General features: G+C 72.5%; 91 protein-coding genes, 5 pseudogenes and 1 riboswitch (2 of these 97 running past the window's edge). Of the genes and pseudogenes, 53 read left to right on the top strand and 43 right to left on the bottom strand.

Going from position 1 to position 114,327, the window contains the following annotated elements; translation table 11 throughout:
- The 5 genes from ACIBIW_RS11295 to ACIBIW_RS11275 all read right to left on the bottom strand — a co-directional run.
- Window positions 1–678 carry the 5' portion of a carbohydrate ABC transporter permease gene (locus tag ACIBIW_RS11295; RefSeq protein WP_399334482.1) on the bottom strand. 138 nt of this gene lie to the left of the window's left edge, so the window shows 678 of its 816 coding nt (coding positions 1–678); the start codon lies at window positions 676–678; its stop codon lies beyond the left edge, outside the window.
- The gene (locus ACIBIW_RS11290; protein WP_399334479.1) at window positions 675–1,619 is read right to left on the bottom strand and encodes a carbohydrate ABC transporter permease; all 945 of its coding nucleotides are present in this window, start codon (window positions 1,617–1,619) and stop codon (window positions 675–677) included. The genes ACIBIW_RS11295 and ACIBIW_RS11290 overlap by 4 nt, the downstream gene beginning before the upstream one ends.
- On the bottom strand, window positions 1,616–2,917 hold the full coding sequence (locus ACIBIW_RS11285; protein ID WP_399334477.1) for an ABC transporter substrate-binding protein: 1,302 nt from the start codon (window positions 2,915–2,917) through the stop codon (window positions 1,616–1,618). The genes ACIBIW_RS11290 and ACIBIW_RS11285 overlap by 4 nt, the downstream gene beginning before the upstream one ends.
- A 34-nt stretch (window positions 2,918–2,951) precedes the next feature.
- Entirely contained in the window at window positions 2,952–5,465 is a 2,514-nt protein-coding gene (locus tag ACIBIW_RS11280) for a GH116 family glycosyl-hydrolase (protein ID WP_399334475.1), read from the bottom strand.
- A gap of 699 nt (window positions 5,466–6,164) precedes the next feature.
- On the bottom strand, window positions 6,165–6,554 hold the full coding sequence (locus ACIBIW_RS11275) for an ArsR/SmtB family transcription factor (RefSeq protein WP_399334473.1): 390 nt from the start codon (window positions 6,552–6,554) through the stop codon (window positions 6,165–6,167).
- 94 nt (window positions 6,555–6,648) lie between these two features.
- Between ACIBIW_RS11275 and ACIBIW_RS11270 the strand changes: the two genes are divergently transcribed.
- Entirely contained in the window at window positions 6,649–8,625 is a 1,977-nt protein-coding gene (locus ACIBIW_RS11270; RefSeq protein WP_399334471.1) for a heavy metal translocating P-type ATPase, read from the top strand.
- Between the two features lie 298 nt (window positions 8,626–8,923).
- Entirely contained in the window at window positions 8,924–9,607 is a 684-nt protein-coding gene (locus ACIBIW_RS11265) for a YceI family protein (protein WP_399334469.1), read from the top strand.
- A gap of 163 nt (window positions 9,608–9,770) precedes the next feature.
- Here the strand turns inward: ACIBIW_RS11265 and ACIBIW_RS11260 are convergent, their stop codons facing one another.
- The 7 genes from ACIBIW_RS11260 to ACIBIW_RS11230 form a co-directional block, all read right to left on the bottom strand.
- Window positions 9,771–11,381 (bottom strand): alpha/beta fold hydrolase, encoded by a 1,611-nt coding sequence (locus ACIBIW_RS11260; protein ID WP_399334467.1) that lies wholly within the window; start codon window positions 11,379–11,381, stop codon window positions 9,771–9,773.
- A 249-nt stretch (window positions 11,382–11,630) separates the two neighbouring features.
- Window positions 11,631–11,765, bottom strand: a complete 135-nt coding sequence (locus tag ACIBIW_RS11255; protein ID WP_399334465.1) for a hypothetical protein — start codon at window positions 11,763–11,765, stop codon at window positions 11,631–11,633.
- Between the two features lie 100 nt (window positions 11,766–11,865).
- A complete protein-coding gene (locus ACIBIW_RS11250) occupies window positions 11,866–13,782 on the bottom strand; it encodes a phospholipase C (RefSeq protein ID WP_399334463.1) in 1,917 nt (638 codons plus the stop codon).
- 243 nt (window positions 13,783–14,025) lie between these two features.
- Window positions 14,026–15,408, bottom strand: a complete 1,383-nt coding sequence (gene efeB, locus ACIBIW_RS11245) for an iron uptake transporter deferrochelatase/peroxidase subunit (RefSeq protein ID WP_399334461.1) — start codon at window positions 15,406–15,408, stop codon at window positions 14,026–14,028.
- Entirely contained in the window at window positions 15,405–16,646 is a 1,242-nt protein-coding gene (locus tag ACIBIW_RS11240; RefSeq protein WP_399334459.1) for an EfeM/EfeO family lipoprotein, read from the bottom strand. The genes efeB and ACIBIW_RS11240 overlap by 4 nt, the downstream gene beginning before the upstream one ends.
- Before the next feature lie 209 nt (window positions 16,647–16,855).
- Window positions 16,856–17,266 carry a hypothetical protein gene (locus tag ACIBIW_RS11235; RefSeq protein ID WP_399334457.1) on the bottom strand — a complete coding sequence of 137 codons (411 nt, stop codon included), beginning with the start codon at window positions 17,264–17,266 and terminating at the stop codon, window positions 16,856–16,858.
- A 17-nt stretch (window positions 17,267–17,283) separates the two neighbouring features.
- Window positions 17,284–17,814, bottom strand: a complete 531-nt coding sequence (locus tag ACIBIW_RS11230; RefSeq protein WP_399334455.1) for an ATP-binding protein — start codon at window positions 17,812–17,814, stop codon at window positions 17,284–17,286.
- Window positions 17,815–18,259: 445 nt separating this feature from the next.
- On the opposite strand from ACIBIW_RS11230, the gene ACIBIW_RS11225 reads away from it, so the two are divergent.
- From ACIBIW_RS11225 to ACIBIW_RS11215, 3 genes are all read left to right on the top strand, one after another.
- Window positions 18,260–19,135, top strand: a complete 876-nt coding sequence (locus ACIBIW_RS11225; protein WP_399334453.1) for a helix-turn-helix domain-containing protein — start codon at window positions 18,260–18,262, stop codon at window positions 19,133–19,135.
- Window positions 19,135–19,365, top strand: coding sequence for a DUF397 domain-containing protein (locus ACIBIW_RS11220; protein ID WP_399334451.1), 231 nt, complete (start codon window positions 19,135–19,137; stop codon window positions 19,363–19,365). Before ACIBIW_RS11225 ends, ACIBIW_RS11220 begins: the two co-directional genes overlap by 1 nt.
- 69 nt (window positions 19,366–19,434) lie before the next feature.
- Window positions 19,435–20,247, top strand: coding sequence for an SAM-dependent methyltransferase (locus tag ACIBIW_RS11215; protein WP_399334449.1), 813 nt, complete (start codon window positions 19,435–19,437; stop codon window positions 20,245–20,247).
- A gap of 96 nt (window positions 20,248–20,343) precedes the next feature.
- Here ACIBIW_RS11215 and ACIBIW_RS11210 read toward each other — a convergent pair whose 3' ends face one another.
- Window positions 20,344–21,345, bottom strand: a complete 1,002-nt coding sequence (locus tag ACIBIW_RS11210) for an MsnO8 family LLM class oxidoreductase (protein WP_399334447.1) — start codon at window positions 21,343–21,345, stop codon at window positions 20,344–20,346.
- Window positions 21,346–21,427: 82 nt separating this feature from the next.
- Here ACIBIW_RS11210 and ACIBIW_RS11205 point away from each other — a divergent pair, with 82 nt between their 5' ends.
- Window positions 21,428–21,712 carry an SDR family oxidoreductase gene (locus tag ACIBIW_RS11205; RefSeq protein WP_399334864.1) on the top strand — a complete coding sequence of 95 codons (285 nt, stop codon included), beginning with the start codon at window positions 21,428–21,430 and terminating at the stop codon, window positions 21,710–21,712.
- Window positions 21,713–21,724: 12 nt separating this feature from the next.
- Here the strand turns inward: ACIBIW_RS11205 and ACIBIW_RS11200 are convergent, their stop codons facing one another.
- Entirely contained in the window at window positions 21,725–24,475 is a 2,751-nt protein-coding gene (locus tag ACIBIW_RS11200; protein WP_399334445.1) for a family 78 glycoside hydrolase catalytic domain, read from the bottom strand.
- A 455-nt stretch (window positions 24,476–24,930) separates the two neighbouring features.
- On the opposite strand from ACIBIW_RS11200, the gene ACIBIW_RS11195 reads away from it, so the two are divergent.
- From ACIBIW_RS11195 to ACIBIW_RS11145, 11 genes are all read left to right on the top strand, one after another.
- Window positions 24,931–26,571 carry an ABC-F family ATP-binding cassette domain-containing protein gene (locus ACIBIW_RS11195; RefSeq protein ID WP_399334443.1) on the top strand — a complete coding sequence of 547 codons (1,641 nt, stop codon included), beginning with the start codon at window positions 24,931–24,933 and terminating at the stop codon, window positions 26,569–26,571.
- Window positions 26,572–27,234: 663 nt separating this feature from the next.
- Window positions 27,235–28,353, top strand: a complete 1,119-nt coding sequence (locus ACIBIW_RS11190) for a sugar ABC transporter substrate-binding protein (RefSeq protein WP_399334441.1) — start codon at window positions 27,235–27,237, stop codon at window positions 28,351–28,353.
- Between the two features lie 183 nt (window positions 28,354–28,536).
- Window positions 28,537–29,472: an MGH1-like glycoside hydrolase domain-containing protein gene (locus ACIBIW_RS11185; protein ID WP_399334862.1), complete on the top strand. Its 936-nt coding sequence runs from the start codon at window positions 28,537–28,539 to the stop codon at window positions 29,470–29,472.
- A gap of 178 nt (window positions 29,473–29,650) precedes the next feature.
- The gene (locus tag ACIBIW_RS11180; protein WP_399334439.1) at window positions 29,651–30,595 is read left to right on the top strand and encodes an ABC transporter permease; all 945 of its coding nucleotides are present in this window, start codon (window positions 29,651–29,653) and stop codon (window positions 30,593–30,595) included.
- A gap of 73 nt (window positions 30,596–30,668) precedes the next feature.
- On the top strand, window positions 30,669–31,559 hold the full coding sequence (locus tag ACIBIW_RS11175) for an ABC transporter permease (protein WP_399334437.1): 891 nt from the start codon (window positions 30,669–30,671) through the stop codon (window positions 31,557–31,559).
- Complete coding sequence (locus ACIBIW_RS11170; protein WP_399334434.1) at window positions 31,556–32,683, top strand: ABC transporter ATP-binding protein; 1,128 nt, start codon at window positions 31,556–31,558, stop codon at window positions 32,681–32,683. The genes ACIBIW_RS11175 and ACIBIW_RS11170 overlap by 4 nt, the downstream gene beginning before the upstream one ends.
- Window positions 32,680–33,675, top strand: a complete 996-nt coding sequence (locus tag ACIBIW_RS11165; protein ID WP_399334432.1) for an ABC transporter ATP-binding protein — start codon at window positions 32,680–32,682, stop codon at window positions 33,673–33,675. The genes ACIBIW_RS11170 and ACIBIW_RS11165 overlap by 4 nt, the downstream gene beginning before the upstream one ends.
- Window positions 33,672–35,315 (top strand): ABC transporter substrate-binding protein, encoded by a 1,644-nt coding sequence (locus ACIBIW_RS11160; RefSeq protein WP_399334430.1) that lies wholly within the window; start codon window positions 33,672–33,674, stop codon window positions 35,313–35,315. Before ACIBIW_RS11165 ends, ACIBIW_RS11160 begins: the two co-directional genes overlap by 4 nt.
- A 150-nt stretch (window positions 35,316–35,465) precedes the next feature.
- On the top strand, window positions 35,466–37,004 hold the full coding sequence (locus ACIBIW_RS11155; protein WP_399334428.1) for an amidase family protein: 1,539 nt from the start codon (window positions 35,466–35,468) through the stop codon (window positions 37,002–37,004).
- A 336-nt stretch (window positions 37,005–37,340) separates the two neighbouring features.
- Window positions 37,341–38,474, top strand: a complete 1,134-nt coding sequence (locus tag ACIBIW_RS11150) for a glycoside hydrolase family 3 N-terminal domain-containing protein (protein ID WP_399334426.1) — start codon at window positions 37,341–37,343, stop codon at window positions 38,472–38,474.
- 115 nt (window positions 38,475–38,589) lie between these two features.
- Entirely contained in the window at window positions 38,590–40,377 is a 1,788-nt protein-coding gene (locus ACIBIW_RS11145; protein ID WP_399334424.1) for a serine hydrolase, read from the top strand.
- A 56-nt stretch (window positions 40,378–40,433) separates the two neighbouring features.
- Here the strand turns inward: ACIBIW_RS11145 and ACIBIW_RS11140 are convergent, their stop codons facing one another.
- On the bottom strand, window positions 40,434–41,303 hold the full coding sequence (locus ACIBIW_RS11140) for a lysozyme (protein WP_399334422.1): 870 nt from the start codon (window positions 41,301–41,303) through the stop codon (window positions 40,434–40,436).
- Window positions 41,304–41,536: 233 nt separating this feature from the next.
- On the opposite strand from ACIBIW_RS11140, the gene ACIBIW_RS11135 reads away from it, so the two are divergent.
- Window positions 41,537–42,292, top strand: coding sequence for a GntR family transcriptional regulator (locus ACIBIW_RS11135; RefSeq protein WP_399334419.1), 756 nt, complete (start codon window positions 41,537–41,539; stop codon window positions 42,290–42,292).
- Between the two features lie 26 nt (window positions 42,293–42,318).
- On the opposite strand, the gene ACIBIW_RS11130 is transcribed toward ACIBIW_RS11135, so the two are convergent.
- A complete protein-coding gene (locus ACIBIW_RS11130; protein ID WP_399334417.1) occupies window positions 42,319–43,206 on the bottom strand; it encodes a carbon-nitrogen hydrolase family protein in 888 nt (295 codons plus the stop codon).
- A gap of 308 nt (window positions 43,207–43,514) precedes the next feature.
- Window positions 43,515–44,693 carry an FAD-dependent oxidoreductase gene (locus tag ACIBIW_RS11125; RefSeq protein ID WP_399334415.1) on the bottom strand — a complete coding sequence of 393 codons (1,179 nt, stop codon included), beginning with the start codon at window positions 44,691–44,693 and terminating at the stop codon, window positions 43,515–43,517.
- A gap of 208 nt (window positions 44,694–44,901) precedes the next feature.
- Here ACIBIW_RS11125 and ACIBIW_RS11120 point away from each other — a divergent pair, with 208 nt between their 5' ends.
- Window positions 44,902–45,531 (top strand): TetR/AcrR family transcriptional regulator C-terminal domain-containing protein, encoded by a 630-nt coding sequence (locus ACIBIW_RS11120; RefSeq protein WP_399334413.1) that lies wholly within the window; start codon window positions 44,902–44,904, stop codon window positions 45,529–45,531.
- 141 nt (window positions 45,532–45,672) lie between these two features.
- Here the strand turns inward: ACIBIW_RS11120 and ACIBIW_RS11115 are convergent, their stop codons facing one another.
- Both ACIBIW_RS11115 and ACIBIW_RS11110 read right to left on the bottom strand, forming a co-directional pair.
- Window positions 45,673–46,992 carry a hypothetical protein gene (locus ACIBIW_RS11115; protein ID WP_399334411.1) on the bottom strand — a complete coding sequence of 440 codons (1,320 nt, stop codon included), beginning with the start codon at window positions 46,990–46,992 and terminating at the stop codon, window positions 45,673–45,675.
- Window positions 46,989–47,636 carry a hypothetical protein gene (locus ACIBIW_RS11110; protein ID WP_399334409.1) on the bottom strand — a complete coding sequence of 216 codons (648 nt, stop codon included), beginning with the start codon at window positions 47,634–47,636 and terminating at the stop codon, window positions 46,989–46,991. The genes ACIBIW_RS11115 and ACIBIW_RS11110 overlap by 4 nt, the downstream gene beginning before the upstream one ends.
- Before the next feature lie 490 nt (window positions 47,637–48,126).
- Here ACIBIW_RS11110 and ACIBIW_RS11105 point away from each other — a divergent pair, with 490 nt between their 5' ends.
- Window positions 48,127–50,031 carry a right-handed parallel beta-helix repeat-containing protein gene (locus ACIBIW_RS11105; RefSeq protein ID WP_399334407.1) on the top strand — a complete coding sequence of 635 codons (1,905 nt, stop codon included), beginning with the start codon at window positions 48,127–48,129 and terminating at the stop codon, window positions 50,029–50,031.
- A gap of 162 nt (window positions 50,032–50,193) precedes the next feature.
- Here ACIBIW_RS11105 and ACIBIW_RS11100 read toward each other — a convergent pair whose 3' ends face one another.
- Together ACIBIW_RS11100 and ACIBIW_RS11095 are read right to left on the bottom strand one after the other, a co-directional pair.
- On the bottom strand, window positions 50,194–50,634 hold the full coding sequence (locus ACIBIW_RS11100; protein WP_399334405.1) for a hypothetical protein: 441 nt from the start codon (window positions 50,632–50,634) through the stop codon (window positions 50,194–50,196).
- A gap of 179 nt (window positions 50,635–50,813) precedes the next feature.
- On the bottom strand, window positions 50,814–52,778 hold the full coding sequence (locus tag ACIBIW_RS11095; protein WP_399334403.1) for a hypothetical protein: 1,965 nt from the start codon (window positions 52,776–52,778) through the stop codon (window positions 50,814–50,816).
- 465 nt (window positions 52,779–53,243) lie between these two features.
- Here ACIBIW_RS11095 and ACIBIW_RS11090 point away from each other — a divergent pair, with 465 nt between their 5' ends.
- From ACIBIW_RS11090 to ACIBIW_RS11080, 3 genes are all read left to right on the top strand, one after another.
- Window positions 53,244–54,167 carry an LAETG motif-containing sortase-dependent surface protein gene (locus ACIBIW_RS11090; protein ID WP_399334400.1) on the top strand — a complete coding sequence of 308 codons (924 nt, stop codon included), beginning with the start codon at window positions 53,244–53,246 and terminating at the stop codon, window positions 54,165–54,167.
- A 179-nt stretch (window positions 54,168–54,346) separates the two neighbouring features.
- On the top strand, window positions 54,347–55,951 hold the full coding sequence (locus ACIBIW_RS11085) for a serine/threonine-protein kinase (RefSeq protein WP_399334398.1): 1,605 nt from the start codon (window positions 54,347–54,349) through the stop codon (window positions 55,949–55,951).
- Window positions 55,952–55,995: 44 nt separating this feature from the next.
- Entirely contained in the window at window positions 55,996–57,957 is a 1,962-nt protein-coding gene (locus ACIBIW_RS11080; protein WP_399334396.1) for an FHA domain-containing protein, read from the top strand.
- A 54-nt stretch (window positions 57,958–58,011) separates the two neighbouring features.
- On the opposite strand, the gene ACIBIW_RS11075 is transcribed toward ACIBIW_RS11080, so the two are convergent.
- From ACIBIW_RS11075 to ACIBIW_RS11060, 4 genes are all read right to left on the bottom strand, one after another.
- A complete protein-coding gene (locus ACIBIW_RS11075) occupies window positions 58,012–58,812 on the bottom strand; it encodes a protein kinase (protein ID WP_399334394.1) in 801 nt (266 codons plus the stop codon).
- 62 nt (window positions 58,813–58,874) lie between these two features.
- Complete coding sequence (locus ACIBIW_RS11070; RefSeq protein ID WP_399334392.1) at window positions 58,875–59,321, bottom strand: SPASM domain-containing protein; 447 nt, start codon at window positions 59,319–59,321, stop codon at window positions 58,875–58,877.
- Window positions 59,318–59,716, bottom strand: a complete 399-nt coding sequence (locus tag ACIBIW_RS11065; protein ID WP_399334390.1) for a radical SAM protein — start codon at window positions 59,714–59,716, stop codon at window positions 59,318–59,320. The genes ACIBIW_RS11070 and ACIBIW_RS11065 overlap by 4 nt, the downstream gene beginning before the upstream one ends.
- 78 nt (window positions 59,717–59,794) lie before the next feature.
- Window positions 59,795–60,262 carry an ATP-binding protein gene (locus tag ACIBIW_RS11060; RefSeq protein WP_399334388.1) on the bottom strand — a complete coding sequence of 156 codons (468 nt, stop codon included), beginning with the start codon at window positions 60,260–60,262 and terminating at the stop codon, window positions 59,795–59,797.
- A 163-nt stretch (window positions 60,263–60,425) separates the two neighbouring features.
- On the opposite strand from ACIBIW_RS11060, the pseudogene ACIBIW_RS11055 reads away from it, so the two are divergent.
- Window positions 60,426–61,200: pseudogene (locus ACIBIW_RS11055) on the top strand (helix-turn-helix domain-containing protein); the annotation flags it as partial.
- Window positions 61,201–61,358: 158 nt separating this feature from the next.
- A complete protein-coding gene (locus ACIBIW_RS11050; RefSeq protein WP_399334860.1) occupies window positions 61,359–61,580 on the top strand; it encodes a DUF397 domain-containing protein in 222 nt (73 codons plus the stop codon).
- A gap of 3 nt (window positions 61,581–61,583) precedes the next feature.
- Here the strand turns inward: ACIBIW_RS11050 and ACIBIW_RS11045 are convergent, their stop codons facing one another.
- The 3 genes from ACIBIW_RS11045 to ACIBIW_RS11035 form a co-directional block, all read right to left on the bottom strand.
- Window positions 61,584–62,021, bottom strand: a complete 438-nt coding sequence (locus ACIBIW_RS11045) for a glutaredoxin domain-containing protein (RefSeq protein WP_399334386.1) — start codon at window positions 62,019–62,021, stop codon at window positions 61,584–61,586.
- A 59-nt stretch (window positions 62,022–62,080) separates the two neighbouring features.
- Window positions 62,081–63,775: a hypothetical protein gene (locus ACIBIW_RS11040; RefSeq protein ID WP_399334385.1), complete on the bottom strand. Its 1,695-nt coding sequence runs from the start codon at window positions 63,773–63,775 to the stop codon at window positions 62,081–62,083.
- 167 nt (window positions 63,776–63,942) lie between these two features.
- Window positions 63,943–64,962, bottom strand: a complete 1,020-nt coding sequence (locus ACIBIW_RS11035; RefSeq protein WP_399334383.1) for an aldo/keto reductase — start codon at window positions 64,960–64,962, stop codon at window positions 63,943–63,945.
- Window positions 64,963–65,210: 248 nt separating this feature from the next.
- Between ACIBIW_RS11035 and ACIBIW_RS11030 the strand changes: the two genes are divergently transcribed.
- Complete coding sequence (locus ACIBIW_RS11030; RefSeq protein WP_399334381.1) at window positions 65,211–65,783, top strand: TetR/AcrR family transcriptional regulator; 573 nt, start codon at window positions 65,211–65,213, stop codon at window positions 65,781–65,783.
- 761 nt (window positions 65,784–66,544) lie between these two features.
- Window positions 66,545–66,706: riboswitch (cyclic di-AMP (ydaO/yuaA leader) on the top strand.
- A 5-nt stretch (window positions 66,707–66,711) separates the two neighbouring features.
- Window positions 66,712–67,437: a transglycosylase SLT domain-containing protein gene (locus tag ACIBIW_RS11025; RefSeq protein ID WP_399334378.1), complete on the top strand. Its 726-nt coding sequence runs from the start codon at window positions 66,712–66,714 to the stop codon at window positions 67,435–67,437.
- Window positions 67,438–67,663: 226 nt separating this feature from the next.
- On the opposite strand, the gene ACIBIW_RS11020 is transcribed toward ACIBIW_RS11025, so the two are convergent.
- Complete coding sequence (locus ACIBIW_RS11020) at window positions 67,664–68,383, bottom strand: DNA-binding response regulator (protein ID WP_399334376.1); 720 nt, start codon at window positions 68,381–68,383, stop codon at window positions 67,664–67,666.
- A gap of 132 nt (window positions 68,384–68,515) precedes the next feature.
- On the opposite strand from ACIBIW_RS11020, the gene ACIBIW_RS11015 reads away from it, so the two are divergent.
- Window positions 68,516–69,370 carry an aldo/keto reductase gene (locus ACIBIW_RS11015; protein WP_399334374.1) on the top strand — a complete coding sequence of 285 codons (855 nt, stop codon included), beginning with the start codon at window positions 68,516–68,518 and terminating at the stop codon, window positions 69,368–69,370.
- Between the two features lie 72 nt (window positions 69,371–69,442).
- Here the strand turns inward: ACIBIW_RS11015 and ACIBIW_RS11010 are convergent, their stop codons facing one another.
- The gene (locus ACIBIW_RS11010; protein WP_399334372.1) at window positions 69,443–70,207 is read right to left on the bottom strand and encodes a DUF427 domain-containing protein; all 765 of its coding nucleotides are present in this window, start codon (window positions 70,205–70,207) and stop codon (window positions 69,443–69,445) included.
- A gap of 301 nt (window positions 70,208–70,508) precedes the next feature.
- Here ACIBIW_RS11010 and msrA point away from each other — a divergent pair, with 301 nt between their 5' ends.
- Window positions 70,509–71,027, top strand: coding sequence for a peptide-methionine (S)-S-oxide reductase MsrA (msrA, locus tag ACIBIW_RS11005; RefSeq protein WP_399334370.1), 519 nt, complete (start codon window positions 70,509–70,511; stop codon window positions 71,025–71,027).
- Window positions 71,028–71,239: 212 nt separating this feature from the next.
- Here the strand turns inward: msrA and ACIBIW_RS11000 are convergent, their stop codons facing one another.
- Window positions 71,240–72,574, bottom strand: coding sequence for a PLP-dependent aminotransferase family protein (locus ACIBIW_RS11000; RefSeq protein ID WP_399334858.1), 1,335 nt, complete (start codon window positions 72,572–72,574; stop codon window positions 71,240–71,242).
- Between the two features lie 104 nt (window positions 72,575–72,678).
- On the opposite strand from ACIBIW_RS11000, the gene ACIBIW_RS10995 reads away from it, so the two are divergent.
- A complete protein-coding gene (locus tag ACIBIW_RS10995; RefSeq protein WP_399334368.1) occupies window positions 72,679–73,329 on the top strand; it encodes a LysE family translocator in 651 nt (216 codons plus the stop codon).
- Between the two features lie 79 nt (window positions 73,330–73,408).
- On the top strand, window positions 73,409–75,025 hold the full coding sequence (locus ACIBIW_RS10990) for a DHA2 family efflux MFS transporter permease subunit (protein ID WP_399334367.1): 1,617 nt from the start codon (window positions 73,409–73,411) through the stop codon (window positions 75,023–75,025).
- Between the two features lie 189 nt (window positions 75,026–75,214).
- Here the strand turns inward: ACIBIW_RS10990 and ACIBIW_RS10985 are convergent, their stop codons facing one another.
- Entirely contained in the window at window positions 75,215–76,198 is a 984-nt protein-coding gene (locus tag ACIBIW_RS10985) for a glycoside hydrolase family 64 protein (protein ID WP_399334365.1), read from the bottom strand.
- Between the two features lie 542 nt (window positions 76,199–76,740).
- Here ACIBIW_RS10985 and ACIBIW_RS10980 point away from each other — a divergent pair.
- From ACIBIW_RS10980 to ACIBIW_RS10960, 5 genes are all read left to right on the top strand, one after another.
- Window positions 76,741–77,982, top strand: coding sequence for an ATP-binding protein (locus tag ACIBIW_RS10980; protein WP_399334364.1), 1,242 nt, complete (start codon window positions 76,741–76,743; stop codon window positions 77,980–77,982).
- Complete coding sequence (locus tag ACIBIW_RS10975; RefSeq protein WP_399334362.1) at window positions 77,972–78,382, top strand: roadblock/LC7 domain-containing protein; 411 nt, start codon at window positions 77,972–77,974, stop codon at window positions 78,380–78,382. The genes ACIBIW_RS10980 and ACIBIW_RS10975 overlap by 11 nt, the downstream gene beginning before the upstream one ends.
- Complete coding sequence (locus ACIBIW_RS10970; RefSeq protein ID WP_399334360.1) at window positions 78,379–78,753, top strand: DUF742 domain-containing protein; 375 nt, start codon at window positions 78,379–78,381, stop codon at window positions 78,751–78,753. The genes ACIBIW_RS10975 and ACIBIW_RS10970 overlap by 4 nt, the downstream gene beginning before the upstream one ends.
- A 1-nt stretch (window position 78,754) precedes the next feature.
- Window positions 78,755–79,342: a GTP-binding protein gene (locus ACIBIW_RS10965; RefSeq protein WP_399334358.1), complete on the top strand. Its 588-nt coding sequence runs from the start codon at window positions 78,755–78,757 to the stop codon at window positions 79,340–79,342.
- Between the two features lie 105 nt (window positions 79,343–79,447).
- Complete coding sequence (locus ACIBIW_RS10960) at window positions 79,448–80,809, top strand: cytochrome P450 (protein ID WP_399334356.1); 1,362 nt, start codon at window positions 79,448–79,450, stop codon at window positions 80,807–80,809.
- A 102-nt stretch (window positions 80,810–80,911) separates the two neighbouring features.
- Here the strand turns inward: ACIBIW_RS10960 and ACIBIW_RS10955 are convergent, their stop codons facing one another.
- The 3 genes from ACIBIW_RS10955 to ACIBIW_RS10945 form a co-directional block, all read right to left on the bottom strand.
- A complete protein-coding gene (locus ACIBIW_RS10955) occupies window positions 80,912–82,681 on the bottom strand; it encodes an acyl-CoA dehydrogenase (RefSeq protein WP_399334354.1) in 1,770 nt (589 codons plus the stop codon).
- Between the two features lie 266 nt (window positions 82,682–82,947).
- Window positions 82,948–86,061 carry a phosphodiester glycosidase family protein gene (locus ACIBIW_RS10950; RefSeq protein WP_399334856.1) on the bottom strand — a complete coding sequence of 1,038 codons (3,114 nt, stop codon included), beginning with the start codon at window positions 86,059–86,061 and terminating at the stop codon, window positions 82,948–82,950.
- Between the two features lie 422 nt (window positions 86,062–86,483).
- Window positions 86,484–86,636 (bottom strand): hypothetical protein, encoded by a 153-nt coding sequence (locus ACIBIW_RS10945; RefSeq protein ID WP_399334352.1) that lies wholly within the window; start codon window positions 86,634–86,636, stop codon window positions 86,484–86,486.
- A 19-nt stretch (window positions 86,637–86,655) separates the two neighbouring features.
- On the opposite strand from ACIBIW_RS10945, the gene ACIBIW_RS10940 reads away from it, so the two are divergent.
- Complete coding sequence (locus ACIBIW_RS10940; protein WP_399334350.1) at window positions 86,656–87,087, top strand: Rrf2 family transcriptional regulator; 432 nt, start codon at window positions 86,656–86,658, stop codon at window positions 87,085–87,087.
- An 81-nt stretch (window positions 87,088–87,168) separates the two neighbouring features.
- Window positions 87,169–87,900: an SDR family NAD(P)-dependent oxidoreductase gene (locus ACIBIW_RS10935; RefSeq protein ID WP_399334348.1), complete on the top strand. Its 732-nt coding sequence runs from the start codon at window positions 87,169–87,171 to the stop codon at window positions 87,898–87,900.
- A gap of 127 nt (window positions 87,901–88,027) precedes the next feature.
- On the opposite strand, the gene ACIBIW_RS10930 is transcribed toward ACIBIW_RS10935, so the two are convergent.
- Together ACIBIW_RS10930 and ACIBIW_RS10925 are read right to left on the bottom strand one after the other, a co-directional pair.
- Window positions 88,028–88,375 carry a VOC family protein gene (locus ACIBIW_RS10930; protein WP_399334347.1) on the bottom strand — a complete coding sequence of 116 codons (348 nt, stop codon included), beginning with the start codon at window positions 88,373–88,375 and terminating at the stop codon, window positions 88,028–88,030.
- A gap of 78 nt (window positions 88,376–88,453) precedes the next feature.
- Window positions 88,454–89,047, bottom strand: coding sequence for a TetR/AcrR family transcriptional regulator (locus ACIBIW_RS10925; RefSeq protein ID WP_399334345.1), 594 nt, complete (start codon window positions 89,045–89,047; stop codon window positions 88,454–88,456).
- A 269-nt stretch (window positions 89,048–89,316) separates the two neighbouring features.
- On the opposite strand from ACIBIW_RS10925, the gene ACIBIW_RS10920 reads away from it, so the two are divergent.
- From ACIBIW_RS10920 to ACIBIW_RS10910, 3 genes are all read left to right on the top strand, one after another.
- Window positions 89,317–90,297: an MIP/aquaporin family protein gene (locus ACIBIW_RS10920; protein WP_399334343.1), complete on the top strand. Its 981-nt coding sequence runs from the start codon at window positions 89,317–89,319 to the stop codon at window positions 90,295–90,297.
- Between the two features lie 159 nt (window positions 90,298–90,456).
- A complete protein-coding gene (locus ACIBIW_RS10915; protein ID WP_399334341.1) occupies window positions 90,457–90,843 on the top strand; it encodes a cell division protein SepF in 387 nt (128 codons plus the stop codon).
- A gap of 302 nt (window positions 90,844–91,145) precedes the next feature.
- Window positions 91,146–91,628: a DUF6099 family protein gene (locus ACIBIW_RS10910; RefSeq protein WP_399334339.1), complete on the top strand. Its 483-nt coding sequence runs from the start codon at window positions 91,146–91,148 to the stop codon at window positions 91,626–91,628.
- An 88-nt stretch (window positions 91,629–91,716) separates the two neighbouring features.
- Here the strand turns inward: ACIBIW_RS10910 and ACIBIW_RS10905 are convergent, their stop codons facing one another.
- A complete protein-coding gene (locus tag ACIBIW_RS10905; protein WP_399334337.1) occupies window positions 91,717–92,682 on the bottom strand; it encodes a GNAT family N-acetyltransferase in 966 nt (321 codons plus the stop codon).
- A gap of 127 nt (window positions 92,683–92,809) precedes the next feature.
- Between ACIBIW_RS10905 and ACIBIW_RS10900 the strand changes: the two genes are divergently transcribed.
- From ACIBIW_RS10900 to ACIBIW_RS10855, 10 genes and pseudogenes are all read left to right on the top strand, one after another.
- Window positions 92,810–93,733, top strand: a complete 924-nt coding sequence (locus tag ACIBIW_RS10900; protein ID WP_399334335.1) for an LLM class F420-dependent oxidoreductase — start codon at window positions 92,810–92,812, stop codon at window positions 93,731–93,733.
- A gap of 153 nt (window positions 93,734–93,886) precedes the next feature.
- Window positions 93,887–95,596, top strand: a complete 1,710-nt coding sequence (locus tag ACIBIW_RS10895; RefSeq protein ID WP_399334333.1) for a 3' terminal RNA ribose 2'-O-methyltransferase Hen1 — start codon at window positions 93,887–93,889, stop codon at window positions 95,594–95,596.
- Window positions 95,593–98,259 carry a polynucleotide kinase-phosphatase gene (locus ACIBIW_RS10890; protein WP_399334331.1) on the top strand — a complete coding sequence of 889 codons (2,667 nt, stop codon included), beginning with the start codon at window positions 95,593–95,595 and terminating at the stop codon, window positions 98,257–98,259. Before ACIBIW_RS10895 ends, ACIBIW_RS10890 begins: the two co-directional genes overlap by 4 nt.
- A gap of 244 nt (window positions 98,260–98,503) precedes the next feature.
- Entirely contained in the window at window positions 98,504–99,736 is a 1,233-nt protein-coding gene (locus ACIBIW_RS10885) for an arginine deiminase (RefSeq protein WP_399334329.1), read from the top strand.
- Between the two features lie 171 nt (window positions 99,737–99,907).
- Window positions 99,908–100,927 (top strand): ornithine carbamoyltransferase, encoded by a 1,020-nt coding sequence (gene argF / locus ACIBIW_RS10880; protein ID WP_399334327.1) that lies wholly within the window; start codon window positions 99,908–99,910, stop codon window positions 100,925–100,927.
- A gap of 218 nt (window positions 100,928–101,145) precedes the next feature.
- Window positions 101,146–101,916: pseudogene (locus tag ACIBIW_RS10875) on the top strand (glycosyl hydrolase family 5); the annotation flags it as partial.
- Window positions 101,917–102,062: 146 nt separating this feature from the next.
- Window positions 102,063–102,890 (top strand): enoyl-CoA hydratase family protein, encoded by an 828-nt coding sequence (locus ACIBIW_RS10870; RefSeq protein ID WP_399334326.1) that lies wholly within the window; start codon window positions 102,063–102,065, stop codon window positions 102,888–102,890.
- Between the two features lies 1 nt (window position 102,891).
- Entirely contained in the window at window positions 102,892–105,171 is a 2,280-nt protein-coding gene (locus ACIBIW_RS10865; protein WP_399334324.1) for a bifunctional salicylyl-CoA 5-hydroxylase/oxidoreductase, read from the top strand.
- A 3-nt stretch (window positions 105,172–105,174) separates the two neighbouring features.
- Window positions 105,175–105,267, top strand: a pseudogene (locus ACIBIW_RS10860) (IS982 family transposase); the annotation flags it as partial.
- A gap of 45 nt (window positions 105,268–105,312) precedes the next feature.
- Window positions 105,313–106,485 carry a UDP-N-acetylglucosamine--N-acetylmuramyl-(pentapeptide) pyrophosphoryl-undecaprenol N-acetylglucosamine transferase gene (locus ACIBIW_RS10855; RefSeq protein ID WP_399334854.1) on the top strand — a complete coding sequence of 391 codons (1,173 nt, stop codon included), beginning with the start codon at window positions 105,313–105,315 and terminating at the stop codon, window positions 106,483–106,485.
- 134 nt (window positions 106,486–106,619) lie between these two features.
- On the opposite strand, the pseudogene ACIBIW_RS10850 reads toward ACIBIW_RS10855, so the two are convergent.
- The 3 genes and pseudogenes from ACIBIW_RS10850 to ACIBIW_RS10840 all read right to left on the bottom strand — a co-directional run.
- A pseudogene (locus ACIBIW_RS10850) lies at window positions 106,620–107,654 on the bottom strand (DegT/DnrJ/EryC1/StrS family aminotransferase); the annotation flags it as partial.
- Window positions 107,651–108,661: an ATP-grasp domain-containing protein gene (locus tag ACIBIW_RS10845; protein ID WP_399334322.1), complete on the bottom strand. Its 1,011-nt coding sequence runs from the start codon at window positions 108,659–108,661 to the stop codon at window positions 107,651–107,653. The gene ACIBIW_RS10845 and the pseudogene ACIBIW_RS10850, both read right to left, overlap by 4 nt.
- A pseudogene (locus ACIBIW_RS10840) lies at window positions 108,651–109,682 on the bottom strand (dTDP-glucose 4,6-dehydratase). Before ACIBIW_RS10840 ends, ACIBIW_RS10845 begins: the two are co-directional and overlap by 11 nt.
- Before the next feature lie 261 nt (window positions 109,683–109,943).
- On the opposite strand from ACIBIW_RS10840, the gene ACIBIW_RS10835 reads away from it, so the two are divergent.
- Window positions 109,944–111,260, top strand: coding sequence for a hypothetical protein (locus ACIBIW_RS10835; RefSeq protein WP_399334320.1), 1,317 nt, complete (start codon window positions 109,944–109,946; stop codon window positions 111,258–111,260).
- Window positions 111,261–111,322: 62 nt separating this feature from the next.
- Here the strand turns inward: ACIBIW_RS10835 and ACIBIW_RS10830 are convergent, their stop codons facing one another.
- Both ACIBIW_RS10830 and ACIBIW_RS10825 read right to left on the bottom strand, forming a co-directional pair.
- Window positions 111,323–112,153, bottom strand: coding sequence for a PaaX family transcriptional regulator C-terminal domain-containing protein (locus ACIBIW_RS10830; protein ID WP_399334318.1), 831 nt, complete (start codon window positions 112,151–112,153; stop codon window positions 111,323–111,325).
- A gap of 4 nt (window positions 112,154–112,157) precedes the next feature.
- Window positions 112,158–113,855 (bottom strand): AMP-binding protein, encoded by a 1,698-nt coding sequence (locus ACIBIW_RS10825; protein WP_399334316.1) that lies wholly within the window; start codon window positions 113,853–113,855, stop codon window positions 112,158–112,160.
- Between the two features lie 162 nt (window positions 113,856–114,017).
- Between ACIBIW_RS10825 and ACIBIW_RS10820 the strand changes: the two genes are divergently transcribed.
- Window positions 114,018–114,327, top strand: the start of a protein-coding gene (locus tag ACIBIW_RS10820; RefSeq protein WP_399334314.1) for an acyl-CoA dehydrogenase family protein. 962 nt of this gene lie beyond the right edge of the window; 310 of the gene's 1,272 nt are visible here — the first part of the coding sequence; it begins with the start codon at window positions 114,018–114,020; the stop codon falls past the right edge of the window.

Raw genomic sequence — 114,327 nt, 5'->3', positions numbered from 1 at the left:
CGTGACGAGGCCGACCGGCAGCGTCATGTGCTCCGGGCTGCTGAGGAAGATCAGCGGCCCGAAGTAGTTGTTCCACGCGGTCTCGAAGGTGAGGATCGTCATCGCCGCGACCGCGGGCCCGGAGAGCGGCACGATCATCCGGAAGAGAATCCACAGGTGCCCGGCGCCGTCGAGCCGCGCCGCCTCGTCCAGGTCGCGCGGGATGGACGCGAAGTACTGCCGGAAGAAGAAGATCGAGAAGACGTTGACGAGCGCGGGCAGCCACAGCGACGGCAGTTGGTCGACCAGGTGGAAGGTCCGCATCAGGATGAACACCGGGATCACCGTCATCTGCACCGGCACCATCAGCGCCGACAGCATCACCATGAACACCGCGTTCCTGCCGCGGAACTCCAGGCGCGAGAAGGCGTATCCCGCGAGCACGCTCACCAGCAGCGAGCCGACCGTCGACAGGACCGCGACCTCCAGGCTGTTGAGCGCCATCCGGCCGAACGGGACGAGCCCGGGGATCTCGTGGTACGCGGCCGTGCTCCACGGCGACGGTATCCAGCGCGGCGGCAGGGTGAACGCCTGCGCCTCCGGGGTGAGGCTCTGGGTGACGAGCCACACCAGCGGGGCGATCATCAGCAGCCCGACGGCCAGCAGCACGGCGGCGCCCGCGAGGCGCGAGGTCTTCACTGGTGGTGCACCCACTTCCTGGAGCCCCAGAACTGCAACAGCGTGACGAGGAGCATGACGAGGAACACCAGCAGCGACACGGCCGACGCATAGCCCGCCTGGAAGCTCTGGAACCCCTTCTGGTACAGGTACATGACGATCGACAGGGTGGCGTTGTCCGGGCCGCCCTGGGGCGTGATGATCTGCATCGGGTCGAAGATCTGGAAGGCGCCGATGAAGGTGACGACCGCCGCGAAGAAGATCGTCGGGGACATCGCGGGGAGGGTGACGTGCCAGAGCACCTGCCGGCGGCTCGCACCGTCGCAGCGGGCGGCCTCGACGAGCTGGCGCGGCACGGTCTGGAGGCCCGCCAGCATGATGACGAAGGTGAAGCCGACGGTGTGCCACCAGTCGATGCCGATGATCCCGATCAGCGCCCACCCCGGGTCGTTGAACCAGTCGGGCGCGGAGAGGCCCACCTGCCCGAGGTAGTGGCCGACGATGCCGAACGTCGGGTCCAGCAGGTACTTCCACAGCAGCGCCACCGCCGCCCAGGAGATGACGAAGGGGAAGAACACCGCGGTGCGCACGAAGTACGAGAGCGCCCTGTTTACCAGCCTGTTGACGCCGAGCGCCAGCAGCAGTCCGCCCACCAGGTGGGTGACGACGGAGGCGAGCGCGAACAGGAAGGTGTTGCCGAGCGCCTTGTAGAGCAGCGGGTCGCGCACCATCGCCGTGAAGTTGTGCACACCGTCGAAGCGCGGCGGGGTGAGCATGTCCCAGCTGTAGAAGCTCAGCACCACGGCGGCGACGAACGGCCCGGCGACGAACACCAGGAACAGCAGCAGTGCGGGGCTGAGGAAGGCCCAGCCGACCAGGTCGCGGCGGCGCCTCGCCCCGCCGCCAGGACCGGCCGCCGGGGCGGCGGCGGGCCGCGCGCCGTCGGGGGAGGTGGTGGTCACAGCACGCCCTCCAGTTGCTCGTTCGCGTCGGCGAGGGCGCGCTCGACCGGTTTGGTGCCGGTGAGGGCGGCCTGCCAGCCGCGGTTGACGGCGTCCTGGGCCTCGGACGCCCGCTCGGGCGAGGGAATGGGCTGCCCGTGCGCGACCGCCTCGACGAGGAGTCTTGTGCCCTCGGGCGCGTTGTCGGTGAAGTGGCCGGACAGCGCGACGGACTCGCGCGCCGGGACGTTGTTGCCGCCGACCTCGGTGAAGTACCGCTCGGCCGCCGCGGACGACAGCCACGTCAGGAAGGTCCAGGCGTGCTCCTTCTTCCGCGACGCCTTCAGGATCGACCAGCCGTCCCAGCCGACGGGCGAGCCCGGCCCCTTCTGCTGCGGCCAGGACACGATGCGCACCCGGTCGACGAGCTTCAGCCGCCGCATGTCGGTGGTCGGCCACCGCCCGCCGCCGAACGCGGCCAGCCGGTCGCGCGCCAGCTCGGCGTTGACGTCGAAGGTCCCGCCCGGCTTCGGCGAGAGCCCCTCGTCGAGCATGCCCTTGACGAAGGTGGCGGCCTCCACCGCGGCGGGGGAGTCGAACGTGGCGTGCTTCCAGCCGCTGTCGAGGATGTTGGCGCCGTTGGTCAGCAGCCACGGCATCACATCGGTGAACGGCGCCGAGTACCCGATCGGCAGCAGGAAGGCCCCGGTGCGCCTCTTCACGCGCCGCCCCGCCTCGCGGAACTCCTCCCAGGTCCAACTGGCGTCCGGCAGCTCGACCCCGGCCCTGGCGAACAGCCGGGTGTTGCAGTACAGCACCATCGGGTTGTAGCCGCCCGGCAGGTAGTACGTGTGGTCGTCGGTGGTGGAGTAGGTGTCGGTCCAGCGGCGGAACTTGGGGTTCACGTCCGCGTAGAAGCCGTCCATCGCGGAGGCGTCGCGGCGGATGTAGCCGTCCAGGGGCTGGAGGATGCCCTTGGACGCGAAGAGCCGCTGCCCCTCGGTGGCGACGCTGAGGACGTCGGGGAGCCTGCCGCCCGCGATCTGGGTGGAGACGACGTTGGCGAACGTGCCCCAGTTGGGCGCGGGGATGCCGCGGAAGCGTATCCCGATCCCCGGGTGGTCCCTGGTGAACGCGTCGGCCAGCTTGGCGTACACCGCGGCCGCGTTGGCGTCGCCGTAGTAGACGACGTCGAGCGTCCTGCCCGGCGAGCCCTCCGGCAGGGCGCAGGAGGCCAGTGGCAGGGACAGCGCGGCGCCGCCCGCGAGCCCGAGGGCCCGCCTGCGGGTGGGGCCTTCGGCCCGGCGGGTGGTGTGCATGGGCGTCCTCTCCCGTTCTCTCCCCCGGCCCGGGTCAGGCCGTCTCGGGGCCGGTGGCACCGCGGCGGCGCAGCCTGACGGTGTACCCGGCCGCGTCGAGCGCGCCCGTGGCGGTGGCCGTGGCCCCGCCTGGGCCCTGCTCGACCTCGACGGTGCCGACCGTGTCCCCGCACACCACGGGCCAGCGGCCCGGCAGCGGCTCGATGGTGACCACCCGCGCGCGGGCGTCGACCACGGTGCGCGGCCAGGCGTGCGCGAGGCCGAAGGAGGCCATGGAGCGCACGTAGTGGTCGCCGCACTCGACCTCGTTGAACGGGTTGCGCCGCCGCCCGTCGTAGCGCCCGCGCGCGTCCTCGACGAGGTGCGCCGCCTCCTCGCGGCGGCCGTGCGCGGTGAGGGTGAGCGCGAAGGTGTACTCCAGCCCCGTCCACACCTCGTTGCAGTAGGGGAACGGGCTCTCGGGCCTGCCGCCGCGCGGATAGCTACAGTTGAGCAGCCCGTGCTCGGCACCCAGCGCGTACGTGCGCAGATGGTTGAAGTGGCCGTAGAAGTCGCCGCGGTGGTTGTGCCTCAGGACGCTGTCGAGGGCGGTGCTCACGTGCGGGCGGTCGAGTCCGTCGTCGAGCCCGCAGTGCACCGCGAGGGCGTGCCCGGCGAGCTGGTCGCTCATACAGCCGGGGCCGATCTGGAGGTCGGGGTCCACCAGGTCGTCAGAGCCGTTGTGCAGGGTGTCCTCGACGTGCCGGATGCGCAGGCCCTCGGCGATGCGGTCGGCGCTCAGCGCGGGGCGCACGTGCTGCGCGTAGTAGGCGCCGTTGAACACCTCGGCGTCGGTGCCCGCGGCGCCGCTGCGCAGGACCTCGGCGCAGGTCTCGGCGAACGCGTCGTCGCCGGCCGCACGGGCCAGTTCGACGCAGGCGGCCAGCGCGCCCAGGTACCAGGACTGGTTGACGCCGCTCGGCCCGTAGTACTCGACGTCGCTCGTGCTGTGCTGGCAGCCCTCCATGACGCCGTCCCGGTCCGCGTCCCAGCCCAGCGGTATCCAGGCGAACTCCATGGCGCGCCGCACCTTCGGCCAGTACGCGGCCAGCCTCGCGTCGTCGCCGGTGAGCTGCCAGGTGCGGTAGAAGCGCAGGATGGTGCCCATCTGCCCGTCGGCGGCGGCGATGCCCCACTCGGTGCCGCGGGTGGCGAGCGGGAGCCCCGCGCGGAAGTGCATCAGGCCGCGCTCGTCGAGGGAGTGGGTGAACTCCACCTCCCGCATCGACCAGGCCAGGTCGGGGAAGAGCTGTTCGAGCGCGTACTGGTAGTTCCACACATGGGTGCAACTGCCGTGGCAGGAGCCGTCGTCGGGGTTGCCGCCCTCCCAGGCGAGGAAGGTGCCGTCGGCGATGCGGAAGCAGGTCGGGGTCTTGAGCACGGCCGCGTTGGAGAGCACCGCGTCCTTGACGGCCGTCGGCAGGTCGGAGCCCGCGACCGTCCCGACGTAGGCCAGGGTGCGTGCCTCGTACTCCGGCAGTCTGGGGACGAGATGGCCCACGACGTCGGCCGCGTCGGCGAACCGCCCTGTGTAGTGGTTGCCGACGACGGTCTCGCTCCCGGTGTGCCCGTGCCTGCTCCAGGCGCGGCGGTTCGGGAAGTGCCAGGCGATGACGAAGGTGATGTCCTCGGCGGCGCCCGGTGCGATACGGCGGGTGGCGACGAGGGAGCCGGTGGGCACCCGGGTGCCGTGCTCGGGCCCGTCGAGGCGGCCGTCGGCGCCGAAGTCGTCCCAGAAGTCCAGGAGGCTGTCGCCCCAGGCGCGCCGCGCCCAGGTCAGCCGGTGGCTGTCGGCCCTTTCCCCCGCGGTGGCCAGCGCCAGGGTGCCCCACGCCTCGTCGTCCCGGGCGACCCGGTCGCCGCAGCCGCCGGTCAGGACGGTGCCGTGGGGGGTGTGCTCGACGCGGTAGGTGTTGCCGTCCGGGATGCCGGTGTCGCGGTGGCGGCCCGCGATGTGCTGGAGGCTGCCGCACACCGCCACCTCGACCGGCGCCCCCGAGGTGTTGCGCACCCTGACCCGGTAGATGACGGCGGGCAGCCCGCTGGCGTCCGCGTCGCCCGGCACCAGCGGGTTGTACACCTGGAGCACGGCCTCCACCGGCAGCTCCGGGTCGGCGAGCCTGACCTGCCCGAAGGGGTACGCGGCGGCGAACTCGCCGTGCCGGAAGCGCGGCAGGCCGTGCATCGGGGAGGGGCTGCCGTGCGGGCCCGCGTACTCGTGGTCGAGCAGTTCTGACTCCAGGACCCGGGTCACCGCCCGGCCGTCCTCGTCCGCGACCCGCAGACAGAAGAAGCTGTCCGGGGCGAAGCCCTTGGCCTGCCGGTTGAACAGCTCCCAGTCGAGGAGCTGCCCCCGGCCGCCGAGGCTGACGCAGCCGGTTCCGACGCCCCCGACGGGCATCGCCACCCGGGCGCGCGCACCGCCGGTGTAGCGGCGCACCACCGGCCAGGTCAGGTCGGGGTGGGAGCCGTCGTCCCAAGGTTCTTCCGAGGGGTACGCGTCGGGCATGGCGAAGCACCTCCCACCCCCGTCTCCCAGGTCCGGGCACGGGGGCCTGCCGAGAAATCGATTTCGCGAAACCCTAGGTAGGGGGTGGGTGAGCGTCAAGAGTGGTGCAGGAAATCGATTCCACGAGATGGTGCGGGTGTGCCGGGTGGGGCGCGCTTCCGGGGCCCTGCGGGGGCCGCCGTACGACGCCGCCGAGGAGCCGACGTGCGCCCTCGTGCACGTACTGACCGGCCTCTTCCGGCACTCGGACCCGCGGGAGCCTTGATACGGGGCATGGGGTGGGGGGACTTCGGGGTGCCGCCCCTGGTCGCGGGGCCCGGGCTGCGCTTCGCGGGACTCGTCGACCGGGACTGCGACGGACGGGGCCGCCCCGCGGTGTTCGAGCCCCTGCCGCCTTTCGGGGAGGTTGCCGCTTATCTCGCCGCAGCACCCGCGGCCGTGTTCACCGGCGCGACCGCGGGCGCCTCCTTCGCCTCCGCGCCGGGTGGGGTGGTGCCGCTCGGCGCGCACACCGACGGGGTGCGGGGGCGGCCTCGTTCGCTCGCCAACTGCCCCGAGCGGTACGGCATTTCCCCGGGGCCCGGCCTGTTTCGGCATATCCGGGGGCGTGGCTGCCGGTGTGCGCGGGTGGGTGCGGCGCGGGTGGGGTGGGCGTGGAGTTCTCGCGGGGGCGGGTGGTGAGGCCGCGGTGCGTCGGCGTCAGCGGGTGGACGCCGTGTCGGCGGCGGTCGCGGGGGTGTCGCGCAGGCCGAGGCGCAGGTGCTCCACGTGGTAGAGGGCCTGGTCGAGGAGTTCGGCGACATGGTCGTCGTAGAGGGCGTAGACGATCGAGCGGCCGTGGCGTTCGCCGGTGACCAGGCCGAGATTGCGCAGCAGGCGCAGTTGGTGGGAGCAGGCGGAGGGCTCCATGCCGACGGCCTCGGCGAGGTCGCCCACCGCGCAGGGGCCCTCCTGCAACCGGGCCAGGATATGGAGCCTGGAGGGGGTGGCGAGGGCCTGGAGGGTCGCGGCGACGTCGGCCGTGCCGACCGCGTCGAGGCGCTCGCGGGTGGTGGCGCTGCTGTTCGGGGTGACACGTCCGTGGCCCATGGGCCCATCATACGGATGACACTTGAAAACCTATTCATGTATTCCTGTATGGTGGGCGGGCCGCCCCACCCCGCCCGAGAAGGGTCGCTTCGCCATGTCCTCTCTCCTCGACCGGAGGCACGCGCCGCCCGCCGCGGACGCGCCGCCGCTCCCGCCACGGCGCCGCACCCGCGTCCTCGCGCTGCCCGAGGCCCGGTGGGCGCTCGCCGCGCTGGTGCTGTTCCTGCTCGCCCTGCCCGTCCACCTGCTCGGCGGCCCGGCCTGGCTGTGGGGCACGCTGTACGCCTGCGCCTACGCGGCCGGCGGCTGGGAGCCGGGCCGGGAGGGGTGCAAGGCGCTGCGGCGCGGGACGCTGGACGTCGACCTGCTGATGGTCGTCGCCGCGCTCGGCGCCGCCGCGCTCGGGCAGGTGCTCGACGGGGCGCTGCTGATCGTCATCTTCGCCACCTCGGGCGCCCTCGAAGCCCTCGCCACCGCCCGCACCGCCGACTCCGTGCGCGGCCTGCTCGACCTCGCGCCCGCCACCGCCACCCGGCTGCTGCCGGACGGCACCGAGGAGAGTGTCACCGCCGAGCGGCTGGCGGTCGGTGACCTCATCCTGGTGCGCCCCGGGGAGCGGGTCGGCGCCGACGGCCGGGTCGTGGCCGGGACGGGCGACGTCGACCAGGCCGCCATCACGGGCGAGCCGCTGCCGGTCGCCAAGGGACCGGGCGACGAGGTGTTCGCGGGCACCGTCAACGGCACCGGCGCGCTGCGGGTCCGGGTGGAGCGTGACCCGTCGGACTCGGTCATCGCCCGGATCGTGGAGATGACGGAGGCGGCGTCGAGGACCAAGGCCGCCGCCCAGCTCTTCATCGAGAAGATCGAGCAGCGCTACTCGATCGGCATGGTGATCGCGACCCTCGCCGTCTTCGCCGTCCCGCTTCTGCTCGGCGACACACCCCGGTCGGCGCTGCCGCGCGCGATGACGTTCATGATCGTGGCCTCGCCGTGCGCGGTGGTGCTCTCCACCATGCCGCCGCTGCTGTCCGCCATCGCCAACGCGGGACGGCACGGGGTGCTCGCGAAGTCCGCGGTGGCCATGGAGCGGTTCGCACGGGCCGACATCGTCGCGCTCGACAAGACCGGCACCCTGACCGAGGGCACCCCCCGCGTCACCGACGTACGCCCGTCGGCCCCCGGCGACGGGGCGCAGGACGCGCTCCTCGCGCTCGCGGCCGCCGCCGAGCACCCGAGCGAGCACCCGCTGGCCCGCGCCGTGACCGCCGCGGCCCGCGAACGGAACCTGCACATCGCCCCGGCCGACGCCTTCTCCGCCACCCCCGGACGCGGCGTCACCGCCACCGTCGACGGCCACACCGTCCTGGTGGGATCGCCCGCCCACCTGCTGGACGGCCCGGGCCACGCGCCGCACCGCGCCGTCGTGGCCGAGCTGGAGGCCACCGGGCGCACCGCGGTCGTGGTGCTGCGCGACGGTGTCCCCGTGGGGGTGCTGGGGGTCGCGGACCGGCCGCGTCCGGGCGCGGCGGCCACCGTCGCCGCCCTCGCCCGGCTGACCGGCCGCGTCCCCGTGCTGCTGACCGGCGACAACGAGCGCGCCGCCCGCCACCTCGCCGCCCGCGTCGGCATCACCGACGTCCGTGCGGGGCTGCTGCCCGAGGACAAGGCGACGGTGGTACGGGGCTGGGAGGCGGAGGGGCTGCGGGTGCTCGTCGTCGGCGACGGTGTCAACGACGCCCCCGCGCTGGCCGCCGCGCACTCGGGGATCGCCATGGGCAGGGCGGGCTCCGACCTCGCCCTGGAGACCGCGGACGCCGTCGTCGTCCGCGACGAGCTGGCCGCCGTGCCCTCCGTCGTACGGCTCTCCCGCGCCGCGCACCGCCTGGTGGTCCAGAACCTGGTCGTCGCCGGGGCGTTCATCACCGCGCTGGTCGCCTGGGATCTCATCGGCACCCTTCCGCTGCCGCTCGGGGTCGCCGGGCACGAGGGCTCCACCGTCGTCGTCGGCCTCAACGGCCTGCGGCTGCTGCGCGAGGCCGCCTGGCCGCGGCCCGCCGAGGACACCGCGTGAACGCCCGCGCGGCACGGTACACCGGGCCCGGCTGGCCGAAAAACCGGCTCCACAGGGCCCGTTGAGGCGCCCGTGCCCGGTCCCGCGCCGCCCTTTTGTTGCCCTTCCCGCTGTCCGGGGCGAACGGTACCGGCCGCTCGGCTGTGTGATCAACACCGGGCGTTATAGGGGCTTTTGGCGCCTGTGGGCCGTTCGGCAGGCGTACGGACCGTGACAGTGGTGCATATACGGTAGAGCTAATGAGCCGACTCCACGGCAACTCTTGCTGTGTGCACATGGCTTGAAGTAACAGTCGTCCATGAGCCTGTTCAACCGAAGTTCCTCGCCCCGCCGCGCGGTGCTCGACCCCGAGCCCGCGGTGCCGTTCGAGTCCGGCGGTGTGCCGGACCCGGCCGTCCGGGCCCTCACCGGCGAGTGGATCATCGATCCCGCCCACAGCCGCATCGGCTTCTCGGTCCGGCACGCCATGGTCACCACGGTGCGCGGCGCCTTCACCGAGTTCGAGTCCCGGCTGTACTTCGACGGCCAGGACCCGGCGCGCTCCCGGGCCGAGATCGTCATCGCCGCGGACAGCGTCGACACCGGGGTCGAGCAGCGCGACGCCCACCTCATAGGCCCCGACTTCTTCGACTCCGACACCTATCCCCAACTGACCTTCTCCAGCACGGCCGTGCGCATGACGGGCCCCGAGGTGTACCGGATGACCGGCGACCTCACCATGCGGGGGGTCACCAGGCCGGTCGACCTCGAACTCACCTACATCGGGCAGACCGTCGATCCGTTCGGCTACGAGCGCGTCGGCTTCGACGGCACCACCACCATCAACCGCGGCGACTGGGGTCTGACCTACGACGCCAGGCTGGCCGAGGGAGGCGCCATGGTGAGCGAGAAGGTGCGCCTCCAGTTCGACATCGCGGCCATCCGCACCGCCCCCGCGAACGTCCCCACCCTGCGCTCCACCCCCCGCCCCAACTCCCGCTGAAACACAGCCGTCTCCCCGCCCCCGCCGCGGCCTTCGAGCCGCAGGACCCGGGCGCCGGACCCGCCGACGGCCCCCGCACCGCGGGGCGGCACACCACGCGCGCCGGTCCCACGGGACCAGGGCCACCGGACAGGTGGCTCCCCCCACACCGCGCGTCCCCCCCTCAGGGCACCGGCACCGCGGGACAGTGCGTACCGCGCGCGGGCAGTACGAGGTCCGTCAGATAGGCGTCGGTGGCCTCCCGCGCACACGGGCTCTTCGTGTACGCCCCGTGCCCCGCGCCGTCGTAGGTCAACAGCACCCCTTCCTCGCCGAGTTGGCCCGCCACCGAGGTGGCCCAGGCATAGCCGCTCGCCGGGTCGTGCAGCGAGTTGAGCAGCAGCAGCCCGGGGCTTCCGTGGACGTCGAGCGGGTGCTGGGGGTTGTTCACCGGCCGGGGCGAGCCCAGACAGGTGGTGACGGCGAGCAGGATGCGCGGATAGGGCATGTCGGGGGCGAGAGCGGCCACCCGGCGCAGATCGGCCGCGTAGGAGCGGTAGTCGGGCTCGGGCAGGCTCCAGTCCTGGCAGAACACGGCCATCGGATTGGGGGTCGTCCCCGCCTTCCCGGCACCGGGGCCGCCCGGCGCCCCGGCCGCACTCCCGGGCCCCTTCCCCGCCGTCCTCCCCGCCGTGTCCCCGGCCGTCTTCCCGGGCGGCCGGGTGCCCGCGTCGAGCGCGGCGATGGTGTCGGCCAGCTCGTGCCAGTCGGGGTCGGGGTCGTAGAAGTCCTTCTGTGCCAGGACGTTGAGCGCGAACGGGTCGAGCGGGGTGCCGGGGTCGCCGGGGTCGGGCAGCTCGCCGCGCTCCGCCCGCGCGAGCAGGCCGGACCACACCGCCCGTACGTCGCGGCCGTGCAGCGCGCAGCTCTCCGCGGCCTCGCACCAGGCGGCGAACTCGTCGAACATGTCCTGCTCCGCGGCCGCCTGGGTGTCGAGGAAGCCCTCGGTGCCCAGGCTGTGGTCCACCACGCTCTCCAGCGCGAGGGCCCGCACCCGCCCCGGGTAGGTCTCCGCGTACTGCTCGCCCAGCAGGGTCCCGTACGAGCTGCCGTGGTAGGTGAGCCGGCGCTCGCCGAGCGCGGCCCTGACCGCGTCCAGGTCGTGCACCGCGCTGAGGGTGTCGATGTGGTCGAAGACGGGCCCGGTGCGGGCGCGGCAGTCTGCGCGCAGCTCCCGGTTGTACGCGAGCGTGGCGTCGAAGTCGGCCTGACCGGTCATCAGGGGCGAGGGCTGACGGGCGAGCAGGTCGGACGAGCAGACGACGGGGCTGCTCGCACCCACGCCGCGCGGGTCGAAGCTGACGATGTCGTATCTGCCGCGGATCGTGTCGCTGAACCGGGAGACGCCGTTCACCACCCGGTCCACCCCCGAGTCCCCGGGGCCGCCGGGCCCGAAGACCAGCGAGCCGAGCCGCCGCCCGGGGTCGGTGGCGGTGCGCCGGGCGAGCGCGAGGCCGAAGTGCGGCCCGTCGGGGTGCCGCCAGTCCACCGGCACCGAGAGCGTCCCGCACTGCGCCGTGGCGTCCTCGTCGCAGGGCGCCCAGTCGATCGCGGACGCCGCGCCCGGCGGCCCGGCAGGTACCGGGTCCGGCCGCGCCCCGGTGCCGGCTTCGGCACCGGCGGTGCAGGTCAGCGCCGCGGCGGTGGCGAGGGCCGTGCCCCACAGGGCGCGCCGCCGCGCGGTGTGCGTGCCGCGCGGGGACATGCCACGCGGACGGCTGGGGAGGGTGGTCACGAGAGGGCGCTCCTTCGCGCTGGGGGACCGCGCACACACCCCGGAGGGCCGCTGCCCGGCCCGGGGCCCTGCCTCCCCGGTGGTGCGCGCGGCCTGACCGCCCCCGGGGACGGCCACGATCCTCGCCCCGCGGCAGCACCACGGACATCCGGGATGCCCCGGTGAAACCCCCCGCCCGCACGGCCGCGATACCGGGGTCATCCCCTAGGTCATGCTCCGGTGAGCACGTGCGGCGCCACTCGGCTCCCTTCACCGCAAGTCGTACGGCACCGGGATGTTGCTCTCCACGTCGGAGGAGGCGGTGCGCGGCCGTCGCTCCTGTTGCCCGACGTTGGCGAGGTGTGCGGAGGCCACGTCGTGCACGGCGCCGCTGTCGCGTCTCAAGCAGCTTGGGACGCAAGCCTGTCAGGGCACGGCCGGGGCGACGGGGCAGACCCCCTCGCCCCGGCCGTGACGCGCGCCGGACGCGTGCGGCGTCAGGCGTTCAGCGGCGGGAGAGCCGCGGGCGGAAGCGCCGGATCAGTACGTACGCCGCGCCGCCCGCCACGAGCACCGCGGCGCCGGTCACCGCGGGGACGGTCATGTCGTCGTCGCTCTGCGCGGACAGGGCGATGTCCTTGCCGTCGTAGATCTGCGCGTTGACGCTCTTCTCGCTCGCCGTCCGCACGTGCGAGGGGATGCGGTGGATGGACTTCACCGAGCCGTCGCTGCGGAGCAGTACCTGCTTCTTGTTGGAGTGGCGGAAGTCGAACATCCCGTTCAGCGAGCCCGAGTCGGCGTCGAAGGACGCGTCCCCGATGCGGCCGAGGCGCCAGTTGTCCTCGATGAACCTGACCACGGAGGACTGCTGCGTCTGGTGGTGGTCCACCGAGTTGACCTTGCTGTACGGGGAGACCACGAGCAGCGGCAGCCGCGGCCCGGGACCGCAGCGGTCCTGGTAGCCGCCCTTGGCCCGGGGGCCCGCCTGGCAGGCGGGGCCGTCCGTGACGAGGCCGCTGTCGGTGGTGGCGGTGTCGCGCGAGCCGTTCTCCACCTTCGGCGCCACGTGGTCGTACCAGCCGTCGGAGTCGTCGTAGGCGAGGACGACCGCGGTGTCCTTCCACTGCGGCGACTTCTGGAGGCGGTTGATCTCGTCGACGACGAAGTGCTGTTCGTCGATCGGGTCCGAGTAGCCGGCGTGTGCGTCCTGGTAGGAGGGCGCCTTCAGGTAGCTGACCGCGGGGAGGTTGCCGGTCTTCACGGCGGCGTTGAAGTCCACCATGTCGTACTGGTGGTTGGCCTGCCCGTCGTGGCCGATCTCCTGCACGTTCTTCGGCGGCAGGTGGTGCGGGTTCGCCGTCGACTCGTAGTACTGGAACGGCTCGTGGTGCGGGCTGTAGTCCTCGACCTGGGCGCCGCCGACGTTGGCGTGGGTCACGGAGGCGCACTTGGCGTAGTGGCCCTCCTTGCCGTCCCAGGCGGTGCCGGGACGGAAGCCGCCCTGGAACCAGCCCCAACTGACGTTCTTCTTGTTCAGCAGGTCGCCGACGTTCTTGCCCTGCATGACGCCGAGCGCGTTCTTCGACGTGTGGTCGGTGCCGGAGCAGTCGTCGTACGCCGGGTCCGGGTCGTTGATCATCGTGCCGACGCCGTGCTTGTCGGGCGAGACCACGGTGTACGGGTCCGGCTCGTCGGTCTGCCGCGGGTCCTCGGTGCTGCTGGCGGGGTCCGTGGAGATGATGCCGTGGGTCTGGCCCGAGACGACGTTGATGGCGCCGGGCGTGGAGGGCCCGTACACGTCGTCGTAGCTGTTGTCGCTCAGCGCGTACTGCTGGGCGTAGTTCCACATCCCGGTGACGGTGTTGCCGTCGTAGTAGTCCATCCCGAGGCCGGGCTCGCCGAACAGGTTGCCCGAGCACTTGCCCGAGTCGGTGTATTCGACGAACTTGTCGGCCTTGCCGCCGTTGTACGCGTACTGCTCGGGGGTGTAACTGTGGTTCTGGTCGCAGGTCATGGCCTCGTCGGGCCCGAGCCGCTTGGGCGCGTACTGGTTGGGGTTCTTCTCGACGAGCCCCTTGTTGGCCGCGGTGTCGATGTCGCGGGGGGTGTGGTGCGCGGCCCTGAACTTGGTGCCGTCCTCGTTCGTCGCCTTCGGGTAGGTCCCGAAGTAGTGGTCGAACGAGATGTTCTCGCCGAAGATCACCACGACGTGCTTGACCGGCGTGGAGGTCCTGTCGTCCCCCGAGTGGCCGTGGCCGCCGTGCCCGTGGCCCGGGCTGTGGTGCCCCGGGTCATGGTGCTGGGACGCCGCGAAGGACGGTGCGGCGGGCCAGAGCGCGGTGAGCACCGCGGCCCCGGTCAGAGCCGCTACGCGCGTCCACCGTGGGGCCGAGCGAGCTGATGGTCTTGCGTTCCTGGCCATGTGCCCTCGTCTTTCTGGGGAGTGGCATGGTGAGGCGTACCGCCGGAGTCTCTTCCTGGCTGTCTACTACCCGGGACACCCACCATGGCGTGGAGGTGAAGGAAAGGTCGGCAATTGCCCAGTAAAATTTGACGTGCCCTTGACGAATCCGGGTGCCCTCGGCGGAGCCGCGTGACCCGTGACCCGGTGGGCGCCCCGGGCCGCACACCCCCTTCCACGGTCCGCCTCCGTGGCGCCGCACGCTCAGCCGAGCAGCGCCCTTCCGTACCAGTCGTGCCGGTCGCGCACCCCCGGCAGCGCGTAGAAGTAGCCGCCGCCGAACGGCGAGATGTAGTCGGTCAGCGGCTCCCCGGCGAGCCGCTTCTGCACGGCCTTGAACTGCCGGTCGAGGTCCTGCTGGTACGCGCAGAACAGCAGCCCCATGTCGAGGTTGCCGTTGGCGTCCGTGCCGAGGTCGTAGTTGTACGAGCGGCGCAGTATGCGGCTGCGGTCGGTGGCCGTGGTGCGCGGGTTGGCCATCCGGATGTGGCTGTCGAGCGGGATCACGTCGCCCTTGGGGTCGAGCGGGTAGCGCGGTGTGTCCTTCTCGTGGTCGCCGTCGAGCGGGGCGCCGGTGTCGCGGTTGCGGCCGAACATCCGCTCCTGCTCGGTGCGCGAGACCCGGTCCCAGAACTCCACCAGCATCCTGATGAGACGGAACGCCTGGTAGCTCCCGCCGGTGGCCCAGGCGGGCTCGCCGTCGCCCGCGTCCACCCACACCAGCCTGCCCATCTCGCGGGCGTCGCCGGTGTCGGGGTTGGCGGTGCCGTCCATGAAGCCCATGTGGTTGCGGGGGGTGCCGGAGGGCCGCGGCGGCGAGGAGAAGCCGTCGAGCCGCCAGCGGACCTGCATACCGCCCCGGGTGTTCCTCGCGACGTCGCGCAGCGCGTGCAGCACGGTGTCGCGGTCGTCGGCGCAGAACTGCACGCTGAGGTCGCCCCCGCACCACTTCGGGTCGAGGTCGTCGTCGGGGAACGGGTCCATCGCGGTCAGCCGCCGCGGCCGGTGCGCCGCGAGCCCGTACCGGTCGTCGAAGAGGGACGCGCCCGCGCCCACCGTCACCATGAGGCCCCCGGCGGGCACCTCGGGGCCGAGGGTGCCCGAGTCGGTGGGCGGCGCGGTGATGCCCGCGCTCTGCGGGGCGCCGCCGGTGGTGAGGAAGCGCGCCCGCTCGGTCAGCGTCTTCAGCAGGTCGCCGAGTTCGCCGCGGTCCCGCGCGGTGACGTCGAAGGAGACCACCGCGGTGGCGCGGCAGGGCCCGGCGAGGATGCCCGGCTGGTGGGTGCCGTGGAAGGCGACGCGTCTGTCCGGGTCCTCGCCGTCGGTGGCGGCGCCCGCGGCGTCGGAGACGACGAGCCCCGCACTCGCCGCGGTCCCGGCCGCCGCGGCGCCCTGGAGGAAACGCCGCCGGGTGCCGCCCCGCCCGGTGCGGGGGCCGGGGTCCCCTGCGGGGAGGCGGGTGCTGTCCGTCCTGTCCATGGAACTGCTCTCCGTGCTCGCGTGCGTCGTGGTGGCGGGGGCGGCGGCCGCTGCTGCGCGGCGCGCGGGCCCGGCGGTGGCGGGTTCTTCCGGGCGGCGCGCGGTCACGCGGTCCTCCGGGTGTCGCAGATCGCCGCGACGTCCGCCAGGCGCTCCACGAGGTCGCCGAGGTCGGCGTTGACCCGCGCACGCCGGGCGGCGGAGAGCTTGTCGAGCGGGGTCCAGTGCCCGTGGTCCCGCTGGGCGTCGAGGGTGCTGCGGGCCCGGTCCATCGCGGTGTCCAGGTCCTTCAGGTGCGGCATACGGGACTTGAGCAGGGGCCGCAGCCGGGTCATCACGGCCTCGGTGCCGTCGAGGTTGGCGCGGGCGGTGGCGAGGTTGCTGCCGCTGCCGAAGTCGGTGCGCCCGTTCAGCTCGAACTGGACGGTGTTCTCCAGGATCTCGTGCGCGCGCAGCCCCAGGTCGAGCGGGTCCATCCGCTGCCCGGACCAGTCGTCGCGCAGCCCTTTGGCGTCCTTGGAGAGCTGGTCGGCGTACGGCCGCAGGGCGGCGGCGGACTCGCCGTGCCACAGCCCCCGCTCGATGCGGTGGAAGCCGGTGAAGCCGGGGTCGTCGACGCCCTTCGGCAGGCCCGCGTCGGTGCCGTTGATGGCGCCGTCGGCGTCCCCGAAGGTGCCGTAGGCGGCGCCGAGGCGCTCGTACTGGAGGTGGGCGGGCAGCCAGGCGTCCCGGGCGGCGCCGAGGTCGCCCGAGCGCACCGCGTCGCGCAGCGCGTCCACCTTCTTCACCAGGTCGGACATCTGGCCGCCGACCCACTTCTGGTAGCCGAGCGTCGGCGGGATCAGATCGTGCTGGGTGACCGGGAGCGCCGCGGGGCCCGAGGCGCCGTGGCCGCCCTTGATGTGGACGACGGGCCCGTTGATCGCCGCGGCGTCGTCGGGCAGGCAGCGGAAGCGGTACGAGCCGTCCCCGAGGGTGGCCCGCAGGGTCCTGGTGGTGCCGGGCGCGAGCCCCTCCACCTCGCCGTACACCGCGCCGGTGGAGGAGTCGACGAGGTACACCTCGGCGGTGCGGTCGGCGGTGTTGCGCAGGCCGAAGTCCTGGGCGCCCGGGTGGGGGTCGTCCCAGCCCTTGCCGCAGCCCGCCAGGGACACCTCGATCCGGGTCTCGCCCGGCGCGGAGGTGTCGGCCGAGCCGTCCCCGCCCGAGGTCAGGGACACGGCGGCGGCCACACCCCCGACCAGGACGAGCGCCCCCGCGACGGCCGCCGCGCGGCGTCCGCGGAACCATCGGCCGCCCGGTGTGCCCCCGGAGTCCGGTGTGTCCCCGGAGTCGGCCCGCACCATGTGGATCTCCCTCTTCCGTACCGCTGCCGCACCGCAGAAACACGGCGGGCGGTGCGAATGGTAGACGCCGGAAGGTGAACGGAGACCGCTTTCCGGATGATTCGCGGGTGGCCTTCACATGTTCTGTCGCCGGGCGCGGGGCGTTCCGTCACCGGGCGCCGGACCGCGGCACCGCCGCGGCGGCGCGGGCTCAGGGGCGGGCCGAGTGCTCAGGGGTGGGCCGGGTGCGGCCAGGACGGCATGGTGCCGGCGATCTGGCAGGTGACGATGTACAGGAGGATGGGCGAGGTGTAGGGAGAGTCGCCGTCCGGCCTGTGCACGAGCCGGGGCCGTGGCCCCGACGGCACGTACGCGTCCACCGAGTACGTGGTGGACTCGGGCCAGGCGATGTCGATATGGGAGCCCGCGGGCACGATCCACCACCACAGCTCGCCGAGCGAGAAGACACACCCCGCGCGCGACGGCGAGAGGCGCCGCATCACCCGCGCCGCGTCGTCCTGGGGGATGCCGACCGCGTCGTAACCCAGCGCGGCGGGGGCGCCCTGCGGCAGCGGCAGCCGTTCGCGGTGGCGTCCGCGCCTGCGCGCCGCGGTCGCCGTGGCCTTGTTCAGGGGGGACATTGCTGCCGGTTCACGGGTCATGTCGCTCGGCGTTCTCGGCGGTGACCGCCGTGTGGGGGCCGGGGGGACGCGGCCGGGCGCGCTGCCCCGGCCGCCGTGGCGGGCTCCCGTGCCGCGGCCAGCTCGGCCCACACGGTGCGGCCGGTGCCGCGGGGGCACTCCCGTACCCCCCAGGCCCGGCTCAGCTCGCCGACCAGTGCGAGTCCCCTGCCGCTCACGCCACCCGGGGTGGGGGCGCGGCGGTGCGGGGTGGTGGGGCCCGGGACCTGGTCGGTCACCTCCACGCGCACCAGGTCGCCCCGGGCGCGCAGCCGGCACTCCACCTCGGTGCTCGGGGTGTGCGCGATGACGTTGGTGACAAGCTCCGACACGACCAGGACGGCGTCGTCCCCCACCTCGCTGGGCACCTCCCAGGCGGCCAGTACCTCGCGCACGGCCCCGCGGGCGGTGCGCACCAGGGAGGCGGCGGCGGGCATCCGCAGCAGATGGGTGCGGTCCGTCCGGTGCGCGGCGCCCGCGCACACGGATGCTTCGGCGGTCTCGTTCATGAGCGGCGGCCTAGGTCGGAGTGGGTGGGGGTGCCACGTCGGTTCGCCTTTCGTCCGCGCCGTACGTCCGGGAGGACGCCGATCGTGCGTCGCCCCGCCCCGCCGCGTGGATGCGCGGGGTCCACCGCCCACTCGCGCCATGCCCGGGTGCCGCCCCGCCTCAACGCCCGTACGGCCAGGGGCCGTTCGGCGCCGGTGGGGCGTCCGCCGCCAGTGGTGGCAGTGAGTTCACTGTGTCACCTGCTCGGTGCACTCTGCAAGAGGTAAGTTGAAAATTGCAAAGTGCCGGATGCATGCTGCTCATTACATGCGGGCCATGGCAGACTGCGCCTGCGCGGCCCATGGGCGGTGCTCCCGTGGCGATTCGGCGAGGCTCCGTGCCGATCCGCGAGGACACGCCCCCGGGGCGGCGGAGGGTCCGACGAGACGAGGGGGGAGCAGGGCGGTGGCGGACGAGACCCGGTGGGACAACGCGCCCTCCGCCCTGCGCATGATCCTTGGCAGACGCCTCGAAGAGCTGCGCAGGCGCGCCGGGCTGACCTTCGAGCAGGCCGGGGAGGCGATCGGGGTCAGCCACTCGACGATCCGCCGCCTGGAGGCCGCCAAGGTCGGCCGGCTGCGCCTCGCCGACGTGGAGAAGCTGCTCCAGACGTACGGGGTGGACGACCGCGAGGAGGTCGACACCTTCCTGCGCTCCGCCCGCGAGGCCAACAAGCGCGGCTGGTGGCACGGTTACCGCGACGTGATGCCCGACTGGTTCGAGGCGTACCTCAACCTGGAGCAGGCCGCCCTCCATATCCGCGCCTACGAGCAGCAGTTCATCCACGGGCTGCTCCAGACCCGCGAGTACGCGCGCGCTCTGCTCACCGCGGGAAACCCGCACGCCCCCTCCGACGACATCGAGCGGATGGTCGAACTGCGGCTGCGCCGCCAGGAACTGCTGCGCCGTCAGTCGCCCCCGCTGCTGTGGGTGGTGATGGACGAGACCGTGCTGCGCTGGCCGGTCGGCGGCCCCAAGGTGATGCGCGCGCAGCTCGACCACCTCATGGAGGTCAGCTCGGGCCCCCGGGTGCGGTTGCAGGTGATGCCGTTCGCGGGCGGCCCCCACCCGGGCATGCGCGCCGGGTCCTTCCACCTCTTCAGGTTCGAGGCCAGGGAGCTGCCGGAGATCGTCTATCTGGGCGGCCTCGTCGGCTCGGTCTATCTGGACCAGCAGAGCGACGTGGTGGTGTACCGCGAGACGCTGGACCGCATCGGCGCCCAGTCGGTGCCCGCCACCAGGACAAGGAACGTACTCGGCGCGATCCGGAAGGAGCTGTAGTGCACCGTCATGTGCGGGACGGCAGGGATCTCGGGGCCCACGGCTGGCGCAAGCCCTGGAGCGACGACGCCGGGGGCGCCTGCCTTGAGGTGAAGCGCCTCGGCGACGGGCACGTGGCCATGCGCCAGTCGACCGACCCCGGCGGGCCCGCGCTCATCCTCACCGCGGTGGAGATGGCGCGGTTCGTCAGCGGGGTGAAGGCGGGCGAGGCGGACGGGCTGCTGTCCTGACCGGTGCCGCCGGCACCAGCAGCGACACCGGGCGGCAGCGACAGCGAATGAAGAAGGGGAGGGGCGGCGTTGCGCGACAACGGATGGCCCGCTGATCGGATCGACACCCAGCACGCGCACTCGGCGCGTGTCTACGACTACATCCTGGGCGGCAGGGACCACTACCCCGTCGACCAGGAGGCGGGCGACGCGGCGGTGCGCGAGTGGCCCGCGATGCGGGTCGCGTTCCGCGCCAACCGCGACTTCATGAACCGGGTGGTGCGCCATCTGGCCGAGAAGGAGGGCATCCGCCAGTTCCTCGACATCGGGACCGGCATACCGACCCAGCCCAACCTGCACGAGATCGCACAGGAGGTCAGCCCGGACGCCCGGGTCCTCTACGTCGACAACGACCCCATCGTGCTCACCCTCTCCCAGGGCCTGCTGGCGAGCACCCCCGAGGGCAGGACCGCCTATGTCGAGGGCGACATCCGCGAGCCCGACGCCATCCTGAACGCGCCGGAGCTTGCCGACACCCTCGACCTCGGCAAGCCCGTCGGCCTCACCGTGATCGGCCTCGTGCAGTTCATGCTGGACGAGGACGACGCCTGCGGTCTTGTCCGCAGGCTCCTCGCGCCGCTGCCCTCCGGCAGCTTCCTCGCCATGTCGATCGTCACGGCCGACATGGCGCCCGAGGTCGCGGACGTGGGCCGCCAGTACACCGCCCACGGCATGACCACCAGGCTGCGCACCAGGGCGGAGGCCGCCGAGTTCTTCACCGGCCTCGACATGGTCGAGCCCGGCATCGTCCCCGTGCACCGCTGGCGCCCCGACCCGGCGGTCGCCCCGTCGATCAGGGACGAGGACATCGCGGCCTACGGGGCGCTGGCGCGCAAGCCCTGACGGGCCGCCAGGTACCGGGAGGGGGCGGCGACACGGGCGGGGAGCATGCCGCCGCCCCCGCCCACCGGCAGCGCCCGTACGGTGCCTGACGCGCCGTCAGCCGCGGTCCGCGGTCGCCCGGGTGCCGTCCCCGAAGCGCTCGCGCACCAGTGCGTACGACCTGACCCGGTCGGCGAACGCGTACACCGGGGTGGTCAGCATCAGCTCGTCCGCGCCGGTGGCGGCGGCGAGTTCGCCGAGCCTGGCCGCCACCTCCCCGGGACCGCCGACGGCCTGCTGCGCCCTGAACCCGGCGAGTACCGCGCGCTCCTCGGGTGTGAACACATGCTCCGCGGCGTCCTTCGGCGTCGGGAACGGGCTGTCGCTCACCCCCTTCAGCAGCCCCGCCCTGATCACGTCCATCGGACCGGCCAGGAACTCGGCCTCCGCGCGCGTGGGCGCGCACACCGTCTCCACGCACACCAGCGCCCGGGGCCGCTCGCACCACCGCGACGCGGTGAAGCGGGACCGGTAACGCTCCAGCACGGCAAGGGTGTTGTCGGGCCTGATGTGGTGGGCCACCGCGACCGGCAGCCCCAGCTCCCCGGCCAGCGCGGCGCCCGCGGTGCTCGACGCCAGCAGCCACGGCTCTGGCGGGGTGCCGAGCGCCACCTCCGCCACCAGGAAGCGCAGGGTGTCCGCCACCGCCGTCCGGTAGCCGTCGTCGGTGAGGGGCCCCGCGGCGCCGCGCAGCGCCCGCGCGGTGGCCTCGTCGAAGGTGCCGGGCCCCCTGCCGATGCCCAGGTCGACCCGGCCGCCGTGCAGCGCCGCGAGCGTCCCGAACTGCTCGGCGAGCATCAGCGGCGCGTGGCTCGGCGCCAGTACCCCGCCCGAGCCCACCCGGAGCGCGGAGGTGGCCGCCGCGGCGTGCGCGGCGAGCACCACCGGGGGGAACGCGCCGATGGCGGGGGAGTGGTGGTGCTCGGCGTACCAGAGCCTGCGGTAGCCGAGCCGGTCGAGCCGCGCGGCGAAGGGGGCGGTGTCCCGCAGGGTGTCCACGGCGCGGGCGCCGGCCTGGATCGCGGCCACTTCCAGCGCGGAGAGGGGTACGTCGCTCATCCGGCCAGCATAGGGAGCCGGTCCTGGCACACCCCACGGCGACGGCCGCCCCCCCGGGTGGCGCACCCCGGCGGCGACCACCATCCTCGGCAGCACCGGGGCCGCGGCGGCCGGGTACGGGGAGCGCGGCATCCGGGTCAACGCGCTGGTGTCCGGCGCCACCGGCACCGGGATGACCGACGCGGCGGTGCGTCAGATGCCCGTACGGGACGAGGCGTTCGTCGCCCCGCAGATCCAGAAGCGGATGGCGGAGCCGCGCGAGACCGCGGAGGCCGCGGTGTGGCTGTGCAGCGACCGCGCCCCGTGCGTCACCGGCGTCGCGAAGCCCGTGGATGGCGGCATCTCCCTCCAGGCGAAGGCGGGTTGACCAACTCCCGCCTCAGGCAACGTCGTTCGCCCCGGGAGCCGCGTACCGCGCCGTGAACGCGTACCGGCCCGAGCGCAGCGCCACCCTGATACCGCCCGGATACGTCCCGAGCCCGGCGACACCCCCGGCGGCCGCCCACGGCAGGCCGCCCTCGTGCACCGACTCGGTCTCGTCGGTGGGCAGTTCGAGCGTGGCCTCGCTGCCGGGCGGCACCCGTACCTCCACCGTGAGCGTGCCGTCCGCGAGCGACCACCCGCACGCCGCCTCGCCCCGCGGGGTCTCCTGCCGCGCGCTCGCCGAGGTGAGCAGCCCGCCGGGGGTGGGCCGCAGCAGCAGCCGGCGGTACGCGCTCGACGCCGGGTCCTGGTCGAGCCCCGCCACCCTGCCGTACAGCCAGTCCCCGACGGAGCCGAGGCTGTAGTGGTTGAACGAGTTCATCTCCGGGGCCTGGAAGCCCCCCTCGGGGGTCCAGCCGTCCCACCGCTCCCAGATGGTGGTGGCGCCGTGCAGCAGCGAGAACCCCCAGGACGGGTACGCGGTCTGGTGCAGCAGCGCGTACGCCAGGTCCGCCCTGCCGCACTCGGTGAGGACTGGGCACAGCAGCGCCACCCCCGCGAAGCCGGTGGTCAGACGGTTGCCCCTGGCCTCCACATCGGCCGCGAGCCGGGCCGCCGCCCGCCCGGCCAGCTCCTCGGTGAGCAGCCCGAAGGCGAGTGCCACCAGATAGCCGGTCTGGGTCTCGCCCGCGACCCGCCCCCGCCCGTCCACATACGCCTCGCGGAACGCCGCCGCGACACGTCCGCGCAGCGCGTGGAAGCGCTCCGCGTCCCCGGCCCGCCCCAGCACCTCCGCCGCCCGTGCCACGAGATCGCAACTGTGCGCGAAGTACGCGGTGGCCAGCACGTCCTTGCGGGTCTCCGCGTCCACCTGGAGCCAGTCGCCGTAGTTGTTGCCGGTGCGGCGGGTCCACAGCAGGTCGGGGTTGTGCCGGTGGATGTGCTCGACCCAGGCCGCCATCGCGGGGAAGCAGCACTCCAGGGCCCGGAGGTCGCCGTAGGCACGGTAGAGGTGCCAGGGGATGATGACGCCCGCGTCGCCCCAGGCGGGCGCGGCCTCCCGGTAGGTGCTCAGCAGCGGCGCCACGTCGCGGAAGGCGCCGTCCTCGTCCTGGCCGTGCAGCACGTCGGGCAGCCAGCGCGCGAAGAACGCGGAGACGTCGCGGTTGCGGGAGGCGGTCGGGGCGAAGATCTGCGCGTCCGCGAGCCAGCCGAGCCGCTCGTCGCGCTGCGGGCAGTCGGTGGGCACCGAGAGGAAGTTGCCGCGCTGCCCCCGGACGATGTTGCCCTGGAGCCGGCCCACGAGCGCGTCCGAGCAGGCGAACTCGCCCGCCTCCGGGGTGTCGCTGCCCAGCACCCTCGCGGTGATGTCCGCGGGATCGAGGTCCCCCGGGTACCCCGACACCTCCGCGTACCGGAAGCCGTGCACGGTGAACCGGGGCTCGAACACCTCGGGGCCGCCGCCGCGCGCCGTGTAGCGGTCGGTGGCCTCGGCCCGCCGCAGGTTCTCCGTGTACGGCTCCCCGCCCTCAAGCACCTCGGCGTGCCGCAGCGTCACCGTGTCGCCCGCGCCCGCGCCGCGCACGGTCAGCCTGACCCGGCCCACCAGGTTCTCGCCGAAGTCCACGACGAGCTGCCCAGGACCCAGCGAGGAGACGCCCACCGGCGCCACCTCCCGCAGCACACGCACCGGCGGCCCGGTCTCCGCGCGCACCGTCGACAGGTCCCGGTCGGCGACCAGTACCGGCCGGAAGCCGCCGACGCCGCCCTCGGGCGCCGCCCACCCCGAGAGCGCGCGGCGGGCGGCGCCGTCGACGTGCTCGCCCATCAGCAGGTCGGCGTACTGCGTGTCGCCCGGGCGCTCCTCCCACCGCCCGTCCGTGGTCAGCACGGTGCGCCCGCCGTCCGGCATGTCGAGCACCAGCCACGCCGCGAGCCGGGGCGCGGCCCCGTAGTGCCGGCCGCCGCGCAGCGCGTCGAAGCCCACGTAGCCGCAGAACCAGCCGTCGCCCAGCACCGCGCCCAGCGTGTTGGGGCCCGCCGCGAGCAGCCCGGTGACGTCATGGCCCCGGTACAGCGTGCGCAGCGCGTACTCCGTCCAGCCGGGCGCCAGCTCCTCGTCGCCGACCCGAACCCCGTTGAGGTGCAGCTCGTACAGGCCGCGCGCGGTCGCGAACAGCCGCGCCCGGCGCGGCGCCTCGTCGAGCCGGAAGGCGCGCCGCAGCAGCCGGGGCCCGGCGAGCGAGGACGTGGCGCGGCTGCGGTCGCTCACCGTCGGCGGGCCCGCCTCCGGCGCGAGCAGCGGGTCGGCGCCGATCCACGCCGCGCCGTCGAAGCCGTCGAGCCCCCGCAGACCGGTCTCGAACCAGGACTCCGCCTCCGCGGCGGCGCCGGTGTCGTCCCACACGGTGACCCGCCAGCGGTAGGTGGCGGCGGGCCGCAGCGTGGCGCCCCCGTAGGGGACGAACACCTCGGCGGGGTAGGGGAGTTGACCGGTGTCCCAGACGGGCGCGTGCCCGGGGGCCGACTCGTGGACCTCGACACGGAAGGCGGCCGGGGCGGCGCCCCTGCGCCGGGACCGCAGCCGCCAGGAGAACCGCGGCTCGCGGTCGTCGACCTCGCGCGGCCGCTCCCGCTGCTCCACCGCGAGGGCGTACGGCTCCACGGCGTTGCCGGTGGCGTCCGCGCCCGAGGTGTCCTGTGTCATCGCCGCCCTTCCCCGGAGGCCCGAGGCCGGGCCCGTGAACACCACGGGCACCACGAGCACCCCCCGCACCGCATCGTAGGTGGCGGCCCGGCACGCCGGAAGGGTGCGGCGGCCACCCGCACACCACTGCTCGGTACGGGACCCGTACCGAGCAGTGCCGGGAAAACCGGATGCCGCGCGGCGGCCGGATGCGTATGGTGGAAAGGTCCCGGGCGCGGAGCCCGGGGCCACCCGGGACACAGCGCCGGGCACGCCGGGTGACAGCGAGCGAGCAGGGAGAAGACCCGTGGCGGGTGACGACGACATCTCGGGATGATTCCCGGCCTGTCGGGCCACCGGTGAGCGCACTGGCGCCGCCGAAGTGGCCGGTTCGTCATTCCCCCCGCCCCGTGTGACCACCGCCCGCGCCGGTCGTGGCCCGTCCGCGCGCCCTCACTCCCGCCGAGGTCCTCCGCATGTCCGACGCCTTCATCGTCTGCTCAGGGCTGTCCTTCTCCTGGCCCGACGCCACCCCCGTCTTCCGCGACCTGTCCTTCTCCGTCGGCGGCGGCCGCACCGGCCTCGTCGCGCCGAACGGCGCGGGCAAGAGCACGCTGCTCCGGCTGATCGCGGGGGAGTACCGTCCGGCCCGCGGCTCCCTCACCGTCACCGGCACCCCCGGATACCTGCCGCAGACCCTGCCGCTGACCGGTGACATGACCGTCGCCGAGGTGCTGGGCATCGCGCCCGTGCTGCGCGCGCTCGACGCCATCGAGTCGGGCGACACCGACGAGCGGCACTTCACCACCATCGGCGACGACTGGGACGTCGAGGAGCGCACCCGCGCCCAGCTCGCCCGCCTCGGCCTCGGCGAGCTGTCCCTCACCCGCCGCCTCGACACCCTCAGCGGTGGCCGCATCGTCTCCCTCGGCCTCGCCGCGCAACTGCTCAAGCGGCCCTCGGTGCTCCTGCTCGACGAGCCCACCAACAACCTCGACACCGACGCGCGCCGGGCCCTCTACGACGTCCTCGACACCTTCGACAGCCGCCACGGCTGCCTGCTCCTGGTCAGCCACGACCGCGAACTGCTCGACCGCGTCGACCGCATCGCCGAACTCGACTCCGGCGAACTGCGCTTCCACGGCGGCGACTTCACCGCGTACGAGGAGGCACTGCGGGGCGAGCGGGCCGCCGCCGAGCGCACCGTGCGGCACGCGGAGCAGGAGGTCAAGCGGGAGAAGCGGGAGATGCAGCAGGCCCGCGAGCGCGCCGCGCGCCGCCAGAACCAGGCCGCGCGCAACGTCTCCAACGCCGGGCTCCCGAAGATCCTGGCGGGCGCCCGCAAGCGCCGCGCCCAGGAGTCGGCCGGCAGGGCGGACGAGACCCACGGCTCCCGGGTCGATGCCGCGCGGGCGCGGCTCGACGAGGCGGGGCGCGCCGTGCGCGACGACGACGCGCTCGCCCTCGACCTGCCCGCCACCAGGGTCCCCGCGGGACGCACCGTCTTCAGCGGCGCGCGGATGCGGGTCAGCCTCGGCGAGCGCCCCGTCTTCGCCGGCCAGGGCGTCGACCTCACCATCCGCGGCCCCGAGCGGATCGCCCTCACCGGATCCAACGGCGCCGGGAAGTCCACCCTGCTGCGGCTCCTCAGCGGCGCCCTCACCCCCGAGGAGGGGGCCGAGGTGCGGCGCGCCGAGGGCCGCGTCGCCCAGCTCTCCCAGCGCCTCGACCTGCTCGACCCCGACATGACCGTCGCCGGGAGCCTGGCCGCCGCCGCGCCCGCGATGCCCGAGGCCGAGCGCATGAACCTGCTCGCCCGCTTCCTCTTCCGCGGGCAGCGCACCCGGCTGCGGATCGGGGCGCTCTCCGGGGGCGAGCTGCTGCGCGCCACCCTCGCCTGCGTGCTCTTCGCACAGCCGGCGCCCCAGCTCCTGCTGCTCGACGAGCCCACCAACAACCTCGACCTGCCGGGCGTCGCCAGGCTCGAAGGGGCGCTCCTCGCCTACCAGGGCGCGTTCGTGGTGGTCAGCCATGACGAGCGGTTCCTGCGCGAGATCGGCGTGGACCGCAGGCTCAGGCTCGACGACGGCCGCCTCACCGACCTCGGCGCACCGTGACGGGCGCCCGGGCCCCGGTACGGGCGGGGCGGGCGATGCCGGCGGGGCGGGGGCCCCGGCCGCGCCGCCCCGCCACGCCTTCCACGGGCGGTCTTGGACGAACACGCCCTCGACCGTGTACTCTCCGCCCCCGGTCCGACCGACCCAGAGCGACCGTTTGAGCGATTCCGGCCCACCCAGGCCGACGCCGCCCAACCCGCCCCATCCCGGCCCACACCGCCCAACACCGGGCAGTGCCGGTCGATATCGGACGCCACGCGCATCAATCGGGCCGACTCCGGGCAAAACCGCCCCTGTCGGCCCTCTCGCGCCGTCGCTTTCCGGCCGACCCCGGCCGGGCGGCTCCGAGCGGTACGGCGAGCCGCCTTCGGGCCGCGAACGCGGCGCGTGAGGATCGGTCGTCCCTTCCTGACTCTTGCCTTTCGGACCCCCGCGCCGGAAGATCACATTCCGGACGTGTGACCATGGTGTTCGCGCGCAGGGCCGGTATTCACCCGCGGTTCGGTGAGACGTACTCCGACGTTAAGGTCAAAGGGTGGGAACCATTACCATCCCGTTAAGGTTGACTTCTTGACGCAAGCGGGACCTCGGAGTTGGCTTTCAGGCGGGCCGGGGGGTTAGAAATCCGCCGAAACGCCCAGAAAAGGGGAGGCGTAACAGGTGATGACGCGAATAAGAGGGGCGGCCGTCGGCGCGGCGGTCTGTGCCCTCACCCTCCCGGTGGCGGGATGCGGGACGCTCACGGGCTCCGACGACGACTCGGGTCCCAGCGCCACCAAGGGGGACGACGTCACCATCGGACTGCTCCTGCCCGAGCAGGAGACCGGCCGGTACGAGAAGTTCGACCACCCGGTCATCAAGAGCCAGATCGCCTCCCTGACCCACGACAAGGGCACCCTGGTCTACGCCAACGCCAAGGGCAGCGCCCCGAAGCAGAACGCCCAGCTCGACAACATGGTCGCCGACAAGGTCGACGCGATCATCGTCGACGCGGTCAACTACAAGACCATCGCCTCCTCGATCAAGAAGGCGAAGGACGCGGGCATCCCCGTGATCGCCTACGACCGCCTCGCCGACGGGCCCGTCGACAGCTACGTCACCTTCGACGGGCAGCAGGTGGGTCAGGTGCAGGGGCAGGAGCTGCTCGAAGGTATCGGTGGCAAGGCCGACAAGGACACCAATGTCGTGATGATGAACGGCTCGCCCGACGACCCCAACACCGCCCTCTTCAAGGACGGCGCCCTCACCGAGCTGCGCGGCCACGTCAAGATCGCCAGGTCGTACGACATCCAGGGCTGGAAGCCGCAGACCGCCGCCGCCAAGATCAAGGAGGCGGTCGACGCCCTCGGCGCCGACAAGATCGCGGGTGTCTACAGCGCCAACGACGGCATGGCGGGCGGCATCATCCAGGCCCTGAAGGACGCGGGCGTCACCGACCTCCCCCCGGTCACGGGGCAGGACGCGGAACTCGCCGCCGTCCAGCGGATCGTCGCCGGTGACCAGTACATGAGCGTGTACAAGCCCTACCCCGAGGAGGCCGCCACCGCGGCCGAGATGGCCGTCAAGGTCTCCCAGGGCCGCATGATCGAGTACGAGGCGCTGGCGCTCGACAAGACCGACAGCGCCACCAAGCACGACATCCGCACCCACCTCATCCCGGTGCAGGCGCTGACCCGCAAGACCATCAAGTCCACGGTGATCGCCGACAAGATCTACAAGGTCGGCGACATCTGCACCGGCGACTACGTTGCGGCCTGCAAGTCCATCGGCCTGACGGACTGACACCCCGCAGCCCCGGCCCCTCCGCCACCGGGGGCGTTCCCACGCGCGCAGGCGGGGTTTCCTCAAGGCCGCGGGGGCCACGGGACTCGTCGGCCCCGCCGCCGCGCTCACCACCGCGGCCCCGCCGAGGCCGCACCCGCATCCGCTACCGGGACCGTGGACGCCGGGGCCCAGAGCCACGCAATGCCTCCGTACCCCACTCCCGGACGGCCGTTCGCCGCCCATGTCCCCGGAAGGCGCCTACAAGTGGGTCGAGATCACCACCGACGACCGCACCCTGACGCCCGATCAGACGCCCGATCACCTCGACGCGCTCCGCGAGGTGATCGCCCACCCCGGGCCGGACGACATGGTCACCGCCACGACCGGCGGCACCGGGGCGCAGGGCACCGCCGCCGCCGCGCTAGCCGCCACCTCGACGGCACCTGGCAGGAGAGCGTCACCCCGACCGTCTTCTACCCGCTGTTCGCGGGCATCGCCACCGAGGAGCGCGCCCACGTCCTCGTCGAGCGGCACCTCCTCGACCCGAAGCGCTTCTGGGGCCCCTACGTCGTCCCCAGCGTCGCCCGCGACGACCCCGCGTACTGCTCGGGCGGCACCGTGCACCCCGGCCGACTCCTGGACCGGGAACGGCTGGTTCCCCGAGTCCTTCGGCCCGGAGCCGGGCCAGCGCGTCATGGGCTCCGCCGTCGACACCGCCTGGCGCACCTACTCCTGGTCCAACGCGATGCCCGTGCAGGGCCTGCACGAGCTGATCTCCGACAACCCCTGGGACGGCGACCCGGCGGCGCTGATGTTCGGCACCCTCACCCTGCCCGGCACCAACAGCGTCGACAACGTACGGCTGCGCGGCCACACCTACGCCGTCTCCGCGGGCCCGCACCGCACCACCCTCGCCAGGGACGGCCGCACCCACGTCCGCCTCTGACCCCACCCCCTCACGGCCGTCCCCGGCGCCCCCGTACGCCCGAGGACCCGAACGGCGTCCGGCACCGCGAATCACCGTCCCCGGCACGGCGGAAGCGGCGGTCGGCACCCTCCCCACCGCGGCGGAACGGCCGCCCCGCGGCCGCCCGGCACCGCGTTCCGGCGCCGGGCGGCCGCGCCGATTCGGCGTAACTCCGGGGAAATCCGGCCGGTCTTTCGGAGAAACCCGCCGTTCCTACGCTCCGGCGGCATCGGAAGAACACCCCGGACACGGCCAGGTTTCCCTGTGCGGTGTCATGGGCCGGACGCTTCGAAGGTGCGGCGGCGGCACATGCCACACGGTCCGCGGAATTCCCGCCGGAGGCCGTTTGTGACTGGCTATCTGATCAAAAGAACCCTCTCCGCGATTCCCATTCTCATCGGTGTCTCGATCGTGGTCTTCATCATGATCAAGATAATTCCCGGCGACCCGGTGGCGAGCCTGCTCGGGCCCACGAGCACACCCGCGCAGCGCGCCGCCCTCACCGCGCGACTCGGCCTCGACCAGCCCCTGCCCGTCCAGTACTGCCAGTGGATCTGGCACGTGCTCCAGGGCGACCTCGGCACCTCCATCGCCAAGCAGACCCCCGTCGGGCCGCTCGTGGTCTCCGCGTTCGAGAACACCGTCATCCTCACCGTGTTCGCCGCCGCGCTCGCCTTCACCGGCGGCGTCGCACTCGGCGCGGTGGCCGCGCTGCGCCGCGGCCGGATCGCCGCGACGATCAGCGACCTCGTCTCGCTCGTCTCGATCTCGGTGCCGCAGTACTCGATCAGCCTGCTGCTCATCATCTACGTCGCCGCGACCACCCACTGGTTTCCCACCTCGGGCATGTTCAACGCGATCGACGGCGGCACCTGGGGAGACCTGGCCCGGCACATCGTCCTCCCCGCAATCGCCGCCGCACTGGTGCCGATGGGGATCATCGCCCGCATGTTCAGGGCCACCGTCACCGACGTGATGAGCATGGACTTCATCGACGCGCTGCGCTCCCGCGGCCTCACGGAACGCGGCATACTCCGCCACGCCTTCCACAACACCCTGCCGACCCTGCTCACCATCGCGGGACTCCAACTCGGCTATCTGCTCGGGGGCGTCATCTTCATCGAGACGGTGTTCAGCTGGCCGGGCGCCGGACTGCTCGTCTACCAGTCCATCGCCCAGCGCGACCTGCCCGTCATCCAGGCCGGGGTCATCGTCTCCGCGCTCGCCTTCGTCCTCGTCAACATCGTCGTCGACAGCCTCCAGGCCGCCGTCGACCCCCGCGTCCGCGCCTGACCGCGCCCCCACGCGCTCCCACGCGCCCCAAGGACACCAGTGAGCCCCAAGGACACCAGTGAAAGGAGGCGCCGTGTCCGCCGCCGCCGAAACCCCCGACGCGCTCGCCCCGGTCGAGGACGACCCCGCGCGGGCCGCCACATCCCGCAGGAGGCTCCCCACCCCCGCGAAGACCGCCGCCGTGGTCGTCGCCCTGGTCGCGCTCGCCGCGCTCTGCGCCCCGTTGCTCGCCCCGTACCCGCCCACCGTCGGCGTCCTCGACGACCGGCTCGCCCCCATCGGCTCGCCAGGACACCTCCTCGGCACCGACGGGCAGGGCCGCGACATCCTCAGCCGGCTGCTCTACGGCGCCAGGCCCTCCCTGCTCACCGGACTCGTCCCTGTGGCCGTCTCCGGCTCCCTCGGCACCTGCCTCGGCCTGGTCGCGGGCCTCGGCAGCCGCCTCACCAGGGGCGCCGTGATGCGGGTGCTCGACGTCTTCTACGCCTTCCCCGCCGTCCTGCTCGCCATCGCCATCGCCGCCGCGCTCGGCCCCGGCGTCTCCAACTCCGTCATCGCGCTCTCGGTCATCCTCGTCCCACCGGTGGCCCGCGTCGCCGAGGCCGAGACCGCCCGGGTGCGCTCCGCGGACTTCGTGGAGGCCGCCCGCGCCTCCGGCGCGTCGAGGACCACCCTCGCCGTCCGCCAGGTACTGCCGAACATCGCCCCCGGCGTCCTCGTCTACTGCACCACCCTCATCGGCCTGTCCATCGTCTCCGCCGCCGGGCTCAGCTTCCTCGGCCTCGGCATCTCCCCGCCCGCCCCCGAGTGGGGCCTGATGCTCAGCGACCTCCAGCAGTACATCTTCACCGAGCCCCGGCTGCTGCTCGTCCCCGTCGCCGTGATCCTCGTCGTCTCCGTCGCCTTCAACGTCCTCGGCGACGGACTGCGCGCCGCCCTCAACGTCCGATTGGATACGGCATGACCGACGCCACCACGTCCCGGGCGGCGCACCACCGCCCCCCGGAGCAGGCCACCGACCCCGTGGGCGCGCCCCCGGCGCTGCGCGTGCGCGACCTCGGCACCCGCTTCCGTACCGCTTCGGGCGCCGAGGTGCAGGCGGTGCGCTCGGTCAGCTTCGAGGTGAACCACGGCGAGACCCTGGTCCTGCTCGGCGAGAGCGGCAGCGGCAAGTCCGTCACCGCGCGCTCCGTGCTGCGCCTGCACGGCCCGCGCGCCGTCGTCACCGGCGAGGTCACCGTCGGCGGCGAGTCGCTGCTGACGCTCGACGCCGCCGGGATGCGCCGGGTGCGCGGCTCCCGGGTGGCGCTCGTCCCCCAGGACCCCACCGCCGCGCTCGACCCGCTGCGCCGCGTCGGGCGCCAGCTCGCCGAGGTGCTCACCCTGCACGGCGCCGTCGGCTCCCGCCGTGCCGCCCGCGAGCGCGCCCACGAACTGCTGGGGCTCGTCGGCATCCCCGACCCCGCGCGCGCCTACCGCTCCTTCCCCCACGAGATGTCGGGCGGTATGCGCCAGCGCGTGGTGATCGCCATCGGCATCAGTTGCGACCCCTCCGTCCTCATCGCCGACGAGCCCACCACCGCCCTCGACGTCACCGTCCAGGCGCAGATCCTCGACCTCTTCGCCGACCTCGGGCGCCGCACCTCCACCGCCCTGCTGATGGTCACCCACGACGTCCTGGTGGCCTCCGACACCGCCGACACCGTCGCGGTGATGTACGCGGGCGCCATCGTGGAGACAGGACCCGCACGCCAGGTGCTGACGGCGCCGCGGCACCCCTACACCCGGGCACTCCTCGGCGCGCTGCCCACCCGGGGCACCCCGCGCGGCGCCCTGGCGTCCATCCCGGGCGCCCCGCCCGTCGCCGGGCAGCACTTCACCGGCTGCGCCTTCGCCGACCGCTGCGCCCTCGTCACCGACGACTGCCGTACGAGCCCGCCGCCGCTGCGCGAGGTGGCCCCACGGCACCGCGCGGCCTGCCCCGTCCTCAACCCCGGCCCCGCGCCCGGGCCACCCCCCGGGGCGAGCGCGAACGAGCACACGGAGACGGACACGAAGACGGAGACGGAGACGGAGGCCGCGATATGACCGATCCACTCCTCGACGCCGTCGACCTGGTGAAGACCTTCCCCGGCGGGGTGCGCGCCGTGGACTCCGTCAGCCTGACCGTCGCCAGGGGCGAGACCGTGGGCCTCGTGGGCGAGTCAGGCTGCGGCAAGTCGACGACCGCGAAGCTGCTGCTGCGCCTGCTCGCCCCCGACTCGGGCACCGTGCGCTTCGACGGCGCCGACCTCGCCGCCGCCCGCGGCAGGCGGCTGCGGGAGCTGCGCAGACGGCTCCAGGTCGTGCCGCAGAACCCGGGGACCTCCCTCAACCCCCGGCTGACGGTGCGCCGTTCCATCGAGTTCAACCTCCGGGTGCACGGCTTCCCGCGCGACGGGCGGCGGCGCCTGGTGTCCGAGCTGATGGACCGGGTCGGCCTCGCCGGGCGGCACGCGGACGCCTTCCCGCACGAGCTGTCGGGCGGCCAGCTCCAGCGCGCCGCGATCGCCCGCGCCCTCGCCACCGGACCCGACCTGGTGGTCTGCGACGAGGCGGTGTCCGCGCTCGACAAGTCGGTCCAGGCCCATGTGCTCAACCTGCTCGCCGAGTTGCAGCGCGACCTCGGCGTCGCCTACCTCTTCATCTCCCACGACCTGTCCGTGGTGGAGCACATCAGCGACCGGGTCGTCGTGATGTACCTCGGACGCGTCGTGGAGGAGGGCGACGCGTCCGACATCTGGGGCGCGCCCGCGCACCCGTACACCAGGACCCTGCTGTCGGCCGCGCCCGGCGAGGGCCGACAGCGCATCCGCCTCCAGGGCGATCCGCCCAACCCGGCCGCCCCGCCCCCGGGTTGCTCCTTCCACACCCGCTGCCCCGACGCCTTCGACCGCTGCGGCACCGAGCGGCCCACCCTGCTCACGGTCGGCCGCGCCCACAACGCGGCCTGCTGGGCGACCGCGACACCGACCCGGACCCGGACGCAGCCCCAGACCGCGGCAGCGGCAGCGGACCGGAAGGCGGTGACCGCGCCATGAAGGCCCCTCAACTCCCGGCGGACACCGGCGCGAACGCCCCGACCCGCCGCCGACTGCTCACTGGCGCGGGCGCGTCGGCCGCCGCGGGACTGCTCGCCGGATGCGTGCCGGGCGCCCAGGGCGCGTCGGGGGTGGTGCCGGGCGCCTCCTCCGACAACGTCCTCGTCATCGCCATGACCGCGTCCGACATCCCCATCCTCGACACCGGCCTCAGCTCCAACCAGGGCTACGAGGGCACCCGCTTCGTCGGCAACCAGCTCTGGGACGGGCTCACCCGCTTCGACCTGACCTCGGCGGAGCAGATCCCGCCCGTGGTGCCGGGCCTCGCCACCCGCTGGACCCGCGCGGGCAACGGGGAGGACTGGACGTTCACCCTCCGCGAGGGCGTCACCTTCCACGACGGCACCCCCTTCGACGCCGACGCCGTGCTCTTCAACTTCGACCGCTACCTCAACAAGTCGAGCCCCCACTTCTACCCGGAGCTGAACTCCCAGGCGGGCCTGGCGATCAGCGGCATCAGGAGCGTCACCAGGACGGGCCCGATGGAGATCCGCGTCAGCACCGAGGGCCCGCTCTCCTACCTGCCGTCCAACCTCACCACCGTGCTGCTCGCCAGCCCCACCGCCGTGCGGAAGTACGGCAACAAGGGCTTCCAGAAGCACCCCGTCGGCACCGGCCCGTTCCGCTTCCACAGCGTGGCCCGCGGCAGACAGCTCGTCCTGCGCGCCAACCCGGACTACTGGAACGGCGCCCCCAGGTCCGCGTACGTGGTGCTCCAGCCCATCCCCGACGCCACCGCCAGGGTCGCCGCGCTGCGCGCCGGGCAGGTGCACTGGATCGAGGTGCCGCCGCCCGACGACGTGCCCCAGCTCGCGAAGGAGGGCTACCAGGTCCTCACCAACAGCTACGACCATGTCTGGCCCTGGATCATCGACACCACGAGGAAGCCCTTCGACGACGTCCGGGTGCGCCGCGCCATGAACTACGCGGTGGACAGGGAGGGTTTGATACGCAACGTGCTCCAGGGCACCGCCGACCCCGCCTACCAGGCCGTGGCCCGCGCCAACACCGCGTACCGTCCCGCGAACGACCTCTACCGCCACGACCCGGCGAGAGCACGGCAGTTGCTCCGCGAGGCGGGCCGTCCGCACGGCTTCTCCGCCACCCTGTCGTACCCCACAAGCGGCTCCGGGAACATGGTGCCAGGACCCATGAACGAGGCCCTTCAGCAGAACCTCGCCGAGGTCGGCATCAAGGTGAAACTGGAGCCCGTCGAGTGGGCCTCGATGATCTCCAGCTACTACGCGGGCCGGATTCCCGGCGGCGCCGACATGATCAACATCAGCCTGACGATGCAGCAGGAGGGCTTCTGGGCGAGCTTCTTCGGCGGTGACAGCCCGCTGAACGTGAGCCGTCTGCGCAACCCCCGGGTCGACGCCCTCTTCCGGCGGGCCAGGGCCGCCTTCGACGACGCGGAGCGCGCCGGCATCTACGCCGAGGCGGCCCGGCTCATCACCGACGACGCCCCCTGGGTGTTCATCGTCGACGACCGCAACCCCCGCGCGCTGCTCGGCAGCGTGAAGGGCTTCGTGGAGCCCAGGTCGTGGTTCTGCGACCTCACCACCGTCCACCTGGCCTGAACGGCCCCACCGCTCCGAGACGCCCTGCCTGCCCGAGACGCCCCACCGCTCCGAGACGCCCTGCCCGCCTGAGGCGCCCACCACCCCGCTCCGTCCCGCCGACCCCGCGCCACGGCTCGGCGCCCCGTCCCGACCCTCCTGAGGAGACCCATGTCGAACCGCCCCTGGGGCCATCTGCGCGCCCCGGAACCCGACCAGATCAACACCTACGCGAAGGGCCTCGGCTGGCGGCTCACCGCCGAGGAGACCGCCCTCTACACCCGGGCCGTGGGCGCCACGCTGGCGGGGCTCGACGAGATCGAGGAGCTTCCCGAGCACCCGGTCCCGCTCAGGCACCCGTACCGCGACCCGGGGCACACCCCGCAGCCGGGCGAGGACCCGTACAACGCGGTCATCCGCTTCTGCGAGGTCCGCGGCGCCGCCGAGGGCCCCCTCGCGGGGCGGACGCTGGGCGTGAAGGACTGCATCGCGGTGGCCGGGGTGCCGATGACGAACGGGGGCCGCAGGGAGCCCGTGGTGGTCCCCACCGAGGACGCCGTGGTGATCGAACGGCTGCTGGACGCGGGCGTCACCGTCACGGCCAAGACCAACCTGGAGGACCTCGGCTTCGGCCTCGGCGAGGGCTCCGCGTTCGGACCCGCCCGCAACCCCGCGGACCCGGCCCGCTCCACCGGCGGCTCCTCCTCCGGCTCGGGCGCCGCGGTCGCCTCCGGCCTCGTCGACCTCGCGCTCGGCGCCGACGAGGGCGGCAGTGTGCGCATCCCCGCGGCCTGGTGCGGCCTCGTCGGGATGAAGGCGACCCACGGCCTCGTGCCCTCGTACGGCATGAGCTACATGAACCACACGCTCGACCACATCGGCCCGATCACCAGGACGGTCGCCGACAACGCGCTGATGCTCGAAGTGATGGCGGGTCCCGACTGGCGCGACCCGCAGTGGACCCGTGACCTCCCCGAGGGCCCCGACGCCTACACCTCCGCGGCCGAGCGCGGCGTCGAGGGGCTGCGGGTGGGGGTGCTCACCGAGGCGGTCGGGCCCGTGGGCACCACGGAGGACGTGCGCACCGCCTTCGAGGCCGCCGTGAAGACCCTGGCGGGGCTCGGCGCGAGCGTGAGCGAGGTGTCGGTGCCGCTGTGGGAGAAGGGCTGGGCCATCTCCATGGCCACGATGCCCGCGGGCACCTCCTTCATGGTGAAGAGCAACGGCACCGGCGGCTTCGCCCACATGGGGAGGGTGGACCCGCGCCTCGTGGCGGCGCTGGCCGCGCAGTCGAGGACGGGCGGCGACGACCTCCCGCCGATGCTCAAGTCGATGATGTTCGCGGCCGAGCACGTGTACGCCCAGTACGGCGGGGTTCCGTTCGTGAAGGGGCACAACCTCCGGCTCGACCTGCGCCGGCAGGTGGCGGCGGCGCTGTCGCAGGTGGACGTGCTGGTGATGCCCACCATCCCGACGGTGGCCCATGAACTGCTCACGGGCCGCAGCGGCCTCGACGCGTTCCTCGTGGGCGAGGGCAGGGTCGGCAGGGCGGTCGCCAACACCTCCCCGACCGATCTGACGGGCCATCCGTCGCTCACGGTCCCCTGCGGCACCGGCGAGGCGAACCTGCCGGTCGGCCTCCAGATCGTGGGGCCCAGGTACGCGGAGAAGCTGCTGTATCAGGTGGGTTACGCCTTCGAAGCGGTGTGAGGGCGTTCGGCCTCGGTGTGAGGGCGTACCGCCTCGGTCCGCTTCCGGGGGAAGTGGGCAGGTGCGGTGGGGGCGGGCGTGGTGCGGCGACACGCCCACCCCCGCCGGGTGCCGGTATCCGGAACCCGCCCCACCGGGCCCCTGACCGCTCCCGAAACCTGCGCAGTTGACCCCCGTCCCCGGCACTCCCACGGTGATGAGCCTGCAAATAATTTTCTCGGCTCTTGTGGAAAGAGGGAAGTTTCCTTCACCGTGGACGTCGCGACCCTGCCGGGGCGCCCCGCGACCGGGGTGGCCCGAGCGGGTGAATCGGCGGCTTGCGAAGGAGATGGTGTCATGAGCACGGCAAGGAACCGTCCCATCAGCAGACGCGGCGCCCTCGCCGCGGGCACGGCGGCCCTCGCGGGCGGCCTCGGGCTGGCAGGACAGGCGGCCGCCGCCAGGCGCCGCGTACAGCCCCAGGTCACCCTGACCCCGGCCCAGCGCGCCGGACAGCGCGTCATCTACTCCTACCCGGGACTCACCCCGCCCGACCGGCTCCTCGACGCCATCAGCGGCGGACGCGCCGCCGGAGTGATCTTCTTCGGCGAGAACATCTCCAGCGCCTCCCAGATCCGCGGCGTCGTCGACCAGCTCAACGAGGCCAACGAGGCCGCGCCCATCAAGGCCCCCCTGCTGCTGATGACCGACCAGGAGGGCGGCCTCGTACGACGGCTGCCGGGGGAGCCCACCCAGTCCGCGAAGGAGGTCGGCCAGTCCTCCGACCCCGAGGGCGCGGCGCGCGACACCGGCACCGCGGCTGCCGAGAACCTCGCGGGCGCCGGGATGAACGTCAACCTCGCCCCGGTGCTCGACGTCTACCGCAAGGAGGGCGACTTCGAGGACCAGTACGAGCGCTCGTACAGCAAGGACCCGGACACCGTCGCCACCCTCGGCACCGACTTCATCACCGCCCAGCAGGACGGCGGTGTCGCCGCGACCGCCAAGCACTTCCCCGGCCTCGGCTCCGCGGCCGCCGGCCAGAACACCGACGAGGAGCCCGTCAGCCTCTCCGCGTCCCTGAGCACCCTGCGCGGCACCGACGAGGCCCCCTACCGCGCGGCCATCACCGCCGGGGTGCAGTTGGTCATGCTCTCCTGGGCGGTCTACCCGGCCCTCGACCCCGACGTCCCCGCCGGGTTCTCCCCGAAGGTCGTCGGCGAACTGCGCGACCGCCTCGGCTACAAGGGCGTCACCATCACCGACGCGCTGGAGGCCGGGGCGCTCCAGAACTACGGCGGTGTCGCCGAGCGCGCCGTCGCCGCGACGGCCGCGGGCATGGACCTGATCCTCTGCTCGGCCCGCGACGTCGCCCAGGGTCACGACGCCGTCGCCGCGATCCGCGACGCCCTCGCGGACGGCGGCCTCGACGGCGCCGCCTTCGACGCGGGCGCCAAGCGCGTCGGCGCCCTGCGCACCGCACTCGCCTGACCCCCCCGAAGCCCCGCGCCCCCGCCGCGCGCGCCCAGCAGTTGACGCGCGTAGCCACCGGCGCGGGGCCTCGGTGTGCCGAGCCATCCACCCTCTCCCACCCCTGAAGGTCTCTATGCGGATTCCTGCCTACACCGCACTGGCGGCCCTGCTGGCCGCCGTCGCCTTCCCGGCGAGCGCCACCGCCGGGCCCATGACCGGCGGCCCGGACCACGGGCACGGCGGCGGCCACCGCCCCGACGCCCGCTTCGACCGCCCGTACGACGGCTTCGCCCCGGCGAACACCGTGCTGCGCCGCGGCACCCCGCAGCGCGCGGGCCTCGACCCCGACCCGATCGGCGCCTTCCGGAGCGCGGTCGACACCTGGGACGACCCCGCGAGCGGCGCGAACTACCTCTTCCCCGGCGCGACCACCCTGATGGCCCACGACGGCACCGTCGTGGAGCGCGACGCCGCGGGCTACGCGGTCAAGTACGCGGACGCCGACACCGAACTCCCCGCCGGCCAGCGGGTCCCGGCGCGCACCGACACCATCTACGACCTGGCGTCGCTGTCGAAGCTCTTCACCTCGCTGGCGGCGGTGCAGCAGATCGAGGCGGGCACCATCGACCTGGACACCCCGGTCGCCCACTACCTGCCCGACTTCGCCGCGAACGGCAAGGGCTCCATCACCATCAGGCAACTCCTCACCCACACCTCGGGGTTCGACGCCGACCCGGCGCCCTCGCTCTGGGAGGGCTACCCCGACATCGCCTCCCGCAGGAAGGCCATCCTCGACACCAAGCCGATCAACGCGCCCGGCACCACGTACCTCTACTCGGACCTGAACATGCTGAGCATGCAACTCGTCCTGGAGAAGGTGACGGGCAAGCCGCTCGACAAGCTGGTGAGCGAGCGCATCACCCGGCCGCTGCACCTCACCGACACCGGCTACAACCCGCCCGCGTATAAGCTGCCGCGCATCGCCGCCACCGAGTACGAGTCCACCCCGGCGCGCGGCATGGTGCGCGGCTCCGTGCACGACGAGAACGCCTGGGCGCTGAACGGCGTCGCGGGCCACGCCGGGGTCTTCTCCACCGTCGACGACCTCGCCGTACTCGCCCAGACCATCCTCAACGGCGGTGTGTACAAGGGACGTCGCATCCTCAGCGAGCACGGTGTGAAGCTGATGGAGGAGAACTTCAACCAGGCGTTCCCCGACGACTCCCACGGCCTGGGCTTCGAACTCGACCAGATCTGGTACATGGGCGGCCTCTCGGGGCCCGGCACCCTCGGACACACCGGGTTCACCGGCACCTCGCTGGTCATCGACCCGGCGTCCCGCTCGTTCGCGATCCTGCTGACCAACCGCGTCCACCCGACGCGTGACACCCCGTCGACCAACGGCCCGCGCCGTGACATCGCCACCGCGCTCGCGAAGGCGATGGCGGTCGCACCGCCCGGCGGTGGCAGCACCTGGTACGCGGGGCAGGCGGGCGCCACCACCAGCACGCTGACCACGGACAGGCTCCCCGCGTCCGGCACCGCCGAGGTCGCCTTCGACACCTTCGTCAACACCGAGCCGACCGACCTGCTCACCCTGGAGGCCAGCACCGACGACGGGACCACCTGGACCCCGGTGAAGCTCCACGCCACCGGCAGGGGCGCGCCGTCGGGCGAGGTCACGTCGCTCTCGGGCCAGTCGGTACGTGCCTGGTGGCGGGTGCGCGCCGAGGTGCAGGGCGCAGGTGACGGCCTGCGGCTGCGCTGGAAGTACACCACCGACCCGGTGTACGAGGGCCGCGGTGTGGACCTCGCGGGCCTGCGGGTCACCTCCGGCTCCACGGTGCTGCTGGACGGCGACCGCCCGGGTGCCGCCCTGAGCGCCGACGGCTTCGACAGGCTGCCGGGCGGCAGGAGGTAGCCGGGTGGCACGCCGCGGGGCGGGGTATGTGCGGTCCTCCCGCCCCGCGGGGCCCGTCAGGTGTTGTTCGCGAGGTTCTGGAGGCCGGACAGCGGTCCGTTGAAGGTGTCCTGGTCGCCGGGGAAGGTGCCGGAGTCGGCGAACTGCCAGAACGTCCAGGTCGCCCAGCCCGCGGGCAGGGTGCCGACCGAGGAGGAGTAACGGGCGATGAACAGGGGGTTGTTGCCGCCGTAGTCGCCGGAGTTGCCGGTGCACTGGGTCCACCAGTCGGTGGTGGTGTAGATGGTGGCCCAGCGTCCCGTCTTGGTGTGCACCTCGTTCACGAAGTCGGTGATCCAGGCCCGCATCGACGCCTGGTCGAGGCCCCAGCAGGTGGAGGAGGCGCCGTACTCGATGTCCAGCATCGGCGGCAGGGTCTTGCCGTCGGCGGACCAGCCGCCGCCGTTGGCGACGAAGTAGTCGGCCTGCGCCGCGCCGCCCGACGCGTTGGGGTTCGCGAAGTGGTAGGCGCCCCTGATGAAGCCCGCGTTGTACGAACCGGTGTAGTTCGCCGAGAAGTTGGGGTCCTTGTAGCCGGTGCCCTCGGTGGCCTTCATGTAGGCGAACCTGGCGCCGCCCGCGTAGGCGCCCGCCCAGTCGACGGTGCCCTGGTAGTGGCTGACGTCCATCCCGGCGACGGTCTCGTCGAGGTCGGCGGAGTCGGGTGCGTGCCGGGCGGCCGCGCCCTCGTGGGCGGCGACGGTCGAGCCCATCCAGTCGAGTTCGGGGTGCGGGCTGGTCACGGCGGTGGTGGCCGGGTGGGTGGCGGCGGTGGCCGACCCCGGCAGTGCGGCGGTGAGCCCGAGCAGCCCCATCGCCGCCAGCGCGGCGACGGGCAGGCGGCGGCGGAGCGTGGTGCGGCGTGCGGTGTCTTCCGCGACGTGCATGGGTGCCTCCGAGGGCGGGTGTGGGGGGTTGGTGTGACGCATGCGCGACGAGCCGTCATGCTGACGCGAGCATGACAAAGGCGAATGTACGCGCGTAGAGCCGCCAGGTGAAGAAAAAACCGGAAATGCCTTTGGTGTACTCCAGTGGAACCACCGGGCGGGACGAGGCGGCTGTGCCACACGGTTCACACCCGGGAAACGCGCAGAACACACGCGGGCCCAAGGCTGGGACGGTGGAATTCGGCAGACGTACCGGCGTGCGGTGGCGGGCCGCCGAGGCCCGCCGCATACGCGACCTGTTGCGCGTGGAGGTCCTCCACCGCGGCCTCGACGAGCGGCTGCTGCCCGAGGACCGGTTGATGGCACGGTTCGGGGTGAGCCGCGCGGTGGTGCGCGACGCGCTCGAACTGCTGCGCTCCGAGGGCCTGGTGGAGCGCATCCAGGGCGTCGGCACCCGGGTGTGCAACACCAGGACCCGCTTCGACCTCGCCGAGTACCACGGTGCGGCGAAGCCGAGCCGGGGCAGCGCCCTCGACGGCAGGATCAGCGCGCAGATCCTGGACTGGCGGGTGCTGCCGCTGCCCGACGTGGCGGCCGAGGCGCTCGGCCTCGCGGCGAACCGCCCGGGTCTTCGGGTGGACTACGTCGGCTGGTGCGACCATGAGCCGTTCGTGGTCGCCACCAACTACGTGCGGATGCCGGAGGCGCTGGGCATGGAGCCCGAGCTGTTCCGCAAGGACTGGTACCGGCTGCTGGAGGAGTCCGGCATCACCCTCACCGGCAGCACCCTGCTGATGGAGGCGTCCCTCGCGGACCGCTACGACGCGGAACTGCTCGGTGTCGAGCCGGGTGCGCCGGTGCTCCTCTACGAGCAGGTGATCTTCGGGGCGGACGAGGTCCCGTTCAACTTCGCCCTGGTCAGGGCGCGCGGCGACCGCAGCGTGATGTTCTCGCGCGCGAGACGGGAGAACCCGGGCCCGGCGGGGTAGCCGCCGGGCCCGCGGCCCCGGGGCGGTCAGCCGTCGACGGCGTGCGGCATACGCCCGCTGAGCGCGTGGTAGGTGTCCGGCCGCCGGTCGCGTACCAGCCGTGCCCCCATCAGCAGCGCGTTGGCCTCGGCGATGCCGCCCGCGATGTCGACGTCGGCGACGGCGATGCCCGGTGTGAGCGGCCCCGTGGTGGCGACCACCCGGCCGATCGGGCTGACGATCTGGCTGAGCCCGAGGAACCGGGCGCCGCCCAGCTCCCCCGCGAAGTTCGACGACACGAACCAGCGGGAGTTCTCCGCGGCCCGCGCGCGGTCGTAGAGCCGGTAGAACTCGGCCCAGACGTTCGTCTCCGGGTCCTGCTCGCCGTTGACCATGGGCCACGCGGTCGACATCACCAGCAGGTCGGCGCCGCGCAGCATCAGCTCCCGGGTCGACTCCGGCCACATCTTGTCGTAGCAGATGAGCATGCCGACGCGGCCGAACGGGGTCTCGTACACCGGCCAGTCGTCGCCGCGCCGCCATGTCAACTGCTCGGTGATGCCGACGTGCACCTTGCGGTACTTGCCGAGGTAGCCGTCGGGACCGGTGAGCACCATGGTGTTGTAGATGACACCGGGCGCGTCACCGGTCTCGTTCATCCCGAAGACCGTATGGAGGCCGAGGGAGCGCGCGTGCTCCTGGATCTGGAGGGAGTGCGGCCCCTCGGTGACGGACTCGGCGTTGTCGTAGGCGGCCTTGATCCGCTCCGGGTAGAAACTGGTCATGTCCGGCGGATAGCCCTGGAGGCTGACCTCGGGGAAGACGACGAGTTCCGCCCCGGCCGCCGCGGCCTCGTCCATGAGCGCGAGATGCCGCTTGGTGCTGATGTCGACGTCGTAGGTGCCCTCCAGGGCCACGGTGGCGATGACCGTCATGGCGCTTTCTCCTTTCACGGGAACACGGGGTGCCGCGGGCGCGCCACCGGCCCCGTGGACCGGCCCCGCCCCGCGCGTCCCCACGCTGTCCGCCGCGCGTACGGGCCCTGGATCGTCCCCGTAACGCCCCGGTTGCGCCGCCCCGCCGACAAGGAGCGCCGCGTCGGGCGGCCGGACCTCGCAGAAACGCCGGTACGGCGCGGCGGTCGGCCGGGGAGCGCCGTTTTCCGGCCGGCCGCCACACCGCACGGCCGGAGCCCCGGCCGCGTCCCCGCCCCGGAGTGTGCGCCCCCCGCCGCCCGGGGCTGTCAGCCGTCCTCGCCGGGCGAGGTGAAGTACGCCACCGCGCTCCCCGGCGCCTCGGAGGACATGCAGGCGGCCAGGCCGCGCGCCGAGCGGGCGATGGCGCGGGCGCCGCGGGGGACCGCCGCCCGCTCGTACCGCTCCAGTGCCTCGGGCACCGTGGCCGACTCGGCGACGGCGAGGCCGAGTTCCGCGCCGTCGAGCAGGGCGAGGTTGGCGCCCATGCCCGCGAACGGCGTCATCAGGTGCGCGGCGTCCCCGACCAGGGTGGCACGGGGGTGCGCGGGCCAGGTGCGCCCGGCGCCGTGGGTGTGGAGCGGGCGGTCGTGGAAGACGTCCTCGCAGCCGTCGAGCAGCGCGAGCAGGGCGGGGGACCAGCCGGAGAAGTGGCGCCGCAGCGCGTCCCGTATGCCGGCGGGACCCGCGCCGTCCGGCCAGGGCAGGGCGTGCTCCGGCTGCCGCAGTACGAAGTAGATCCGCACCGTGCCGCTGGTGTTGAGCTGCGCCATGATGCCGCGGCCGCCCTCGAAGGCGTAGACGCTGCCGTCCCCGACGGTGCGCGCGGCTTCGGGCGCGCGGGCGGCGGCCTTCTCGATACGGCTCTCGACGAAGTGCACACCGGAGAACACCGGCGCCACCCCGCCCAGTTGGGCCCGCACCCTGGACCGCCCCCCGTCCGCCCCCACCACGAGGTCGAACTCCTCACTGCGGTACGGGCCTTGTGGCTGACCTCCCGTCAGCTCGCCCGCGCCGCCCCCGGATTCACGCGCGAAGAGCACCCTGCTCCCGCGCCCGCCGCCCGCGTCCTCCACCCCGTGCACCAGGACGCCGTGCCGTACGGTGCCCGCCTCCAGGGAGCCGAGCAGCATCCGGCGGAGATCCGCGCGGTCGATCTCGGGGCGCTCCGGCAGCCCCGGTCCGGGTGTGTGGCGCAGCAGTGTACGGCCCGAGGCGTCGAGCAGCCGCATCTCCTCGCCCTCGGGCCGTGACAGCTCCCGGAACTCGGCGTCGAGCCCCGCCGCGGACACCGCGGCCTGCCCCGAGTCGGGCCGCAGGTCGAGGGTGCCGCCCTGGGCGCGGGCCCCGCTCGCCGGGTCGCGTTCGAAGACGGTGACGGGCACGCCGTGGAGTTGGAGCACCCGCGCGAGCACGAGGCCGCCGGGTCCGCCCCCGACGACGGCCACCCGCGGACGGCGCGGGGCGCCACCCGCGCCCGACCCGTGCGGTTCTCCGGCTGTACGGCGGTTTTCCGGCATGAGGACTCCCAGGGGGCGTGACAAGATCAACCTGAACATTGTTCAACTAGAACGGTGTTCAAGTTAGGTTCGCCCGGCCCTTACTGTCAAGGTGGGACCCGGGAGACCGGACGACGAGAAGAGCGGGAGAGACGAGATGCCCCTGAGGCGACCCGACGTGCTTGACGGGGCCATGCGTCTCCTGGAGGAGGAGGGGCTGGCGGGCCTGACCATGCGCAGGCTTGCATCGGCGCTCGACGTCCGCCCCAGCGCCCTGTACTGGCACTTCGCGGACAAGCGCGCCCTGCTGGACGCGATGGCGGAGGAACTGGTCTCCGGCGTGCCCGAGGCGGACCCCGCGCTGCCGTGGGACGCGCGCGCGTCCCGCCTCGCCACGGGGCTGCGCACCGCTCTGCGCTCCCACCGGGACGGCGCCCGCCTCTACGCGGGCACCTTCGTGGCCAGACCTCACACCCTGCGCATCGGCGCCGCCCTGCTGACCGCGTTCACCGACGCGGGCCTGCCCCGCGCCCGCGCCATGGGCACGGCCTTCACCCTGCTGTACTTCGTGCTGGGCCACACCATCGAGGAGCAGGCCCACGAGGAACTGCACGCCACGGGGGAGTGGGACCCCGACGAGGCCGCGGCCGCCACCGCGCCGTACCCGGGGCTGGCGCAGGCCCTGAAGGAGTACGAGAACTCCACCCCCGACCAACGCTTCACCGACGGCCTCCACAACTTCCTGGACGGCGTCCGCTACCAACTGACCGAGCACCGCGGGGGCTGAGTCCCGGTGGCCTCGTCCGGCCTCCCGTCTCCCGGCACAAGGACGCCCGCTGTCACGAGCCTGAGCCGCTGACTGCTGCCGGAGTCGTGGGTACAGAGGGCTGGGACAGCCCGCGGCAGGGCCCGAAAGGAGAGTGCTCTCTCACCGGGCGGGTGCCGACCGTCCACGATCGGGCGCCGCGTCGACGAGCGCCTGTAACTCCTCGCGTCCTTTCCGTATGACTGGCAGTAAGTCCTCGGGCTGTTGGTGTGGCGGCAACGGCGTGTCGGCCAAAAGGTCAAGCGGGGTGAACTCCTTCTGCAACCACCCTTTGACCGCACGCCAGTGCACCGTCCAGTCCGGGGGTAGTGCCGCGTCCCAGGGGGCAGTTGCGTACCGTGTCCGGTCGCGTTTGAAGGCATGCAGGAGCCCGGCTCTGCGGATCAGACAGGGGAAACATGATCCGCAGTTGGGAACATTGGGCTGGTTGCGCTGACGCACTGGGGAAGATCCACAGCTCAGAGTGGACGTCACGATGTCCTCTGGTATTTTTGCCGTCTTCGCCATGCAACACACCTCTCCCTTCGTCAGAGCGGCGAGGGGGTTGTGGACCTTCACCGTTCCGCCGATCGCGATAATCAACTGGTTGAGGTGGTAAAGGGTCCAAGGGTGTACGGAGCGTGTGGAGCAGGCGCCGGACCGGCTTGCTGACAATGGCGGATTGACCGCGACCTGCCCGTTCTCAGGGATGTGGAGGACGCCGATGTTCTCGGCGGCGGCGACTCGGACCCCGGTCGCCGCGTACAGCAGTCCCCGCGAGCGCGTGGAGCGTTCCAGCTTGAGTGTTCGATCCTTTGGGCCGCGCACCTCCTGGCTGTACACGAGTTGCCTGGCGTTCCGGTCGCCGTGTTGGTGGACTTGCTTGTAAACCTCGCGCTGGACCTTCCCGAGCAGCCCCGGCTCACGGAACGTGACAAGGAGGAGGGCTCCGTTCGGCCGCACCGCCGCTCTCTGCGCGGTCCAGGCCAACGAGTCCAAACCGCCCGAGAACAGGGACACTTCACCGATGGACGCTATGCCGCCCGGTAACGAGTCCTGGACATACATGTCCCTGCGGACCGTGAACTCGATCTGCCAAAGATCGCCCGTCGTCGTGTTGAGAAGAGGGATGAGGTGAGCCAGGGCGGCTTCCCAGCGATCGGGTGCGCTGACGGGGACGGAAAGGGAGATACGACGGGTCCAGCGGTCGAAGAACTCGTCTCGACGGGTATAGCGGTCTGCGGCGAAGACAGCGCGGGCCACCGTCAGAAGGTCCTCCGCCCAGAGAGGGGCCGGGCCGTTGAGCTGGTTGTGTCGTGGTTTGGTCTCGTTCCGCTCCCAGTACACTTCATCGCTGAGAATTCTCCGCGCGCCGCTCGCTCTCCTGGCACTCTCGTCCGGGATCCATGCGTATGCGGCCTGGCGGCCGGCTGCCGTGGTCATACGTCGACCCTTGTCCGTCGCAACGAACCTCCCGCGAGTGTGTGGCGGTCGTCAGGGTTTCCGCCCTCGGCCGCAGGTACGAGGCCGAGAGCGCGCTCGGCGGCGACCGGTATGAGGTCGTAGGCGACGTCCGCCAGGCTTGCTAAGGGGTCTGCCACGACCTCGGCCGCACTGGCCGCTTCCTCGACCGCCTCGGCCAGCTTCTGCGTCTCCTCGCATGGGTCCGGCAGTACCTCCATGACCTGGTCGGCCACCCAGTCGGCCACATGGTCGCCCGGATCCAGTACGTGGAGGACGGGGACGGCTCCCTTGACGCTCTCGGCCACCGCGCCGCGGACGAACTCCGCCACCACATCGGCGAAGAACAGTTTGTAGAGCAGGCAGAACAGTTCGCCCGTGATGCCCGCCCCCGTGGGGGCCTTGGCCCGTTCCTCGTGTACGCACCGAGCGGACGTCGCCGCAGCGCGCCGTACGGCGGCATCGGTGACGGTGCCTCCTGTACCTCCGACCGAGACGGTGAAGCGGGCTGTGAAGTCGGGTTCCCGGGCGAGCCCGGCAGTCTCTGCGGTCAGTCTTCTCGCCGCCGCGCACATGGCGTCGTACAGCCCGAAGGCCGTCCGGTCCTCGCGAACGCTGTCCTGCACGGCCACCAAGAAGCCGTCGGCGATGCTGTCGAGGGTCTCCAGGCGTTGTGTCCGTCCGTTTCGCCACCGCGTCAGGCGAGTACGGGACTTGGACCACTGGGCCGCGGCGCCCGTTCTTCCGCCGGGCCCCGGCCACCTCCCTGACGTTCCCATCCAGGCGCCTCCCCGAGTGTGGGCGAGCCCCAAGTCACCTGGACAGGCTCGCCGTTGTCGTCCCCTTCCAGAAGAACAGCAGCAAGAGAGCACGGCTAGGGCGCTCCTAGGCCATGTCCACAATGGCCGCCCTGTGCGAAGCATTGACAAAACCCGTACTCGATTGAAAACTCACACCGTCGGGCCGGATTTACTCAACTGGGCTACTTAAAATATTGCGCAAATGAACGCAAGAAAGCGTCAGTTGTGATTCGTCGGGAGCCTGAGCCAGATGCGCCCGGATGGCCCGCGTACGCGCGACCGCACGCTCTGTCCACCCCACAGAACAGAGGACCCCATGAAGTGGAAGCACGTCAGACGGCTGCTCGGTGCGGGTGTGCCCGTCGCCGGGCTGCTGGTGGCGGGGCTGCTGCCCGCCTCCGCCGCCTCCGCCGCGCCGGTGGCCGGCCACGCCGCCGCGCGTTCCGCGCTCTCGCCCGCCGCCGGGCGCGGCGCCGATCTGCCGTTCACCGAGTACGAGTTGGAGGACGGCGACTACACCGGCACCCTGCTCGAAGCCGACGCCAAGCGGACCTTCGGGCATACCGACTTCGCCAGCGAGTCGTCAGGCCGCAAGTCGGTGCGGCTCGACAGCCAGGGCCAGTACGCCGAGTTCACCTCCACGGTGCCCACCAACTCCATCGTGGTCCGCAACTCCATCCCCGATGCGCCCCAGGGCGGCGGCACCCAGGCCACCATCAGCCTCTACGCGGACGGGGAGTTCGTGCAGAAGCTGGACCTCGACTCCTCGCACAGTTGGCTGTACGGGAACACGGACGAGCCGGAGGGCCTGACCAACACCCCGCAGGCCGACGCCCGCCGCCTCTTCGACGAGTCGCACGCGCTGCTCGGCAGGGACTTCCCCGCCGGTACCACCTTCCGCCTCCAGCGCGACCAGGACGACGGCGCCGCGTTCTACGTCCTCGACCTCGTCGACCTCGAACAGGTCGCACCGCCGACCGAGAAGCCCGCCGAGTGCACCTCCATCGAGGAGTACGGTGCCGTGCCCGACGACGGCGAGGACGACACCGCGGCGCTCCAGGCCGCCGTCACCGCCGACCAGAACGGCGAGATCGACTGTGTATGGATACCGCCGGGCCAGTGGCGCCAGGAGCAGAAGATCCTCACCGACGACCCGCAGGACCGCGGCCAGTACAACCAGGTCGGCATCAGCGACGTCGACATCCGCGGCGCCGGGATGTGGCACTCCCAGCTCTACAGCACCATCGAGCCGCAGGACGCGGGCGGCATCAACCACCCGCACGAGGGCAACTTCGGTTTCGACATCGACGACAACGTCCAGATCTCCGACATCGCCATCTTCGGCTCGGGCAAGATCCGCGGCGCCCCGGACGGCTCGGAGGGCGGCGTCGGGCTCAACGGCCGCTTCGGCAAGAACACAAAGATCAGCAACGTCTGGATCGAGCACTCCAACGTCGGCGTCTGGGTGGGCCGCGACTACGACAACATCCCCGACCTGTGGGGCCCCGCCGACGGGCTCCAGTTCAGCGGGATGCGGGTGCGCGACACCTACGCGGACGGCATCAACTTCACCGACAGCACCCGCAATTCGTCGGTGGCCAACTCCTCCTTCCGCACCACGGGCGACGACTCGCTGGCCGTCTGGTCCAACAAGTTCGTCAAGGACCAGTCCCAGGACATCGGGCACGACAACACGTTCAAGAACAACACCGTGCAACTCCCATGGCGGGCCAACGGCATTGCCGTGTACGGGGGTTACGGCAACTCCATCGAGAACAACGCGGTCTACGACACCGCCAACTACCCCGGCATCATGCTGGCCACGGACCACGACCCGGAGCCGTTCTCCGGCGAGACGACCATCACAGGCAACGAACTGCACCGCTGCGGCGGGGCGTTCTGGGGCGAGCAGCAGGAGTTCGGTGCCATCACCGTCTTCCCGGCCAGTACGGACATCCCCGGTGTCACGATCAGCGACACCGACATCTACGACTCCACGTACGACGGCATCCAGTTCAAGTCCGGCGGCGGCAGCGTGCCGGACGCCCGGATCAGCGACGTGACCATCGACCAGTCCAACAACGGCTCCGGCATCCTCGCCCAGGGCGGCGCCCGCGGCGGCGCGACGCTGGAGAACGTGACCATCACGGGCTCGCGCGACGGCGACGTCCTCGTGGAGCCCGGCTCGCAGTTCCAGATCACGGGCGGTCCGGCGGAGTGACTCCGCCACCGTGTCAGGGCCCTGCCCCGGGAGTGAGGCCACCCCGGGGCAGGGCCTCACTCCCGGGGTCCGAGCAGCAGAGCGGCCGGGGCCCCTGCCAGGCCCTCCCTCCGCGCTGTCCACGGTCCCGGCCGCGCGGAGCGGCGTCGCGCGGCGGCCGAGTCAGCCCGCCCGGAGCTGCTGCCTGAACCAGTCCGGCATATGGGCCTCCTCGCGGGGGAAGCGCTCCTGTTCCGCGGCGAACTGGTCGGCGGGCGGGAAGTCGGCGAAGTCGGGGCGGTTGGTCCAGTCGTAGTCGACCTCGAAGCGGCCCGACGCCCTGACCAGGTAGCGCACCGAGAACCAAGTGCCCTCGCCCTCGCGGTACATGCCGTCGCGCAGCCGCTGGAACAGCCCCCAGGTCTCCACCGGGGGCTCCCACATCTGCTCCGAGCCGCCCGCGTCCTTGACGGAGACGCTGGCGTCGTTGGCGCGGCCGACGTGGCGGTACACGATGACGGCCTCAAGCCAGCTCGGTGGCAGGGTGTCGACCACGAGCGCGGTCACCTGCTCCAGCAACTCGTGCTGCGCGGGCGGGTTCAGTTCGGGCCGCTTGAACGCCATCGCTGTCATCCCCTGTCGTCGGTGGGGCCGTGGCGGCCGGGTGCGGCCGTTCATACCCGCACGGACCGTCCCGATGCCGCCGGGACCATCGCCCTGGCGGCGGCCCCGGCCTTCGTTCGTGTCTGTCGTGCTCGCCTACCCACCGGGGGCTGGGACAGGCCCCCGCCGGTCGGGGCCCCTCAGCCGAGGGCCTTCAGCCGTGCCCCGGTCGACAGCTCGCCCCGCACGTCAACCCGGGCGTCGCGGGGTGCGGCAAGCGCGAGGGTCGTGCCCTTCCCGTCCGCCTCGGCGCCGCCGCTGACGGTGATGTGTGCGACCTGGCGGGAACCGGCCGCCAGTACGTACCACTTCCCGTCCGGCGACTTCCAGTGGGTGTCCGCGAGGATGTGCTGGCCGAACCTGCTGCACAGGGCGGTGTCCTTCGCCTTCGCCACGAGCGTGCCGGGGGCCGTGGGGGAGGAGGCGGGCTGCTGGAACTGCACCAGGACCCGGCCGGGGCCGCGCCAGGTATCGGCGCGGGTGCACACCCAGGTCGCCCCGCCGCCGTCGTCGGGCAGCTTCTGCTGGGCGAAGGCCCAGTTGTTGACGGCCCTGACGCCCGCCCCCTCCAGGCCGCGCAGGGTGCACGCGGTGTGCGCCCAGCTCAGCAGGGCGGGGCCGCCGGTCGCCTCGCGCGGCGCACGCGCCGGCTGGCCCGTGCCCGGCGGCGGTGTGTAGGTGAGGTGGACGGGGGAGAGGTCGCCGAGGTCGGTCACCAGGAAGGCGTGCCGCTCCACGATCCGCTCCGACGAGCGCAGTTGCATCACCGGCCAGGACCCGCAGTCCCCGCCGCGCGCCGGGCTCGGCACGGCGTCGGTCACACCGTCGTCCGAGACATGGAGTGCGCGCGCCGGGGTGTCGGGGGCCAGGAGGTCCCGGGTGGTGGACTCGGCGACCCACGGCGCGAGCAGATAGCGGGCCCGGCCCCGGGAGCGGTCGAGGACCATGGCGGCGGCGGTGGTCACGTCGGCCTCGTCGGCGCGCGCCAGGTAGAGCGCGGGCGCGCCGCCGCCGGACAGCGGCTCCGCGTACCGTACGACCCGTACGCCGTCCTGGAAGACCACGACGGCCGACCCGTCGAGTTCGCCCGCGTAGAGGAGCTGCGGGGGCCCGGCCGGGGGCGCGGTGTCGGTGGTGGGGGCCGCCGTGACCTGGACGCCGTCGCCGGGGGCGCTCCAGACGTGCAGCGCCCGGCCGAGGAGCGCGGTGTCGTGGGTGCGGTCGCCGCGGGCGGGCCACACGGAGAAGTCGACACGGGAGGAGTCGGCCCACTCGTCCGCGGGGGCGCGCCGCAGCCGCGCGGGATCGACGGCGGCGGCACCCGGCGGGCCCGCGGTGACAGGTCCCCGGCCGTCGTCCGCGCCGCCCTCGCGGGGCAGCAGCGCGGCCAGCAGCGCCCCGGCCACGACGACGGCGGCGGCCCCGCCGAGCAGCCGCCCGCGGTGCCTGCGGCGCAACAGGTCAGTGGGGCGGGTCTGGACCGTGCACGGGTCGAACTCGGAGGTGCGCAGGAGCCTGCCGGCCCGGCCGCCCTGCGCCGAGGCGAGCCGGGCGGCGGCGCGCAGCGCGTCGTCGGGTTCCGCGACGCCCGCGCGCTCCAGGCCGTCCCGCACCTCGCGTTCCGGGAGCTCTTCGAGGACGCGGAGCGCGAGCGCGGCCCGCGCGGCGGCGGTTGCGGCCGACAGGGCCCGGTCCAGGGCGAGTTCGTCGCCCCCTCCGGCCCGCGGGAACAGTCGCAGGCCCCAGACCAGAGGCAGTAGGGGGCGGCGCGCCCGGGGCCACACCCGCCGGATCACACCGGAGTGCCGACTGTGCGCGAGGGCCGCGTCGAGCACCCGGGCCCGGGTCCAGTCGTAGGCGGGTCCGTCGCTGTCGCGCTGTCCCCGCCGCGCGGCGCCGCGGTCCGCGCGCCTGCCGGGCAGCACGCTTTGGACGAGCGCGTGGGCCGTGAGGACGCGGCGGTGACGGCCGAGGGCCGGTGGCAGGGTGAGGTAGGCGAGGCGTACGAGGCGTGGGTAGTGCTCGACGAGGGAGGCTTCCGCCTCGTCGATCCCCGGACGCGCGCTCGTGGCGGCTTCGTCGTTGTGCCGTCCGTGTGCCGACATCGCTGCCGTGCCCCCCTGCGCCCTGGTGCTTCCCGAAGCGCCGCCACGCGTGCGTCTGCCGCCCGGGGAGGCGCGCCGCCTCGCGGGGACACCCGCACCGCCCGTGGACGGGCGCCGCTGTCGCCAGGGAGAACGAGGGGTCCTTCCGGCGGTCACATCGGACGTGCGTTCGGTGGCCGCTTCGTCAACTCCCCCAAAGAGGCGGCGACTTACGCTCCCGCGAAAGCGGGGCCCGTCAACGCCGGGGCCGGCGCCTCCAGGTGTCCCACCCCCTCCGCCAACTCCCCACCGGGCGGCAGTAGAAGCACCACACGGCCCGCACCGGCCGGGGGAAAGCCGAACGGCGCCTACATGTCCGGCGCGCCAACATCTCCCGAACAGCGCCCCCTCGCCACAACAATGCGCCGGGCGGCGGCGTCACACAGGTGCAGTCATGTCCCAGCACCCCTGTCCCGAGGACCACCCATGAAGCTTCGCCGCACCCTGTCGGCCGCCGCCGCGACCGCCGCGCTCACCCCGCTTGTCCTGCTGACCGCCACCGCCGCCCACGCGGTCGGCGGCGCGGCCTCACCGTCCCCCTCGGCGCCGGTGTCCGGCCCCACCGCCGACCCGTCCCCCTCCGCGCCCGCCGACTCGGCCCCTTCCGGGGCGCCGTCGAAACCCGGCTCCGGCTCGCCGAGCGCCTCGTCGTCGGCCACCGACGCGCCTCCCTGCAACAACGGCCCCTCCTCGCTTGTGCACTTCACCCTCACGGGCATGCCCGCCACCATCGAGGCGGGCGGCGGCTGGAGCACGTTCACCATGACCGTGGCCGACACCAGCGACACGGCCGTCGGCGACGTCGAGGCGTCGGTGAACGTCAACAACGGCAGCGCCAGCGAGAACGCCGACCTGTATCTCCACTCCTACCTGGAGTACTGGGACGCCGACGGCGGCAAGTGGCTCTCCCTGAAGGACGAGGGCAAGGACGACTACCGCGAGACGGGCATCATCTACGGCTACACCAGCCTGAAGGCACACGAGTCCACCGATCTCACGTTCCGCCTGCGGATCGACTCCGAGGCCACCCTCGGCGGCGGCTACGCCATCGGAGGCGGCACCTATCTCGCCCCGGGCCAGGACTGCACCGACGGCACCACCACCCAGGCCGTGTTCAAGGTGGTCGCGCGCGGCAAGGGAGACGGCGGCTCCGGCGACGGCAGCCACACCCCCGGGCCGACCGCCGACGGCTCGGGCGGCGCCGGTTCGTCGGGCGGCGGGAACCTCGCCGACACCGGCTCGTCCTCCACCCTGCCGGTGATCGGAGGGATCGGAGCGGCGGTCGTGGTTGCCGGCGCGGGCACCATGATCGTGGTACGGCGGCGCGGGGGCGGCTCCACCGCCGTGTGATTCCCCTGCGACACGGGCCGCTTCGGTGAAATCCCGCCGGGGCGGCCCGTATTGAATGAAGTATCAACTACTCTTGCCCCGGCCGTCCCACCAGCCCCATGACGCGGGGGTGGGGGCCGGGGCGGGGACCCCGGTGTCGCCGACGAGCCGCTAGCGTGAGGAAAGGCAGCATCGCCTCGATGAGCAGTGACGACACCCTGCCGGAGGAGCCCGGCCCCGAGCGTCTGACCGCCGGACGCTACCGGCTGCTCGCCCGCCTCGGCGAGGGCGGCATGGGCACCGTCTGGCGCGCGTACGACCAGACGCTCAGGCGCGAGGTCGCCGTCAAGGAGGTGCGCACACCGGCCGGGTACTCCGAGGCCCAGGCCGAGCGGATGTACACGCGCATGGAGCGCGAGGTGTGGGCGGCCGCCCGCGTGACGCACCGCAACGTCATCACCGTCTACGACGTGGTCACGGACGAGGGCCGCCCCTGGATCGTCATGGAGCTGGTACGCGGCCGGTCGCTCGCCGACCTGGCCGCCGGGTCCGGCACGCTCGCCCCGGAGCGCGCGGCGGAGATCGGCGCCGAGGTGCTGGCGGCGCTGCGCGCGGCCGACGCGGCCGGGGTGCTGCACCGCGACGTGAAGCCCGCCAACGTGCTCATCGCCGACGACGGCCGGGTCGTGCTCACCGACTTCGGCATAGCCGTCATCGAGGGCGACTCCGCGCTCACCATGACGGGACAGGTGGTGGGCTCGCCCGAGTACGTGGCGCCGGAGCGGGCGCTCGGCCGTCCCTTCGGGCTGCCGTCCGACCTCTGGTCGCTCGGTGTGATGCTGTACGTGCTCGTCGAGGGAGGCTCGCCCTTCCGGCGGGACACCCCGCTCGGCACACTGCGGGCGGTCGTCGACGACGAGGCACCGGCGCCCCGCGGGGCGGGCGCGCTCACACCGGTCATCGAGTCGCTGCTGCACAAGGACCCGGCACGGCGCCCGGAGCCCGCCCGCCTTGAGCACGATCTACGACGCGTCGCGACCGGGGCGACACCCCCTGCCCCCGGGGCCACCGTCACACCCCCCGCCCCCGCCGTCGTCACACCACCCCAGGACCCACGGACCATCCAGGCGACACCACCGGCCCCCACCGGGTCATCCCCTACCGAGCCGTCCCCCACGCCACCGTCCCCCGTTCCTCCGGCCCCCACCCCTCCGGGCTTCGGGGCGCCGCCGCCCGGCTTCGGGACCCCGGGGTACCCGGTGGCTCCCGCGGCCGACCCGGCCGCCCCCGCCGCGCCCGGCAGGCGTCGGCGGACGGTGTTCGTCGCCGTCGGCGCGGCCCTGGCGGTCGTGGCGCTGGCCGTCACGAGTTACACGCTGCTGCGCGGGGACGACGGCGACGGCGGCCGGAAGACCGCGGGCCCCGAGGCCACCTCCCCCGCCTCCCCGGCCGCGTCCGGCGGGTCCACGCCCGTGGTGCGGGTGGCGGTGACCGGCGTCAGGACCAGCTACACCGGCCCGTGCCCGCCCGCGGACGGGGACGCGCCCGCCTTCACGGCGACGTTCACCGTGACGCGGCTGCCCGCCCAGTTCTCGTACCGGTGGGTGTCCGTGGACGGAAGGGTCACCGACCCGCGGTGGCGGACCGTGTCCTTCCCCGAGGGCGAGGGCCTCACGAGGCAGGAGACGGTCAGCCTGAACTCGTACGCGGACGAGGGCACGTTCGAGAGCCGGCTCGCCGTCGAGCTGAAGAGCCCGGTGAAGGGCAAGTCCAACGCCGTGCCGCTGACCATGACGTGCGGCTGATGCGACCACACCGAACCACAGCGCAACACACGCGAGGAGCGTCAGTGTCAACCCTCATCGTCGGTCAGACGGGTCCCTTCGCCGGCCAGAACGCGGTTCTCGGCGGCGGCCCGCTGACCTTCGGCCGCAACGGCGACAACGGGATCGTGATCGTCAGCCCCAGCGCCTCCCGGCTGCACGCGGAAATCGTGGAGGAGGACGCGGGCTTCGTCCTCTACGACCGGGGCAGCCGCAACGGCACCTTCGTCAACGGTGACCGCGTCACCCGGCACGTGCTGCGGCCCAACGACCGCATCAGGATCGGCGACGAGACCTTCCTCTACGAGTCGCCCGAGGCCATCGAGACGGTGATGGACCTCTCGCTTCTCGACTCGCCCCGGGTGGCGGCCTCCGAGAACCCCGGGGTGCTCCATGTCACCGTCTCCGGCGGGGGCCCGGTCGGACTCGCCTTCGCGCTGATGGCCCGTCAGATGATGGGTGAGAAAGTCTCCGTGACGGTCTACGACGGGCGGTGGACCAGGGACGGCGAGAAGGTCGTCTGGAAGGACGAGACCCAGGGCAACTTCCGCCGCCAGCAGGTCGTGACCGTGCAGAGCCGCCAATGGTCCGCGCTACCGGAGGAGTTGCAGACCGCGCTGTTCGACGCGGGCGAGTACACCGAGATGTGGCCCGTGGGGCCCGACTCCGTGGCGGGCCGCCCGCCGCGCAACATCCGTATCGCGTACGTCGAGGACCGCCTCCTCGAACTGGCGGACAAGACGCCCGGAATCCGGCTGGTGCCGAAGCGGTTCGACCCGGCCGAGCAGGAGGAGCGGCTGTCCCAGGCGCATGTGCTCGCCGTCTGCGAGGGCGGTCGCTCCCACACGCGCGAGTACTTCGGGGACCGCTTCGGCGCCGCCGACTCCTCGATCTACTCCCTCGACGGCGAGCACCTCCAGGACGTCGTGCTCGGCCTGCGGGTGAAGTCCGCGCTGCCCGACCCGATGGCGGTGCTGCTGACGGTCTCTCAGAACAGGTTCCTGCTCAACGCGCTGAGCGGCGAGGGCTTCCTGAACATGCGGCTCACCCGCGACGAGGCCAGGGACGTGATCGGGATCGACCCCGTACGCCAGGTCTTCGAGGAGTGCGTGGGCTCCCGCCCCTGCCTCATGGTCCGCGGCGAAGGGGACGACGAGGAAGGGGAGTTCCGCTGCGCCACCCACGGCACCCTCTTCCTGCCCGCGCTGCTGCGCAGTTCGCCGCTGTGGAGGCGGATCAGGCAGGGGCTGAAGCTGTTCGGGGTGCCGGAGAGCGACTTCACGGCCGTCACGTCGTTCCGGCTCGACATGGTGCAGCGGGTGCGGTTCACCGCGCGCCTGAGCGTGCCCACCACGACGAGCCCCGGCACGTACGGCTTCCTGCTGGGCGACGCGGCCAACGCCATCCACTTCTGGCCGGGCCGCGGCCTCAACAGCGGCCTCGCGTCCGCGCTCTCGCTCGCCCGCTCGCTGACCCGCGCGTGGAACGGGAAGCCGCTGCGCGACGCGGACTTCATCCGGCACGAGGCGGCGATGTCGATGCTCCAGTACCGGCACAAGAGCCGGGCCTGGAACGCCATGGTCACCACCGACGGGCAGGGCGAGACCCACGCCATCAGGGACATCATCGCCCGCAGCATGGAGGACGTCCCCTACGGAGGAGAGGGCGACGAGGGCGGGGCCCCGCGGTCGGACCTCGACGCGCTGACGGAACGCATGGCCGCGATACGCGACCGGCTCGCGCCCCGCCTGCCCGGCATGCCGGACGACACGGAACTCCGCGACCACCTCGCCCGGCTCGACCCCGCCACCCTCAAGACCCTTGAGCGCAGCGGCGCCTGGGACACCCTGATCGTCGGCGGCGAGGAGGCCGACATCGACATCTTCTACCAGTCCGAATCCCCGGTGTACGTCCCCCGCCCCACCGACCCACGCACCTTCACAGGCACCCCGGCGACCCCGGAGCCTGTACCCGCGAACCCGGCCTGAGCCTTCCACTCGCGCGCCACCCGGTCGGCGCGCGGACGGGCCGACCTGTGAGCCTCAGTCCACGGCGATGCCTCGATGGTCAGCCCAGGATTGTGCGGCAGTTGTCATCGCTTTGATCCACTGTTCCTCAGGATTGCGTTCCGCGAGCGAGCGCCACAGACGCACGGAGACAGCGGCGAACGTGTCGATACCGCGCGGATCGGCGTCCGCCCAGCCCCGACAGCCGTCTACCCATCCCTCCGCGTCTTGCGGACTGTGTCCCGCGCCGATCAACTGCGTGACGAGCGTGGCGGGATCGATGAACCCGGCCCCGCGTGTGGGCCAGGACCAGTCAACCGCCCAGGCATCCCGTTCTCCGAGAAGGAAGTTCGCGGGATGGATGTCCCCGTAGATCAGGGAGTCCCCCCGAAGCAGTTCCACCTCCTCGTCGCTGGTCGTGAGCCAGTCCCACCGGTCCTCGGCCCACTCTCGTGCCACTTCGGGAAGTACCAGATCGCCGATCCGGTCGAGAAGGCCGACCACCCGGGGCAGATCCCCAGAAGCCGGGGAGAAATCCGCGTGCCGACCCTCCACAAGATCAAAGCCCAGAATGACCCAGGCGTCATCTTCTGTGTCCCATAGCAGGGGAGGCGAGATTGGCCGGACGAAGGGATTGATCGCTTTCTCACGCATGAGGGATTCGCGTCGCCCTCCTGGCCTGTTGTGCATGGCCTTGATGAAGAAGCGCCCCTCGTCGGATTCCACCATCGCGGTGACATCGGAGTCGAAAGCGCGCGACGGGCGCTCTGCTCGGGCCACATCTCCCGTGTACGGATGCACGAGTGCCCAGAACTCTGGGCCGGGGAGGTTGCTCACGGTTTCAGTTCCTCGGTTGGCAGTCCGACGGTGGCGTGCCCGGCCGACAGGCCGCGTTGGGCTCACAGCGGGGGGGCGCACGGATTTTTCGGAACGCAATTCGACTGGCGGCTTGCTGTGTTGGCCGCACCGCGGATCGCAGCGGCCGCCTCACTCATTCTGTTGCCATTGAGGATAGTCGGAAGCGGAGCCTGCTGAACGTTCCCCACAGCCATCCATGTGGAGAACACGCAAGGGGACACCTGTCCGCCGGGGCCGATGGAAGCGCAACCGTCCCCGCAGCGCCCGCACAGACCGGAAGTTCCCGGGGCTGCCTCTCCCGCACCCCTTCCGTATGGCCGGATGTGATCCACTCCGATCCGCCGTACGCCGATGGCACGAAGCTCCTCTTCCGCCTCAGCCGCTCGCTTCCTGTCGTCGCCTACGATGCCGACGCGGAGCGGGGCACTGAGTTTCACCGCCCGGACGATGTTGGCTCGGGTTCGGCCATGGCTCGGCCGACGTGTCATCGCGTTGTGGTCAACAGCGTCGGCGGAGTAGTACGAGTGGCCAGTGATGCCCCCTCGTGCTGGAGAAGCCGCCACCACTCAGGGGTGATGTGTACGAGATTGCTGTAAACCTCCGTCTGAAGCCCCAGGCCCAGCGCGTGAGCGGCGATTTCCCGCCCGTGCGGGTGCATGGTGACTTCACCGCCGATGAGTTGGACGGCTGAGACTCCGGTGTCGGCGGCTTGGTCAAGCAGCATGAACCAGTCCTCTCGACTCATGCTGCCGTGGTCGCCGTCGGGACCCGACGAGTTGTAGCAGTGGGAGCATTCGAGCTGGCACTTCCTCGTGATGTCCAGCCACAGGAACTCCGTCAGGCTTTCGTCTTGCGTCTTTGGCAGTAACTCTGTGGTTGCCATGTCACGCATTCCTTTCGAGTTGGGCATTCCGAGACAACGCAAACAGTAGGTGTCGTCACTGACAGTCGCCATCCCCGGTCACCCAGGACGAGCGATGTTTGTTCGCGTGGGGCTCGGTCCCGGGGGGTTCGGGAGTTGCAGTCTTGCCCAGACCGTCTTTCCGCCGGGTGGTCTCTGTGATGCGCCCCAGTCGTCGGAGAGGGCATCCACCAGGAGCATGCCTCGTCCATGTTCGTCGCAGGGGGCCGAGCGCACCACGGGCTGTCGTTCGCCTCTCGCGTCGCTCACCTCGATCAGCAGCTCGGAGGCGTCCAGTACGAGGGCGATCCTGAAGTCACGCCCGCGTACGCGCCCGTGGAGCACGGCGTTGGAAGCCATCTCCGCGATGACCTGTCCGGCCCGATCGGTGACGCTCGGGGCCACGCCCCAGCGGTGCAGTTCGCCCACTGACAGGAGCCGGGCGAGCCGGGCGCCTCTGCGGGTCGCGGAGAGCAACTGGGTGAACATGCGTGCGGTGGTGGGGCGCTCGGGGAGGAGAGGGGTCATGCGGCCCAAGGTGACGGCTCGGGAACCCGCTCCACCAGTGACACGACATGTACGCAAAGTGAGCGTACGTACACGAAACGTGGACAGTACGGTGCGGTCGGTATGACCCTGGGTGACCCGAGTCTCGGGTACCACGCACCAACGCGCCTGGAGGTGGCCGCGTATGACGACCGAAAGTGTTGACTCCGCGACGGGGGACGATGATCGGGAGCCCGGCCCCTCCGATAGCATGCGGACTTTCGGAGCCGTCGTCCAGGCCCTGCGCGAACACGCGGGCCTGAACAGGGTCCAGTTCGGCGAACTGGTCCGCTTCTCCAAAGCTACGGTGGAGTCGGTCGAGTTGGGCAGGCGAATGCCGGCCGAGTCGTTCGTGGAGCGCGCGGAGGAGATCCTCGGCAACACCGGCGCGTTGCGGCGGGCCGCGCCATATCTGACACGGGCTACGCCTGGGATCGCGGCTTGGTTCAAGCGGTGGGCAAGGTTGGAGAGGACGGCGGTGAGCGTGTGCACGTACGAGTGCCGACTGGTTCCGGGGCTGTTGCAGACACGTGCGTACGCGAGGGTCCCCGGAGAGAACGACATCCCCCTCTGTCCGACGACGAACTGGACGCCATGGTCGAGCGCGCATGGAGCGTCAGCGGTTGCTTCAAGAGCGGCCGAACACAACGTTTGACTTCATCGTCGACGAGGGTGTCCTCCTGCGTCGATTGGGAGGCGTCGAGGTGACGCGTAAGTTGCTTGGCCAGATGCTGGAACTCGGGGCCCTTCGCAACGTGACGATCCAGATCGTGCCGGCCGATACCGAGCTGCATGCTTGTTTGTCAGGCCCCGTCAGCCTGTTGGAGACGCCGGACGGACGGAGGCTCGCGTACTCGGAGGGGCAGGAGAACGGCCGCGTGATCTCCGACCAGAAAGAAGTCAGCAGGATTCAGATGCGCTAAGGGTTGTCCCGTAATCCACGGTGGATCAGCGCGCGGCGTCAGATGCTGGGGGTACCTCCCGCGCCCTTCGGGCAGCGGGGGCGCATCGCAAGGCGGAGGGACGTCCGCATACTGGGCGTATGTGGGCGTTCCGACAACGCGGCGAGGTGCCGTAGCTGGGGGTACCTCCCGGCCGAAGGCTGGGGGAGCGTCGCGCGCCCGCCAGGGATTGCGGGAAAGCCCCTAGCTACAGCAGCGCCCAGGGCGACAACTGTGTCGAGGTAGCCGTATCCAACCGGATCGTCCACATCCGCGACTCCAAGGCCCCCTCCCGCCCCACACTGGCCGTAGGCCGCACGGGCTGGGCCCGATTCGTGGCTCACGCGTCGGACGACTGACCCTCACGCCGAGCGGCGCAGCCTCTCATGTACCCACGCGGGATCAGGGTTGACATGGGGGCGGCCAGCGACGACGACGGTCGGGACCGTTTCGTTGCCGCCGTTGGCCGCCCCCACCTCCGCCGCGCCCGCGGCATCGCGCCAGATGTCGACCCAGTGCGCCCGGCCGGCGCCGCGGCCCAGACGGAAACGCAGCCGCAGGCAGTACACGCAGCCGGGCCGCCAGTAGATGACGGGGCGGCCGTCGGCCGCGCTGCGGCGCCGCGCTTCCTCCGCGCCGATCGACCTCGGGAAGACGAGGGGTGAGTGCACGCTCGCCAGCAGCGCGAACAGCACCAGCAGCGTCACCGCCCCGCCGATCGCCCCATCGGACGCCGTCACGGCGGCGACGACCACGCCGCAGCCCATCATCAGTGCCGGTACCGTCCACGCGCGTGTCATGAGAAGCAAGGTTATCGGTGGGCCGGCCCGCCGCGGCGACATGCGGCGGACGCCGCCCCTCATGCCCCCGCGTCGTACACCTCAAGCTCCCCGATCGAGGTGAACGTCCGGGTGCCGCCCGGGGCGCCGATCACGCGTATGCCGTCCGCGGCCGTGGCGTCGAAGTCGAACGTGTACGTGTGGTGGGGGCCCGCCGAGGCGTCGGTGGGGTAGGCGGGGGTGGATGTCAGGCCGGTGGCGTCGTGCCAGGTGCCGTTCTGGCGGACCTGGACGCGGGGGGCCGAGGCGAACCAGCCGCCGTCGGGGAACATGTTGCCCGTGGTGTAGACGACGCGGTCCACCGTGTACTGGCGCGGCCAGGTGTAGCCCCACCAGCTCAGCGGCTTGTTCTCGTCGTTCCAGTCGTCCTCGTTCTGGGCGCGGTCGCCGTCGTTGTAGTACGCCGTCCGGCCGAAGTGGGTGGCGCGTTCGATGCCGGTGGTGCCGGGCTCCCCGGCCAGGTTGCGGGCCGGGTCCTGGGGGTTGGACGGGGTGGTCGGCACCGACGGCTCCAGATGCATCTTCCGCAGGGAGAAGGTGTACGCCCACTGGTCGGCGATGCCGCCGCCGCACGGGCACACATTGGACTGGAGCCACACCGACTTGCCGTCGGCGCTGATGAACTTCGAGGGGATCGTGGTGCCGTAGCCGCCGTGCTTGGTGTGGGTCCAGGGGTAGCCGCCGAAGTCCTTGGAGTCGAAGCGCTTCCACGGGCCCCAGGGCGTGGGGGACTCGTAGAACTCGAAGGTGTACTCGGTCCATGACGTGTAGAGGTAGCGGTTCAGCGGCTTGTCGTAGACGATGCCGCCCTGGCTCAGCACGGTCATGTTCTTCGCCCGGCCCGCCGTGTACACGTCCTGGTAGACATGGCGGTCGTCGTGCAGGACCGGGGTGCGCTTCGCGATGTCGGAGGACCAGGCGGGCTCGCCGGCCGCGTCGGTGCCCGACGCGAACTGCCACGCCGACCTGTCCATGACCTGGTCCCTCGGCACCCGGGCCAGAAAGAGGTCCACCGGGTCGGGCACGCTGTCGTCGAAGCTGTCGCGCCAGTTGTGGTCGAGGCCGTACGCGTACACATAGCCGTCGGGCGCGTTCTCGTAGCCCTTGCCGTAGTCGAGGAACATCACGGTGGTGAAGACGCCGTCGCCGAACATGGGGGCCGAGTGGTCCCAGGTCCAGGTGCGGCCGTGGTCGGTCGACTTGGCGATGGTCGCGGCGGGGGCGTCGTTGAAGTCCAGGGCCAGGTCCTGCACCGCGAGGTAGAGCGTGCCGTCGACGCAGGCCATGCCGGTGGGCTTGCGGGTGTGGTCGGCCGACCAGACCTGGCCCACCCGGTCGCCGCTCACGAGTGAGGTGCCGGTGAGGCTGCCGGGGGTGCCGGAGATCTGGGCGACGCCGATGTCGGCGAAGTCGCCGTCACCGCCGAAGCCGATGCCGTCGCCGTAGGCGCCGTAGACGTTGTCGTCGTCCGACCAGCAGTTGGGCCACAGGTCGCCGTGGTTGCGGTCGTCGCCGACCGCGGGGGCGCCGACGGTGGCGCCCGGGTCGATGCCGACCGTGGAGAAGAACGTGCTGTCCGGCGGCGACGACGCGACCGCGGGGTCCGCCGCCCGCGCCGGTCCCGGCAGCAGCAGCGAGGCCAGGGCGAGCAGGGCGGCCAGCAGGCAGCAGCCGAGCGTGCGCCGAGATGACAGGCGTGGGGCGACCGTGCGCATGGGGGCTCCTCGGTCCGGTCGGAAGACGTGGAAACCTGTGCGAATCCTGTGCGTGGAATCGATTTCAGGTGAACCTATGGGCGTGGCCGTGTTCGCGTCAAGACGTGCTGCGGTTCTGGGGGATTTGGGTCTGAAATCGTTTTTCCGCGGGGGTGCGGGTGTGGGCGTCAGGTCGGGTGGGGTGCGGGCGCGGAGGCGGAAACGGCGTCGAGGCGGGTGAGCGCCTCGGGGGGAAGCGTGAGCGCGGGGGCGGCCAGGTTGTCGCGGAGCTGGTCGAGGGTGCGGGGGCCGATGACGGCCGAGGTGAGGCCCGCGTGCCAGATCCACGCCAGGGCCACCGCCACCGGCGTCGCGCCCAGCTCGGCGGCGGTGTCGCGCACCGCGTCCGCGATGTCCAGTGCCCGCTCGGTGAGCAGCGCCCCCGCCCACCGCCTGGCAAGCGGCGAGGTGGAGCGCAGCAGCCGCCCGACGCGGGTGTCGTCGCCCGGCCGCGCGCCCCGCGCGTACCGCCCGGCCAGCACCCCGCCGCCCAGCGGGGACCAGGCCAGGGTGCCGAGACCGTGCCGGGCGCAGACCCCGAGCAGTTCCGCCTCCGCCGAGCGGTCGAGCAGGGAGTACGAGGGCTGGAGGCTGACGAAGCGCGTGGCGCCGAGGCGGGCGGCGGCCCACCCGGCCTCGACGATCTGCGCCGCGGTGAAGTTGGAGCAGCCGAGGTAGCGCACCTTGCCCGCGCGCACGAAGCCGTCGAGCGTGGCCATGGTCTCCTCGACGGGGGTGTCGGGGTCCCAGTGGTGGCACTGGTAGAGGTCGATGTGGTCGGTGCCCAGGCGCCGCAGGCTCCCCTCCAGGGCGCGGGTCAGGTGGATGCGCGAGAGGCCGCGGTCGTTGGGGCCAGGACCCTGCGGCAGGGACGCCTTGGTGGCCAGGACGGCCTGGTCGCGGCGCCCGCGCAACGCCCTGCCGACGATCTCCTCCGAGCGGCCCCCGGTGTAGCCGTCGGCGGTGTCGATCACGTTGTGGCCTGAGTCGAGGAAGGCGTCCACGATGCGGGCGGCCTCGGCCTCGTCGCAGCTTCCGACGCCCGCGCCGCCTGGCGGGCCGAAGTTCATGGTGCCCAGGCAGAGGCGCGAGACCCTGAGCCCCGAGTCGCCGAGGCGGGTGTACTGCGTCGGGCGGGTCTGTTCCATGAGAGGTGTTCCCCCGGTCGTGTTCGTACCGCCGGGTACGCGCGGCGGTCGTGTCACCGCTCCGAGTGCCGCAAGCGCCCCGGGCATCCCGGGCGCCCGGTGGCTCGTGCCCCAGGGCAGGCGGGCGTGCGGCGGTGGATAGAATCGGATCAGGTGTTCCGGTTCGCTGGCGGTCCGGACGATACGGAACAGGTGTTCCGGCTGTCAATGGCCCGTGGGTGCGGGCGGTACGGGAGGCGAGGGCGTCGATGGAGGCCGAGGGCAGGGCGCCGCGCGCGGACGCCAGGCGCAACAGGGCGAAGGTGTTGAGGGCGGCGGAGGAGGCCCTGGCCGAGGAGGGGATGGACGCCTCGATGCGGGCGGTCGCCCGCCGGGCCGGGGTGGGTCTCGGCACCATCTACCGGCACTTCCCGACCCGGGAGGCGCTGCTCCAGGCCATCGTGGCCGAGCGCGCCGGTGCCCTCGTCGCGGAGGCGGAGGCGCTGCGTGCCGCTTCGGACCCGGGCGCCGCGTTCTTCGGGTTCTTCACGGCCCTCGTGGAGAACGCCACCCGGCAGCGCGCGGTGGCCGACGTGCTGGACCGCGCGGGCGTCGACGTCAAGGCGGGCATGACGGAGGTCGGCGCCGCCATGCGGTCGGCGATCGAGGCGCTGCTGCGGCGCGCCCAGGAGGCCGGCGCGGTGCGCGAGGGGCTGGGGATGCCCGAGGTGCTGGCGCTGCTCGGCGCCGTCTGCCTTGCCGCGGAACGCCAGGAGTGGGGCGCCGAGTTGCGCGAGCGGACCCTCGGCGTGGTCTTCGACGGCTTCCGGCCGCGCCCCTGAACTCGGCACCGCAGGAACGGAGGTGAAGACTCCGGTTCGGCGGGGGAGCGGCGTGGCGCTACGGCCCGTAAACCCCCTGGAATTCCGGCAATTGAGGGCTCGCGCTTCGGGCTTTAAATTCCGACGCTGGGTCAGGGGTGCTTATTCCGTGGACGTTTCGGATTGTTGATCTCCGTGGAATTGTGGGGTGGTGGCGGCTTCTGGGTGAGTGGAGGGGGCGGACTTCGGAGGGAATTCGGTGCGGGCTCGGTAACTCGTAACCGCTATTGCGGATTGGGGCCGGGGCGTTCGTCCCTCTGACCGTCGTCGACCGGGGGTGTGGGGCCGACGAGTGCCCGGAGGTGTGTATTCCGGTCGGTAGGGCCCCTCTTCCATGCCGCTGAACTGCTTGTACCTGTGCGCTCCGGCGTGTGTTCCCGCCCGCCACCGGATGGGCCGTATGGGCGATTTACCGGTGTTCTCCCAGAAGTCCGATCCGTAGGTTTCGTTCAACTTTCGGGTTGCTTGGCGGTGTTGTGCGCGCGTGGTTGCGCGCCGGGGCCGTGATCTCGGTCACTGTCGTCGGTCGGGCGCGTCGTCGCGTCCTGCGGTCATTTCTGGTCCGTCCGGGGAAAGTTGGGCGTCGGGAAAGGCGGTATTCGTGATCTTCTTTTCCGGTTCTTACGCCGGTTTGAGAGGCGTCCTGGTATTCCGGACTTGTTTCGCCGCGCGCTTTCCGTCTACGTTCTCGTCAATCCGGGCGGGCCGCCTAATCCTGCCGCCGTCCGGAACAACCGAAACCACTTGACGTGAACGGCAGGAGCGGGGGACCCAGGTAAGTGCCGGACCGGAAACGGCCCGGCTTGGGGTGAAGTCGCGTACACGCGGCCGGGCATCTCCAGCCCGAACCCGACAGCTCACCTCGCAGGCGACGGAGAGGAAACCCGTCATGCCCGCAACGGCCAAGCACCGTCGCTCAAGAACGTCCCGCATCACCCGGCGCCTCGTCGCCCTCGGCACCGGAGGGGCCGCCCTCGCGCTCCCCCTCATCAGCGCCACCACCGCCAACGCCGCACCGGCCGCCGCCCAGGTCGCCCCGGCCAAGTCCGCACCCGAGACCTATGTCACGGTCGCGGGCGACTCACTGGCAAAGATCGCGAAGAAGTTCTCGCTGCCCGGCGGCTGGCAGAAGCTGTACGAGCGCAACAAGCAGGCTGTCGGCGCCCACCCCGGTCTCATCCACCCCGGGCTCAGGCTGACACTCACCGACAAGGCTCCCGCCAAGCCCTCGGCGGCCACCAAGACGGCGGCGGCCAAGGTCGCCACCGCCGTGCCCGCCGCGGCGAAGACGTATCCGGACAACCTGGACGGCTGGATCAGGGAGTCGCTGGACGTCATGGCCCAGCGCGGCATCCCCGGCAGCTACAACGGGATCTACCGCAACATCATCAGGGAGTCCGCGGGCAACCCGCTGGCCATCAACAACTGGGACTCGAACGCCGTCAAGGGCACCCCGTCCAAGGGCCTGCTCCAGGTGATCGACCCCACGTTCCGCACGTACCACGTGGCGGGCACCTCGATGGACAGCTACGACCCGGTCGCCAACATCACCGCCGCCTGCAACTACGCGGCCGCGGTGTACGGCTCCATCGACAACGTGAACGGCCCCTACTAGGCCGTACCGGAGCGGTCCGCTGCCGTACGGACCTCGGACCTCGGCTGTCGGGGTTCCGGGCCCTCCTGACAGGTTCCGCCGTCCCGGCAGGTGACACCGGGCGAGCCCCCTCACCCGCCCGCGTCCGTCACACACGCGCCCCGGCGGCCCACCCCGTACGACCCGGGTGGGCCGCCGAGGCGTCCCCACGCACGGACCCCGGCCACCCTCGCGGCGCACCGCGCCCTCAGCCGCCGAGCCCCAGCTCGCCCGCGCGCACCCCGGCCTGGAACCTGGACCCCGCGTCGAGCGCGTCGAGGAGCGCGGCCACCCGGCGCCGGTAGGTGCGCAGGGACATGCCGAGCCGCCGGGCGGCCGCCTCGTCGGTGGCGCCCGAGCCGAGCGCGCGCAGGACCGCGTGCGCCTCCGGGTCCAGGCGCGCCCGGCCGCCGCGCAGGGCGGCGGTCAGGTCGGCCGCGGACTCCCAGGCGGCGTCGAAGAGCGCGCACACCCCGCCGACCAGGCTGGACTCGCCGGTCACGGTGTACTCGCGGTCCCGGGCCCCGGCGCTCGCGATGATCGCGAAGCGGCGGTCCACGATGATCGTCTCGTGCGGCAGCGGGGCGGCGGCGATCCGCACCCGCGCGCCCCTGCCGACGAGCCCGGCGAGATGCCTGCGGTCGCCCTCCCCGGCCGCCGCCCCGGGACCGTACAGCTTGCGCACCCGCACATCGCCCGGCCCCCGCGCCCCTTCGGGCTTTTGCACATCGCGCCTTCGTATCCCGTCGGGCACCCGCACATCGCCCGGCCCCCGCGCGGCCCCGGGAGGCGCGGGCCGGCGGCCCAGATGTGCCCAGGTGCCGAGGTCGCGGGCGGCGCATACGAACTCCTCGCGCGCCGACTCCAGGATCGGCCCGACGCGCGCCAGCAGTTCCCTGTCACCGGTGATCGTCACTGTTGCCGCCACCCGGCCATTGTCCCCGCCACGGGCTGTGGGCTCGCCCCTTCTCAGCCCGCTCCCCCCTTCGCGCACCCCACCCCGCGGCAGGAAGCTGCCACGCCCTCACGGACCCCGCCGCCCGCGGGCCACGCTCGGCCCATGAGAGACGACTACCTCCTCGGCGGCGACCTCCGGGTGGACCGCGTCGGCTTCGGCGCCATGCGGCTCGCCACCAACAGCTTCCGCGGCGAGGCCCGCGACCCGGAGACCGGCCGCGCCGTGCTGCGCCGCGCCCGCGAACTCGGCGTGAACCACGTCGACACCGCCGCCTTCTACGCCAGCCGCGACGGCTCCGTACGCTCCAACGCGCTCATCCGCGAGGCCCTGCACCCCTACCCTGCCGACCTGGTGATCGCCACCAAGGTGGGCCCGACCCGTACGCCCGACGGCGAACTGGTCGAGGACACCGACCCCGGGGCGCTGCGCGCACAGGTGGAGGAGAACCTGCGCGGGCTCGGGGTGGACTGTCTCGACCTCGTCTACCTGCGGGTCGGGGCCATGGAGCCGCCGCACGGCGAGTCCGTCGCGGCGCGCTTCGAGGCGCTGGCCGCGCTCCGCGCCGAGGGGCTGATCCGGCACCTCGGGCTGAGCAACGTCGACGCGGGCCACCTCGCCGAGGCCGGGGCGATCGCGCCGGTGGCCGCCGTCCAGAACCGCTCCCACCCCGCGGAGCGCGACGACGACCCGCTTGCCGCGGTGTGCGAGAAGTCCGGCATCGCCTTCGTGCCGTTCTGCCCGCTCGGCGGCGGGCTGCACGACATCGCCGACGAGGCGCTGCTCGCGGTCGCGCGGCGGCACGGTGCGACGGCCGCGCAGACCGCACTCGCCCGGCTGCTCGCCTCCTCGCCCGCGGCCCTCGCCATCCCGGGGACCGGCTCCCTCGCCCACCTGGAGGAGAACACCGCGGCACGGGACCTCGCCCTCACCCCCGAGGACCTGGCCCAACTGGCCTGACTTCGGCGGGACTCGGGCGCCGCGCCGCGCCGCGCCGCCCGCCAGGGCAGGCCAGGACACGACAGGACGGGCTTAGGGGCGCGGCTGGAGGACGTCGTCGAGGAACACGGTCGTGCGCTCGTTGTAGAACGCGACCATGCGGGAGATCGGCGCGAGCGCGGTGGTGGGGAAGTCGTAGGCCCACAGGATGTCGTCGTGCGAGGTGCCGTCCGCGTCGGTGAACGACCAGTAGCCGCTCGTGGTGCCCTTGTAGGGGCAGGCGGTCTCGGTCCTGGTCGGCCGCAGCAGCGTCCAGTCCACGTACACCGGGTCCAGGTAGTAGCGGGTGGGCAGGCCGGTCTCGAAGACCATCACGCACGACGGCGCGTCCGCGAGCACCGTCCCCGCCGCCTCCACGCGCACCGCCGTGGCGGAGCGCACCGCGTCCACCCGTACGTACGGGCTCCTGGGGTGCACGAACACCCGCTCGTCCTCCTCGTACCAGGCGTCGAGCGCGTCCCAGCGGAAGCGGACCGTGCCGTGCAGCGCCTCTGGCGCGCCCGCCTCCCACAGCCAGGCGGCTCCTGGGCGGGTCTCGGAGCCCCAGCTCAGGCTGTACCTGCGGGCGGGGCCTGGCGCCAGGTCGTCCACGATGCCCTCGTCGACCAGCGCCCCCTGGGCGATGTCCGTCACCGGGACGCTGTACTGCGGGTAAGGGGGCCACTCCCACACGTAGCGCGCGTGCCGGGTGTCGAAGACGGTACGGCCGTCGATGCGGCCGCGGATGCGCCGCGGCACCGGCTCCACATGCCCCGTGGGCACGGGGAACCCGGGGAAGCGCGCTGACGGTTCCGGCATGATTCGGTCACCTCGGCTCTCGGGGCAGCCCCGGGCGACCCCCACCACCCCGGGCCTCTCCCCACCACCCTAGGGGCCCCCGCCCCCCACGGCAGCCGCGCGCGTAACCGCCTCCGGCAGCCGCGCGCGGAACCACTCCGGGTGGCCTCACCGTCCCCGGGGACAGGGCGCCGGGACATGTTCGCGCGCCCCGTGTACGCGCCCCGCCCGCGCCGGAATAGTGGGGCGTCCGATACCGCTGAGGGGGGTGCCGGAGCCCGCCGTGGCCTTCGGCCAGGACCCGACGAGGAGTGACGCAGAGATGAGCACGAAGACGGAGAGGGCGATCCTCGCCGGTGGCTGTTTCTGGGGCGTGCAGGACCTGCTCCGCAGCTACCCCGGCGTGATCTCGACCCGGGTCGGCTACAGCGGCGGCGAGGTGGAGAACGCCACGTACCGCAACCACGGCTCGCACGCCGAGGCCGTCGAGATCATCTTCGACCCCGACACCATCAGCTACCGCGAGATCCTGGAATTCTTCTTCCAGATCCACGACCCGAGCACCCCGAACCGGCAGGGCAACGACATCGGCGCGAGCTACCGCTCCGCGATCTTCTACCTGTCGGACGAGCAGAAGCGGGTCGCCGAGGACACCGTCGCCGACGTGGACGCCTCGGGGCTCTGGCCCGGCAAGGTGGTCACCGAGATCACCGCCGCCGGCCCCTTCTGGGAGGCCGAGCCCGAGCACCAGGACTATCTGGTGCGCTACCCCAACGGCTACACCTGCCACTACGTGCGCCCCGGCTGGCGGCTGCCCGCAAGGACCGGCGGCGAGAGCTGACCCACACGCCACCGAGGGCCCCTCTCCCACGCGGGGGAGGGGCCCTCGCCCTTTCCGGGACGGCCACCGCGCGCCCCTGCGGCCACCGCCCCGGCGAGGCGCCTCCACGACCGCCCTCCCGGCAAGGCGCCTCCACGGCCATCGCCCCGGCGAGGCGCCTCCACGGCCACCGCCCCGGCGGACCGCTCGCGCGCCCCCCTGCCGCGCACCCCTCACTCCAGGAAGTCCTCCGGCGCTCCGCGCGCGATATGCGCCAGGGTGGTCAGCGCCCGCCGCAGCTCGGGCAGCGGTGGCGACGCCAGGCCAAGGCGGACCGCCGAGGGCGCCGCGTGCGGGCCCACCGCGAACGCCGCCGCCGGGGTCACCGCGATACCGTGCCGCTCGGCCGCCGCCACGAACGTCTCGGCCCGCCACGGCGCCGGCAGCTCCCACCAGCGGTAATACGAGTGCGGCGCCGGGCGCACCGCGTGCCCCCGCAGCGCCTCGGCGGCCAGCCGCCCCCGCTCCCGCGCGTCCTCCCGCTTGGCGGCCTCCAGCTCCGCCACCGTGCCGTCCACCAGCCACCGCACGCCCGCCTCAAGGGCGAACCTGCCCGGCGTCCAGCCGCCGGAACGCAGCGCCGCCGCCACCGCGTCCCGCAGGGTCCTCGGCACCACGGCGAACCCGGTCGTCAGTCCCGCCGCCAGCCGCTTGGAGAGGCTGTCCACCGTGATCACCCGCTCCGGCGCGAGCGCGGAGAGCGGCGCCGCCCACGGCACCAGGAACGACCAGACCGCGTCCTCCACCGCCACCAGATCGAGCCTGCGCAGCTCCCGCGCCAGCGCCTCGCGCCGCTCCTCCGGCAGCGTGCCGCCCAGCGGATTGTGCCCGCGCGGCTGGACGTAGAGCGCGCGCAGCGGAGCCGAGCGGTGCGCGGCCGCCAGCGTCTCGGGCCGCAGCCCGTACGCGTCCACCGGCAGCGGCACGAGCCGGATGCCCAGCCGGTGCGCCACCGCCTTGACCATCGGATACGTCAGCGCCTCCACGCCGAGCCGCTCCCCGGGACCGACAAGCGCGGTCAGCGCCGCGCTCAGCAACTGCCTGCCGTTGCCCGCGAAGAGGAGCTGCTCGGGCGCGGGCTGCCGGCCCTCGCCGCCGACGAGGGCCGCGAAGTGCGCCCGCGCGGCCGGGGTACCGGCGGCGCCGCAGGGCCGCAGCGCGTCCTCCAGCGCGTCGGCGCGCAGCAGTGGCCCGAGCGCCCGCGCCATCAGCTCCGCCTGCCCGGGGGCCACCGGATGGTTCAGCTCCAGGTCCACACGGGCGCGGGACGGCTCGGTCAGCGCGGGCATCTGCGGCTCGGGACGCGCCCGTACGAAGCTGCCGCGCCCGACCTCGCCGGTGATCAGACCGCGGCGCACCAGCTCCCGGTAGACCCGGCCCGCGGTGGAGCCCGCGATGCCACGGCGGCGCGCGAAGGCCCGCTGCGGCAGGAGCTGCTGCCCGGGGCGCAGCCGCCCGGCCGCGATGTCGGCCGCCAGCTCGTCCGCGATCAGCCGGTAGTCCTCCACCCTCACCCCTCCATCGTCGCACCCCGCTCGGCGCACTCCAGACCATTGCACCGAGATCAATTCCATCATTGCACCGATGCGCTGGCTGCTCCTACCCTCACCGCATGCACACCCTTCCCAGCCTCCACGCGTTCCTCGGGATCGCGGGGGTGGCCCTCGGCATGGTGCTCCTCCCGGGGCCCAACATGGTCTATCTCGTCTCCCGTTCGCTCTCCCAGGGCCGCAGGGCGGGGCTGGTCTCGCTGCTCGGCGTGCTCCTCGGCTTCGTCGGCTACCTGGTCGCGGTCACGGCGGGCATCGCCGCCGTCTTCGCCGCGGTCCCCGTCCTCTACACCGGGCTGAAGCTGGCCGGGGCCCTCTATCTGCTCCGGCTCGCGGTGCACATGGTCAGACCGGGCGGCAGGGCCGTCTTCGAGGCCCGCGAACTGCCGCCCGACTCGCCGCGCAGGCTCTTCACGATGGGCCTGCTGACCTGTCTGCTCAACCCCAAGATCGCCCTCATGTACCTCTCGCTGCTGCCCCAGTTCGTGGACCCGACCCGCGGCCACGTCGGCGAGCAGAGCCTCCTGCTCGGCCTCACCCAGATCGCGGTGGCCGTCTCCGTGAACGGGGCGATAGCCGTCGGCGCCGCGGGCGTCGCCGGGTTCCTCTCCCGCAGACCGGCCTGGCTGCGCCTCCAGCGCAGGCTGATGGGCACCGCGCTCGCGGTGTTCGCCGTCCGCCTCGCCACCGACCGCTCCTCCGCGGCCGTCTGACCGCCCGTCGGCGCGCCCCCTGACGCCACCGCCGCGGCGCCGCGTGTACCCCGCCCCGGTATCGAGGGCGGTGTGGCGCATGGGGCGGCGCCCGGCGGGTACCCCTCTACCCCGGGCACCGCGCGCCTGGTCACCAGCACCGGCGGGACGTGATGTGCTGCCAGGCGTGGGCACGACCGCGCCCACACACCCCACGGGAGGAGACCAGTTGGCCGCGGAAGAGCCGCCCTCGGGCGCGGCGTCCGGCAGCCCGGGCACCGCGGCGCCGCAGGGCCGGGAGGAACCCGACCCGCACCGGTGGCGTGCCCTCGGTGTCTGCCTGGTGGCGGGGTTCATGACACTGCTCGACGTGTCCATCGTCAACGTGGCCCTGCCCTCCATCCGCCAGGGCCTCGGCGCGGGCGAGGCGGAGTTGCAGTGGGTCGTGTCGGGCTACGCGCTCGCCTTCGGGCTGCTCCTCATCCCGGCGGGGCGCATCGGCGACGCCAGGGGCCGCCGGCTGGTCTTCATGGCGGGGCTCGTGCTGTTCACCGTGGCCTCGGCCGCCTGCGGCGCGGCCCAGTCAAGCGGCTGGCTGGTCGGCGCGCGCGTGGTGCAGGGCCTGGCGGGGGGACTGGTGTCGCCGCAGATCTCGGGCCTGATCCAGCAGATGTTCTCCGGCGCGGAACGGGGCCGCGCCTTCGGCATGTTCGGCGCCGTCGTCGGCATCTCCACCGCGGTCGGCCCGGTGCTCGGCGGCCTCCTCATCCACGCCGCGGGCGCCGAGGAGGGCTGGCGCTGGGTCTTCTACGTCAACCTGCCGCTCGGCGCGGTGTGCCTGCTCCTCGCCCACCGGCTCCTGCCCGACACCCCGGGGGCGCACCGGCTCAGCCTGCGCCGCCTCGACCCGCTCGGGGTCCTGCTCCTCGGCCTCGGCATCGTGGCCCTGCTGCTGCCGTTCGTCCAGTCCCAGCAGTGGAAGAGCGACGGCAAGTGGCTGCTGCTCGTGCCCGCCGTGCTGCTGCTCGCCGCGTTCGCCTGGTGGGAGCGGCGCTGGGACGCCAGGGGCGAGGACCCCCTCCTCCACCTCTCCCTCTTCCGCGTCCCCGGCTACGCCGCGGGCTGTGTCCTGATCCTGCTGTACTTCGCCGGATTCACCTCCATCTTCTTCGTCTCGACCCTCTTCCTCCAGAACGGACTGCACTACAGCGCGCTGCTCGCGGGCCTCACCATCACCCCGTTCGCCCTCGGCTCAGGGGCCGCCGCTGCCGTCGGCGGGCGCATGGTGTCGCGGTTCGGCCGCGCCCTCGTCGTCGTGGGGCTGACCGCGGTGGGGATCGGGCTCGGCGGCACCGCGCTCGCCGTGCACCTCGCCCCCGAGCACCACACCGGCTGGGCGATGGCGCTTCCGCTGCTGCTCGCCGGGCTCGGCAGCGGCCTCGTGATCTCGCCCAACCAGACCCTCACGCTCTCCCGGGTCCCGGTCGCCTCGGCGGGCAGCGCGGGCGGCACCCTCCAGACCGGGCAGCGGGTGGGCTCCTCCGTGGGCATCGCCGCGGTCGGCTCGGTCTTCTTCGCCGCGGTGTCCAGGGACGGCTGGGCCTCCGCGTACGACCACGGGCTCATCGTGTCCATCGCGTTCGTCGCCGTGGCGCTCCTGGTGGGCGTCACCGACCTGGCGGTACGGGTGCGCAGGGGCACCCCGCCGGTCGGCTGAGCGAGCGCCGGACCGACCCCGTACGGACGCCGAACCCCCCGCCCGATGACGCGGACGGGGGGTTCGGCGAGAGGGGCCTCCGGCACCCGCCGGAACGCGGCGGGTCCACGGGTGACGGAACGGAGGGCGGCGGCCGGGCCCCGGCGGCGAGGACGGGAAGGCGTGGTCCTCGCCGCCGGGGCGACGGTGTCACCAGCCCACGGCCACCTCCAGCCACTGCGGGTCGGCGTGCGAGATGAAGGACGACTGGCCCGCGAAGTCGTCGTACGGGAAGCCGTACGCGAGGTTGTTGATCGAGTGGTCGTGCCAGAACTTGGCGTAGTAGTTCGCCGGCGCGTCCTTGTAGTACAGGTCGGGCGACGACCACTGGTCCTCGGGCAGGTCGGCCACGTGCCGGTTGAGCGCGGAACACATGCCCGGGTCCTCGGAGAGCGTCCCTGCGCAGCCGAAGATGTCGGACGTGGGGGCGTTGACGCCGACCGACTGGGCGTAACTGCTCATGTAGTCGGCGTACTTGCCGCCCTCGCGGAAGTCGGGCACGCTGCCCGGCGCGAGGATGCGGTACGGCGCCTCGACCTGGGTCAGCGACTTGAATTCCTCGGGCATGGCGTCCTCGAACTTCTGCCAGGTCGCGTCGCGCGATTCCTGGAAGGTCTCGTAGTCCTCGCCGACCTGCGCGTCATAGCCGTCCGACGCGTGCAGCCGCATGGCCAGTTTGAGGGCGAAGGCGTCGACCCGGGTGGTGTTGCCGTTGAATACATCGTCACCGACGGTGAATTCGATGAAATCGGTGTACTTGCTGTCGGGCGAGCCCAGATGGAACGTCATGCGGCCCGCCGAGTTTGCGGGCATGTCGATATATGGCTGTTCCGCGATTGAGTGGGTTTCGTCGTTGAACGTCCAGTAGACCTGGTCGTCCGGGTACTGCCCGTTGGTCTTGTTCAGCACCTTTACGGTGAGGACGTTCTGGGCGGGCGGGATCGTGCTGGTGTCTCCCCAGAAGTCGTCCGGCGGCGCCTCTCCCGCCGCGGCGGTGGGGTGCGCGGTCTCGGAGCCGAAGGCGCTGGGGGAGGTGACGTTGACGACGGCGGTGGCGCCGGTGAGCAGCAGTGCTGCCGCCGCGACTATGAGGGCCGGGCGCCGCCTCGACGGGGTCGTCGCTGTGGGGGGCATGTGTCCTCCGTGACGGTGGGGGGTACGGCGGGTGTGGTACGGGTGCCTGGTGCTGCTCCCTGGCCTCCCTGAAGGGACCCCGACAGCGCAGAGAGCGCTCTCAGAGCCTCTTGCTTGTTACGTGTCCTTGTCAAGGGGGTGCCGTCGGGTGGGAGCGCCGGTTCCGGCGGGCGCTGCCGGGCCGCGGCGCGGTGTCCAGGGACGTCGCCCGACGCCCCGGCGGCGCGGCCCGCGCCCGGCCTCCGGGGGTCGAAAAACATCGTGTGCCCACCGCGTAAAGGTTTGATGCGCAATCCTGTGCATGCCGTGTCAACTGGGTCGCCCGCTAGGAGGCTTGGGCTCGTCACGATGCTAGGGTGATCTTAATTTCCGATGGGCTGACGGCGCGTCATGCGCGCTCGGGGGACAGTCTCTAGGGCTCCATTGCGGAGCAGTGGCCGCAGGCCCTGTCAAACGGTCCATGCCCGGGTGCGGCGCCCGGCTCGGCGGGATCGGCGGACAGTGCGGCCGCTCGTCCCGCGGTGCGACTTGAAGAGAGTCTCATGACGTCATTTGTGCGGGACCCATTGCTATGGGTCTTGATAGTCGTAGTTATCGCCGCTGTGGCCGCGGTGCTGCGAGCGCGGAAAACCAATATGGCGCTGCGCAGGCGCAACGCCGACCTGATCGGTGCGCGCGACGCGATGCAGGGGGAGCGTGATGGACTCCACGCCGCGCATGCCGACCTCGCGGGCCGGCATGCCACGGAACTCGCGGAGGTGCGCAAGGATGCGGAGGACGACACCAAGGCGGTTCTCAAGTCGGCGATGCGCACCCTCCAGGTGCTCGCCGACGAGCAGCAGGTCGTCATCGAGAAGGTCCAGAAGAAGTACGGTGACGACCCCCAGATCCTCGCGGATCTCATGATGGTGGACCACACCAACGGCCAGTTCGGGCGCCGTGCCCAGGGCATCGCGGTGCTCTGCGGCGGCTGGCTCGGCAGGCGTGAGACGTCCGCGTCGGTGTACGACGTGGCGCGCAGCGCGCAGGGCCGCATCCGCCACTTCGACCGGGTGCGCATTCACACCCAGGTCAACTTCTCGGTGGCGAGCAAGGCCGTGGAACCCATCGCCGTGGTCCTCGCCGAGCTGCTGGCCAACGCCACGAACTACTCGGCGCCCGGCACCCCGGTCGAGATCAACATCCAGGCGGTGCCCACCGGTGTCTGCCTGATCGTCGACGACGCCGGGCTCGGCATGAGCCAGGAGGAGAAGGACCGCGCCGCGGAACTCCTCTCCCCGCGCGACGCGATCGGCATCACCGCGCTCGGCAACCCGCCCAAGTTCGGCTTCGCGGTCGCGGGCATGCTCGCCGCCCGCTACGGGTTCAAGGTCTCCGTGGACTCCGTCTCCCCCTACGGGGGCGTGCGCGCGGTGATCCTGCTCCCGGAGACCCTGCTCACGGCGGACGTACCGACGCCTGCCGAGGACGTCCAGGGCGACGAGGAGTACGAGGCCGAGGCCGCGCCCTCCCCGGTCGCCGCGGTGCCCATGCCGGCGCAGCGGCTCACCCCGGTGGCCGACCCCGAGCCGGTCGGCAGACTCGGCACCACCGCGGGCGGCCTGCCCAAGCGCCGCCGCAAGAGCCAGGTTTCGGCAGTGCCGCAGAACGCGCGTCCCAACGGGCGGCCCGTGCCGGTGCTGGGCGGCGAGGCCACGGCTTCGCGGCTGGGGGCGTTCCAGCGTGGAACGCGCTCCGGTCGGGACACGACGACCACGGAAGGACCTGAGAACAGTGAATCCTGATCTGTCGTGGGTGCTGAACGACCTGCTTCAGGTGCGGGGCGCCCGACACGCGATCCTCGTCTCGGCGGACGGCCTGCTGCTTGAGCGCTCCAGCGACGTCGGCAGGGACGAGGCGGAGACCAACGCCGCGGCGATGAGTTCCATGCAGTCCCTCAGCCGTGCCGTCGCCCCCTTCGCCGGTAACGCCGTCCACGGGCACGGCGACTGGCGCCAGACCCTCATGGAGTACGACCACGGCTGGATCTTCCTGATAGCCGCGGGCAGCGGTGCCTATCTGGCCGCGGCCGCCGCCCCCGACGTGGACATGGAGGCCATGTCCTTCCGTATGCAGCAGCAGGTCAGCGCGCTCGGCAAGGCGATGAGCACACCGCCGCGGCAGAACGCCGGTACCGAGGCATGACCGCCCCCGGCGAGGAGGAGCCGGTCACCGGCGGGTTCATCCGCTCGTATGTCATCACCGGCGGCCGTGAGCTGCCCCCCGGTGACGAGCTGACCCTCGTCACCCTGGTCACCCTGGCCAAGGACCGGGAGCTGCCGGTGCGGGCGTCGCCCGAGGTGAGCGCCATCTGGGAACTGTGCGGCGGCGGTTATCTGTCGGTGGCCGAGGTGGCCGCCCATCTGGAACTGCCCGTGGGTGTGGCGAGGCTGCTGCTGACCGACCTGATCGAGCAGGGCCACCTGCTGCGCCGCTCGGCCCCACCCGCCGCCAAGGCCGTCGACAGAAGAATCCTCGAAGAGGTGTTGCATGGACTCCAAGTCCGCTTCGGCTGAAATGGACTCAGCGTCCGCGTCCGCCGGGATCGCGTATGTCTCCGACGCCGTCAGCACGGCCGCGAAGATCCTCGTCGTGGGGCACTTCGCGGTCGGCAAGACGACGCTCATCGGGACGCTCTCGGAGATCGCGCCCCTGCGCACCGAGGAGACGATGACCAAGGCGTCGGCGTCCGTCGACGACCTGCGGGGGGTGCCCGACAAGGAGACCACCACGGTGGCCCTGGACTTCGGGCGCCTCACCCTCAGCGAGGAACTGGTGCTGTACCTCTTCGGCACCCCGGGCCAGCAGCGCTTCGTGCAACTGTGGGAGGACATGGCGCGCGGCGCGCTCGGCGCGCTGCTGCTCGTCGACCCGACCCGGCTCGCCGAGACCTTCCCGGTCATCGACCTCGTGGAGAAGTACGGCCTTGAGTACGCCATCGCCGTCAACACCTTCGGCGACAAGCGCTACTTGGAGGAGGAGCTGCGCGAGGCACTCGACCTGCTTCCGCACACCCCGGTCGTGCAGTGCGACGCCAGGGACCAGAAGTCCTCGGCGCACGCACTGATCACCCTCGTGCGGCACCTGCTCTCCCTTTCCTCCTGACTCCGCCGGCCCCGGCACCGTCCGGTCCGCCCGTCCCCCACGACAGGTGCCGGGCCCGTGCGAAGCATCACGCACCCCGCGAACTCCCGCTAAGGACGCTCACTCATGGACGACCAGCACACCGCTCCGGCGGCGGACGCTGCCCGGCGCTGCCCGATATACGGGCAGGACTTCGCCGCCGACCCGAATGGCATCTACGACCAACTGCGCGCACACGGGCCCGCGGCCCCCGTGGAGATCGCGCCCGGGGTGGACGCCACCCTCGTCACCCAACACGAGGCGGCGCTGCGGGTGATGCAGAACCCGTCGCTGTTCGTGCGGGACTCGCGGCGCTGGACCGCCCTCAACGACGGCCGGGTGCCGGCCGACAGCCCCGTGCTCGGCATGATGGCCTACCGCCCCAACTGCCTTTACACGGACGGCACGGAGCACCTGCGGCTGCGCAAGGCGGTCACCGAGAGCCTGGACCAGCTCAACGTCAGCCGTCTCGGTCGCGACGTCGAGCGGATCGCGGACTACCTGATCGACCAGTTCAGCGAGCGCGGCAGCGCCGAACTCATGGGCGAGTACGCGAAACTCCTGCCGCTGCTGCTGTTCAACAAGCTGTTCGGCTGCCCCGCGGGGATCGGGGACACCCTCACCCGTTCCATCTCGGTGCTCTTCGACGGCGGTGACGTGGTGGCCGCCCACCAGGACCTCACCGACTGCCTGATGGAACTCGTCACGATCAAGCGCCGCGAGCCCGGCGAGGACATCACGTCCTGGCTCGTGCAGCACCCGGCCGGCCTGAGCGACGAGGAGCTGAAGGACCAGCTCATCGTGCTGATGGGCGCGGGTGTGGAGCCGGTGCGCAACCTGATCGGGAGCGCCACGTTCCTCCTGCTGTCCGAGGACTCCCGGCAACGTGGCGGCCTGCTCGTCGAGGACGCCCTGAACGAGGTGCTGTGGAACGTGCCCCCGGTCGCCAACTGGGCCACGCACTTTCCGGTGCAGGACGTCGACCTCGGCGGCGTCATCATCGAGGCCAACACCCCCGTCCTGATCAGCTTCGCCGCGGCCAACCGTGACCCCGCGCTCACCGAGGCGCGGCAGGCCCTCGGCAAGGGCGCCCATCTGTCGTGGGGGGCCGGCCCGCACGTCTGCCCGGCGAAGTCCCCGGCCCAGCTCATCGCGGTCACGGCGATCGAGAAGCTGCTGAACGCGCTGCCCGACCTCACCCTCGGGGCCCCGGAGGAGACCCTGGCGTGGCGTCCGGGCCCCTTCCACCGTGCCCTCGCCGAGCTGCCGGTCCGCTTCAGCCCGACGCCCGCCACCCGGGTCGCCGCGGCCCTGCCGCCGCAGACCTCGGCGCCCGTCGGGGCGTCCCACGGCTCGGCTGCCGCCTCGGCCCAGGCCGCGCCGAAGCCCGAGCAGGGCGGCAGGAAGAAGGGCTTCTGGAGCTCCTTCCTCGACGTCTTCAGGATCTGAGTCCCGCCGAGGGCCGGCGGGAGGCCACGGCCCGGTTCCGCCCGCCCCCCTCGCGGACCGCTGCGCCCGTGGCATCCCCCGGCCACGGGCGCGGACGCGCTCTCATCCGGCCGCGGCCGTCTCGGCCCTGGCCATCGGACTGTCGCGCAGCCACTCCTCCGGCATCGCCATCCCCTCGGTGAGCGTCATGGCGTGCGGTGCGAGCCCCTCGATCAGCTCTTCGCAGAGGTCGGGCAGGACGCGGACGTGGTCGGCGGTCACCCGGCCCTCCGCGAGGAGCTGACCGCTGTGCCGAGCGATCTGACGCAGCGCGAAGTAGCGGTGCATGTCGTGCAGGAGCCGTCGGGCCTCCGGGTCGTCGGCGCTCTGCGCGGCGCGCAGCAACTCCCCGGCGGCCAGCCGCCGCACGTGCGCGTCGACCAGTTCGAGGGCCGCCGTGACGGTACGGTTCCACCGGTGCAGCGCGCCGGACGCCTTGCCGCGCAGCAGGCCGCGGGCCCGCTCGTAGCAGAGTCCCTCGACGCTGCCCAGCAGCCGCTGCACGACCTCGGGGTCGGCCAGGTCGAGGTCCGCCGGGGCGCCCTCGTTCTCCGCGGCGGGCGAGAAGTTGCCGAGAAGCAGTTCCCCGGCGGCCTTGGCCCAGATCACGGTGTTGTCGCCCTCGGCGGTGATGGTGCCCTCCAGGGCCGCCAGCTCACCGGCGATCCCGTTGGCGAGGAAGAGCCCCTGCGCGCCGCAGCGTTCGCGGCACTCGGTCATGACGGCCCGCGCCTGCCAGGTCACCCAGCCCTTGGTCATCGCGATCAGGCGGTCGGCGTCGTCCCTTTCCTCGCCTTCTGCCCGGGCGAGCCGCCGCACGGCGAGCCGTTGCAGGAGCGTCGCCGCGTAGGCGGTGACCAGGCCGTCGAGCAGCGGCCCGTGGTGGCTGCGGTAGGCCATCAGCGGCACGTTCGCACCGGCCGTCATCGGGGCCGTGTGGCGGCGGTGGGCGTGGCGCATGGCGACGGCCACCGCCTGCCGGACGAGGCCGAGTCCGCACGCGCTCATGCACGCCTTCCCCGCGGTGACCCGGCCGATCGACATCAGGAAGCGCCTTCGCCTGTTGCCCACGCTGCTGCTGAACTCGCCGTCCCTGGTCAGCCTGCCGTGGTCGGCCTGGAGCATGGCCTCGTACGGGAGGTGGACCCGGTGGAAGACGGTGAGCGAGTGGTCGATCGGGTGCGTCGAGGTCTGCGGGAGGCGGCGTATCTCGATGCCGGGGATGGCACGCCCCTCGGCGTCCTGGAGCGGCGTGAGGAAGAGGAACACACCCTCGTCCTTGCCGCGCACGATCAGCCGGGCGGCCACCACGCCGGACTTGGGCCCGCCGAGGCTGCTCGTGTTCGGCATGAACTTCGCGGCGCCCTTCGTGGGCGTGTGCAGGACGAACGTCTCCGTCTCCGGGGAGTACGTGGCGGTCGTCTCGAGCTGGCTGGCACTGTTGCCGTGCGCCGCCTCCGTGCACAGGAAGCTGCCCATGCGGTCCATCCGGGCGAACGCGGTGGAGGGCGTGGTGCCGTACTGCTGGAGGCTGCCGAGGAACAGGTTGTAGTGGATCGACGCGAGCGTCACAAGACCGGGGTCCACCGGCGCCAGCCACTCGTGCAGGGCGGCCAGGGCCTCGACGTCCTCCGTGAACCGGTACGGGTCGGCCATGTGCTCGTTGACCAGACGGAGGCGCTCGTAGGAGAGAGCGATCCGCTCGTCGTAGGTGAGACCCTCCCGGAAGCGGAACGGCGCGGTGGACAGCAGTGTGCGCCAGGGGGCGTGGACCCGATCGAACTGATCTCCGTAAAGCGCGCTGGTCAGGGCATCAACTACGCTGCTGGGCAAAGAGACTGACGATACGTGAGGGAATGTTGTCGTCACGCAGCGGAACGTTAGTTCATCCTGGCGTATTCAGACAGGGTGATCATTGACACGATTGCGATACGCGGGCTGCGGTAGATGCCCGTGGGACGGACGCCTCACACCCCGTGCCTCCCACTGCACCCGATCTCCACAGCATTGCCACCGTCACACCCGGCCGGGCCGGACCCGGTGGCCTGGGGCGGCGGAGAACACCCCGCCGCCCCGAACCGTTCGCGTGGCACCGGAGATTACCGTCCGGCCACGGTCACCCGCACCTCCTCCGCCACCCCGTTCACGCTCACCTTCAGGGTGCCCGTCCCGGGGCGCAGCCCGGTCAGGGTTGTGGTCGCGGGGTCGTACGCCGCCACCGCGCCGTGCCCGGGGTGCCGGCCGGTGGTGACGGCCACCCGGGAGCCCGACCAGTCCGCGCTGACCGGCCAGGCCACCGGGACCGTGCGTTCGCCCTGGGTGAGCCGCGCGGCGATCTTCACGGAGTGTCCGCGCACCAGCCTCCCGGGGGTGTCGAGGGCGAGGGAGTCGACGTGCGCGCGGGTCTGCACGGACACCCAGTCACCGGTGTGCCCCTGCGGCGCCCTGTCCACGCCGACCAGCGACCAGCCGGTGAAGCCACCCTGGTCCGCGGGGGTCGACGGGTTCTTCCCCGAGTTCCCGTTGATCAGGTACGGCACCCCGTCCACGTGCTGCGCGTGGAAGGTGCCCACATGGCCGCCGACGAACGCGACCCCCTTGCCGCTGTCGCGCTGGAACGCGGAGAGCCACTGTTCGAGCAGCGCCGCCTCCTTGCGGTCGGAGAGCTGGCTGCCCTTCTGCGGCGTCGGGTCACGCGGCGGCACATGCTCGACCACCACGACGTTCCGCACCTTCCTGTCCCTGTCCGCCTCGTCCAACTGGCGCTTCAGATCTTTCAGTTGGGAGAAGCCGCTGGCGCGGATGCCGAGCGCGGAGGTGTCCAGGGTGAGGAACCTGGTCCCCTCGTGGTCGAACACCCGGTGTGCGGGGCCGAACTCCGCGGTGAAGTTGTCGATGGTGCCGCCCATCACCTCGTGATTGCCCGGTACGTAGTACCACGGCACCGCGTCGCCCAACTCCTCGTCCAGCACCCGGTGCGCGAACGCCAGGTCCTCGGGCGAGCCCTCGTCGACGAGGTCGCCGTCGACGACGACAAAGTCCGGCTTCGCCGCCCTGATCTCCCGCAACGTCCTGCGGGCCTGCGCCACGATGGGGCTGTCCGGCTCCCGCGCCACGAACTGCGCGTCCGACATCACCGCGAACCGCCAGTCCCGGCCGCGCACGTCGCGCGCCGTCGAGATCAGCGGGTCGGTCGCGGCCTGCTGCTGCGGCAGGTCCACCTCGGGCGGCACCTCGGCCACTAGGTCGTCCATGGTGATCTCACCCGTGTACTGGGCGGTGGCGTCGGTCTCCGCGAGGTAGAAGCGGTTCACCGACACCGGGTACGCCACCGAGTCGGGCACCGGGAACTCGACCCGCTTCCACCCGGTCCAGTCCACGTAGGGGCCGCGCAGCAACTGGTCGGTGCCGGTGGCGTCCTTGAGGTGCAGCGTCGCCCAGGCGCCGTTCCCGTCCCCCTTGATCCACATGGCGAACGCCTTCGGCTGGCCCGCCACGGGTATCTCCGCGGGCGGGTTGGCGTACGCGGCGCGGGTCGCCGTCGACCGGGTGAAGTCGTACGACATCGTGAGCCCGGTGCCGGTGTGCCCGTCCGGGGCGGGCCCGACGGAACCGGCGGCGCGCGCCTGGGTGAAGGTCCAGTCGGAGGCGTCGTCGAAGCCCGCCACCGGCTGCTCGGTGAGACCTGCGGTCACCGCGAGCGCGGTGGTGTGCCCGGCCACCTTCGCGGTGACGGTGCCCGCCGCGTCCGGCTCCCGCGCCCGCACAGTGAAGCCCTCTGCCGTCGGACTCACCTTGAACAGGGCGTGGTCGTAGTCGAGTTGGACATCGGAGGGCTCCACGGGGGCGCTGTCGCCCGCCGCGTCGAGCCCCACCACGCCGAAGCTGCCCGTGCTGTCCTCGTCGGGCAGCCCGATACGGGGGGCGGTGGGCACCACGTGGTCGAGGCCGCCGAGGACCGTCAGCGCCAGCGAGCCCTTCGCCCTCCCGCGCTCCGCGGTCACCTTCACGGTGCCGCCGCGGCGCGCGGTGAACACCCCGTGCGCGTCGACCCGGCCGTGCCGGCCGTCCGCGGTCCGCCAGCGCGGCGCGCCCTTCGCGGGGCCGTAGGTCTCGTCGTACCCGGCCGCGGTCAGGTGCCGCGTCAGGCCGGGGAACACCCTGTCGGGGTGGCCGCCCGCCACCGGGTCGACGGTGGGCGCGTCCGGGGCGTCCATCGCGGTCGCCACCCGGTACGCGGTCAGCCTGCCGCTGCCGTCGGGCGCCGTGAACGCGAGGCCGTTGGGCACGGTGCGCTCGGTGCCGTCCGAGGGCTGGTTCTCCAACTGGAGCGCGTCACTGCCCGGTTGCCGCGCCACCAGGGTCGAGGAGCCGCCGCCGTCCAGGTTGATCGCGTTGTAGGAGCCGGCGTCCTTCAGCATCCTGCCCAGCTCGGTCAGCGTGAGCCCGCCGCTGTCGGCCTGCCGCCCGTCGACCGTGACCACGTGCACCGTACGGCCGTCCCTGGAGAACCCGACCGCGGTACGGGGCGCGGTGGCGTTGTTGCCCTCGCCCTCGTGGTCCACCGCGGCGCCGTCACGCACCAGGTACTCGTTGGCGCCGATCGCCTCCGAGGGCACCTTGCCCGAGTCGGCGCGCGGGTGGAACTCCCAGCTCACCGGGGTCCCCACGGCGAGCTTCCGCAGGGTGTCGGCCCCGGCGTCGCTGCCGACCAGCACGGTGGCGCCCGCGGGGATGGGCCCGCTGCCGGGATCGGCGGGGGCGCTCGCCACCTTGCCGTCCACGACGGTGACCTCGGCGCCCCGGCTGCCGTCGTTCACGGTCAGCGCCCTGGACGCGTCGCCCCACTGGGAGGTGTATGCCCCGATGCCGCCCACCGGTACGTTCGCCGCGTTCAGACCGGCCAGCGGTGTGCCGCCCGACGGCAGCTTCAGCGTGCCGTCGAAGTACAGGTCGAGGACGCGCCCGGCGTCCGCGGGGCCGAAGCCGATGGCGTGGGTGTGGGAGGGCGCGGGGGAGTTCACCACGCCGCCGTCGGTGACACCGACGCCCTCGGGTGCGCCGGTCTCGTCGATGTCGAAGAAGTCCCCGTTGATCGCGGCGACCGTGCGCCGCCCCTTGCCGGGGTCGTGGGCCGCCGCCAGGTCGGACACCGTCTCCCGCCGGGAGACACCGTCCCCTGACAGGTAGTCGACCTTCGTACCGGCCGCCATGTCGACGTCCAGCTCGTCGACCCGCAGCCACTTGTCGCTCTCCAGCCGGTCGTACGAGGTCAGCTTCGCGCCGGGTGCCACGGGGGTCGTGGTGCGCGAGGTCTCCAGACCGTCGCCCTGGGAGTACGAGAGCGGGCCCGGCAGGCCGCTCGCCGCGGGCGGCGCCACGGAACCGGCCGCGGCCCTCGCGCCCGAGTCGGCGGCCGGGTGGTGGGGCTCGGCGACGGCGCCCGACGCGCCGCCGAGCACCAGGGCTCCCACGGCGGCGAGCGCCGCCACGGGTCTCGCGAGGACGGGGTGGACAGGATGGCGCACGACAACTTCCTTTCACCGAAAGCGCGTACGCATCGCACACGCAACGCCCCACCCTGATCCCCAGGCGGCCCGTGCACCAGGGGCCCCGGAAGACATTGGGGAAAACATCACGCCACAGGCGACGGGAATTCCTCCCCGCAGTGCCCGTGGTCCGGGGTTCGCCTGACGAGTGCGGCGAGCAGCACGGCGACCGCCCTGGCCACGAGCGGGGCGCCGACAACGGGATAGGGCGGCGTCGATACGAGGTGAGTCGTAACCATGTGTGTTACGTTTTCTCCGATGAGTACGAACAGCAAGCTGACGGTCGCGACCCATGCGCTGGCGTGGATCGGCCTGTACCAGCGGCGCGGGAACGAGATCGCCACCTCGGAGCAGGTGGCCGGCAGCGCGGGCACGAATGCCGTCGTGATCAGGCGTCTCCTGGGCGACCTGCGCCGCGCCGGGCTCGTCGAGAGCAGGCGCGGCGCGGGGGCCGGATGGACGCTGTCCCGCCCGCTCGACACGATCACCCTGCTCGACGTCTACCGCGCCGTCGACGACGCGTCTCTGTTCGCGATGCACCGTGGCGAACCCAATCGGGACTGCGTCGTCGGCGGCGGCATCCAGTCCGCCCTCGCCCCGGTGTACGCGCGCATCGACGAGGCGCTGCGCGACGAGCTGGCGCGGACGACCGTCGAGGATCTGCTGTCGCGGATCGTCGCGACGGCGTAGCACTGTTCCGCCAGGGCCGGGCCCTGGCTTCGCACGGCCTTTGTCGTAACAAAAATGATTACATCAAGGAGAGTGTTTCCCATGGGTCCCATGGAAGGGAAGACGGCGGTCGTCACCGGGGCGTCGAGCGGGATCGGCCGCGCGATCGCCGCACGCTTCGTCGGGGACGGCGCACGGGTCTACCTGACGGGGCGCCGCGCGGCACCCCTGCGTGCCGTCGCGGACGAGCTGGGCGAGAACGCCGTCGCGGTGCCCTGCGACGTCGCGAGCGCCGCCGATCTTGAACGGCTCTTCGACACCGTCCGCGCGGACCGGCGGACGCTCGACGTGGTCGTCGCGAACGCGGGAGTCGGCAGGCACGGCCGGCTCGGGGACATCACCGAGGAGGCGATCGACTACACGTTCGGAGTCAATGTCAAAGGCGTCATTTTCACCGTCCAGGGCGCGCTTGCGCTGCTCGCGCCGGACGCGTCCGTGATCCTGGTCGGCTCGACCACCAGCGTCCGGCCTGACCCGCGTATGGCGGTGTACGGGGCCACCAAGGCGGCGGTACGCAATCTGGCGCGCTCCTGGGCGCAGCACGCCCAGGGCCAGGGATTCCGGGTGAACGTCCTCAGCCCCGGCCCCACGGCGACCCCGGGCCTGGAGCGCGTGCTCGACGGCGACGTCGACGCGCTCAACGACGCCATTCCGCTCGGCAGGCCGGGACGTCCCGAGGAGATCGCCGCGGTGGCGGCCTTCCTCGCCTCCGACGCGTCGTCGTTCGTCAACGGGGTCGAACTGTTCGCCGACGGGGGCCACGCACAGATCTGACCGGCAAGCCGGGGCCGCAACGCCCCGCGGCGGCACCGTCCTCGGTCCCGGCCTCGCCGAGGCCCGGCCGCGCGGTGCCGTCCCGGCCGTACGAACGCACGGCCACAGGCGCACCGGTGACGGGCCGTCAGCGGTGACTCAGCACGTTGACCACCCGTCCGCCGGGGTCGCGCACGAAGAACCGCCGCACCCCCCACTCCTCGTCCTGCAAGGGGTGGACGATCTCCGCGCCACTCGCCCGCATGACCGCGTACGCCGCGTCCACGTCGTCCACCTCGACGCTCATGTCGGGGACGACGGGCGCGGTCCTGTCGCCGGTCATGAAGCTGATCTGGGCCGCCGGGCTGGACGGGGACGCGAGCGTCATGATCCAGCCGTGGTTCATGACCTCCTCGAAACCCAGCAGGCCGTAGAACTCCCGGCTCTCCTGCGCGGCCTGGGACCGGAAGTTGGGCACGACACGGCGAACGGACATCGACGACTCCAAACGGGACCAAGGTGTCTCTGTCCCCCCACGAGTACTACGACACGCACATCACCGCACGCGCTTTCCCTACCCGCCCCGGGCGGCGCGGGCGCGCAGCACGCCCTCGACGCCGTGCAGGAAGGTCTCGGAGACCAGTTCGGGGTCGAAGAGGCACCCGGCCGCCATCGCGCCGTCCCTGAGCATGACGAGATGGCGCCCCGCGGCGTCGGCGGGGCCGTCACCGGTGTCGGCCAGCAGCGCGGTGAGGGTGTCGAGGAACCACTGCCGGTGGGCCAGGACGGCCCGGTGGACCGGGTGTTCCTGGTCGGGGTACTCCGCCACCGCGTTGAGGAAGGCGCAGCCGCGGAAGCCGGGGGACCTGATGCCCTCGGTGAGGGACCGGGCGACGGCACGCACCTTGTCGGCCGCGGGCGCCCCGCCTGCGAGGGCGGCGTCGACCTGCGCCCTGATGCCACGGTCGGCCTCGCCGAGGTAGGCGAGTACCAGCTCCTCCTTGCCCGCGAAGTGCCGGTACAGCGTGGCGCGGGTGACCTGGGCCTCCGCGATGATCCGGTCGACGCCTACGGAGTGGATGCCCTCCGCGTAGAAGATCCTGGTCGCCGTGGCGAGCAGCCTCGCCCGCGCGGCCGACGTGCTGCCGCCTCCCGTGCCCCGAGTCATGCGGCGAGGCTACCAAACCGGGGGTGGAGAACGTTCGGTCCCTACGGGGGGTCCGAAATCCCCGCTTCCGTGGGGAGAGCGGCGTTCTCCGGCTGTCAGGGAGCCCCGGGACAGACCGCGCGCAATTCCCGTGTGCATGCCTGCGCAAACCCCGCGACGGGCCGCCACGAAAGCCGCCGCAAGGGCGGCTGCGGGCCCCTGGCCTGCGGTTGCGCGGCCCCCCGCGCCGGGTTACACCGGATTGAGATGTCTGCCGTCAGGGAGGCGAAATGGCGACTGTTATCACGCCGCTCATCAAAGGCTCGGGGCTGAAACGCCGCGGCGGTCTGTTCGGAGAGTGCCTTGCCGAATTCCTCGGTACGTTCATCCTGATCTCCTTCGGTGCCGGTGTGGTCGCCATGGCGGTCGCGGGCCTGCCGGGCTCCGGCCGCACCGAGGGCCCCACCACCTTCTTCCTCGGCGCGGGGGACTGGCTCCTCATCGCCTGGGGCTGGGCGTTCGCCGTCTGCTTCGGCGTCTACGTGGCCGGTGGCGTCAGCGGCGCCCACATCAACCCCGCGGTGACGCTCGCGTTCGCGGTGCGCCGCAAGTTCTCCTGGGCGAAGGTGGTGCCGTACTGGTTCGCCCAGCTCGTCGGCGCGTTCGCCGGTGCCGCGCTGGTGTACGGCGTGTACTTCGACGCCATCAAGGCATTCGAAGCGGCCTCGAAGGACCCCAAGGTCAACGGGCACACGCTCAGCACGTTCTCCATCTTCAGCACCTTCCCCGCCCCCTACTTCCACGGCGGGATCTGGGGCCCCCTGGTCGACCAGATCGTGGGCACGGCCTTCCTGTTGATGTTCATCGCCGCCCTGATCGACCTGCGCAACACCGCGGTCAAGGCCAACCTCGGCCCGCTGCTGACCGGGTTCGTCGTCGCCGCGATCGGCATCTCGTACGGCGCCAACGCCGGGTACGCGATCAACCCGGCCCGCGACTTCGGCCCCCGGCTCCTCACCTACCTCGCCGGATGGAACGAACTCGCCCTCCCCGGCAGTTCCGCGGGCGCGTTCAGCGCGTACTGGTGGATTCCCATCGTCGGACCGCTCGTCGGCGCCGTGGTCGGCATCCTGATCTACGACCTCTTCATCGGCGACGTCCTGCTGGCCCGCGCGGAACGCGCGAAAGCCGCGGAACCGGGCCGCGCCGGGCATGTCATCGAGGAGGACCCCGACAGTCCGCGCCAACCACGCACGGACGACGAGGAGTAGCCGCCTCCCACCCCGTACGGACGCCCCCACCCCGGAGGCGTCCGTACTTTTGTACGATTTCTAGTGTGCGCCGTGTCGCTGTTGGGCCGAACGGGTGAGGCCGCGTAAGAATTGCCCGGTGCAGACAACCAGCGCGCTCCCGACCGGGGTGGAGGGGCAGTGAACAGCCGCGACGTCACCGATGAACAGTGGGAAGGTCTCGCCCAGGTCGTACCGCTGCGCAGCCGCGACGGCTGGCCCTCCTGGCCGTCGCACCGCGCGGTACCGGCCGCCGAGGCCCCCACCGAGCCGAGGCGTGTCTTCAAGGTCCTGCGCGTCAACGTCTTCGCGGACGCCCGCGAGGTCGCCGAGACCCTGATGGCCGAGGTGCCCGTGCTGCTCGACCTCAGCGGCGCCGAGACGGACGTCGCCAAGCGCGTCCTCGACTTCAGCAGCGGGGTCGTCTTCGGCCTCGGCAGCGCCATGCACCGCGTCGAGCGCAACGTCTTCCTGCTTGCCCCCCGCGGCACCGAGATCGAGGGCCTGGTGGCCGACGCGGCGGTGTGAACGGCGCGGCGGGGGCCCACGGCGCCCCGTCGGCCGCCCCGCGTCCCCACTGGCGTCGGCCGCCGGCACCTTGGAACTCCAGTCGGCAAGGCCCTGGTTCGTCCCGTCCTGGGTGGAGACCGGCCACCCCCTCCGCCGAAAATCGTCACTCTCCGGAGTGAAGGACTTTTCCACATTCGTTTTTGTGTCCACAGATTTCGGGCTACCTCTGGCTTTTCGTCCCAACAAAGCTCACTCTTAGTAGTGGCAAGCGGAGTTCACATCGACGCGTAGTGAGCGCGTCAAGGAAGACGGAGCGGCGCATGGATGCGGTGCGGCTCATCGAGACATGCAGGGGCGCCTTGGCGCAAAGCGGAGAAGTGACGGACACCCTCAAGGAAGCCTGGCAGGCGCAGGCCCTGACCCAGGCGATCGGCAGTCGGCTGACGACCGGCGGCCCCCGTGAGTTACGGGGCGACGCCCTGGCGCTCGGCGAGGCGGGCACCCGGGGCTGTACGGCCCTCGGCGTCCCCGCCTTCGGTGCGGAGGGCATCAGGGCCGCCCGCCTCACCACCATCGGAGACCCGAAAAGGAGCCTGTTCGATCTGGGCACCATGCTCGCCGAAGTGGGCATGGCCCTGGTGGGCATAGCCAGTTCGGCCGATGAGGACGCGATCTACTGGCAGTGCATGGAGGCCATAGACGCGGCCGACGAGTCACGCGACCGCGTCGTGGCCATGCTCCGCAGGCTCGCGGAGCGCGAACACACCCTCCCCACCACCGACTCCCCGGCGGAGACGGCCTGACCCGACCATCCCCCCCCCACACGACCGGTGCCCGGCGCAGTGCCCGTGCAGCCCGCCTTCGGGCGTCCGCGCGGGCGGCGCGCGATGCCTACCGGGCCCCGGGCGTGCTGCCCGCGGGCTTGACGAGCGGCACGTCCTGGCTGAACTTCCGGAATCCGACGCCGTAGTACAGCCCGCGCGCCGCGGGGCGCCCCGCGGCGCCCATGCAGGCGACCGTGGCATGGGCGGCCCCCGCGTCCCGTGCCAGGTGCATGCCGTGCAGGATCATCGCCCGGCTGATCCCGAGCCGCCGGTGGTCCGGATGCGTGCCGACCGGCTCGAACTCGACGCTGCGGTTCGCCTCGTCCAGCCACATGATCGCCGACGCGGCCATCGTCCCGTCCGGCGCCTCCACGAGGACATGGAGGTCGCCGCGGTAGGGAGGGGTCCGCCGCACGCCCTCGTACGCCTCGGCCGAGTAGGTGGAGGAGGGCCAGGCGTCGAGATGGGCTTGGACCGTGGCCGCGGGCCCGGCCTCGTCGGCGGTGCGGAAGCGGAACCCGTCCGGCAGCACCGGCAGTTCCACCTCGTCCAGGTCGCGCACGTTGAGCTGGGTCCAGGAGCCGGTGTCGCCGAGCGAGGCCGGGTCGGGCCCGTAGCCGTGGGCCGCCCACCGCTCCAGCGCCAACTCGTCGGCGGCCTGCGCCACCACGGTGCGCTCGACACCGTCCGCCACGGCGTCGTACCAGTCGATCACCTCGTCCACCAGCGCACCGTGGCCGGGGTGGACCTGGTACACCAGGGAGGCGCCGGTGATGTCCTTCACACAGCCGTCGTTGAGCATCGCCCGGCGGGGCAGCGAGGCCCACCCCCACGCGACCGGAGCACCGTCCGAGAACCAGAGTCGGCGCCGCCAGCTCTCCCCGGCGCTCGCGTGCCCCTTGCCCCAGAGCCAGGCCAGCTCCCCGAGCGACGCGTCACAGTTCAGCAGGTCGAGCCGGTCGGCCGTGACCTGCACCGCCAGCTCCTGCATCAGTCCCACGTCTGCGGCGGTCAGCCGGGCGAAGCCATCCATGGCGCGCCACTGTGCCAGGGCCCGGCAGGGCGGTCGAACGATTTTGCCGCCCCCGCCGGGTGCGCGGCGGGCGACGACCCGGCGGGGCCGATGCTCCCGGCGGGGGGCGGTTGTGCAGGATGGGGGCATGGACCTTCGCATTTTCACGGAACCGCAGCAGGGCGCCGACTACGACACGTTGCTGAGCGTCGCCAAGGCCACGGAGGAGCTGGGCTTCGACGCGTTCTTCCGCTCGGACCACTACCTCGCCATGGGCGATGGCGACGGGCGTCCCGGACCCACCGACGCCTGGGTCACGCTCGCCGGACTGGCCCGCGAGACCAGGCGCATCCGGCTCGGCACGCTGATGAGCGCGGCCACCTTCCGGCTCCCCGGGGTCCTCGCCATCCAGGTCGCCCAGGTCGACCAGATGTCGGGCGGCCGGGTCGAACTGGGCCTCGGCACCGGCTGGTACGCCGACGAGCACACCGCGTACGGCATCCCCTTCCCCAAGGAGAAGTTCCCCCGCTTCGAGGAGCAGCTCGCCATCGTCACCGGGCTGTGGGCCACCCCGGACGGCGAGACGTTCAGCTACGACGGCACCTACTACCAGCTCACCGACTCCCCGGCGCTGCCCAAGCCCGCCCAGGCGAAGGTGCCCGTCCTCATCGGCGGCTCAGGGCCGACCCGCACGCCCCGGCTCGCCGCGCGGTACGCGGACGAGTTCAACCTGCCGTTCCAGTCCGTCGAGGACAGTGCGAAGCAGTTCGGCCGGGTCCGTGACGCGGTGGCCGCGCAGGGCCGCGCCGCCGGCTCCATGACCTACTCAAGCGCCCTCGTGGTCTGCGTGGGCAAGGACGAGGCCGAGGTGGCGCGCCGCGCGGCGGCCATCGGGCGGGAGCCCGCGGAGCTGCGGGAGAACGGACTCGCGGGCACCCCGGGCGAGGTCGTCGACAAGATCGGCCGCTATGCGGAGGCGGGTTCCCAGCGCTTCTACCTCCAGATGCTCGACCTCTCCGACCTCGACCACCTGGACCTGATCGCCTCACAGGTCGCCTCGCAACTGTCGTAACGGCGCCCCGCCCCGGCCCCGTACACCCGCGGACCATCGCGGCTGTACGGGGCGCCGCACGTGGTGTGCGCACGTCACCGCGCCGTCACAGGCCCGTCCCCGCCCGGGAAAAGTCCTTGGTGGGCCATCGGTCGGATGGTCATACTCGGTCGGGTGTTCCTGACCATCGGTACCACGGGTACCTCCGAGCGACCGGCCGACGACCTGGGCTTTCTGCTGCACAAGCACCCCGCGAAGACCCAACGGTTCAGCACCTCCTACGGCGACGCCCACGTCTTCTACCCCGAGGCGACGCCCGAGCGCTGCACGGCGGCGCTGCTGCTCGACGTGGACCCCGTCGCCCTGGTGAGGCGGCACCGCGGCAGGGGCCGCGGCGGCGCACCCGACTCCGCGCTGGCGCAGTATGTCAACGACCGCCCCTACGCGGCGTCCTCGCTGCTCGCGGTGGCCCTCGGCAAGGTGTTCTCCAGCGCTCTCAAGGGCCGCTGCGACGCCAGGCCGGAGCTGCCAGGGCGCCCGCTGCCGCTGCGCGTCGAGATCCCCGCGCTGCCCGCACGAGGCGGCGCCGCGCTCGTGACCCGCTTCTTCGAACCGCTCGGCTGGACGGTCACCGTCACCCAGGTGCCGCTCGACACCGCCTTCCCCACCTGGGGCGACTCCCGGTACGTGCATCTCGTCCTGGAGGGCGAACTGCTGCTCGGCGAGGCGCTGCGCCACCTCTACGTACTGCTGCCGGTGCTCGACGGCGCCAAGCACTACTGGGTCGCCACCGACGAGGTGGACAAGCTGCTGCGCGCGGGCGAGGGCTGGCTGCCCGGACACCCGGAACGCCAGCTCATCACCGCCCGTTACTTCTCCCGCCGCTGGTCCCTCACCCGCCAGGCCAGGGAGCGCCTGGAACTGGCGCGCCTCGCCGAGGCCGACGACAGCCGCGTCGAGGACATCGACAACGCGGTGGAGGACACCGAGGGCGCCGAAGGCGCCGAGAGTGACCGGGACGCGGCGGATGCAGCGGGCGCGGCGGGCGCCGAAGGCGCCGAGGGCGTCCGGGCCGCAGAGGGTGCCGTCGGGCCCGACGCCCCGCCCACCGGCGGGGACCCGGCCCGCGACCCCGCTCCCACGCCTGCTCCCGACCCCGCCCCCGCTTCCGCCCCCGAGGACGAGCGGCACGTCTCGCTGGCCACCCGGCGGCGTGCGGCCATCCTCGCGGCGCTCCGTGACGCCGGTGCCGGGCGTGTGCTCGACCTCGGCTGCGGGCAGGGGCAGCTCGTCCAGGAGCTGTTGAAGGACGTCCGGTTCACCGAGATCGTCGGTATCGACGTCTCCGTACTCGCGCTCACCGTCGCCGCGCGACGGCTGCGGCTCGAACAGATGGGGGAGCGGAGGGCGGCGCGCGTCGCGCTGCGGCAGGGCTCGCTGGCGTACACCGACCGCACGCTCAAGGGATACGACGCTGCGGTGCTCAGCGAGGTCGTGGAACATGTCGACCCGCCGCGGCTGCCCGCGCTGGAGTTCTCGGTGTTCGGCTCGGCGCGGCCCAGGACGGTGGTCGTGACCACGCCCAACTCCGAGTACAACGTGCGCTGGGAGACACTGCCCGCGGGACATGTGCGCCACGGCGACCACCGCTTCGAGTGGACCCGTGAGGAGTTCAGGGCCTGGGCGGCCGCGGTCTGCGAACGGCACGGCTACACGGCCGACTTCGGACCGGTCGGGCCCGAGGACCCGGAGGTCGGCCCGCCGACTCAGATGGCGGTGTTCACCCGCGCCGCCGACACCACGGCGCCGCGTGCGGGCGGGCCCGCCACCGCGGGGGCGACCCAGGACGGCACCACGAGCGAGAACGGAGGGACCGCGGCATGACGCACCCGACCGACCGGCCCACCGGCCCCGAGCCCACCGCACCCGCCGCTGGCCCAGAACACACCGTGCCGGCCACCGGGCCCGACGCCCCCGCGCCCGCCGCGGAACCCACCGCACCCACGGCCCCCGGCGCCGCCGAGGAACGCGCGCTGGCGGTGACCGATCTCTCCCTCGTGGTGCTGATCGGCGCCACCGGGTCCGGCAAGTCCACCTTCGCGCGGCGGCACTTCAAGCCCACCGAGGTGATCTCGTCCGACTTCTGCCGCGGCCTCGTCTCGGACGACGAGAACGACCAGGCGGCCACGCGTGACGCGTTCGACGTGCTGCACTACATCGCGGGCAAGCGGCTCGCCGCGGGCAGGCTCACGGTGGTGGACGCCACCAGCGTGCAGCGCGAGAGCAGGGCACAGCTCGTGCGGCTCGCCAGGGAGCACGACGTGCTGCCGATCGCGATCGTGCTCGACATGCCCGAGGAGGTGTGCGCCCGCCGCAACGCGGGCCGCCCCGACCGCGCCGGCATGCACCCGCGCGTCGTCCAGCGGCACGTCAAGGACCTGAAGCGGTCGCTGCGCGGCCTGGAGCGCGAGGGCTTCCGCAAGGTGCACGTGCTGCGGGGCGAGGAGGCGGTGGAGCGGGCGCGGATCGTGCGCGAGCCCCGCTACAACGACCTCGCCCACCTCACGGGCCCCTTCGACATCATCGGCGATGTGCACGGCTGCGCCGCCGAGTTGGAGACCCTGCTCGGCAGGCTCGGCTACGCCGACGGGCACCACCCCGAAGGACGTACCGCCGTGTTCGTCGGCGACCTCGTCGACCGGGGCCCGGACACACCGGGGGTGCTGCGCCGGGTGATGACGATGGTGGCCTCGGGCGACGCGCTGTGCGTACCGGGCAACCACGAGAACAAGCTGGGCCGCTGGCTCGGCGGCAGGAAGGTGCAGCTCACCCACGGGCTCGCCGAGACCGTGACCCAACTGGAGGCGGAGAGCGAGGAGTTCAGGGCCGAGGTGAAGAGCTTCGTGGCCCGGCTCGTCAGCCACTACGTGCTCGACGGCGGCCGGCTCGTCGTCTGCCACGCCGGGCTGCCGGAGAAGTACCACGGCCGCACCTCGGGACGGGTGCGCTCGCACGCGCTGTACGGGGACACGACGGGCGAGACCGACGAGTTCGGCCTGCCGGTGCGCTACCCGTGGGCGGAGGACTACCGCGGCCGGGCCGCCGTGGTGTACGGCCACACCCCGGTCCCCGAGGCGACCTGGCTCAACAACACCATCTGCCTCGACACCGGCGCGGTGTTCGGCGGGAAGCTGACCGCGTTGCGCTGGCCCGAGCGGGAGATCGTCGACGTGCCGGCCGAGCGGGTGTGGTACGAGCCGGTGCGGCCGCTGCGCACCGAGGCGCCCGGCGGCCGGGACGGACGGCCGCTCGACCTCGCCGACGTGCAGGGGCGGCGCGGCGTGGAGACCCGGCACGCCGGGCGGGTCACGGTCCGCGAGGAGAACGCCGCGGCGGCACTTGAGGTGATGAGCCGGTTCGCCATCGACCCTGCGCTGATGCCGTACCTGCCGCCGACAATGGCGCCGGGGCCCACCTCGCAGCGCGAGGGGTACCTCGAACACCCCGAGGAGGTCTTCGCCCGGTACGCGGCCGACGGGGTGCGGAACGTGGTGTGCGAGGAGAAGCACATGGGCTCGCGCGCGGTGGCGCTGGTGTGCCGGGACGCGGACGTCGCGCGCGAGCGCTTCGGCGCCACGACCGGCACCGGCTCCCTGTACACCCGTACAGGACGGGCCTTCTTCGACGACGCCGCCACCACGGAGGAGATCCTGCGGCGGGTGCGGGACGCGGCGACGGCGGCCGGTCTCTGGGAGCGGCTCGACACCGACTGGCTGCTGCTCGACGCGGAACTGCTGCCCTGGTCGCTGAAGGCCGGCGGGCTGCTGCGCAGCCAGTACGCGGCCGTCGGCGCCGCGGCGGGCGCCGTCTTCCCCGGGGCGCTCGCGGCACTCGAAGCGGCGGCGGAACGCGGCGTGGACACGGGCGGGTTGCTGACGCGGCAGCGTGAACGCGCCGCCGACGCGGCCGCGTTCACCGACGCCTACCGCCGCTACTGCTGGCTCACCGAAGGACTCGACGGGGTGCGGCTCGCCCCGTTCCAGCTCCTCGCGGTGCGCGGACGCAGCCTCGCGGCGCTGCCGCACGACGAGCAACTGGCCCTCATCGACAGCCTGGTGGAGAACGACGCGGGCGGACTCCTGCGCACCACCCGCAGGCTGTACGTCGACACGGGCGACGAGGAGTCGGTACGGCTCGGCACCGACTGGTGGCTGGAGATGACCGGGCGCGGCGGCGAGGGCATGGTCGTGAAGCCCGTCGGGGCGCTGGTCCACGACGAGCGGGACCGGCTGGTGCAGCCGGGCGTCAAGTGCCGGGGCCGGGAGTACCTGCGGATCATCTACGGCCCCGAGTACACCCGCCCCGAGAACCTGGCGCGGCTGCGCGGGCGCACCCTCGGCCACAAGCGGTCCCTCGCGGTGCGCGAGTACGGGCTCGGCCTTGAGGCGCTGGACCGGCTGGCGGAGGGCGAGCCCCTGTGGCGGGTCCACGAGCCGGTGTTCGCGGTGCTCGCCCTGGAGTCGGAGCCGGTCGACCCCAGGCTCTGACACCGCCCGCCCACTCGTCCCGAAGCCGTCGCCCGCCCCCACCCGGGGCGGGCGACAGCCCCGCCCACCGGCACCCGGCCCCACCGGCCGCCCCGACCTCACCACCCCCCGGTCTCACCCGCACCCGAACGACCCACCACCCCCGTGCACCCACCGACGCCCACCACGGCCCACCGGCCCCCCGCACCACACCCACGCCCCCGCATCCGCCGCCCCCGGCCCGCCGACCGGGCAGACTGTGCGTATGGGTTTTCACGTCGACTCCGAGGCCGGGCGGCTGCGCCGGGTCATCCTCCACCGGCCCGGCATGGAGCTGAAGCGCCTCACGCCCTCCAACAAGGACGCCCTCCTCTTCGACGACGTCCTCTGGGTGCGCAGGGCGCGCGAGGAGCACGACGGGTTCGCGAAGCTGCTGCGGGACCGCGGCGTCACGGTCCACCTCTTCGGTGACCTCCTCACCGAGACCCTGGAGGTCCCCGCGGCGCGCCGGCTCGTGCTCGACCGGGTCTTCGACGAGAAGGAGTACGGGCCGCTCGCCACGGACCACCTCAGGGCCGCCTTCGAGGGCCTTGACGCCCCGGAACTCGCGGAGGCGCTGGTGGGCGGCATGACGAAGCGGGAGTTCCTCGACCGCCATCCCGAGCCGACCTCGGTGCGCTTCCACGCCATGGACCTCGACGACTTCCTGCTCGGCCCGCTGCCCAGCCACCTCTACACCAGGGACACCTCGGCCTGGATCTACGACGGGGTGTCGATCAACGCCATGCGCTGGCCCGCGAGGCAGCGCGAGACCGTCCACTTCGAGGCGGTCTACCAGCACCACCCGGTCTTCCACGGCGACACCGCGGGCCCCTTCCACACCTGGTCGGAGGGGCAGTCCGACTATCCCTCGACCATCGAGGGCGGCGACGTGCTGGTGATCGGCAGGGGCGCGGTGCTGATCGGGATGAGCGAGCGGACCACCCCGCAGGCGGTGGAGATGCTGGCGCACAAGCTGTTCGCGGCCGGGTCCGCGACCACCATCGTCGCCGTCGACATGCCCAAGCGCCGCGCCACCATGCATCTGGACACGGTGATGACCATGGTCGACGGCGACACCTTCACCCAGTACGCGGGCCTCGGCATGCTCCGCTCGTACACCATCGAGCCGGGCGTCGACGGCCGCGAGCTGAAGGTGACCGACCACCCGCCCGAGCACATGCACCGCGCCATCGCCGCCGCGCTCGGGCTCCCCGAGATCAGGGTGCTGACCCCCACCCAGGACGTGCACTCCGCGGAGCGCGAACAGTGGGACGACGGCTGCAACGTGCTCGCCGTGGAGCCGGGCGTCGTCGTCGCCTACGAGCGCAACGCCACCACCAACACCCATCTGCGCAAGCAGGGCATCGAGGTGATCGAGATCCCCGGCAGCGAACTGGGCAGGGGCCGTGGCGGACCGCGCTGCATGAGCTGCCCGGTGGAGCGCGACGCGGCGTAGCCCCGCCGCCCCGCCGTGCCCCGCACCCGAACCGGAACCCGCACCAGGACCGGCCCCGAGCCCCTCGCCCGCACCCACCCCCGGACCACCCGCACCCCACTCCCTGCATATAAATGTGAGCGCTCGTATATAGTTCCAGAACTGTCCCAGCCGCACACCCCAGGAGTCCCCATGGCGACCATCCCGGCCGGCCTCACCGGCCGCCACTTCCTCAAGGAGCTGGACTTCACCGCGGCCGAGTTCCGGGCGCTCGTCGCCCTCGCCGCCGAGCTGAAGGCCGAGAAGAAGGCGGGCACCGAGACGCCCCTGCTGCGCGGCAGGAACATAGCGCTGATCTTCGAGAAGACCTCCACGAGGACCCGCTGCGCCTTCGAGGTCGCCGCCGCCGACCAGGGCGCCTCCACCACCTACCTCGACCCCTCCGGCTCCCAGATCGGGCACAAGGAGTCCGTCAAGGACACCGCCCGGGTGCTCGGCCGGATGTTCGACGCCCTGGAGTACCGGGGCGATCGCCAGGACCATGTCGAGGAACTGGCCGCGTACGCGGGCGTCCCCGTCTACAACGGCCTCACCGACGACTGGCACCCCACCCAGATGCTCGCCGACGTCCTCACCATGGCCGAGCACAGCGCGAAGCCCCTCGACGGCGGCGGCATCGCCCTCGCCTACCTGGGCGACGCCCGCTTCAACATGGGCAACTCCTACCTCGTCACCGGCGCCCTGCTCGGCCTCGACGTCCGTATCGCCGCGCCGAAGGCGTACTGGCCCGCCGACGCGGTCGTCGCCCGCGCCCGCGAACTCGCCGAGGCCAGCGGCGCCGTCCTCACCCTCACCGAAAACGTCGAGGAGGGCGTGCGCGGCGCCGACTTCGTCGCCACCGACGTCTGGGTCTCCATGGGCGAGCCCAAGGACGTCTGGGACGAGCGCATCACCGCCCTCGGCCGCTACGCGGTGACCATGGACGTGCTGCGCGCCACCGGCAACCCGGACGTGAAGTTCTTGCACTGCCTGCCCGCCTTCCACGACCTCGGCACCGAGGTCGGCCGCCAGATCCACGAGCGGCACGGCCTCGACTCCCTTGAGGTCACCGACGAGGTCTTCGAGTCCGCGCACTCCGTCGTCTTCGACGAGGCCGAGAACCGGCTCCACACCATCAAGGCCCTCATGGTCGCCACGCTCGCCGGGGCGTAGCCCCGCGGGGGCGCCCCGCTCACCGGACGCCGGGCCCCGGTCACCGGGCGCGCCCCCGCCCCCACGGCACGGATCGCGCGGGGTGTCTTGCCGTGGCGGCGCGAGGCGTCCTACAGTCCCTGCCCGAAAGACCTTTGGGAGCGCTCCCACACCCTCGTCCCGCCGGGCCGTGTCTCCCGCACCCCCACGAACCCCCACAGGCATGTGAAAGGGACAGCATGAAGCCACTCCCCGCCCCGGTGCGCTCCGCGCGCGCCGCCGCCACGGCACTCGTCCTCGCCGCCGCCTCCCTCACGGCCGTCGCCACGGCCACCGGCCCCGCGCGGGCCGACACAGAGATCTGCACGGCGTACGGCACGGGCGTCATCCAGGACCACTACGTCGTCCAGAACAACCGCTGGGGCACCAGCGAGGCGCAATGCATCAACGTCACCGACAGCGGCTTCCGGATCACCCAGGCCGACGGCGCCGCCTCCACCGACGGCCCCCCGAAGTCGTACCCGTCGGTCTACGACGGCTGCCACTACGACAACTGCTCGCCCGGCACCGCCCTGCCCAAGCAGATCAGCGCCATCGGCAGCGCTCAGAGCAGCGTCTCGTACGGCTATGCCGACGGCGCCGTCTTCGACGCGGCGTACGACATCTGGCTCGACCCCGAGCCCAGGACGGACGGCGTCAACCAGACCGAGATCATGATCTGGTTCAACCACCAGGGCCCGGTTCAGCCCGTGGGCTCCCAGACCGGCACCGCCGCCGTCGGCGGCAAGAACTGGCAGGTGTGGACCGGCAACAACGGCGGCAACGACGTCATCTCCTTCGTCGCCGACACCCCCATGGACAGTTGGAGCTTCGACGTCAAGGACTTCATCACCGAGACCGTCAACCAGGGCCTCGCACAGGACTCCTGGTACCTGACCAGCATCCAGGCGGGCTTCGAGCCCTGGGAGGGCGGCGCAGGACTCGCGGTGAACTCCTTCTCCACGGCCGTCGGCTGACCGTACGGCCCGGCGCGAGGGCGCCGGGCCGTAGCGGGGCCGGGGTGCCGCCGAAGTTGTATCGCGCTTTGCTGACGGTAGTCACAAAGCGGTGATACCTTCGAGTGGCTGGCTTCCCCGGCCCCCAACGGAGGCTGCCCATGAGTCCCTTCACCGGGTCCGCGCCCCGCGCCGGCGCCTGGCGGCACCTGAGGTTCGACGTCGAGGACGGCGTGGGCACCGTCACCCTGGCCCGTCCTGAACGGCTGAACGCCCTCACCTTCGGCGCCTATGCCGATCTGCGGGACCTGCTGGCCGAGCTGGCGCGGGAGCGCGCCGTGCGGTCGCTGGTGCTCGCGGGGGAAGGGCGGGGGTTCTGCTCCGGCGGCGACGTCGAGGAGATCATCGGCGCCACCCTCGGCCTCGACACCGCCGAACTCCTCGACTTCAACCGGATGACGGGCCAGGTCGTCCGCGCGCTGCGGGAGTGCCCGTTCCCCGTGGTCGCCGCCCTGCACGGGGCGGCAGCGGGGGCGGGCGCGGTGCTGGCGCTCGCCTCCGACTTCCGGGTCGCCGACCCCACCGCCCGCTTCGCGTTCCTCTTCACCCGGGTCGGCCTCTCCGGCGGCGACATGGGGGCGGCGTACCTGCTGCCGAGGATCGTCGGGCTCGGGCACGCCACCCGGCTGCTGATGCTCGGCGGGCAGGTGGCCGCCGCCGAGGCCGAACGGATCGGCCTGATCAGCGAGTTGACGGAGGAGGGCGGCGCCGACGCGGCCGCGGCCCGGCTCGCACGGCGGCTCGCCGACGGGCCCGCGCTCGCCCATGCGCAGACCAAGGCGCTGCTCACCGCCGAACTCGACATGCCGCTGGGCGCCGCCGTCGAACTCGACGCGGCCACCCAGGCGTTGCTGATGACCGGCGCCGACTACGCCGAGTTCCACGCCGCGTTCACCGAGAAGCGCGCGCCCCGGTGGCGGGGGAACTGACATGGCGTCGCTCGCCCGCCGGGTCGCGGTGATCGGCGGCGGCCCCGGCGGCCTCTACACCGCGGCGCTGCTCGCCCGCCTCGACCCCGGCCGGGACATCACCGTCCACGAGCGCAACGAGCCTGGCCACACCTTCGGCTTCGGCGTGGTCCTCTCCGACGAGACCCTGGGCGGCATCAGGGACGCCGACGCCGAGGTGTACGCCGCCCTTGAGGCCGAGTTCGTGCGGTGGGACGACATCGTCGTCACCCACCGCGGCACCCGCCACACCTGCGGCGGGCACGGCTTCGCCGCCCTCGGCAGGCACCGGCTCCTCGGCATCCTCCAGGACCGCTGCCGCGACCTCGGCGTCCATCTGCGCTTCGGCGCGCAGGCCCCCACCGCCGTCGAACTCGCCGCCGACCACGACCTGGTGGTCGCCGCCGACGGGGTGCACAGCGCCACCCGCGCCGCGGGCGCCGGGGTGTTCCGCCCCTCCGTCACCGCGCACCGCTGCCGCTACCTCTGGCTCGCCACCGACACCGCCTTCGACGCGTTCCGCTTCGACATCGCCGAAACCCCCTACGGCGTCATGCAGTTGCACGGCTACCCGTACGAGAGCGGGAGCGCGACGGCGCCGGGCGCGAGCACCGTCGTCGTGGAGATGCGCGAGGAGGTCTGGCGGGCCGCCGGGTTCGAGGAGTCGAGCGCGGCCGAGTCCGCGCCGCGCTGCGCCGAGATCTTCGCCGACGTGCTCGGCGGACGCGCGCTGCGGGCGGGCGACTCGGCCTGGAGCACCTTCCGTACCGTCGTCAACGAACGCTGGTCCCGGGGGCCCGTGGTGCTCCTCGGGGACGCCGCGCACACCGCGCACTTCTCCATCGGCTCCGGCACCAAGCTCGCCGTGGAGGACGCGCTCGCGCTGGTCGCGGCGCTCGAAGAGGGGACCACGCTGCCCGGGGCGCTCGCCGCGTACGAGGCGGAGCGGCGGCCCCTCGTCGCCTCCGTGCAGCGGGCGGCGCGCGCCAGCAGGGAGTGGTTCGAGAACGTGGACCGGTATCTCGGCCAGCCGCCACGGCAGTTCGCGCTCAACCTGCTCACCCGTAGCCGCCGCGTCACCCACGGCAACCTGCGGCTGCGCGACCCCGGCTTCACCACCGCCGCGGAGCGCGACTTCGGCTGCCCGCCCGGCACTCCGCCGATGTTCACCCCGTTCCGGCTGCGGGACCTGACCCTGCGCAACCGCGTCGTGGTCTCGCCGATGGACATGTACTCCGCCGCCGACGGCGTGCCGGGCGACTTCCACCTGGTGCACCTGGGGGCGCGCGCCCTCGGCGGCGCCGGGCTCGTGATGACGGAGATGGTGTGCGTCAGCCCCGAGGGCCGCATCACACCCGGCTGCACCGGCCTCTACACCGGTGAACAGGCCGACGCCTGGCGGCGCGTGACCGCCTTCGCGCACGAGCACGCGCCCGGCACCGCCCTCGGGTTGCAGCTCGGGCACTCGGGCCGCAAGGGCTCCACTCGGCTGATGTGGGAGGGTATGGACCGCCCGCTCCCGGCGGGCAACTGGCCGGTGGCCGCGGCCTCCCCGCTGCCGTACGCGGCCGACAGCCAGGTCCCGTACGAGCTGACGCGCCGCCAGCTCGCCGGTATACGGGGCCAGTTCGTGGCGGCGGCGCGCAGGGGCGCGCAGTGCGGCTTCGACCTCCTCGAACTCCACTGCGCCCACGGCTATCTGCTCTCCGGTTTCCTCTCGCCGCTCACCAACCGCCGCACCGACGCCTACGGCGGCCCGCTCACGGCCCGGCTCCGCTTCCCTCTTGAGGTGTTCGACGCGGTACGGGAGGTGTGGCCGCGGGAGCGGCCCATGACGGTGCGGATCTCCGCCACCGACTGGGCGCCCGGCGGCACCACAGAGGAGGACGCCCTCGCGGTCGCCGCGGCGTTCGCCGCGCACGGCGCCGACGCGATCGACGTGTCCACAGGACAGGTGGTCGCCGAGGAGCACCCCGAGTTCGGACGCTCGTACCAGACCCCGTTCGCCGACCTCATCCGCAACACCGTGGGCGTGCCGGTGATCGCGGTCGGCGCCATCTCCTCCTGGGACGACGTCAACTCCCTGATCCTGGCAGGCCGCACCGACCTGTGCGCCCTCGGCAGACCCCATCTCTACGACCCCCACTGGACACTGCACGCCGCGGCCGAACAGGCCTACACGGGCGGAGGCACAAACTGGCCCACCCCGTACCGCTCAGGCAGCAGGCCTCCGGTGACGGCGGGCCGGCGGAGCGGCGCCTGATTGACGTCGCTGCCCTGCGCGGCCTCCCGCGAGACCGTCAAGCGCTCGGATCTCGCCGGGCCCCGCCGTTACGGCCACTGCCGCAACCATCCCCGCCCTCGCCGCCGGCATCTGCGGACGGCAGCCAGTAGGGTGCGAGGCGTGAACAGCGCTTCCCTTCCCCGCAGCTTCCGTCTGATCGTTACGGGAGGCGGAACCGGCGGCCATACGTACCCTGCCCTGACCGCCATCCGTACCCTGCAAGCCCGGCTCGCGGGCGATGGTGCCACCTTGGACGTCCTGTGGATCGGAACCCCGGACGGTTTGGAGGCCCGAGTGGCGCCTGCCGAGGGCGTCCCGTTCACGACGGTCGCGACGGGCAAGATCCGCCGTTCGAGCAATCCGCTGAAGATGATGGGCCCGGCGAACATCAAGGACATGGCCCGGGTGCCGCTCGGCGTCGCGCAGGCACGGAAGATCGTCGCGGGATTCCGTCCGGACGTGGTCTTGGCGACAGGCGGCTATGTCGCGGTGCCCGCGGGGCTGGCCGCGCGGATGTGCCGTCGTCCGCTGGTGCTGCACGAGCAGACCGTCCGCCTGGGACTTGCGAACCGGCGGCTCGCGGGTTCGGCGACGCGCATCGCGGTGTCCTCGGAGTCGACGTTGCCGCTTCTGCCGACGGAGGTGCGGGCGGCGGCGGTCGTCACGGGCAACCCGGTGCGGCCGGAGGTGCTGTCCGGCCACCCGGACAAGGCAGTGGAGGCGCTGGGTCTTTTCGGGTTCGACTGGCGCTCGCCGACGGTGTACGTCACCGGAGGCGCCCAGGGATCGCAGCAGATCAACAGCGTGGTGCGCGACGCGCTTCCGTGGCTGCTCGAACGGGCGAACGTGATCCACCAATGTGGGCCCGGCAACGTCGAGGAGCTGCGGCGGACCGCGGCAGCGCTGCCTGCCGGGCCGGCCGGTCGTTACTACGTGGCCGGGTTCGTCGGGCCTGAACTGCCCGATGTCCTTGCGCTCGCCGACGTCGTCGTGTCGAGGAGCGGGGCCGGGACGCTGGCGGAGCTGACCGCGCTCGGGAAGCCCGCCGTGTTCATCCCGCTCGCGTCCTCTGCAGGAGGCGAGCAAGCCCACAACGCGCGCCACCTGGAGGAGGTTGGCGCCGCAGTCGCCCTGGGCGGCGATGTGACGGCGGATCGGCTCCGCGACGCGCTCGGCCCGCTGCTCACCGACGTCGCCAGACGGGAAGCGATGGCCCGGCAAGCCCGGTCGTACGGGAGGCCGGACGCGGCGGACAGGCTCGTGGACGTGATCCTCTCCGCCGCCTCCCGCTGACTTGGCCTGTCGAGTGCTCGACCGAGGTGCGACTGCGTCAGAGGGCCGCATCGGCCCCTGAGGGCCTGCCCGAGGACGGCCACGACGTCACCGATGTCCGTCTCGGTGAGGTGCTGGTGGAAGGGCAGACTCAGGACCTCCTTCCCCGCGCGTTCGGTGGCGGGCAGGGAACGGCGCCAGCGCGCGAACGCGGGCTGAAGGTGGTTGGGCGGGTAGTGCACGCCCACGCCGATGCCACGAGCCCGTAGCTCCGCGAACACCCGGTCTCGTCGGGGCACCCGTACCTGGCACAGGTGCGGCACCGCCTGGGCTGGATCGACGTCGACGAGGGTTACGGCGCCCAGTGGCGCGAGGGCGTCTTCGTAGGCGCGCCACAAGTGTCGGCGTGTGCGCTCTGCTGCGTCGAAGTGTTCGAGCTGGGCCAGCCCGATGGCTGCGTTGAGGGCGGAGAGCTGGTAGCGCAGGCCGAAGCCTTCCACACGGTAGGTCGTGGTGTTCGCGCGTCGGCTCGGAGACTCGGCGACGCCGAGGAGCCGTACCCGACGGATCGTGTCGGCTTCCTTGGGAGTGCGGGGGACGAGCATGCCTCCCTGGCCGCAGGTGAGGTTCTTGATCGGCCCGAACGAGAAGCATGTCAGGACTCCGGTCGCGCCGACGCGGCGGGTGCCGACGCGAGAGCCGAAGGCGTGCGCGGCATCCTCGATAGGGGCCACTCCCCGTTCGGCGAGTTGATCGTGAACGACGGTGAGGTCGACAGGGCGGCCTCCCATGAGGACCGGGATGACGGCGGCCGTGCGGCTGGCGACCGCGTCCATGATGAGCTGGGGGGTCACACACAAGGTGGCCGGGTCGACGTCTACGAAGCGCGGTGTCGCCCCCACGGCGAGGATCGCCTGTACAGTCGCACAGAACGTCATGGAGGGCACGATGACCTCTTGGCCGGGGCCGACATCGGCGGCCAGGAGGGCGCTGTGCAGGGCTGCGGTTCCCGAGGAGACGGCCACGGCGTCGGGGACGCCGAGGAAGTCGGCGACGCGTTCCTCGAACTCCTCGGTGATGACGGTGTGCCCGTAGTGTCCGCCTTCCAGGACGCGGGCAATTGCTGCGGCTTCTTCACCGTAGAGGTAGGGGCCGGCGTTTCGTCCGGCATCGGGCCTGGTCGTGGTCATGAGGGCGCCCCCCTCAAGGCGGCGCGCTCAAGCTGGGCGACATCACCGACGGCCAGGGTTTCGACGTAGTTGGTCAGGAACATCCCTGAGCGATAGGCCAGGCGTGCGTGGTCGACGGGGAGGCCGAACAGGCCGTTGACCATCTGGCCGGTCAGGTCCGCTCCGGCGGCCTCCGACAGCGCGAAGCCCCCGGCCACCCGCACGTTCAACTCGGTGATGGTGACCGTGCCGACATCGGTGACAAAGCCCTGTACGCAGCACAGTCCCTCGGCGTGAACGGCTCGCAGGGTCGCGGCGACGAGGTCGTGCACGGCAGAGTCGCGGAATGTGGTGGAGACCGCGGCGAGTCCGGCCTTCACCAGGTCCCTGCGGCGCAGGATCATTGACGCGCGGCCGGAGCGGTCGACGAGGCAGTCCGCCGTGAACTCCCACCCGCGGACTCTTTCCTGGACCAGCGGGTCGGGCACCATCTCGCACAGCCACATCGCATGCTCCCGCCCCGCGACGAAGTGGACATGCTGCGCGCCGTGTCCGCGCCGCGGCTTGACGACCAGTTCCACGCTGTGCGGCACCCGGCTGATGGCCTCGCCCCACCAGGTGGCGGGGGTCGCGATGCCGTTCTCGGTGAGCACCTGGTGGAAGCGCGCCTTGTCGATGCAGGCACTCGCCGATTCCTTGTCGGGGAGCCAGAGCCGCACGCCGATGTCGCCGAGTTGGTCGGCCATGTCAGCCAGCGGCGGGACGTCGTTCTCGATTCCCGCCACCACTGCGTCCACTGCGAGGTCACGGCACAGCCCGGTGATGCGCTCGCGGTAGTCGGGCGCGTCGGCAAGGGGAATGACCCGCGGCACGACCTGGGGAAGGAGGAACCCGGGCGCCAGGGGATGGGCATCGGCGGCGACCACTTCGTGGCCGAGGCGGACGAGGCTGCGAGCCAGCCCGAAGCCGGGGTTCGCCCCCACGCCGGTGACAAGAATGCGCCGCGGCCTGAGTCGGTCAGCGGACATAGCGGACCTCCGGCGAGGTAGTGGCAGTGCCCCCGGCGGCCACGCCGTCGCGGAAGTAGCGCGTCGTCAGCGGCGCCCATCGGTCGGGGTTGCGGCGGTACCACTCCGCGGTCTCGGCCAGCCCGTCTTCGAACCGGTACTGGGGCCGGTATCCGAGCTGGTCGCGGGCCTTCGTCCAGTCCATGCAGTAGCGGATGTCGTTCGCCGGCCGGTCGGCGATGTAGGTGACCGCGTCCCATGTGGCCCCGCACAGATGGAGCAGGCGGTCGGTCAGCTCTTTGCTGGAGAGGTCGGTCCCGCCTCCGAGGTTGTAGACCTCCCCCGGTGTGCCGCGCCGCAGCACCGCCTCCACACCGGCGCAGTTGTCGTCCACATGCAGTCAGTTCCGCACGTGCTGTCCACGACCGTGCAGGGTCACCGGGGCGCCGCGCAGAAGCCGGGTCAGAAACAGCGGGATGACCTTCTCGGGATACTGGTAGGGCCCGTAGTTGTTGCTGCTGCGCGTCACGCACACGGGCAGGCCGAGGGTCTGGAAGGCGCTCAGGGCCACCAGGTCGCCAGCGGCCTTCGCCGCCGCGTAGGGAACGGAGGGGCGCAGCGGAAAGTCCTCGGTCGCCGAGCCCCGTGGCAGCGGCCCGTAGACCTCGTCGGTGGAGACGTGCACGAACCGCTCGACGCCGTGGCGATGCGCGGCGTCCAGAAGGACCTGGGTGCCGAGGACGTTGGTGGACAGGAAGGCGTCCGCGGCGCTGTACGAGCGGTCGACGTGGGACTCGGCCGCGAAATGCACGACGGCGGTCTGGTCGGCCATCACCCGGTCAACGACGGCGGTGTCCCGGACATCGCCGTGCACGAACCGCAGCTTGTCGGACAGGAAGGTAGTCCCCAGGTTCTCGATGTGGCCGGCATAGGTGAGGGCGTCGAGGACGGTCACGCGGGATACGTCCTCGGCCAGGACGATGCGCTTGACGAAGTGCGATCCGATGAACCCGGCACCGCCGGTGACGAGCAGTCTTTCCACAGATGACCTCCCGGGAGTGGACGGGGCAACACGGCTGGAGGTTCACAGGCGGGGCTGCCCCTGGAAAACGCACGGCTGGTCGCCGGGCGTACCGCGGCTGTCCGGACAGGAAGATCCTTCCGTCCGGACTGCGGGGACGGCATCAGTCAAACTCGGACGGACACGTGCGCTAACCCCACCGAGGGACCCCCACCGAGGGGGCCCGCCGAGTCCTGTCGCAGCGCTACGCTGCTGACCCACTTCACCGAGTCGAGGGGCGCGATGGATTCACCCACACCCGCACGACTTCCGCGTCATCTACTTGCACAGCCGACGTTCCGGCAGGCTCTTCGCGAACGCGACTTCGCCCTGGTCTTCACGATGGCGCATGCCGCGGGCCTGTCGTTCAACCGGCTTGGCGAAGGGTGCGGCATCAAGTCCGAACGGGTCTCCAAGGTCGCCAGAGGAACGGCCGCCGTGACCGCGCTCGACACCGTCGAGCGGATCGCCGACGGGTTACGCATTCCGGGGTCACTGCTGGGCCTTGCCGCGAGACCCTGGGAAGACAGCCCCGCCCCGGACGCCCATGATGGAGAAGATCCGATGAAACGCCGTCAGATGCTCCGCGGTGCACTCGCCGCCGGACTCACCGGCACGGCACTCGCCGCCTTGACCACCGCCCGCCAGACAGTCGACCAGTCCCTCGCCGCGGACGCTCCAGCGGACCTCGCCGATCTGGAGGCCGCCACCGAGACGTACGGCTACGGCTACCACGGCCGGCCCCCCCTGCGGTTCCTGGCCGACATCGCAGCCGACTTCTCCGCCCTGCGCCCCATGATGGATGTCCCTCAGGCTGTCGCCACCCGAACCCGGCTGTGCCGCACCGCCGGACAGATGGCGGGAATGGCTGCCATCGTCTTCCACGACCTCGGAGCACGGTCCGAAGCTCGCCGCTGGTTCGCCACCGCCCGCCGCGCCGCAGACGAGTCCGGCGACCCCCAACTGTGCGCCTGGCTCTACGCCAGGGAGGCCATGGTGCCGCTCAACTACGGCGCACCCCGGGCCGCTGCCCAGCTCGCCGAGGCCGCCCGTCGCGCTGCCGGAGACCGGCCCACCTCTGCCGCCACCCTCGCTGCCGCAGTGGCCGGCCGTGCCTACGCACTCTGCCAGCAGCCTGAACGGGCGCGCGAAGCCCTGGCCGCCGCCGACGCCATGATGGAGCGACTGGCCCCCGGCGAGCGAGCCGACACCTGGCTCACCCACGGCGAGCAGAAGCACCGCGTGCACCTCTCCCACGCCCTCACCGCCCTCGGTGCCACGCGCCGAGCCCGCGAGCAACAGCATCGCGCCCTGGAACTGTCCGCGCCGACCAGCACCATGACGCGCACCTTGCTGCTGATCGACAACGCCACTTGTGCTCACCACGAGGGGGAGACCGAGGAGGCATGTCGTCGCGCGGCCTCCGTTCTCGTCGGCCTGCCGCACGACTACCGTCCCGGGATCATCCGCAGCAGAGCGCTTGACCTGTGTCGCTCCATTCCTCCCCGGCATCACCACGAGCCCGCCGTCCGCGAACTCGCGAACCTGCTGGCCGCGTGAGGCGGAGCCATATGCTGACGGCTTCTTGACCCGGGTGTCAGCCGCCAGGCGGAGTCAATCAGCTAGTGACCCCCGGCATGGACAAACGCCGCGCCCGCCCTGTGGAGTCTGGTGTGCAAGGTGTGGAACGTGTGGGACGAGCGGAGGCCGGGCCAGTCGGGTGGGAGCAGGTCGGGGGGGAGGCCGGGGTCGAGGTAGGGCAGGTGGCGCCAGGCGTCGAGGACGAGCAGGTAGTCGCGGTAGGCGTCGCCCGGCGGGGTCGCGGCCCGCCGCTCCCAGGACCGCAGCACCGGCTCTGCCAGCGCGAGGAACCCCTCGTGGGCGGCGGCGATGGCGGGCAGGTCCCACCAGCGCCCCACCGACGCCGCCGTCGCGGCGAAGCCCAGGTGCTCGCCCCTGAACAGGTCGACGTACTCGCTCAGCCGCAGCCGGTCCAGGGTGTGCCGGGTCTCCTCGTGGAGCCGCGCGGGCGCGATCCACACCCCGGGCGCCGCGGTGCCGAAGCCGAGCCCCGCGAGCCGGGAGCGGAGCACATGCCGCTTGGCGCGCTCCGACTCCGGCACCGAGAACACCGCGAGCAGCCAGCCGTCCGACCCGTCGGGCTCCGCGCGCGGATAGATCCTCAGGTCCCCGTCGTCCAGGAGCTGCCGGGCCTGCGCGGACAGCGCGTACCCGGCGGCGCCCGCCCCGGTGCGGCCCGGCTCCAGCAGGCCGCGCCGCTTCAGCCGGGACACCGAGGAGCGTACCGACGGCGCGTCCACCCCGGCGGGCGCGAGCAGTCTGATCAGCTCGGCGACCGGCACGGGCCCCTCGAAGCCGCGCCCGTACGCGCCGTACAGGGTGACGATCAGGGAGCGCGGTGTGACCTGGGGGGAGGCGGACTGCTCGGGCACGGGGTCACTCTAGGGCGTCGGGCGCGGGCGCCCGGTCCTCGGGGTCGCGGGGCCCGGGGGTCTCGCGGAGCCGGAAGCGCTGGAGCTTGCCGGTGGCGGTGCGCGGCAGCGACGAGCGGAACACGAAGGCACGCGGGCACTTGTACGGCACGAGCTGCGCGCGCACATGCTCCGCCAGCGCCTCCGCGTCGCGGACCGCGCCCTCGCGCAGCACCACGTACGCCACCGCGATCTGCCCGCGCGCCTCGTCGGGCCGTGCCACCACCGCGGCCTCCCGTACGTCGGGGTGGCGCAGCAGTACGTCCTCGACCTCGGGGCCCGGGATGTTGTACCCGGCGGAGATGATCATGTCGTCGGCGCGTGCCACATGGCGGAAGTAGCCGTCGGGGTCGCGTATGTAGGTGTCCCCGGTGAGGTTCCAGCCGCCGCGCACGTACGCGCGCTGGCGCGGGTCGGAGAGGTAGCGGCAGCCGACCGGGCCGCGCACCGCGAGCAGCCCGGGATCGCCGTCCTGGACCGGGCGGCCCGCCTCGTCGACCACCCGCGCCTCCCAGCCGGGCACCGGCAGCCCGGTGCGTCCTGGCCTGATGCGGCCGTCGGCGGCGGAGATGAAGATGTGCAGCAGCTCGGTGGCGCCGATGCCGTTGATGATGCGCAGGCCGGTCCGCTCGTACCAGGCGCGCCAGGTCGCCGCGGGCAGGTTCTCGCCCGCCGACACACAGCGGCGCAGCGACGACAGGTCGTGCTCGCCGAGCGAGTCGAGCATGGTGCGGTACGCGGTGGGCGCGGTGAACAGCACCGTCACCCCGTGCCTGGCGATCGCGGGCAGCATCCGGGCGGGGCCCGGGTGGTCGATGAGCAGCGCGCTCGCCCCGGCGCGCAGCGGGAACACCACGAGCCCGCCGAGGCCGAACGTGAAGCCGAGCGGCGGGCTGCCCGCGAACACGTCGTCACGTCCTGGCGCCAGCACGTGCCGCGAGAAGGTATCGGCGATGGCGAGCACGTCCCGGTGGAAGTGCATACAGCCCTTGGGCGGCCCGGTGGTGCCGGAGGTGAACGCGATCAGCGCCACGTCGTCGGCGGCCGTCGCCGCCGCGTCGAGGGGGGCGCTCTCCACCGTGGCGCAGCGGGCGACCAGGTCGTCCGTGTCCGTGCCGCCGTAGGGGGTGACGCGCAGCCCCGGCGCGTCGGCGGCGAGCAGGTCCGCGAGCGATTCCGCGGCGCACAGCGCGTGGCCGACGCGGGCGATGCGGCAGATCGCCGCCAGCTCGTGCGGGCGCTGCCGCGTCAGCACCGTCACCGCGACCGCGCCCGCCTTCAGCACCGCGAGCCAACACGCCGCGAGCCAGGGCGAGGTGGGGCCGCGCAGCAGCACCCGGCCGCCCGTGACCACGCCGAGCTGCTCCACCAGCACCCGCGCGATCCTGTCGACCCGCTCCCGCAGCAGCCCGTACGACCACACGCCCCCCGCTCCGTCGAGGAACGCGGGGCGCTCGGCGCCGGGACCCGCCAGCAGGGCCGCGGCGCAGTTCAGCCGGTCGGGGTAGCGCAACTCCGGGAGGGTGAAGAGGAGTTCGGGCCACTCGTCGGCGGGCGGCAGATGCGTCCGGCAGAACATGTCGACATGGCCCGAGGGGGAGAGTCCGGCCGCGGCACGGGAGGGGCGCGGGGCCGCGCCCGCCGGTTCGTCTCTGCGTCCCATGGCCGTTCGCCCCCTGTGAGCCGTCTGGCGGCACGCGCGCGGGCCGTGGTGGGCCCACCGAACGAGCGTATCGTGATGGTGACGACAGTCAACGGTTCGCGATAAGGGCGGCCTTCGGCGCCACGGTCGCGGGCCGCCGCCGCGGCGCGACAGGGAGGGTCCATGGGCCAGGCAGAGGACGCGGGCCGCACCGGCTCCGGAGGGCGGCGGGACGCCGGTCACACGTCGCGGGAGCCCGGGGCCGCGCCGGCGTTCGCGCTGACGGCGGCGGAACGGGCGCGCCGCGCCGAGCTGCGGGAGCTGGCCGCCGCCCGGCTGCGCCCGCTCGCCGACGCGGGCCCCGAGGGCCGGGTCAACCGGCCGCTGCTCGCCGCGCTCGGCGAACTCGGCCTGCTGCGCGAGGCGTTCGAGTCCGGTGCCCTCGGCCTGTGTCTGCTGCGCGAGTCCCTGGCGTACTCCTGCACCGAGGCGG

The sequence above is a fragment of the Streptomyces sp. NPDC050560 genome (genome assembly GCF_044457285.1).
Lineage (GTDB): Bacteria > Actinomycetota > Actinomycetes > Streptomycetales > Streptomycetaceae > Streptomyces.
Note: the sequence above shows the minus strand (reverse complement) of the source record. Positions and strands in the feature narration are given on the sequence as shown.

What these genes read in the sequence shown, in the direction of transcription:
- ACIBIW_RS10910 (WP_399334339.1), top strand. Translation starts at nt 91,146, where the DNA reads ATGGATGCGGTGCGGCTCATCGAGACATGCAGGGGCGCCTTGGCGCAA.
- ACIBIW_RS11250 (WP_399334463.1), bottom strand. Translation starts at nt 13,782, where the DNA reads ATGGCCAGGAACGCAAGACCATCAGCTCGCTCGGCCCCACGGTGGACG.
- ACIBIW_RS11155 (WP_399334428.1), top strand. Translation starts at nt 35,466, where the DNA reads ATGTCGAACCGCCCCTGGGGCCATCTGCGCGCCCCGGAACCCGACCAG.
- ACIBIW_RS11065 (WP_399334390.1), bottom strand. Translation starts at nt 59,716, where the DNA reads ATGGCAACCACAGAGTTACTGCCAAAGACGCAAGACGAAAGCCTGACG.
- ACIBIW_RS11030 (WP_399334381.1), top strand. Translation starts at nt 65,211, where the DNA reads ATGGAGGCCGAGGGCAGGGCGCCGCGCGCGGACGCCAGGCGCAACAGG.
- ACIBIW_RS11210 (WP_399334447.1), bottom strand. Translation starts at nt 21,345, where the DNA reads ATGAGCGACGTACCCCTCTCCGCGCTGGAAGTGGCCGCGATCCAGGCC.
- ACIBIW_RS11010 (WP_399334372.1), bottom strand. Translation starts at nt 70,207, where the DNA reads ATGCCGGAACCGTCAGCGCGCTTCCCCGGGTTCCCCGTGCCCACGGGG.
- ACIBIW_RS11015 (WP_399334374.1), top strand. Translation starts at nt 68,516, where the DNA reads ATGAGAGACGACTACCTCCTCGGCGGCGACCTCCGGGTGGACCGCGTC.
- ACIBIW_RS10865 (WP_399334324.1), top strand. Translation starts at nt 102,892, where the DNA reads ATGGCGTCGCTCGCCCGCCGGGTCGCGGTGATCGGCGGCGGCCCCGGC.
- ACIBIW_RS11230 (WP_399334455.1), bottom strand. Translation starts at nt 17,814, where the DNA reads ATGAACGAGACCGCCGAAGCATCCGTGTGCGCGGGCGCCGCGCACCGG.
- msrA (WP_399334370.1), top strand. Translation starts at nt 70,509, where the DNA reads ATGAGCACGAAGACGGAGAGGGCGATCCTCGCCGGTGGCTGTTTCTGG.
- ACIBIW_RS11085 (WP_399334398.1), top strand. Translation starts at nt 54,347, where the DNA reads ATGAGCAGTGACGACACCCTGCCGGAGGAGCCCGGCCCCGAGCGTCTG.
- ACIBIW_RS11130 (WP_399334417.1), bottom strand. Translation starts at nt 43,206, where the DNA reads ATGACGGTCATCGCCACCGTGGCCCTGGAGGGCACCTACGACGTCGAC.
- ACIBIW_RS10970 (WP_399334360.1), top strand. Translation starts at nt 78,379, where the DNA reads ATGACCGCCCCCGGCGAGGAGGAGCCGGTCACCGGCGGGTTCATCCGC.
- ACIBIW_RS11190 (WP_399334441.1), top strand. Translation starts at nt 27,235, where the DNA reads ATGACGCGAATAAGAGGGGCGGCCGTCGGCGCGGCGGTCTGTGCCCTC.
- ACIBIW_RS10990 (WP_399334367.1), top strand. Translation starts at nt 73,409, where the DNA reads ATGGGGCGGCGCCCGGCGGGTACCCCTCTACCCCGGGCACCGCGCGCC.
- ACIBIW_RS10965 (WP_399334358.1), top strand. Translation starts at nt 78,755, where the DNA reads ATGGACTCAGCGTCCGCGTCCGCCGGGATCGCGTATGTCTCCGACGCC.
- ACIBIW_RS11095 (WP_399334403.1), bottom strand. Translation starts at nt 52,778, where the DNA reads ATGTCGGCACACGGACGGCACAACGACGAAGCCGCCACGAGCGCGCGT.
- ACIBIW_RS10925 (WP_399334345.1), bottom strand. Translation starts at nt 89,047, where the DNA reads ATGACTCGGGGCACGGGAGGCGGCAGCACGTCGGCCGCGCGGGCGAGG.
- ACIBIW_RS11170 (WP_399334434.1), top strand. Translation starts at nt 31,556, where the DNA reads ATGACCGACGCCACCACGTCCCGGGCGGCGCACCACCGCCCCCCGGAG.
- ACIBIW_RS11200 (WP_399334445.1), bottom strand. Translation starts at nt 24,475, where the DNA reads ATGACACAGGACACCTCGGGCGCGGACGCCACCGGCAACGCCGTGGAG.
- ACIBIW_RS10945 (WP_399334352.1), bottom strand. Translation starts at nt 86,636, where the DNA reads ATGGTTACGACTCACCTCGTATCGACGCCGCCCTATCCCGTTGTCGGC.
- ACIBIW_RS11195 (WP_399334443.1), top strand. Translation starts at nt 24,931, where the DNA reads ATGTCCGACGCCTTCATCGTCTGCTCAGGGCTGTCCTTCTCCTGGCCC.
- ACIBIW_RS10935 (WP_399334348.1), top strand. Translation starts at nt 87,169, where the DNA reads ATGGGTCCCATGGAAGGGAAGACGGCGGTCGTCACCGGGGCGTCGAGC.
- ACIBIW_RS10920 (WP_399334343.1), top strand. Translation starts at nt 89,317, where the DNA reads ATGGCGACTGTTATCACGCCGCTCATCAAAGGCTCGGGGCTGAAACGC.
- ACIBIW_RS11070 (WP_399334392.1), bottom strand. Translation starts at nt 59,321, where the DNA reads ATGACACGTCGGCCGAGCCATGGCCGAACCCGAGCCAACATCGTCCGG.
- ACIBIW_RS11235 (WP_399334457.1), bottom strand. Translation starts at nt 17,266, where the DNA reads ATGTCCCCCCTGAACAAGGCCACGGCGACCGCGGCGCGCAGGCGCGGA.
- ACIBIW_RS11100 (WP_399334405.1), bottom strand. Translation starts at nt 50,634, where the DNA reads ATGGCGTTCAAGCGGCCCGAACTGAACCCGCCCGCGCAGCACGAGTTG.
- ACIBIW_RS11150 (WP_399334426.1), top strand. Translation starts at nt 37,341, where the DNA reads ATGAGCACGGCAAGGAACCGTCCCATCAGCAGACGCGGCGCCCTCGCC.
- ACIBIW_RS10835 (WP_399334320.1), top strand. Translation starts at nt 109,944, where the DNA reads ATGGATTCACCCACACCCGCACGACTTCCGCGTCATCTACTTGCACAG.
- ACIBIW_RS11045 (WP_399334386.1), bottom strand. Translation starts at nt 62,021, where the DNA reads ATGACACGCGCGTGGACGGTACCGGCACTGATGATGGGCTGCGGCGTG.
- ACIBIW_RS11265 (WP_399334469.1), top strand. Translation starts at nt 8,924, where the DNA reads ATGAGCCTGTTCAACCGAAGTTCCTCGCCCCGCCGCGCGGTGCTCGAC.
- ACIBIW_RS10900 (WP_399334335.1), top strand. Translation starts at nt 92,810, where the DNA reads ATGGACCTTCGCATTTTCACGGAACCGCAGCAGGGCGCCGACTACGAC.
- ACIBIW_RS11270 (WP_399334471.1), top strand. Translation starts at nt 6,649, where the DNA reads ATGTCCTCTCTCCTCGACCGGAGGCACGCGCCGCCCGCCGCGGACGCG.
- ACIBIW_RS11140 (WP_399334422.1), bottom strand. Translation starts at nt 41,303, where the DNA reads ATGCACGTCGCGGAAGACACCGCACGCCGCACCACGCTCCGCCGCCGC.
- ACIBIW_RS11240 (WP_399334459.1), bottom strand. Translation starts at nt 16,646, where the DNA reads ATGGTGCGGGCCGACTCCGGGGACACACCGGACTCCGGGGGCACACCG.
- ACIBIW_RS10890 (WP_399334331.1), top strand. Translation starts at nt 95,593, where the DNA reads ATGACGCACCCGACCGACCGGCCCACCGGCCCCGAGCCCACCGCACCC.
- ACIBIW_RS11040 (WP_399334385.1), bottom strand. Translation starts at nt 63,775, where the DNA reads ATGCGCACGGTCGCCCCACGCCTGTCATCTCGGCGCACGCTCGGCTGC.
- ACIBIW_RS11090 (WP_399334400.1), top strand. Translation starts at nt 53,244, where the DNA reads ATGAAGCTTCGCCGCACCCTGTCGGCCGCCGCCGCGACCGCCGCGCTC.
- ACIBIW_RS11275 (WP_399334473.1), bottom strand. Translation starts at nt 6,554, where the DNA reads ATGGGCCACGGACGTGTCACCCCGAACAGCAGCGCCACCACCCGCGAG.
- ACIBIW_RS11160 (WP_399334430.1), top strand. Translation starts at nt 33,672, where the DNA reads ATGAAGGCCCCTCAACTCCCGGCGGACACCGGCGCGAACGCCCCGACC.
- ACIBIW_RS10980 (WP_399334364.1), top strand. Translation starts at nt 76,741, where the DNA reads ATGACGTCATTTGTGCGGGACCCATTGCTATGGGTCTTGATAGTCGTA.
- ACIBIW_RS10825 (WP_399334316.1), bottom strand. Translation starts at nt 113,855, where the DNA reads ATGGGACGCAGAGACGAACCGGCGGGCGCGGCCCCGCGCCCCTCCCGT.
- ACIBIW_RS11025 (WP_399334378.1), top strand. Translation starts at nt 66,712, where the DNA reads ATGCCCGCAACGGCCAAGCACCGTCGCTCAAGAACGTCCCGCATCACC.
- ACIBIW_RS11115 (WP_399334411.1), bottom strand. Translation starts at nt 46,992, where the DNA reads ATGACCACGGCAGCCGGCCGCCAGGCCGCATACGCATGGATCCCGGAC.
- ACIBIW_RS10905 (WP_399334337.1), bottom strand. Translation starts at nt 92,682, where the DNA reads ATGGATGGCTTCGCCCGGCTGACCGCCGCAGACGTGGGACTGATGCAG.
- ACIBIW_RS11035 (WP_399334383.1), bottom strand. Translation starts at nt 64,962, where the DNA reads ATGGAACAGACCCGCCCGACGCAGTACACCCGCCTCGGCGACTCGGGG.
- ACIBIW_RS11060 (WP_399334388.1), bottom strand. Translation starts at nt 60,262, where the DNA reads ATGACCCCTCTCCTCCCCGAGCGCCCCACCACCGCACGCATGTTCACC.
- ACIBIW_RS11280 (WP_399334475.1), bottom strand. Translation starts at nt 5,465, where the DNA reads ATGCCCGACGCGTACCCCTCGGAAGAACCTTGGGACGACGGCTCCCAC.
- ACIBIW_RS10930 (WP_399334347.1), bottom strand. Translation starts at nt 88,375, where the DNA reads ATGTCCGTTCGCCGTGTCGTGCCCAACTTCCGGTCCCAGGCCGCGCAG.
- ACIBIW_RS11165 (WP_399334432.1), top strand. Translation starts at nt 32,680, where the DNA reads ATGACCGATCCACTCCTCGACGCCGTCGACCTGGTGAAGACCTTCCCC.
- ACIBIW_RS10870 (WP_399334326.1), top strand. Translation starts at nt 102,063, where the DNA reads ATGAGTCCCTTCACCGGGTCCGCGCCCCGCGCCGGCGCCTGGCGGCAC.
- ACIBIW_RS10885 (WP_399334329.1), top strand. Translation starts at nt 98,504, where the DNA reads ATGGGTTTTCACGTCGACTCCGAGGCCGGGCGGCTGCGCCGGGTCATC.
- ACIBIW_RS11120 (WP_399334413.1), top strand. Translation starts at nt 44,902, where the DNA reads ATGCCCCTGAGGCGACCCGACGTGCTTGACGGGGCCATGCGTCTCCTG.
- ACIBIW_RS10960 (WP_399334356.1), top strand. Translation starts at nt 79,448, where the DNA reads ATGGACGACCAGCACACCGCTCCGGCGGCGGACGCTGCCCGGCGCTGC.
- ACIBIW_RS10950 (WP_399334856.1), bottom strand. Translation starts at nt 86,061, where the DNA reads ATGGCGGCCGGTACGAAGGTCGACTACCTGTCAGGGGACGGTGTCTCC.
- ACIBIW_RS10940 (WP_399334350.1), top strand. Translation starts at nt 86,656, where the DNA reads ATGAGTACGAACAGCAAGCTGACGGTCGCGACCCATGCGCTGGCGTGG.
- argF (WP_399334327.1), top strand. Translation starts at nt 99,908, where the DNA reads ATGGCGACCATCCCGGCCGGCCTCACCGGCCGCCACTTCCTCAAGGAG.
- ACIBIW_RS10985 (WP_399334365.1), bottom strand. Translation starts at nt 76,198, where the DNA reads ATGCCCCCCACAGCGACGACCCCGTCGAGGCGGCGCCCGGCCCTCATA.
- ACIBIW_RS10845 (WP_399334322.1), bottom strand. Translation starts at nt 108,661, where the DNA reads ATGTCCGCTGACCGACTCAGGCCGCGGCGCATTCTTGTCACCGGCGTG.
- ACIBIW_RS11285 (WP_399334477.1), bottom strand. Translation starts at nt 2,917, where the DNA reads ATGCACACCACCCGCCGGGCCGAAGGCCCCACCCGCAGGCGGGCCCTC.
- ACIBIW_RS11105 (WP_399334407.1), top strand. Translation starts at nt 48,127, where the DNA reads ATGAAGTGGAAGCACGTCAGACGGCTGCTCGGTGCGGGTGTGCCCGTC.
- ACIBIW_RS11145 (WP_399334424.1), top strand. Translation starts at nt 38,590, where the DNA reads ATGCGGATTCCTGCCTACACCGCACTGGCGGCCCTGCTGGCCGCCGTC.
- ACIBIW_RS10995 (WP_399334368.1), top strand. Translation starts at nt 72,679, where the DNA reads ATGCACACCCTTCCCAGCCTCCACGCGTTCCTCGGGATCGCGGGGGTG.
- ACIBIW_RS11185 (WP_399334862.1), top strand. Translation starts at nt 28,537, where the DNA reads ATGCCTCCGTACCCCACTCCCGGACGGCCGTTCGCCGCCCATGTCCCC.